General features: G+C 54.1%; 90 protein-coding genes, 1 tRNA gene and 1 riboswitch. Of the genes, 59 read left to right on the forward strand and 32 right to left on the reverse strand.

The features are described from left to right. The first annotated feature begins 44 nt into the window (after window positions 1–44). From ACVBEJ_RS04360 to ACVBEJ_RS04455, 20 genes are all read left to right on the forward strand, one after another. A complete protein-coding gene (locus ACVBEJ_RS04360) occupies window positions 45–6,737 on the forward strand; it encodes a cadherin-like domain-containing protein (protein ID WP_447128382.1) in 6,693 nt (2,230 codons plus the stop codon). A gap of 749 nt (window positions 6,738–7,486) precedes the next feature. Further along, on the forward strand, window positions 7,487–8,281 hold the full coding sequence (locus ACVBEJ_RS04365; protein ID WP_447128383.1) for a type IV toxin-antitoxin system AbiEi family antitoxin domain-containing protein: 795 nt from the start codon (window positions 7,487–7,489) through the stop codon (window positions 8,279–8,281). Continuing rightward, window positions 8,278–9,747, forward strand: coding sequence for a nucleotidyl transferase AbiEii/AbiGii toxin family protein (locus tag ACVBEJ_RS04370; RefSeq protein WP_447128384.1), 1,470 nt, complete (start codon window positions 8,278–8,280; stop codon window positions 9,745–9,747). The genes ACVBEJ_RS04365 and ACVBEJ_RS04370 overlap by 4 nt, the downstream gene beginning before the upstream one ends. Before the next feature lie 294 nt (window positions 9,748–10,041). After that, a complete protein-coding gene (locus ACVBEJ_RS04375; protein ID WP_447128385.1) occupies window positions 10,042–10,608 on the forward strand; it encodes an AraC family transcriptional regulator in 567 nt (188 codons plus the stop codon). 7 nt (window positions 10,609–10,615) lie between these two features. Beyond that, window positions 10,616–12,508: a hypothetical protein gene (locus ACVBEJ_RS04380; protein ID WP_447128386.1), complete on the forward strand. Its 1,893-nt coding sequence runs from the start codon at window positions 10,616–10,618 to the stop codon at window positions 12,506–12,508. Continuing rightward, entirely contained in the window at window positions 12,505–15,402 is a 2,898-nt protein-coding gene (locus ACVBEJ_RS04385; protein ID WP_447128387.1) for a tetratricopeptide repeat protein, read from the forward strand. The genes ACVBEJ_RS04380 and ACVBEJ_RS04385 overlap by 4 nt, the downstream gene beginning before the upstream one ends. Then, the gene (locus ACVBEJ_RS04390; RefSeq protein ID WP_447128388.1) at window positions 15,389–16,111 is read left to right on the forward strand and encodes a tetratricopeptide repeat protein; all 723 of its coding nucleotides are present in this window, start codon (window positions 15,389–15,391) and stop codon (window positions 16,109–16,111) included. The genes ACVBEJ_RS04385 and ACVBEJ_RS04390 overlap by 14 nt, the downstream gene beginning before the upstream one ends. Next, window positions 16,108–16,473 (forward strand): hypothetical protein, encoded by a 366-nt coding sequence (locus ACVBEJ_RS04395; RefSeq protein WP_447128389.1) that lies wholly within the window; start codon window positions 16,108–16,110, stop codon window positions 16,471–16,473. The genes ACVBEJ_RS04390 and ACVBEJ_RS04395 overlap by 4 nt, the downstream gene beginning before the upstream one ends. 308 nt (window positions 16,474–16,781) lie before the next feature. Further along, entirely contained in the window at window positions 16,782–17,489 is a 708-nt protein-coding gene (locus tag ACVBEJ_RS04400; protein ID WP_447128390.1) for a MotA/TolQ/ExbB proton channel family protein, read from the forward strand. A 57-nt stretch (window positions 17,490–17,546) separates the two neighbouring features. Further along, a complete protein-coding gene (locus ACVBEJ_RS04405) occupies window positions 17,547–18,122 on the forward strand; it encodes a biopolymer transporter ExbD (protein WP_447128391.1) in 576 nt (191 codons plus the stop codon). Beyond that, the gene (locus ACVBEJ_RS04410) at window positions 18,119–18,694 is read left to right on the forward strand and encodes an ExbD/TolR family protein (RefSeq protein ID WP_447128392.1); all 576 of its coding nucleotides are present in this window, start codon (window positions 18,119–18,121) and stop codon (window positions 18,692–18,694) included. The genes ACVBEJ_RS04405 and ACVBEJ_RS04410 overlap by 4 nt, the downstream gene beginning before the upstream one ends. Before the next feature lies 1 nt (window position 18,695). After that, a complete protein-coding gene (locus ACVBEJ_RS04415) occupies window positions 18,696–19,652 on the forward strand; it encodes a TonB family protein (RefSeq protein ID WP_447128393.1) in 957 nt (318 codons plus the stop codon). Window positions 19,653–19,818: 166 nt separating this feature from the next. Further along, window positions 19,819–21,309 carry an adenylate/guanylate cyclase domain-containing protein gene (locus ACVBEJ_RS04420; RefSeq protein ID WP_447128394.1) on the forward strand — a complete coding sequence of 497 codons (1,491 nt, stop codon included), beginning with the start codon at window positions 19,819–19,821 and terminating at the stop codon, window positions 21,307–21,309. Further along, window positions 21,309–22,337: a hypothetical protein gene (locus ACVBEJ_RS04425; protein WP_447128395.1), complete on the forward strand. Its 1,029-nt coding sequence runs from the start codon at window positions 21,309–21,311 to the stop codon at window positions 22,335–22,337. Before ACVBEJ_RS04420 ends, ACVBEJ_RS04425 begins: the two co-directional genes overlap by 1 nt. Window positions 22,338–22,595: 258 nt before the next feature. Further along, window positions 22,596–23,519: an LpxL/LpxP family Kdo(2)-lipid IV(A) lauroyl/palmitoleoyl acyltransferase gene (gene lpxL / locus ACVBEJ_RS04430; RefSeq protein ID WP_447128396.1), complete on the forward strand. Its 924-nt coding sequence runs from the start codon at window positions 22,596–22,598 to the stop codon at window positions 23,517–23,519. Between the two features lie 81 nt (window positions 23,520–23,600). Next, on the forward strand, window positions 23,601–24,479 hold the full coding sequence (gene dapA / locus ACVBEJ_RS04435) for a 4-hydroxy-tetrahydrodipicolinate synthase (protein ID WP_447128397.1): 879 nt from the start codon (window positions 23,601–23,603) through the stop codon (window positions 24,477–24,479). Between the two features lie 10 nt (window positions 24,480–24,489). After that, the gene (gene bamC / locus ACVBEJ_RS04440) at window positions 24,490–25,530 is read left to right on the forward strand and encodes an outer membrane protein assembly factor BamC (RefSeq protein ID WP_447128398.1); all 1,041 of its coding nucleotides are present in this window, start codon (window positions 24,490–24,492) and stop codon (window positions 25,528–25,530) included. Window positions 25,531–25,683: 153 nt separating this feature from the next. Then, a complete protein-coding gene (locus ACVBEJ_RS04445; RefSeq protein WP_447128399.1) occupies window positions 25,684–26,448 on the forward strand; it encodes an MBL fold metallo-hydrolase in 765 nt (254 codons plus the stop codon). 435 nt (window positions 26,449–26,883) lie between these two features. Further along, window positions 26,884–27,564 carry an OmpA family protein gene (locus tag ACVBEJ_RS04450; protein WP_447128400.1) on the forward strand — a complete coding sequence of 227 codons (681 nt, stop codon included), beginning with the start codon at window positions 26,884–26,886 and terminating at the stop codon, window positions 27,562–27,564. After that, window positions 27,565–28,377, forward strand: a complete 813-nt coding sequence (locus ACVBEJ_RS04455; RefSeq protein ID WP_447128401.1) for a class I SAM-dependent methyltransferase — start codon at window positions 27,565–27,567, stop codon at window positions 28,375–28,377. 41 nt (window positions 28,378–28,418) lie between these two features. Here ACVBEJ_RS04455 and ACVBEJ_RS04460 read toward each other — a convergent pair whose 3' ends face one another. The 3 genes from ACVBEJ_RS04460 to ACVBEJ_RS04470 all read right to left on the reverse strand — a co-directional run bounded on the left by ACVBEJ_RS04460 (window position 28,419) and on the right by ACVBEJ_RS04470 (window position 31,427). Further along, entirely contained in the window at window positions 28,419–29,294 is an 876-nt protein-coding gene (locus tag ACVBEJ_RS04460; RefSeq protein ID WP_447128402.1) for a DMT family transporter, read from the reverse strand. A 33-nt stretch (window positions 29,295–29,327) separates the two neighbouring features. Continuing rightward, complete coding sequence (dapE, locus tag ACVBEJ_RS04465) at window positions 29,328–30,482, reverse strand: succinyl-diaminopimelate desuccinylase (protein ID WP_447128403.1); 1,155 nt, start codon at window positions 30,480–30,482, stop codon at window positions 29,328–29,330. A gap of 168 nt (window positions 30,483–30,650) precedes the next feature. Next, window positions 30,651–31,427 (reverse strand): SDR family oxidoreductase, encoded by a 777-nt coding sequence (locus tag ACVBEJ_RS04470; RefSeq protein ID WP_447128404.1) that lies wholly within the window; start codon window positions 31,425–31,427, stop codon window positions 30,651–30,653. Window positions 31,428–31,598: 171 nt separating this feature from the next. On the opposite strand from ACVBEJ_RS04470, the gene ACVBEJ_RS04475 reads away from it, so the two are divergent. From ACVBEJ_RS04475 to nadA, 5 genes are all read left to right on the forward strand, one after another. Next, on the forward strand, window positions 31,599–32,201 hold the full coding sequence (locus ACVBEJ_RS04475) for an RNA polymerase sigma factor (RefSeq protein WP_447128405.1): 603 nt from the start codon (window positions 31,599–31,601) through the stop codon (window positions 32,199–32,201). Further along, window positions 32,201–33,343, forward strand: a complete 1,143-nt coding sequence (locus ACVBEJ_RS04480; protein ID WP_447128406.1) for a FecR family protein — start codon at window positions 32,201–32,203, stop codon at window positions 33,341–33,343. Before ACVBEJ_RS04475 ends, ACVBEJ_RS04480 begins: the two co-directional genes overlap by 1 nt. Window positions 33,344–33,821: 478 nt before the next feature. Next, window positions 33,822–36,581 carry a TonB-dependent receptor plug domain-containing protein gene (locus tag ACVBEJ_RS04485; protein ID WP_447128407.1) on the forward strand — a complete coding sequence of 920 codons (2,760 nt, stop codon included), beginning with the start codon at window positions 33,822–33,824 and terminating at the stop codon, window positions 36,579–36,581. A 67-nt stretch (window positions 36,582–36,648) separates the two neighbouring features. Further along, window positions 36,649–38,148, forward strand: a complete 1,500-nt coding sequence (locus ACVBEJ_RS04490) for an SLC13 family permease (RefSeq protein ID WP_447128408.1) — start codon at window positions 36,649–36,651, stop codon at window positions 38,146–38,148. An 81-nt stretch (window positions 38,149–38,229) separates the two neighbouring features. Further along, the gene (nadA, locus tag ACVBEJ_RS04495) at window positions 38,230–39,291 is read left to right on the forward strand and encodes a quinolinate synthase NadA (protein ID WP_447128409.1); all 1,062 of its coding nucleotides are present in this window, start codon (window positions 38,230–38,232) and stop codon (window positions 39,289–39,291) included. A gap of 81 nt (window positions 39,292–39,372) precedes the next feature. Here nadA and ACVBEJ_RS04500 read toward each other — a convergent pair whose 3' ends face one another. Next, entirely contained in the window at window positions 39,373–40,824 is a 1,452-nt protein-coding gene (locus tag ACVBEJ_RS04500) for a M48 family metalloprotease (protein ID WP_447128410.1), read from the reverse strand. A 121-nt stretch (window positions 40,825–40,945) separates the two neighbouring features. Between ACVBEJ_RS04500 and ACVBEJ_RS04505 the strand changes: the two genes are divergently transcribed. The 3 genes from ACVBEJ_RS04505 (at window position 40,946) to aceF (ending at window position 46,675) form a co-directional block, all read left to right on the forward strand. Continuing rightward, window positions 40,946–42,046, forward strand: a complete 1,101-nt coding sequence (locus ACVBEJ_RS04505; RefSeq protein ID WP_447128411.1) for an AI-2E family transporter — start codon at window positions 40,946–40,948, stop codon at window positions 42,044–42,046. Window positions 42,047–42,263: 217 nt separating this feature from the next. Next, complete coding sequence (aceE, locus tag ACVBEJ_RS04510) at window positions 42,264–44,912, forward strand: pyruvate dehydrogenase (acetyl-transferring), homodimeric type (RefSeq protein ID WP_447128412.1); 2,649 nt, start codon at window positions 42,264–42,266, stop codon at window positions 44,910–44,912. A gap of 134 nt (window positions 44,913–45,046) precedes the next feature. Then, complete coding sequence (gene aceF, locus ACVBEJ_RS04515) at window positions 45,047–46,675, forward strand: dihydrolipoyllysine-residue acetyltransferase (RefSeq protein WP_447128413.1); 1,629 nt, start codon at window positions 45,047–45,049, stop codon at window positions 46,673–46,675. A 121-nt stretch (window positions 46,676–46,796) separates the two neighbouring features. Here aceF and fabA read toward each other — a convergent pair whose 3' ends face one another. Beyond that, window positions 46,797–47,324: a bifunctional 3-hydroxydecanoyl-ACP dehydratase/trans-2-decenoyl-ACP isomerase gene (gene fabA / locus ACVBEJ_RS04520; RefSeq protein ID WP_447128414.1), complete on the reverse strand. Its 528-nt coding sequence runs from the start codon at window positions 47,322–47,324 to the stop codon at window positions 46,797–46,799. A 372-nt stretch (window positions 47,325–47,696) separates the two neighbouring features. Next, window positions 47,697–47,894: riboswitch (cobalamin riboswitch) on the forward strand. Between the two features lie 169 nt (window positions 47,895–48,063). Between fabA and ACVBEJ_RS04525 the strand changes: the two genes are divergently transcribed. The 6 genes from ACVBEJ_RS04525 (at window position 48,064) to ACVBEJ_RS04550 (ending at window position 54,988) form a co-directional block, all read left to right on the forward strand. Then, complete coding sequence (locus tag ACVBEJ_RS04525; RefSeq protein WP_447128415.1) at window positions 48,064–49,935, forward strand: TonB-dependent receptor plug domain-containing protein; 1,872 nt, start codon at window positions 48,064–48,066, stop codon at window positions 49,933–49,935. A gap of 71 nt (window positions 49,936–50,006) precedes the next feature. Next, complete coding sequence (gene cobO, locus ACVBEJ_RS04530; RefSeq protein WP_447128416.1) at window positions 50,007–50,621, forward strand: cob(I)yrinic acid a,c-diamide adenosyltransferase; 615 nt, start codon at window positions 50,007–50,009, stop codon at window positions 50,619–50,621. A 151-nt stretch (window positions 50,622–50,772) separates the two neighbouring features. After that, window positions 50,773–52,257, forward strand: a complete 1,485-nt coding sequence (locus tag ACVBEJ_RS04535) for a cobyric acid synthase (protein WP_447128417.1) — start codon at window positions 50,773–50,775, stop codon at window positions 52,255–52,257. A 1-nt stretch (window position 52,258) separates the two neighbouring features. Next, window positions 52,259–53,287 carry a FecCD family ABC transporter permease gene (locus ACVBEJ_RS04540; protein ID WP_447128418.1) on the forward strand — a complete coding sequence of 343 codons (1,029 nt, stop codon included), beginning with the start codon at window positions 52,259–52,261 and terminating at the stop codon, window positions 53,285–53,287. A gap of 9 nt (window positions 53,288–53,296) precedes the next feature. Continuing rightward, on the forward strand, window positions 53,297–54,079 hold the full coding sequence (locus ACVBEJ_RS04545) for a heme ABC transporter ATP-binding protein (protein ID WP_447128419.1): 783 nt from the start codon (window positions 53,297–53,299) through the stop codon (window positions 54,077–54,079). 12 nt (window positions 54,080–54,091) lie between these two features. Then, window positions 54,092–54,988, forward strand: coding sequence for a cobalamin-binding protein (locus ACVBEJ_RS04550; RefSeq protein WP_447128420.1), 897 nt, complete (start codon window positions 54,092–54,094; stop codon window positions 54,986–54,988). 245 nt (window positions 54,989–55,233) lie between these two features. On the opposite strand, the gene ACVBEJ_RS04555 is transcribed toward ACVBEJ_RS04550, so the two are convergent. The 10 genes from ACVBEJ_RS04555 to ACVBEJ_RS04600 all read right to left on the reverse strand — a co-directional run bounded on the left by ACVBEJ_RS04555 (window position 55,234) and on the right by ACVBEJ_RS04600 (window position 68,836). Next, window positions 55,234–56,262, reverse strand: a complete 1,029-nt coding sequence (locus tag ACVBEJ_RS04555) for a type II toxin-antitoxin system HipA family toxin (protein ID WP_447128421.1) — start codon at window positions 56,260–56,262, stop codon at window positions 55,234–55,236. An 8-nt stretch (window positions 56,263–56,270) separates the two neighbouring features. Then, window positions 56,271–56,612 (reverse strand): HipA N-terminal domain-containing protein, encoded by a 342-nt coding sequence (locus ACVBEJ_RS04560; protein WP_447128422.1) that lies wholly within the window; start codon window positions 56,610–56,612, stop codon window positions 56,271–56,273. A 7-nt stretch (window positions 56,613–56,619) separates the two neighbouring features. Then, window positions 56,620–56,952, reverse strand: coding sequence for a helix-turn-helix domain-containing protein (locus ACVBEJ_RS04565; protein ID WP_447128423.1), 333 nt, complete (start codon window positions 56,950–56,952; stop codon window positions 56,620–56,622). Window positions 56,953–57,321: 369 nt separating this feature from the next. Next, on the reverse strand, window positions 57,322–58,560 hold the full coding sequence (locus ACVBEJ_RS04570; RefSeq protein WP_447128424.1) for a type II toxin-antitoxin system HipA family toxin: 1,239 nt from the start codon (window positions 58,558–58,560) through the stop codon (window positions 57,322–57,324). Between the two features lie 16 nt (window positions 58,561–58,576). Beyond that, window positions 58,577–58,906, reverse strand: a complete 330-nt coding sequence (locus tag ACVBEJ_RS04575) for a helix-turn-helix domain-containing protein (protein ID WP_447128425.1) — start codon at window positions 58,904–58,906, stop codon at window positions 58,577–58,579. 181 nt (window positions 58,907–59,087) lie between these two features. Further along, window positions 59,088–59,729 (reverse strand): site-specific integrase, encoded by a 642-nt coding sequence (locus tag ACVBEJ_RS04580; protein ID WP_447128426.1) that lies wholly within the window; start codon window positions 59,727–59,729, stop codon window positions 59,088–59,090. Window positions 59,730–59,921: 192 nt separating this feature from the next. Next, entirely contained in the window at window positions 59,922–64,157 is a 4,236-nt protein-coding gene (locus ACVBEJ_RS04585) for a sacsin N-terminal ATP-binding-like domain-containing protein (protein ID WP_447128427.1), read from the reverse strand. Beyond that, complete coding sequence (locus ACVBEJ_RS04590; protein WP_447128428.1) at window positions 64,154–67,675, reverse strand: helicase-related protein; 3,522 nt, start codon at window positions 67,673–67,675, stop codon at window positions 64,154–64,156. The genes ACVBEJ_RS04585 and ACVBEJ_RS04590 overlap by 4 nt, the downstream gene beginning before the upstream one ends. Before the next feature lie 41 nt (window positions 67,676–67,716). Further along, window positions 67,717–67,914 carry a methylation-associated defense system helix-turn-helix domain-containing protein MAD1 gene (mads1, locus tag ACVBEJ_RS04595; RefSeq protein ID WP_447128429.1) on the reverse strand — a complete coding sequence of 66 codons (198 nt, stop codon included), beginning with the start codon at window positions 67,912–67,914 and terminating at the stop codon, window positions 67,717–67,719. A gap of 835 nt (window positions 67,915–68,749) precedes the next feature. Then, a tRNA-Leu gene (locus tag ACVBEJ_RS04600) sits at window positions 68,750–68,836 on the reverse strand. Window positions 68,837–68,998: 162 nt separating this feature from the next. Between ACVBEJ_RS04600 and rnr the strand changes: the two genes are divergently transcribed. Both rnr and rlmB read left to right on the forward strand, forming a co-directional pair. Continuing rightward, window positions 68,999–71,356 carry a ribonuclease R gene (rnr, locus tag ACVBEJ_RS04605; protein ID WP_447128430.1) on the forward strand — a complete coding sequence of 786 codons (2,358 nt, stop codon included), beginning with the start codon at window positions 68,999–69,001 and terminating at the stop codon, window positions 71,354–71,356. A gap of 101 nt (window positions 71,357–71,457) precedes the next feature. Then, complete coding sequence (gene rlmB / locus ACVBEJ_RS04610; RefSeq protein WP_447128431.1) at window positions 71,458–72,195, forward strand: 23S rRNA (guanosine(2251)-2'-O)-methyltransferase RlmB; 738 nt, start codon at window positions 71,458–71,460, stop codon at window positions 72,193–72,195. A 99-nt stretch (window positions 72,196–72,294) separates the two neighbouring features. Here the strand turns inward: rlmB and ovoA are convergent, their stop codons facing one another. From ovoA to ACVBEJ_RS04625, 3 genes are all read right to left on the reverse strand, one after another. Next, window positions 72,295–74,454, reverse strand: a complete 2,160-nt coding sequence (gene ovoA, locus ACVBEJ_RS04615; protein ID WP_447128432.1) for a 5-histidylcysteine sulfoxide synthase — start codon at window positions 74,452–74,454, stop codon at window positions 72,295–72,297. 108 nt (window positions 74,455–74,562) lie between these two features. Further along, window positions 74,563–75,738, reverse strand: coding sequence for an aminotransferase class V-fold PLP-dependent enzyme (locus ACVBEJ_RS04620; protein WP_447128433.1), 1,176 nt, complete (start codon window positions 75,736–75,738; stop codon window positions 74,563–74,565). A 7-nt stretch (window positions 75,739–75,745) separates the two neighbouring features. After that, on the reverse strand, window positions 75,746–75,922 hold the full coding sequence (locus tag ACVBEJ_RS04625) for a DUF3012 domain-containing protein (protein ID WP_447128434.1): 177 nt from the start codon (window positions 75,920–75,922) through the stop codon (window positions 75,746–75,748). 245 nt (window positions 75,923–76,167) lie between these two features. On the opposite strand from ACVBEJ_RS04625, the gene ACVBEJ_RS04630 reads away from it, so the two are divergent. Beyond that, the gene (locus tag ACVBEJ_RS04630; protein WP_447128435.1) at window positions 76,168–76,677 is read left to right on the forward strand and encodes a BPSS1780 family membrane protein; all 510 of its coding nucleotides are present in this window, start codon (window positions 76,168–76,170) and stop codon (window positions 76,675–76,677) included. A gap of 107 nt (window positions 76,678–76,784) precedes the next feature. On the opposite strand, the gene ACVBEJ_RS04635 is transcribed toward ACVBEJ_RS04630, so the two are convergent. From ACVBEJ_RS04635 to ACVBEJ_RS04670, 8 genes are all read right to left on the reverse strand, one after another. Beyond that, on the reverse strand, window positions 76,785–78,092 hold the full coding sequence (locus ACVBEJ_RS04635) for a DUF58 domain-containing protein (protein ID WP_447128436.1): 1,308 nt from the start codon (window positions 78,090–78,092) through the stop codon (window positions 76,785–76,787). 141 nt (window positions 78,093–78,233) lie between these two features. Beyond that, on the reverse strand, window positions 78,234–79,232 hold the full coding sequence (locus ACVBEJ_RS04640; RefSeq protein WP_447128437.1) for an AAA family ATPase: 999 nt from the start codon (window positions 79,230–79,232) through the stop codon (window positions 78,234–78,236). After that, window positions 79,229–80,437, reverse strand: a complete 1,209-nt coding sequence (locus ACVBEJ_RS04645; RefSeq protein WP_447128438.1) for a DUF4350 domain-containing protein — start codon at window positions 80,435–80,437, stop codon at window positions 79,229–79,231. The genes ACVBEJ_RS04640 and ACVBEJ_RS04645 overlap by 4 nt, the downstream gene beginning before the upstream one ends. Further along, window positions 80,434–81,966, reverse strand: a complete 1,533-nt coding sequence (locus ACVBEJ_RS04650; protein WP_447128439.1) for a DUF4129 domain-containing protein — start codon at window positions 81,964–81,966, stop codon at window positions 80,434–80,436. Before ACVBEJ_RS04650 ends, ACVBEJ_RS04645 begins: the two co-directional genes overlap by 4 nt. Then, complete coding sequence (locus tag ACVBEJ_RS04655) at window positions 81,956–82,948, reverse strand: stage II sporulation protein M (protein ID WP_447128440.1); 993 nt, start codon at window positions 82,946–82,948, stop codon at window positions 81,956–81,958. The genes ACVBEJ_RS04650 and ACVBEJ_RS04655 overlap by 11 nt, the downstream gene beginning before the upstream one ends. 139 nt (window positions 82,949–83,087) lie before the next feature. After that, window positions 83,088–83,765 (reverse strand): RDD family protein, encoded by a 678-nt coding sequence (locus tag ACVBEJ_RS04660; RefSeq protein ID WP_447128441.1) that lies wholly within the window; start codon window positions 83,763–83,765, stop codon window positions 83,088–83,090. A gap of 69 nt (window positions 83,766–83,834) precedes the next feature. Continuing rightward, entirely contained in the window at window positions 83,835–84,167 is a 333-nt protein-coding gene (locus ACVBEJ_RS04665; RefSeq protein ID WP_447128442.1) for a DUF5615 family PIN-like protein, read from the reverse strand. Further along, window positions 84,164–84,391 carry a DUF433 domain-containing protein gene (locus tag ACVBEJ_RS04670; protein WP_447128443.1) on the reverse strand — a complete coding sequence of 76 codons (228 nt, stop codon included), beginning with the start codon at window positions 84,389–84,391 and terminating at the stop codon, window positions 84,164–84,166. The genes ACVBEJ_RS04665 and ACVBEJ_RS04670 overlap by 4 nt, the downstream gene beginning before the upstream one ends. Before the next feature lie 152 nt (window positions 84,392–84,543). On the opposite strand from ACVBEJ_RS04670, the gene ACVBEJ_RS04675 reads away from it, so the two are divergent. The 13 genes from ACVBEJ_RS04675 (at window position 84,544) to ACVBEJ_RS04735 (ending at window position 95,366) form a co-directional block, all read left to right on the forward strand. Continuing rightward, window positions 84,544–85,161: a CDP-alcohol phosphatidyltransferase family protein gene (locus tag ACVBEJ_RS04675; RefSeq protein ID WP_447128444.1), complete on the forward strand. Its 618-nt coding sequence runs from the start codon at window positions 84,544–84,546 to the stop codon at window positions 85,159–85,161. A gap of 157 nt (window positions 85,162–85,318) precedes the next feature. After that, the gene (gene rpsF, locus ACVBEJ_RS04680) at window positions 85,319–85,777 is read left to right on the forward strand and encodes a 30S ribosomal protein S6 (RefSeq protein WP_447128445.1); all 459 of its coding nucleotides are present in this window, start codon (window positions 85,319–85,321) and stop codon (window positions 85,775–85,777) included. Window positions 85,778–85,780: 3 nt separating this feature from the next. Further along, window positions 85,781–86,008 carry a 30S ribosomal protein S18 gene (rpsR, locus tag ACVBEJ_RS04685; RefSeq protein WP_447128446.1) on the forward strand — a complete coding sequence of 76 codons (228 nt, stop codon included), beginning with the start codon at window positions 85,781–85,783 and terminating at the stop codon, window positions 86,006–86,008. A 40-nt stretch (window positions 86,009–86,048) separates the two neighbouring features. Continuing rightward, window positions 86,049–86,876: a hypothetical protein gene (locus ACVBEJ_RS04690; RefSeq protein WP_447128447.1), complete on the forward strand. Its 828-nt coding sequence runs from the start codon at window positions 86,049–86,051 to the stop codon at window positions 86,874–86,876. A gap of 26 nt (window positions 86,877–86,902) precedes the next feature. Further along, window positions 86,903–87,352, forward strand: coding sequence for a 50S ribosomal protein L9 (gene rplI, locus ACVBEJ_RS04695; protein WP_447128448.1), 450 nt, complete (start codon window positions 86,903–86,905; stop codon window positions 87,350–87,352). Between the two features lie 199 nt (window positions 87,353–87,551). Beyond that, window positions 87,552–88,994 carry a replicative DNA helicase gene (gene dnaB, locus ACVBEJ_RS04700; RefSeq protein ID WP_447128449.1) on the forward strand — a complete coding sequence of 481 codons (1,443 nt, stop codon included), beginning with the start codon at window positions 87,552–87,554 and terminating at the stop codon, window positions 88,992–88,994. Window positions 88,995–89,252: 258 nt separating this feature from the next. Beyond that, entirely contained in the window at window positions 89,253–90,101 is an 849-nt protein-coding gene (gene panC, locus ACVBEJ_RS04705) for a pantoate--beta-alanine ligase (RefSeq protein ID WP_447128450.1), read from the forward strand. A gap of 184 nt (window positions 90,102–90,285) precedes the next feature. Further along, window positions 90,286–90,666 (forward strand): aspartate 1-decarboxylase, encoded by a 381-nt coding sequence (gene panD, locus ACVBEJ_RS04710; protein WP_447128451.1) that lies wholly within the window; start codon window positions 90,286–90,288, stop codon window positions 90,664–90,666. A gap of 192 nt (window positions 90,667–90,858) precedes the next feature. Further along, complete coding sequence (acs, locus tag ACVBEJ_RS04715; protein WP_447128452.1) at window positions 90,859–92,796, forward strand: acetate--CoA ligase; 1,938 nt, start codon at window positions 90,859–90,861, stop codon at window positions 92,794–92,796. A 66-nt stretch (window positions 92,797–92,862) separates the two neighbouring features. After that, window positions 92,863–93,069: a type II toxin-antitoxin system VapB family antitoxin gene (locus ACVBEJ_RS04720; RefSeq protein ID WP_447128453.1), complete on the forward strand. Its 207-nt coding sequence runs from the start codon at window positions 92,863–92,865 to the stop codon at window positions 93,067–93,069. Next, a complete protein-coding gene (locus tag ACVBEJ_RS04725; RefSeq protein ID WP_447128454.1) occupies window positions 93,066–93,434 on the forward strand; it encodes a type II toxin-antitoxin system VapC family toxin in 369 nt (122 codons plus the stop codon). Before ACVBEJ_RS04720 ends, ACVBEJ_RS04725 begins: the two co-directional genes overlap by 4 nt. A 141-nt stretch (window positions 93,435–93,575) precedes the next feature. After that, entirely contained in the window at window positions 93,576–94,385 is an 810-nt protein-coding gene (locus tag ACVBEJ_RS04730; RefSeq protein ID WP_447128455.1) for an SDR family oxidoreductase, read from the forward strand. 42 nt (window positions 94,386–94,427) lie between these two features. Beyond that, window positions 94,428–95,366: a class I SAM-dependent methyltransferase gene (locus ACVBEJ_RS04735; RefSeq protein ID WP_447128456.1), complete on the forward strand. Its 939-nt coding sequence runs from the start codon at window positions 94,428–94,430 to the stop codon at window positions 95,364–95,366. Between the two features lie 52 nt (window positions 95,367–95,418). On the opposite strand, the gene aceK is transcribed toward ACVBEJ_RS04735, so the two are convergent. Further along, the gene (gene aceK / locus ACVBEJ_RS04740) at window positions 95,419–97,164 is read right to left on the reverse strand and encodes a bifunctional isocitrate dehydrogenase kinase/phosphatase (RefSeq protein ID WP_447128457.1); all 1,746 of its coding nucleotides are present in this window, start codon (window positions 97,162–97,164) and stop codon (window positions 95,419–95,421) included. 75 nt (window positions 97,165–97,239) lie between these two features. Then, a complete protein-coding gene (locus ACVBEJ_RS04745) occupies window positions 97,240–98,838 on the reverse strand; it encodes an isocitrate lyase (protein ID WP_447128458.1) in 1,599 nt (532 codons plus the stop codon). A 141-nt stretch (window positions 98,839–98,979) separates the two neighbouring features. Between ACVBEJ_RS04745 and ACVBEJ_RS04750 the strand changes: the two genes are divergently transcribed. Then, on the forward strand, window positions 98,980–99,927 hold the full coding sequence (locus tag ACVBEJ_RS04750; RefSeq protein WP_447128459.1) for a LysR family transcriptional regulator: 948 nt from the start codon (window positions 98,980–98,982) through the stop codon (window positions 99,925–99,927). Between the two features lie 163 nt (window positions 99,928–100,090). After that, window positions 100,091–102,292, forward strand: coding sequence for a malate synthase G (locus ACVBEJ_RS04755; RefSeq protein ID WP_447128460.1), 2,202 nt, complete (start codon window positions 100,091–100,093; stop codon window positions 102,290–102,292). 158 nt (window positions 102,293–102,450) lie between these two features. Here ACVBEJ_RS04755 and icd read toward each other — a convergent pair whose 3' ends face one another. Both icd and uvrA read right to left on the reverse strand, forming a co-directional pair. After that, on the reverse strand, window positions 102,451–103,719 hold the full coding sequence (icd, locus tag ACVBEJ_RS04760) for an NADP-dependent isocitrate dehydrogenase (protein WP_447128461.1): 1,269 nt from the start codon (window positions 103,717–103,719) through the stop codon (window positions 102,451–102,453). Window positions 103,720–104,146: 427 nt separating this feature from the next. Continuing rightward, the gene (gene uvrA / locus ACVBEJ_RS04765; protein WP_447128462.1) at window positions 104,147–106,984 is read right to left on the reverse strand and encodes an excinuclease ABC subunit UvrA; all 2,838 of its coding nucleotides are present in this window, start codon (window positions 106,982–106,984) and stop codon (window positions 104,147–104,149) included. A 172-nt stretch (window positions 106,985–107,156) separates the two neighbouring features. On the opposite strand from uvrA, the gene ACVBEJ_RS04770 reads away from it, so the two are divergent. Further along, window positions 107,157–107,729, forward strand: a complete 573-nt coding sequence (locus ACVBEJ_RS04770; protein ID WP_447128463.1) for a redoxin family protein — start codon at window positions 107,157–107,159, stop codon at window positions 107,727–107,729. A 202-nt stretch (window positions 107,730–107,931) separates the two neighbouring features. On the opposite strand, the gene gluQRS is transcribed toward ACVBEJ_RS04770, so the two are convergent. Together gluQRS and dksA are read right to left on the reverse strand one after the other, a co-directional pair. Continuing rightward, on the reverse strand, window positions 107,932–108,819 hold the full coding sequence (gene gluQRS, locus ACVBEJ_RS04775; RefSeq protein ID WP_447128464.1) for a tRNA glutamyl-Q(34) synthetase GluQRS: 888 nt from the start codon (window positions 108,817–108,819) through the stop codon (window positions 107,932–107,934). 48 nt (window positions 108,820–108,867) lie between these two features. Then, entirely contained in the window at window positions 108,868–109,347 is a 480-nt protein-coding gene (gene dksA, locus ACVBEJ_RS04780; RefSeq protein ID WP_447128465.1) for an RNA polymerase-binding protein DksA, read from the reverse strand. 112 nt (window positions 109,348–109,459) lie between these two features. On the opposite strand from dksA, the gene sfsA reads away from it, so the two are divergent. The 6 genes from sfsA to modC all read left to right on the forward strand — a co-directional run bounded on the left by sfsA (window position 109,460) and on the right by modC (window position 115,027). Further along, a complete protein-coding gene (gene sfsA, locus ACVBEJ_RS04785) occupies window positions 109,460–110,179 on the forward strand; it encodes a DNA/RNA nuclease SfsA (RefSeq protein ID WP_447128466.1) in 720 nt (239 codons plus the stop codon). A gap of 167 nt (window positions 110,180–110,346) precedes the next feature. Continuing rightward, the gene (locus ACVBEJ_RS04790) at window positions 110,347–111,807 is read left to right on the forward strand and encodes an aminoacyl-histidine dipeptidase (RefSeq protein ID WP_447128467.1); all 1,461 of its coding nucleotides are present in this window, start codon (window positions 110,347–110,349) and stop codon (window positions 111,805–111,807) included. Window positions 111,808–111,959: 152 nt separating this feature from the next. Beyond that, window positions 111,960–112,283, forward strand: coding sequence for a hypothetical protein (locus ACVBEJ_RS04795; RefSeq protein WP_447128468.1), 324 nt, complete (start codon window positions 111,960–111,962; stop codon window positions 112,281–112,283). A gap of 160 nt (window positions 112,284–112,443) precedes the next feature. Further along, window positions 112,444–113,277 carry a molybdate ABC transporter substrate-binding protein gene (gene modA, locus ACVBEJ_RS04800; protein WP_447128469.1) on the forward strand — a complete coding sequence of 278 codons (834 nt, stop codon included), beginning with the start codon at window positions 112,444–112,446 and terminating at the stop codon, window positions 113,275–113,277. Further along, on the forward strand, window positions 113,277–113,966 hold the full coding sequence (gene modB / locus ACVBEJ_RS04805) for a molybdate ABC transporter permease subunit (protein ID WP_447128470.1): 690 nt from the start codon (window positions 113,277–113,279) through the stop codon (window positions 113,964–113,966). The genes modA and modB overlap by 1 nt, the downstream gene beginning before the upstream one ends. Next, window positions 113,963–115,027, forward strand: a complete 1,065-nt coding sequence (gene modC / locus ACVBEJ_RS04810; protein ID WP_447128471.1) for a molybdenum ABC transporter ATP-binding protein — start codon at window positions 113,963–113,965, stop codon at window positions 115,025–115,027. The genes modB and modC overlap by 4 nt, the downstream gene beginning before the upstream one ends. Window positions 115,028–115,343: the final 316 nt, after the last annotated feature.

Here is a 115,343-nt window from a genome sequence, read left to right on the forward strand (position 1 = left end):
TTCGCTTGTCAGCACCAGGCGTACTGCGCGCTCACGCACTTCGGGTGAGTATCCAGGTCGTTTGTTCATTGGCTAATCCTCTCAAGAAAATTAGCCTCCAATCAACCCGGGGCGATTCACTCCACGGAAAAATTAATTTTGGATACGGGAATGCTGGCAGCGATAAAATAATCGGCGGCTCGGGAATCGATTATATCTGGGGAGATTATGTTGTTGAAGAAACCTATGATCTTATAAACCATGGAAACTCTGAAACCTATATATCTGAGTCAGAATCAGAAGGTGATGAAAACTATATTGATGGTGGAGATAACAACGATGTTCTATCGGGAGGTATGTTTACAGATACAATTCTAGGTGGGCGCGGTGATGATTTTATTGGTGGATATGCTGGCAACGACACTATAGTTGCAGGAAAAGGCGATGATGTAATTTATGGAGATTCTTCGTTCAAGCCTCTTATTGAATTGACTAATACAGATGATAGCGATCCAGATAATGATGGTGCCAGTATTACTGGCGAAATTGCATGGAATAATGACGGCGAGGAAGGCGTTGAATTTAATGACTTTATTGATGCCGGTGAAGGCGATGATGAAGCCAGCGGTGGCATTGGGAATGATGTCATCCATGGTGGTGCAGGCAATGATGTTTTATTTGGGGATCGCTCTAAAGAACTAAGTGATGAAAATTTCCTGGATGCCAGCTTACACGGAAATGACACAATATATGGTGGTTCTGGTGAAGATTTCATTGCAGGCAATAGTGGCGATGATTTTATCGATGGTGGTACAGAAGACGATATCCTGTGGGGTGATGATCATTTACTGCCTGAAAGTGAACATGGCAATGACACTATATATGGTGGCTCCGGTGAGGACTCTATTACAGGTGGGGCAGGCAATGATCGCCTCTATGGAGGGGAGGATAATGACCAAATTTTTGGCGACGCTGGTGATGATGTTCTTTATGGCGGCGAAGGTGATGACCAGCTTCAGTCCGGCAAAGACAATGACCAAATATTTGGTGGAGATGGTGTTGACCAGATATACACAGAAGAAGGAGATGATCATGCTTGGGGGGGAGAAGGAAACGATCAGTTAATCGGTGGGGAAGGTGATGATTACCTAGCAGGCGGTGCGGGTGATGACGTTATTGATGGCGAAGGAGATAATGACACACTCATAGGTGGCTCAGGAGATGACAGCCTTTATGGCTCAGATGGCGAAGATAAGCTAACTGGTGGCAGTGGAAACGATTATTTGGCTGGAGGTGCAGGAAAGGATACATATTTCTTCTCATCTGGTGACGGCGGTGCCACGATAGATGATACAAGCAGTGCATCCACCCTGGTATTTTCCGGTGGCTTGGCTGCGAGTGACCTTCGTATTTATCAAACTGACACATTAACAACAATTTACTACGGTGCCGGGCTTTCCGACTATGTAGTAATGTCGAATGCTTCGTTTAACTATATTACCAATGTGCAATTCGGCGACACTAATGTGTCACGGAAAGATCTGTTAGCAGCATCACCGGTTAACTCCGATGCTATTCAAACTGACTTGAGGTTGTCCACCCCAGGCGTTTCCCCTGATTCCTTTTTAGTTGCTTCTCAAGACGGTAATTTAATCATTCGGTCAAAAGGTGGGATTGATGGGCTCGATTCAAACACATTCTTAGGTCAGGGCGTTGCTTCTTATCTCGATTTGGATGGCAGCTATGGTGATGTTTATTTCACCGATGATGAAGGCAACATAGTCTCCCCTGATCAAGCTACAACGGTTCAGGTTTCAGGATATGCAGGTCAGTCTACTGATGGGCAACTTAAAACCATTACTTCATTTAATGGCGGTGTTTCATGGTCGTTTACCCCACCTACGGATTTTCGGAGGCAGTCAGATGGACTGCCGGGCGAAATCAGAGGAACCCAATTTGATGACACTATTTTCGGTACAGACCAATTTGACCAGATATTCGGTGGGGGCGGCGATGATTATCTGGTCGCTGTTGGCGAGCGAGATAACTTGCGTGGTGAAGCTGGGAATGACACCTTACAAGCGGCAGGGCTAAAAGGGTCAAGATACAGTAGTGCTGCCTATGGTGGAGATGGAAATGACAGGTTAATCACTGGAGCTGGAAGAAACAATCTATATGGCGGTGATGGTAATGATATATTTGAGATCGGTGTTAGCTATGCGCCTGAGATTGATGTTGAGTTCTATCATGATGTGGCTGGTGGATTGGGTGATGACACTTTTATTGTTAATGCTCAATCAAATTTGAGGATAGGTGAACACGAGTCCAATCTTTCAGGACATGATGTCATTGTATTTGATGAGGGCGTTAGCTCGGAAGATTTGTATTTCTGGGCTTCGGATAACAGGCCATATTTAAACATCTCTTGGGCCGACTCAAACATAGTGATTCATAATTCCAAAGGGCTCGAAAATTCCACGGATACAGAATTTGTCATTGATGAGCTGCGGTTTTCTGACGGCTCATCAGTTCAAATGTCAACAATTCTAGCTGAAATGGAAGCTAATCAAGCTCCCACCTTACATGTAGAAGAGCAAGATCTAGATGTCTCAGTGGGAACCTTGTTCGAAGAGGATTTTTTCCCAAACAGTACGGCGGGCTACACAGTATCAGTCGGTGATACCTTTAGCATTTTGTTGTCAGATGACCTTTTTCAGGATGTCGACACTTCCGATGACATTAGATATGTTTCGTTAAATGTCGTTGGTTATAACCCCTTTACGAATCTAATACTGGATGATGCAGGTGAAGAGGAAGAGGGCGGCCGCGGCGGTCTAGGTGAGGGGCCAGGTGAAGAGAGCGAAGGATCTTCCGGCCCGGAAATCAATCGTTCCCCGGATGGCTATTACTACCCTTCAGGAAATACTGTAGATTTTGATGACTGGGTAACCATTAATCGTGAGACAGGCGAGCTTGTTTTTGATGCCGCACTAGGAGATGCAGTAGGTCTTTATAGAGTGTCGGTAACTGGTGTTGATAAGCGAGGCGGTAAAGTAAGAGCTTTTTTTGACTTTAATGTTGTTGGAGAAACTCCAAACGAAGACCCGAGAATTGCTCCAGAAAACATCGTAGTAAATGTGGGCGAAGAATTCACTGGGGCGTCTCCTTTCGGAGAAATACGTTTTGTGGATACGACTGGGGGTACTTCTAAATATATCCAAAATCCTCCAAGCTGGATTAATGTGACCTACCAATATGGCGAAGCAAGTTATAGAGGCACTCCATCAATTGAAGACGTAGACGATGAATTCACCTTAGAGTATTCAATAGGGAATTCAGATGGTACTTACCAAATTGACCATTCCGTTAGGGTAATCGTAAACGCGCCCCCTGAAGCCATTGCAGACACATTAGGTGGAGTTGAAGACACTCAAGTTATTATTCCAATTGCTAGTATTCTGGGAAATGACATTGATGCTGACCAGGACTCCTTGACTGTAAAAAGTGTGTTCGGTGCTATCAACGGAAGTGTTTCATTAAATACAGTTGATAATACAATCATCTTCACGCCAGAAGCGGGTTTTAACGGAGACGCCACGTTTGAATACACTGTGACAGATGGGTATGTGGAGGACGCAGGCTCAGTTACTGTTACTGTAGCAGCTGAAGATGATGCACCAGAAGGTGAAACAGAAGAGGTTCTTGCTGTCACGGGTAGTACGGTTTCACTAAGTGTGCATGAGTTAGTGTCTAATGATTTGGATCAAGATGGGGATAGCTTGACCATAACTTCAGTTGGAAACGCTGTAAATGGTGTTGTCCAACTGATGCAAAACAATGAGGTGATTGATTTTACTCCAGATGAAGGTTTTGCTGGAGATGCATCATTTGACTACACAGTCACTGATGGCTCATTAACAGACACTGTTACTGTAAGTGTAACTGTTGATAGTTCTGCAAATGCAGTAGATGATTCTATTGAAACACTAGTAAATGAGAATCTCTTAATCAAGATTGATGATTTATTAGCTAATGACCATGATAGTCATGGTAATGATTTGTCGATTGTTAGTGTTTCAAACTCTGAGAATGGAAGCGTTCGACTGCTTGACGAAGAATATATTCTTTTTTCCCCTAATTCAGACTACAGCGGCCCAGCTTCCTTCGAATATGAATTAACCAATGGAAGTGTTTTTGATACAGGGACTGTAAGTATATCTGTAAATGATTCAACTACCCTGAATGAAATTTCTGGCACAAACTCAAATAACTCCTTAACCGGTACGGAAGGTAGCGATCGCATAGAGGGACTCGCAGGTCACGATAATATCGATGGTGCCGGTGGGAATGACACCATCACCGGCGGGACAGGTAACGATACCCTCCGAGGTGGTGATGGTGATGATACCTTCCATGTAGAAGGCACTGATCAAGGTTCCGACCGCTTTATCGGTGGAGAAGGTGCAGACACTGTTCAAGGTGGTAGCGGTGATGATGACATTACTCTCTCAGCTCTCTTGGCCATTGACAGTGTGGAAGCCATCAATGGCGGAACTGGCACTAACCGAGTTTTAGGTACCAGCTCCAACAACACTCTGGATTTCTCCAACACTACGCTCACTGATATCGATTCCATCGAGGGTGGCGCAGGCCACGATAACATCACTGGATCTGCTGGAGATGACACCATCATCGGCGGTACCGGTAACGATACCCTACGTGGCGGCGATGGCGATGATACCTTCCATGTGGAAGGCACTGATCAAGGTTCCGACCGCTTTATCGGTGGAGAAGGAACAGACACCGTTCAAGGTGGCAGTGGCGACGATGACATTACTGTCTCTGCTCTCTTGGCCAGCGACAGTGTGGAAGCCATCAAAGGTGGTGCTGGTACTAACCGTATTTTGGGCACCAGTTCCAACAACACTCTGGATTTCTCCAACACTACGCTCACTGATATCGATTCCATCGAGGGTGGCGCAGGCCACGATAACATCACTGGATCTGCTGGAGATGACACCATCATCGGCGGTACCGGTAACGATACCCTACGTGGCGGCGATGGCGATGATACCTTCCATGTGGAAGGCACTGATCAAGGTTCCGACCGCTTTATCGGTGGAGAAGGAACAGACACCGTTCAAGGTGGCAGTGGCGACGATGACATTACTGTCTCTGCTCTCTTGGCCAGCGACAGTGTGGAAGCCATCAAAGGTGGTGCTGGTACTAACCGTATTTTGGGCACCAGTTCCAACAACACCCTGGATTTCTCCAACACTACGCTCACTGATATCGATTCCATCGAGGGTGGCGCAGGCCACGATAACATCACTGGATCTGCTGGAGATGACACCATCATCGGCGGTACCGGCAACGATACCCTTCGTGGTGGCGACGGCGATGACACATTCTTGGTTGAAGGCACTGATCAAGGCGCTGACCGCTTTATCGGTGGAGAAGGTGCAGACACTGTTCAAGGAGGTAGCGGTGACGATGACATTACTGTCTCAGCTCTCTTGGCCAGCGACAGTGTGGAAGCTATCAACGGTAGTGCAGGTACTAACCGAGTTTTGGGCACCAGCTCCAACAACACCCTAGATTTCTCCAACACCACGCTCACCGATATAGCTTCCATCGAAGGTGGCGCAGGACACGACAACATCACTGGCTCTGCGGGTGATGACACCATCATCGGTGGCATTGGTAATGACACCCTTCGTGGTGGTGATGGCGACGACATCTTCCATGTAGAAGGCACTGATCAAGGCGCTGATCGCTTTATCGGAGGAGATGGAACTGACACTGTTCAAGGTAGTAGAGGTGATGATGACTTCACTGTGTCTGCACTCTTGGTCAGTGATAGTGTTGAAACCATCAATGGCGGAACTGGCACTAACCGAGTTTTAGGAACCAGCTCAAACAACACCCTGGACTTCTCCAGCACCACACTGACCAATATCAACTCCATTGAAGGTGGCGCCGGCCACGATAACATCACTGGATCTGCTGGAGATGACACCATCTTTGGTGGTTCGGGTAACGATACCTTGCGTGGCGGGGCTGGTGACGACACCTTCATCGTGGAAGGTACTGATCAAGGTTCTGATCGTTTTATCGGTGGTGATGGTACCGATACTATTGAGGGTGGTAGCGGCGACGATGACATTACAGTCTCAGCGCTCCTGTCCAGTGATGGTGTGGAAGCCATCAATGGCGGAGCTGGCACTAACCGAGTTTTAGGTACCAGCTCCAACAACACCCTGGATTTCTCCAACACTACGCTCACTGATATCGATTCCATCGAGGGTGGCGCAGGCCACGACAACATTACGGGCTCTACTGGAGATGACACCATCATCGGTGGGGCAGGGAATGATACTCTGAGAGGAGGAGCAGGTGCTGATACTTTCATCTTTGGAGTGGGGGATGGCAATGACACCATCGTTAGCGAAGGAGATGGAGATGTACTTGAATTCACCTCAGGAATCACCAATGACGATTTATGGTTAACTAAAGAGGGCAACCATCTGGTCATCGATCTGATAGGTAGCAACGAAAGCGTTAGAGTCAATAACTGGTTCCTTGATCAAGATAATCAGCTGGATGAAATACAAGCTGATGGAGAAACCTTAAGTCGCGATGACGTTGAGCAGCTGGTTAATGCTATGGCTGCATTCGATGTGCCTGATGGTGTTGGAGCTGTTGTGCCTGATGATGTTAAGCAACAGTTGGAACCGACACTGACTGCTGTTTGGTGATAATGTAGACCTTCCTATTGAAATACAATAGGCGTGGTAGTATTAACAGTACCGCGCCTTTGTTTTTATCAATTGGATCTATGCCATAGGGGTGATGGATAGCTCAATATAGTCGTGCCGGGTTATTGCCGGACTGAGTTATGCGTTGTTGTGCTTTATAGTGAAATTTGCAACGGGCGAAACCACCATAAGTTCAATAAAAACAATAATTTAAGATTTGTTTGGCGGGCTTTTAACCAATTGGTCATAGGTTCGAATCCTATACGACCCACCATACGCAAAAAGGCTACCCAAACGGGTGGCCTTTTTGCGTATGGTGGGTCGTATAGGTACAGCAGAACCTACCCAGGTTCGACAAATCGGCAGGATAGCCGATTTGGGCGCCTAAGGCGGGCGAAGCCCGAACGCCATGGATGGCGTGAGTCAATCCTGTACAATCGACCTGGCAATATTTTCCACGTTTCCAAGGGAGCCCCGGCAGCGCGCAATCGTCGTCCAAATGTGTGCTTGAGGTCGTGGACACGAACTGCAAATCCAGCTGCCTTCTGGCCCGTTTCCAGCCGTTATTGTTGAGCCTCAATGCCGTTATATAGAGGCTCCAGTGTTAAATGACCAATGAAGACAATAAACTATACTGAAAGTCACTAAATTCGCTTTTAGGTGGATATATTTGCATTATTTTATAGTGTTATATAAAAAATCATGATATTTTCAATAATCATGAACAATATGTATTTATATATAGTTAAATGATTGAGCAGGTTTCAACAAGACAGCAGCGGCTGTCTATCCTATTGCGCGCCACATCTGGCTCTATTCGGGTCGATGATGCCATGCGTGCGCTTAATCTTGATCGCTCACACGCAGCGAAGCTGTTGGCTGGCTGGCATAAGCAAGGTGTCATCAGGCGCGTTGCAAGAGGACTATATGTGCCTATTCAGCCAAGTGCTTTGGGGCAAACTCAGGTGCTGGATAATCCGTGGGTATTGGTGTCAGAGCTTTATGAGCCGGGTTATGTGGGAGGCTGGAGCGCCTTGGAGCATTGGGAGCTGACGGAACAGTTATTCCGATCTGTGTGTGTTCTGACCAATAAGCGAATGGCCTATGGTGATCGGATGCATCAGGGCGTCAATTTTTTTGTTAAGCGTATTGCTGAAAACCGTTTGTTTGGTACAAAGACGGTTTGGGTTGAAAGTAAGAAAGTGCTTATCTCAGACCCTTACAAAACAATCCTGGATATTATTGATGATCCCTACCTGGGGGCGGGCTTACAGCATACTTTGGACTGTATGATGGAGTTCAAAAAATCCTATTCTGGTTCTGAAGATTTAAAACGACTCCTCGAATACGCGATTCAGATTGGCAGTGGTGCTTTATTTAAAAAGCTTGGCTTCCTGGCTGAAAGACTGAATTTTGATTCCTCATTTGTCACAGAATGCTCAAAACGCATAACAACCGGTTACGCGCAGCTCGAAAAAACAGGGAAAGACAGGAAGTTGGTAACACGATGGCGCTTGTGGGTGCCAAGGGGATATGAGCAGTGATAACCAAAGACGAAATACTGAGTGTAGCCGATGAAATCGGCCTTACCCCACCTGTTGTTGAAAAAGATTATGTGTTGGGCTGGCTGTTGGCGGCAGTGGATGCTAATGCAGAGCTGTCGGATGCATGGGTGTTCAAGGGCGGCACCTGCCTGAAAAAATGCTACTTCGAAACCTACCGGTTTTCAGAGGATCTGGACTTCACGCTCAAAGATGAGGTGCAACTCGACGAGACCTTTCTGAAAACCCAGTTTGCTTCTATTTCCGAGTGGCTTTACGACGAGGCCGGTATCGAAATTCCTGTCGATAGACTGATCTTTGATGTGCATCCAAACCCCAGAGGTCGTAATTCTTGCGAGGGGCGAGTTTACTATCAAAGCTACTTTGCCAGTGGCAAGCGCAGTATCCCCAAGATCAAGTTTGATTTGACGGCTGACGAGGTGCTGGTTTTACCGCCGTCGAAACAAAAGGTTTTTCACACTTATAGTGATGTGCCGCCAGGGGGAATTCATATTGATTGCTACTCTTATCCCGAAGTCTTTGGCGAGAAAGTCAGAGCACTTGGTGAGCGTGGGAGGCCAAGGGATTTGTATGACGTGATCAACCTGTTCCGGAATGATCATCTGCCCCCTGCGGCAGTGGTTCAAGAGGTGTTGTCTCAGAAATGCGTTTATAAAGGCATCGAAATGCCGGTCTTGCATGATATGGACGGTTATAAAGAGGTACTGTATCGAAACTGGGAACCAATGCTGGCCCATCAGTTACCGGCACTGCCCTCGCTTGAAGCGTATTGGGAAGCATTGCCGGAGTTTTTCGATTGGCTGGAAGGACGAGCCACCGTTGAGAAAACACCGCTTGGCTCTGTATCCAGTAGCGGTGAGGTATTCAGGCCGCTATACGGGCAGCTCGGATTGAAAGCGCTTAACGGCAATTCGTTAGAAATTATCCGCTTTGCTGCCGGTAACCGGTTATGTATTGATCTGGATTACACAGATAAAAGTGGAGTTAGAAAGAACCGTGTTATCGAGCCATATTCCTTGAGGCAGGCCAAAAATGGCAACATTCTTCTCTTTGGCGTTCGGGTTGAGGATGGTGGTATCCGGGCCTATAAGATTGACCAGATAAATAATGCGTCCATCACTAATCAGGTCTTTGTACCGCGTTATCAGGTAGAGCTTAGTCCTTCTGGAGGCACAGCGTTATCCGCGCAATCTTTGGGAGCGCTTGATAGTCTGGATATCCCGCATCGTTCGTCTGGACGCAGGCAGGCAAGGCCTGCAAGAAGGGTAGAATCGGTGCGAAGAACGGCTGGTTTTTCTCAAGGTGGGCCGATATACGTCTACCTCTGCCCTGTATGTAATAAGACGTTTAAGCGCAAGAAGCAAAATCCCAAGCTGAATGCCCACAAGACAAAAGAGGGGTGGCTGTGTTCCGGGCGGGTTGGAATCTTTAAAGGTATAAAAATATAGTATCTTGATTTTTTGCCTATAGTGCGAGCAAGAAATGTGGGTAGTTTTCTATAACCTTTGCATTCTGTACTAACTTTGAAGTCACTGGTTCATATTTATACAGTTCTCCAACTTGTGCGTCACAGCACAAAGTTTCCCCAATATCCCCGCTAGACTGCCCCCACAGCTTGGAAAACCGCCCCGTAGCAGGGTTTTTGAGACGCAGTTCTCGTTGCTGGCCCTGTTGCGACCCGGCCTCGGTTTTCCGAAAAATAATAACTAATGTGAATAACCCCTGGGCCACCGAGCGTTGATATGACCAAAATACACAATACAGTGATTGCCTTATTGTTGGCGGGGCTTTACTTGCCTGCGCTTGCGCAAGAGCCCCTTTCCGAAGCCAGTGCCGAAACCAGTAACGAAACCAGTGCAGAGGCACCTGCCTCTGAGCCGGAAACTGTTGCCGATCTGACCCAAAGCGTTCAGGAATTGAACCGGGATTTGCTGATTCTTGAAGAGGAGCTGTTGTTCCCCACCCATACTCAGGTGGCAGTGTTTGTGTCTATGGATGTGGGTCACTACTTCCGGCTGGATTCTGTCAAGCTGAAAATCGACGATGACATGGTGGCCAGTTACCTGTACACAGATCAGCAAGCTGAGGCACTTTATCAGGGCGGAGTGCAGCGCCTTTATCTCGGTAATATCAAATCCGGTGACCATGAAATCAGTGCCTTCTTTACCGGTGAAGGGCCCAATGGCCGAGCTTACAAGCGCGGTGCCACAATGACTCTGAACAAGGGCACAGAAGCGAAGCAACTGGAGCTGAAAATTACCGATTCCAGCGCCAAACAGCAGCCGGAATTTGAAATTCGCGAGTGGTAACCCAGCCATGTCTCGCCTGAGCCACTGCAACCCGCCGACTTTGCGCAAACACGTTTCCGGAGTGATCACGGCAGTTTTGCTGATGGTTGCCCAAAGTGTTACCGCAAAAACCGAAAAACCGTCTACCGTGCAAGATCTGCGCTATGGCACTGCCCTTTACCATTACTTCCAGCAGGATTATCAGGCCGCGTTAACCGAGTTGCTGATCGCCGAACAACGGGGCGGTATTCAGAATCACGGCGATGCCGGTGAATTGATGCGCGGTGGCCTCAACCTGGCGTTGGATATGGAGCCCCAGGCCACCGAGGTTTTCGAACGTTTAATCAGTAGCGATACCCCACAAGCAGTGCGCAACGCCGCCTGGTTCTACCTGGGCAAATTGCGTTATCAGCAGGGAGACTGGCAGGGTGCCAGTCAAAGCTTGCAGCGAGTGGCGGGAAATTTGCCCAAGGCCATGACGGATGAGTTGCAGTCCCTCACCATCAACCTGGCCATCAAACAACAGGACTACATCAATGCTGAACAGCTGTTTGGTCAGCAGACCGAACTGACTCCTTGGCTCCCTTACATCTACTACAACCTGGGCACAGCCCATGTGCGCGAGGGCAACCGCGAGCTGGGTGTCGGTTATCTGGATGCGCTGGCTGATTTGGAACTGGACAGCGAAGAACATCGCTCCCTGCGGGACAAAGCTCTGGCTGCTTCCGGCTACAGCATGATGCTGGCGGAAAATTATCAGGGGGCCATGGACCGCTTTATTCAGGTGCGCCTGCACAGTCCTCTGATTCAGCGGGCACTGCTGGGATACGGTTGGGCGGCCATGGAACTGGAGCAATACCCCCTGGCTCTGTCTGCCTGGCAAAAGCTGGGAGAGCACTCCAACTTTGACGCCAGCGTCCAGGAAGCATTGCTGGCCGTCCCCCACGTTTACGAAAAACTGCAAGCGCCGGGCCAGGCTTTGGAAGCCTATCTGGATGCGGAAAACAGTTACACCGATCAACTGGTGGAAGTGGAGCAGATTGCCGATAGCCTCACCAGTGAACAGCTGCTGGCGGCTTTGGAACTGGTAGACAGTGACGCTCAACAATCCCTGGACTTGCGGCGTCTGGCGGACTTCCTCAGCTTGCAGCCCCTGCAAAATCGCGCCGTGGATGTGCACCGGCTACTGGACATGCAGGGCCGGCTTGAACAGTGGCAGAGCAAGCTGGATATTTTCCAACACCTGCTGGATCAACGTCGCCAGGCTCGCGGCGACAAACTGCGATTGATTGAACAACGCGAGTTTCCTGCACAGCTGGAACAGATGATGGTGCAGGGCGATCAACGCGCCGCTGAACTGCAGCGCATTATCGACAACAACGACACCATGGCCCTGATGGATGGCGACATTGCCGATTTGTGGCAGCGGGTAGTGCGTTCACAGCAACACCTGGAAACTCTGGTAGCGGCAGGCGAGCTGTCTGCTCAGGAGCAAGCAGACTATCGTGACATCCTGCGCCGCAGCCGTGGCCTGCTGAAGTGGCGTGCCATGGAGCAGTTCCCGGACAACCTGTGGCAGCGCAAAAAAGCGTTGGGGCAGTTTCAAAATGAGCTGTTGGCAGCAGTGGAAAACTTCCGCCACCTGCGGGATGTGATTGAACAGGCACCAGACATTGCCCCCTATCAGGCGCGACTGGATGCTTTGCTGCAACGCTTGCAGGGGCGACAGGGCGCGGTTGCCGCTGCTCTCAATCAGGCGGAAGGTGAATTCCGTGTGGCAGTGCTGGACGAATTGCAGCGTCAGCGCCAACGCCTGCGTTACTACCAATCCCAGGCTCGCCTGGCACTGGCACGGCTTTATGACAGCGGCAACCAGAATGCGCAACAGGGCCCTCAGGAAAGCGATGAGGTGGCGCCATGAAGCGACTCTTGCCCCTGTATTCGCTGTTGATCCTTCTCGGTGGTTGCAGCTGGATGGGCTTTGGCGACAAAAAAGCACCGCCACCGCCCACACTGGCAGAGTTGCAACCGGCTGAACTGCCCGCAGTGGATGTGGAATTGCCCCAGCCGACACTGGAAGATATTGTCGGTCACTACAAATCCGCCCTGGAAGTTGCCGAAGAACCGGAAACCCGCCGCAAAATCGAACGCCGACTGGCGGGCCTGGAAATGCTGCAGAGCGAACAGCGCCAGGTGGATGGCGCAGATGTCGGCCCCTATTACCAGGGTGCGGTAGAGCTGTATCAGGGCTTGCTGAAAAATCACCCGGATCATCAGGGCAACGACCGGCTGCTCTACCAACTGGCAAAAGCCTACGAGCTGGATGGAAAAATTGACCGGGCCATGACCGAGCTGAATCGTCTGGTGAAGGAATATCCGCAGTCGTCATTTTACGGCGAAGCGCAATTCCGCCGGGCGGAGTTGCTGTTCAGCCAGGGCAATTATCGAGACGCTGCACAGGCTTACCAGGCGGTGATCAATCATCAGCAGGGCAGCGGCAGCGCCTTTTACCGCAACGCCCTGTACATGCACGGTTGGTCGCAGTTCAAGCGCAACCGCTACCGGGACTCACTGGATTCCTTTGCCAAAGTGCTGGATGGCCTGATTCCCAATGAGGGCGACCTGGAAAACCTGCCCCGTTCAAAGCGGGACATCGCCGACGACAGCCTGCGGGTGATGAGCCTGGTGTTTTCCTACCTGGAGGGCGCCAAAACCATTGCCGAAGTGACGGCGGAACAGGGCGAGCGCCACTACCAGTATTTGCACTATCAACGCCTGGGTGATCTGTATCTGGACAAGGAGCGCTACCAGGACAGCGCCGACACTTTCCTGGCCTTCGTGAAAGCCTATCCCGGACACGACAAGGCACCGCTGTTCAATGTGAAAACCATTGAGGTATACGGCAAGGGCAATTTCCCCCTGCTGGTACTGGATGCCAAGCGCAACTTCGTCAGTAACTACGGCATTGCCAGCGACTTCTGGCAGCGCAAGGGCGAGGCGGTGCGTGACACCCTGCGGCCTCACCTGCACAGCTACCTCACCGAGCTGGCCAAATATCAGCACGCCGAAGCCCAGGCACAGCAACGTGGCCTGAATGACACTTCCCTTAAAAGTAAGAAAGCCAAAACCGGCACCAAGCCGACAGTTGCCCAAGTGCAACAATCCTTTTTGGCGGCGGCGAACTATTACAGAGAATTTATCGCCACCTTCCCGGCCGACAAAGCCACGCCGGGAATGGTGTTCCTGATGGCGGAAAGTCTGTACGAAGGTGGCAATCTGCCCGCTGCCATCACCGCTTATGAGCAAGTGGCTTATGAGTATCTCGGTAAAGACAGATACCTCAGTAAAGACCAGGGCGCCGAGGCCGGTTACTCGGCAATTCTTGCCTATGACAAATACCTGGCGAGCACCTCACTTGACCCGGAGCAGGATCAGCGGTGGCAGTACCGCAAAATCGACAGCGCCCAGCGCTTTGCCAGCCACTATGCCAGTGACAAGCGCGCGGTGCCGGTGTTGACCAAATCCGCAGAACAATTACTGGCGTTGAAAGACTACCCCCGCGCCATCGACGCCGCACAAAAAGTCACCGACTGGCAGCCTGCACCCCAGGTTGATTTGGCGCGCACCGCCTGGCTGGTGCAGGGTCACAGCCAGTTTGAATTGCAGCAGTTTGAGCCCGCGGAACAAGCCTATCGCGGCGCGCTGGCGCTGATGGTTGGCAAGTCGCAGCAACAGGCGCGCCAGCAGACCACCGAACGCCTGGCAGCCACGGTGTTCAAACGCGGCGAACAATTGCTGGCGGCAGACGATAAGGCCGGGGCGGTAGAGCAGCTGTTGCGTATTCAGGCTCTGTCTCCCGGTTCGGAAATTGCCATTAAAGGGCAGTACGATGCGGCGGCCTACCTGATGGATTTGGCCCAGTGGCAACAGGCGGAAAATGTGCTGGTGGCGTTCCGCCGCAATCACGGCAAACACAAGCTGGCGGCCACCATTCCGGCCAAGCTGACCGTGGTGTATCAGGAACAGGAGAAGTGGCAACCGGCGGCAGAGTCCCTGCTGGCCATGGCTAACGGCAGCGATGACCCGGAAGTGAAAAGGGAATCTCAATACCTGGCAGCAGAAATGTACGAAAAAGCGAAAAACTGGCAAAAGGCCATTGAGCATTTTCGCGACTACGCCCACAGCTACCCGGAGCCGTTTGCTGTGGTGACGGAGGCCCGTTACAAAATGAGCGAGCTGTATGTCACCACCAAAGAACCGCAAAAGCGCCGTTATTGGCTGCGCAAATTGATTGATGGCCACAAGCAGGTGGGCCACAAGGCGAAGGAGGGCGGCGAGCGCTCCAAATACCTGGCGGCACTGTCTGCCAACGTATTGGCGGACGATCAATACCAGGTATTCAAAACCATCGCTTTAAAGCTGCCACTGAAAAAAAGCCTGAAGAAAAAACGCGCCGCCATGGAAAAAACCATTGCTGCCTATCAAGGCGTGCTCGATTACGGCGTGCAGGAATTTACCACTCAGGCCAGTTTTCAGTTGGGTTCCGTGTACGCTCAGTTAAGCCGCGATCTGATGAATTCCCAGCGCCCCAAGCTCAACGAGTTGGAGCTGGAACAGTACGAACTGCTGCTGGAAGAACAGGCCTATCCGTTTGAGGAAACCGCCATTGATATTCACCAACGCAACGCCCAGCGCAGCTGGCAGGGCATTTACGATCAATGGGTAAAACAGAGCTTTGCAGCTCTTGCGCAACTGATGCCAGGGCGCTACCAAAAGCCGGAAAAAACTGCGGAGATAAGTCGTGATATTCAGTAGACAGGCGACAGGCGACAGTCAACAGAGCGTCATCGCAAGCACAGCGCGGCGTTCCGGTGTTTTGGGGTTGGCCTTTTTGCTGGCCAGTTGCGGCTCGCTGCCAGTGGTTGTTGAAAAGCCCCAGAATGTGTCTGATCCGGTGGCAGAGAATGCGCAACAAGCCGCAGAGGTCCGGTTGCCAAACCCCTATCTGCAAAAGCGTCAATCTGTACCCGCTGCCGCTCAAAAGCGCTTTAACAAAGCATTGGAGTTGATGGATGCCAGGCAGTGGAAACAGGCGGAAGAACCGTTGCTGCAAATTACCATCGACTACCCAAAACTGTCCGGTGCTTATCTCAACCTGGGAATTTGCTACCGCCAGCTAGGGGAACACAAACTGGCGCAAGACTACTTTGCTGAAAGTATTCGTGCCAACGCCAACAATCTGGAAGCCTACAACTGGCTGGCGCTGGTAAAGCGGGAAAATGGTGAATTTGCCGAGGCCAAAACGCTTTATGAACGAGCCCTGACCCTGTGGCCCGACCACGCTAAAAGTCACTACAACCTGGGTGTGCTTAACGAACTCTATTTGGGCGACCTGCAAAGTGCCAGCCATCACTTTGGCCAATACCAAAAGTTGCTGCCGGAACCGGACAAAAGAGTGGCGGGCTGGATAAAGGATTTACAACGGCGTATTAATGCGTTGGCAGAAAACAAGGTGACGCCATGAAAAATTCTTTCCGTACCGTCATTGCGAGGAGCGTAGCGATAACGGCTGCAGGGCTGCTGATGGCTTCTTTGCCTGTCTCATCCCAGGCTGCAGAATCCCTCCCCGATAACAAAAAAACCAAAAAACCAGTGCGCGGCGACTCCGCTATTGTCACTTTGCAATCCACCATTACCGGTAACCGGGAGCAGCCTAAGGTGCTTTACATCGTGCCCTGGCAAGCGCCAGACGGCCCGGAAGCTCTGCGGCAGGGTTTTCAAAGTGACCTGGATGAATTGTTCCGGCCGGTGGAGCGCAATGAATTTTTGCGCCAGTTGAAGCATCGCGGTGTGCCATTGACGACTGCGCCACAAAAAGACAAATAGTCACCGCCACTACCTTGAAAACTGTTAGGCAGTTCACGGTTATTTGCCTTCTGAATAGGCATTGTTGGCACTGCATGAACCGGTAAAACCGATAATAAATACCGGCGAATAAAAAGGGCGCTTCTAAAAATAGCGATATTTTTGTGAGAGCAAGGCGGCGGCGCACGCAGACCCGCAGTGTATAAGGCATACATGAGGACTCGAGTACGACGCCAACGCCGCTATCGCGGAAATAGTGCATTTTTAGAAGTGCCCAAGAATTAAAAATCTATTTTTACAGCCTACGGTCAAACACAAAGGGTGAACCTATGGAATTCCTCAATACGATGCTGCGCTTCTTTCAGCAGGGCGGCCACTTTATGTACCCCATTGCCATTGCTCTGGTGTTTGGCCTGGCCATTGTTGTAGAGCGCTGGTTGTTTTTAACCCGCACCACGGTTGCCAACCGACGCGCCTTTGAGCGCATGTTGCCCATGTTGCGCAAAAAAGATTTTCTCGGCGCCCAGCAACAGGTTGCCAATAACAAAGTGCCCATTTGTCGTATTGTCGCTTCTGGTATTTCCCGCATGTCGCAATCACCCCGTCGCAACGAAATTGAAGCGGCCATGGAGGAGGGCATGATGGAAACCCTGCCGCGACTGGAAAAACGCACTCAGTATCTGGCTACACTGGCAAACATCGCCACGCTGTTGGGCCTTCTGGGTACCATTATCGGTTTGATTGCCGCCTTTACTGCGGTAGCCAATGCAGACCCCACCGAGAAAGCCACACTGCTGTCGCAGAGTATTTCTGTGGCCATGAACACCACCGCCTTTGGTTTGATGGCGGCCATTCCCCTGTTGCTGGCGCACTCCATGCTGCAAACCAAAACCACCGAGATTATCGACAGCCTGGATATGGCTACCGTGAAGTGCCTCAACCTGCTGTCTGGTGAAAGCAAGGCCCAGACTCGCACTCGCAGTAACGATCCGGCACCGAAAGGTGGCAGTGGCAATCCGGCTCCGGCACCCGCTTGATTTATGCCAACAGCGATTGAATTTTTCACTGTTTATTAACGTCGAGGGGATTTACTGATGCAGCGAGGCCGACGCCACAGCCGCCGGGGTTTTCAGGAAGCGGAACTGGACATCACGTCCTTTATGAACCTGATGATTATTCTGGTTCCGGTTCTGCTGATGAGCATGGTGTTCTCCCACATCACTGTGCTTGACCTGAAGTTGCCGGATTTGAATCAGGCCGGTTCCAACAGCGATGAGAAAAAGCAGTTGGAACTGGTAATCCGCGATACGTATATCGACGTAAATTACCCTCAGGGAATCACTCTTAAGCGCATCGAAAATACCGAAGAAGGTCACGACTTCCAGCTGCTTTCCAGCGTATTGCAGGAAGTCAAACGCCAGCTGCGCGACAAGGAAATTGAAAAGCGCGACATTCTGATTCTTTCCGAGCCGGACACCAGTTATCAAGCCATTGTCAGCACCATGGATACCTCTCGTTCGTTTACCACCGTGGTGGCGGCGTCTGCAGTGCAGGCAGAGTTGTTCCCGGAAATTTCGTTGGGAGATGCACCACTTCTTGCGGATAAAAAGTTGCCCGGTAATGGCAAAACCATAGCGGCTGTCAATGCACAAAAAGGAGCGGTGCAATGAAACAGTCCATGCGCGCCAAACGCTTGTCGCGACACCACAAGCGGATGAATAAAACCTCCAAGCTCAACCTGGTGTCGTTGATGGATATTTTTACCATTCTGGTGTTCTTCCTGCTGGTGAATTCCTCCGATGTGGAAGTGCTGCAGAACAATAAAGACATCAAATTGCCCGAATCCGTTGCCGAACAGAAGCCGGAACTGAACTTGGTGGTGATGGTTAACAACGAAGACCTGATGGTGTCCGGCAGGCCACTGGCCAAAGTGACGGACATTTACAGTGACACCTCCGATGAAGACGACCAGATTGCGGTATTGCGGGACGAATTGAAATATCAGATAGAACGCCGCCCTCAACTCACCGAGCTGGAGAAAAAACGCGGCCGCGCCGTCACTATTATGGGGGACCAAACGGTGCCCTATAAATTGCTCAAGCGGGTCATGGTCACCTGTGCCGCCAACGAGTATCGCCATATTTCCCTGGCGGTGAGCCAGGTGCCGATAGAGTCTCTGGAGCAGCCTCTTGAGCAACCGGATGCAGGCACAGAACAAACCGATTCTGTGGCGGTGCGCTGATATGACTGCGGCCATGAGTGTTCATTCCCATTCCCCCAACCTGCAACTGGCCTGGTCCGGCTGCTTTGATATCGATTACGATTTTCGGCGCATCCTGCGGATTTTTCTGATCGCTTTTGTGGTCATTGCCATCGCGGTTCCCTTTATTCCGGTGCCGGAAATCCCCCGCGCCGAGCAGGAAATTTTGCCGCCGCAACTGGCGCAGGTGGTGTTGGAAGAACAAAAATTGCCGGAACCGAAAAAAGAGCCGCCGAAACCAAAGCCAAAACCCAAGCCCAAAAAGCCGGAAGTTCAAAAAAAGCCGGAACCCAAACCAAAACCCAAGCCAAAGCCCGAGCCGGTTAATCGTTTGGAAGACGCCCGCAAGGTGGCCTCGCAAAGTGGCATCCTGCAATTCCAGGACGACCTGGCGGCATTGCGGGACAACCTGGATATGGCGCAGCTCAACCAGAACAACCTCAGCCGGGGTGTATCCGCGGCCACTGAAGTGAAGCGTTCGGTGATCAACTCCGGCGCGGCGGGCACCAGTGGTGGTATCAATACTGCCAACCTGAGCACCGACGTGGGGGGCACCGCCCTGTCCGGTCGCGAAACCACCAAAGTGCACAGCACCGCTCAACAGGGAGTGGCCAACGGCAAGCGCGCGGCGCGCAACAGCCGTGGGGTGGCCGGTCGCAGTGACCAGGAAATTCGCCGGGTGATGGACCAGAACAAGGGCGCCATCTTTGCCATTTACAATCGCGCCCTGCGCAAAGCGCCGGAGCTGGAAGGCAAGGTCACCGTCAAACTGGTGATTGAACCCAACGGTAAAATATCCAGTGCCACCCTTGTCAGTAGTGAGCTCAACGACAAAAGCCTGGAGCGCAAACTGCTGGCGCGCATTCGCTTGATTGCCTTTAAAGCCGCATCGGTGGCCCGCACCACCCTGAACTACTCGTTCGACTTCCTGCCGCAGTAGTTCCCTGTATTTGTGTCATCCTGAGCACAGCGAATAATCTCTATGTGATTCCGACGACGAGATCTATCGCTGCGCTCAAGATGACATTGCGTATGGTTGAAGATCAACGTTGCAGTATCATCCCCGCTATACTTACCGATACCCACCCTCCCGGAACCACCGTTATATGGACATTTCCTCCTCCAAGGAAAAAACTGATACCCCGGCCAAGAAAAAGCGCTGGCGATTGCCCATTGCTTTTAAGCTGGGTGTCAGTATCAGTTTGCTGTTGGTGCTGGGCATGGCGGCTCTGGCCTGGGGGATGCTTGCCTATCAGCAGCGCGCCAACTATCAGCAGGCGGAAGAATTTGGCGATGTCATTGCCGGGCAGCTGGCCGCCAGTGTCACCGAACCGCTGTTTGCCGGGGGGCAGCTGGAGCTGGATGTACTGCTCAACAATGTCACTCTCAACAAACGCATTATGGGAGCGGCGATTTTTGACCACGAATATCACTTGCTGGCCAGCTCCGGAGTGTTGCCGCGCCCCAACCTGATTGACTTTGATAGCCCCGGTCAACGCCTGAGATTGGCGGACTTTGACGAGAATGCCGCTTTCCCCACCATGATTTTCAAACGCGCCCTGCTGCGCGTCAGCCCGGTGGTGTACCGGGAAGCCACCGGGGGTTATGTGGTAGTGGCGCTGCCGGAAGCCTCCACTGAGGCAGCGTACAAACAGGCGGTGCAGGCGGTTATTGTGATTGCGATTTTGCTGTGTTGCACCATCATTCCGCTGGCACTGATCATGGGCAAGCGCATGTCGCGGCCCATTCAACGCCTGGTGGAAGCCACCGAAGCCATTGGCAGCGGTGGCGTGTACAGCATTGCCGACCGCCGCAGTGATGAAATTGGTGAGCTGATCGAAGCCATTAACAATATGGGCAGTCACCTGTTGCACAAATCAGAAGTGGAAAGCCGCCTGGAGCTGTTGCTGTCGAAAGGTGTGGCCCGCAAGGTGATCAAAAACCTGGATACCGTCAGTATTGGTGGTGAGCACGTCAATGCCACCGTGCTGTTTGCGGATATTGTCGGCTTTACCAGCATCTCTGAAAAATTGACTCCCCAGCAGGTGAGTGAATTCCTCAACGAATTTTTCAGTTACCTCAACCGCTGCTGCCGCTTCTTTTTTGGCTCTATCGACAAATACATCGGCGACTGCATTATGGTGCTTTTCGGTGCTCACGAGCCCGACGAAAACCAACAGTACAACGCCCTTGCCTGTGCGGTGGTGATGCAGCGTTTTCTTGCCGGGCTCAACAAACAGCGCCAGCGCCAGGGCAAATTCCCGGTGAATTTACGTATTGGTATTAACAGCGGCGACATGGTGGCTGGCATGATCGGCTCGCCAGAACGCATGGAATACACCGTGGTTGGTGATGCGGTGAATCTGGCATCGCGGCTCTGTGCGGAGGCGGATGGTGGCCAGATTGTGATTGAAGAATCTCTTTACCAGTCCATTAACGAACAGCATCGTCTGGATGTGGAGGAGAAAAAAATAATCAACGTGCGTGGCAAAAGCGAGCCGGTTCACATTTATAATGTTCAGGGTATTCACTTCAAACGGCGTCAATTTGTGGAAGATTTGCTGGACGATATGATTAATCATGGGGCCAAATTGTAATGCGCTTACTCACAGTCCTGTTTGCCAGCCTGCTGCTGTGCTCTTGCAGCAGCACGTTATTGTTGAATGAGGCGGATATTCCCGCTCGCCTGGAGCAGCTGATTGCCGACCAGCAATTTCGTCGCACTCTCGCCATTATCGACAACATCAAACCTCAGTCCCCGCTTTATCAGCAGCTGCAACAGTTGCGTCAGGACGTGGTGGTGAATATGGAGAGCTACGACAGCGATGTGGTTGCCCGGGCAGCCACGATGCAAAAAAACAACCAATGGCAGCAGGCTAAAAATGCATTCGAGGACGCGCTGCCCCGGCTGCCCAAAGACAGCCGCAGCCATGCGGCTTATCAGACGTTTTTGGAAAAACGCAGGGCCTATATAACCAGTCAGGAGCTAAAGCTGAATTTGCTGCTGGGAGAGCGCATGGTGGAGGAGGGCGAATATCGTCACAACATCCAACAGGCCGACCCCGCATCCTGGTCCGCAAGCTGGGCCTGGAAGCGCTACCAGAGTCGCCGCGATGATGTGGCGGAATACCTGGCCAGTCAGGGCTTGACCGCACTGGATAACAACGACTACGGCAACGCCAAAAAATACCTCAAGCTCGCCCAGCAACTGAAGCCGGACAATAATGTCCGGTCCGCGTTAAACACCATCAACGATGAACTGGATAAGCGCTGGAGCAAATACCTGCACAAACGTGAACAGGAATACAACGGCATGGTGGCCCAGTACCGCAAGGCCGTAGACAGCAAGGCCTTTCCGTTGGCGCAGCAATTATTGGCAAAATTGCAGCAGCTCAACCCCAAAGACAATGGCAACAAGCAACGACAGCAGCAGTTGGATGCCGCCATTGATGCCGAGATTACCAGCGCTATCGCCCGTGGCGAAGCCGCCTACTCAGATGGCGATGTCAAACAGGCGCTGCGTATCTGGCGCACCGCCAGCGACCTGGCGCCGCAACACGCGGAGCTGTTGCAACACATCAGCCGGGCGGAGAAATTTCTGGAGAATTATGAGTCTTTGAAGTGAGGTGTTGCTTCAGTTGCTCACTTTGTTTCAAATGGTCGCACGTTGCACGTTGCACGTTGCACGCTAAAGACTTACTCCCTGCTTTTGTCATTCTGAGCGCAGCGAAGAATCTCGTGCAAAAATCGAGGTATAAGATCCTTCGCTGCGCTCAGGATGACGGCGGAGCAAAGAATGGTGTTTAGCGTGCGACGTCAGACGTGCGACGTGCGGCCACTAAAAATTACGCTACAATAGCGCCTTTTCAACTGCCGCCTATCCATGGAAGCCCGCCCGCATTTTACCTTCGCACTGCTTCACCCCCGCTACTGGCTTACCTGGCTGTGGTTGACCTTGTGGCGTCTGCTGGTTTTGCTTTTGCCGTTTCGGGTTCAGCTTTTTCTGGGGCGGGGTTTGGGGTGGTTGTTGGCCAGGGCGGTACCTCGGCGGCGCAAAATAGCGGCTCGCAATCTGGAAATCTGCTTCCCCGAGTTGAATGGACAACAAAGAGCCGAGTTGTTGCGCAGGCACTTTCACAGTGTTGGTATTGCCACTTTTGAAACCGGCATTGCCTGGTGGTGGCCCAACTGGAGATTTCAGCGCCTGCTGCGCTTTACCGGCCTGGAGCATTTCGACCAGTTGGAGGGCCGCGGTGTACTGCTGATGGCGCTGCACTTTACCAATCTGGAAATCGGCGCTTCCGCCATGTCTACCCAGGTGTGCATGGATGGCATGTACCGCCCCAACAATAACCCTGTGTTCGACTATGTGCAGCGCCGTGGCCGAGAGCGCCGGGTGGCCGGTGGCCGGGTTTACCCTCGGCGGGATGTGCGCGGTGTTCTCAAAGCATTAAAAGACGGGCGCATTCTGTGGTACGCGCCGGATCAGGATTACGGCCCCCAGCAGAGTATTTTTGCACCGCTGTTTGGCCAGCAGGCCGCCACGGTGATGGCCACCGGCAGGCTGGCGGGCAAAAGTGGCGCTGCGGTTATGCCGTTTACCCATTATCGTCGTACCGATGGCAAGGGCTACGATATTCATATTTACCCGCCGCTGGATGGTTTTCCCACAGGGGATGATCTGGCGGATGCCAGCCATATCAACAGCCTGGTGGAGCAGTATGTTCGCCAGCACCCGGAGCAATATCTGTGGGTTCACCGGCGCTTTAAAACCCGTCCGGAGGGAGAATCTCCATTGTATTTCTAGCGAGGCCTCTTGAGCCCCCGCCCGGCGACCAGTACCATAGCCCTCCTTTTTACTTTCTTCATGCTTTCTTCAGGACATCCAATGATCACCGGTAGTATTGTCGCTTTGGTTACCCCCATGTTGCCCACCTCAAACGAAGTGGACTGGGACGGGCTGAAACAGTTGGTAGACTGGCACATCGACGCCGGTACCAGTGCCATTGTTGCCGTGGGAACCACCGGTGAATCAGCGACCCTGAGCATGGATGAGCACAAGCGGGTGATCAAGGCGGTAGTAGACTATGCCGCTGGTCGCATTCCGGTGATTGCCGGTACCGGTGCCAACTCTACCCAGGAGGCGTTGGAACTCACTACCCAGGCCAAAGAGGTGGGTGCCGATGCCTGCCTGCTGGTCACCCCCTACTACAACAAACCCACTCAGGAAGGTCTGTTTCAGCACTTCAAGGCCATTGCCGACAAGGTGGCTATCCCCCAGATTCTCTACAATGTGCCCGGCCGTACCGCCTGTGATATGTTGCCAGAAACCGTATTGCGCCTCGCCGCAGTAGACAACATTGTCGGTATCAAGGAGGCCACCGGTGACCTGGAGCGGGCGCGGCAATTGATCGATAGCTGTCCGGACGGCTTTGCCATTTATTCCGGTGACGACATGACGGCCACCGAACTGATGCTTATGGGGGGGCACGGAGATATTTCCGTCACTGCCAATGTAGCCCCGCAATTGATGTCGCAAATGTGCCGGGCAGCCCTGGAAAGCGATGTTGAACAGGCGCGGGCTCTCAATGCTCGACTGGATGCATTGCACCATGCCATGTTTGTGGAGTCCAACCCGATTCCGGTGAAGTGGGCTCTGCTGGAAATGGGGCGCATCCCCGCCGGTATTCGCCTGCCGTTAACCCTGTTGTCTGCTGAACAGCAACCGGTGGTTCGCGCCGAATTACAAAAACTTGAGCTGGTTTAGGAGATTCCCTTTGCTGTACAAAACCACGTCCATTGCATTACTCAGCTTGTGGCTTTCCGGTTGCAGCCTGTTTGGTGATACTTTCCGCGACCGCAGCAACGACTATCAATTGGCGGAAGAAGTGGCGGCTATCGACACTCCCGCCAGCAGCGTGGATGGTGCTATTGCCGAGCTGTACCCCATTCCCGCCATTCCCGACGATTCCATCATTCCCGGCGAGTTTCGAGTGCCCAGACCCCAGCGGGCTTCGCTGGCGGCGTTTGAAAAACAGGTAAAAATTCAGTCCCTGTCCGGCAAAAGCTGGGTACTGGTGCAGGCCAGCCCGGATCGGGTGTGGCCGGAAATTCGCAACGTACTGACCCGCAATGGCATTCTGGTGGAATCCCTCAATGCCAAAGAGGGCTTGATTGAAACCGTATGGGTCAACTACAAGGAAGACGAAAACGATTCCCACCGCTATCGCCTCAAAGTGGAACCCGGTGTGCAATTTAATACCACCGAAGTCAGCGTAGTGCACAACAGCGCCCCCAAAGGTGATGAGCGCGTTACCGACTGGGCACTGGAATCCGACGACGAGGCCAAGGAAAAGGAATTGCGTCAACTGGTGGCGGAAGCCCTTGCCGGAGATATTGGTAACAGCTCGGTATCACTGCTGGCGCAGACCATTGGCGGTGAGGCCAAAGTGGAAGTGCACAGCGCCAGCGGCCAGCAGCCCTATGTGCTGATCAAGCTGGATTTCCCCCGCTCCTGGGGGGCCGTGGCCTATTCGCTGGACGACCGCGATGGCAGTGGTGCCTTTGCCATTGTTGACCAGGATCGCAGTGCGGGTGTTTTCTACGTGCGCCATAAAGAACTGGACGAAAAAGGCGGTTGGTTCAGCGGCTGGTTCGGCTCTGGCGACGACAAAGAAATTCGCCGTGTGGATTACCACGTTACCACCACCCAGGTGGATCGCGGCGTGGAAGTGCGCATTGCCAACCCCGATGGCAGCCTGTTGGAGCCCAACGAAGCGCTGCGGTTGTTAAAAGAGATACGCGGTAATCTATCCTGATTTTGACTATTGGGCACTTCTAAAAATGCACTATTTCCGCGATAGCTGCGTTGGCGTCGTACTCGAGTCCTCATGTATGTCTTATACACTGCGGGTCTGCGTGCGCCGCCGCCTTGCTCTCGCGAAAATTTCACTATTTTTAGAAGCGCCCAATTGCTAACATTCGCCTCCCTCGGTAGCGGCAGCCAGGGTAACGCTACCCTGGTGGAGGCTGCGGATACCTGCCTGTTGGTGGACTGTGGTTTCTCCATGCGGGAAACCGTGCGCCGCCTCAGCCAGCTGCAGCGAACCCCCGATCAACTCAGTGCCATTCTGGTCACTCACGAACACGGCGACCACATCAAAGGCGTTATGCCTCTGGCGCGCAAATACGGTTTGCCGGTGTACCTGACCGGCGGCACCGCCAAAGCAGTTGCCGAGCGCATTCAGAACGTGGATATACGCCTTGTGCGTGACGCCGAACAGTTCACTATTGGCGCTCTGCGGGTGCAGCCCGTGGCGGTGCCACACGATGCCAGAGAGCCAGTGCAGTATCTGTTTTACCACGGCGATTTGTGCCTGGGGGTGCTCACCGACCTGGGGTCCATTACTTCCTATGTGAGCGAATGCTACCAGCGCTGCGATGGCCTGTTGCTGGAGTGCAATCACGATTTGCAGATGCTCGCCAGCGGCCCCTATCCGGCATCGCTGAAACAGCGTGTCAGCGGGCCCTGGGGCCATCTCAATAACCACCAGAGCGCCGATTTTCTCAGTCAGCTCAATGGCAGTAGTTTGCAGCATTTGGTATTGGGCCATATCAGCTTGCAGAACAATTCCCTGCAGCGGGTGCGAGAAGCGGTTAGGCCGCAATTGGGTGGTGTTGGCCGGGTTCATTACGCCTGTCAAAACGAAGGCTTTAGCTGGCTGCAATTGGATTGAATCTGTGAGCTTAGGCTTCAGGCTTGAATTAAGCTGTTAAGAGAAGTTTGTAAGTTGTTGATTTTTCGTTGTTGTCCACAAGTCAATATTGACCGATCATTTATTTGTAAAAAGCCTTTTGATTTTCTTTTGATGCTATAAAAAATCTATAAGCTATTGAATTAAAAGTACTTAAACTGCTGTTTAAAAAATGTCCAATTTGTTGGTGGCCACGGAGATACGGGCACTTGCGACACTTACAAAAAAGTTATCCACGGCGTTATCCACAGGATATGTGAGTAACTGAAATTTTGCCGCAAAGCGATTGTCAACAGCAGGGATTTGTTGACGTTGTCGCAAACTGTTACAGGCGCCCTTGTGGTTGCTTGATGCATCCCGGAAAATACACCGCGTTTTTACGTCTCAGAATATGGGCCACAAAATATGGAGAATACAATGAAAAATCCTGGCAAAAAATCACTGCTTAAAGCGGCCATGGTGGTTGCTCTTGCGGCAACTGTTGCCGCTTGTACCACCGTTAATCCTTACACTGGAGAACAGCAAACCAGCAAGGCGGCCAGCGGTGCTGGCATTGGTGCTATTGCCGGTGCTGTAGTGGGCGCCATTGCCGATGACGGCGATCGCAAAAAAGGCGCCTTGCGCGGCGCCGCTGCCGGAGCCTTGCTGGGCGGCGGCATTGGCTACTACATGGATGTGCAGGAGAAACACCTGCGCGACCGTCTGGTGGGCACCGGTGTTCAGGTTCAGCGTGAAGGCGACAATATCCGCCTGGTGATGCCCAGCAATATCACCTTTGGTGTGGATCGTTATGACGTGCGCTCCGAGTTTTACCCAACCCTGGAATCTGTATCCTTGGTGATCGACGAATTCGACCAGACCAACGTGCGTGTTTACGGCCATACAGACTCCACCGGCTCCGATGCTCACAACCAGACTCTGAGCGAACGGCGCGCTTCCAGTGTCGGGCAGTTCCTGCAGGCGCAAGGTGTTTCCGGCGCTCGTATTTCCACCTTTGGCTACGGTGAAAAATACCCGGTAGCCAGCAACAGCAGCACCGCAGGCCGCCAGCAAAACCGCCGTGTGGAGCTGGAGCTGCAACCTCTGGATCAACAGTAATTGAAAGCGCCCTGTGCGCTCAGTGCCGCCCCCGGCTTTGACAGCAAGGGGCAGGCGCTGGCCGCGGAGCTGGGCCTGGAATTGGTACCCTGGCCCGACCACAAGCCATCGCAGAACTTGCCTATCGAGTACGCGATGGCTTTTTTGTGCTTGTTGACTGTGGATGAGCACGGCCTGGGCCTGCAGCTAACCGGGCCCGATGCCCCCGGCCCGGTGCGCTGCGAATTTGCCTCGGGAGCTGCTGCCCACCGCCGTCAGTATGGCGGTGGCCGCAAGCAGGATATTTCTCGCGCCATCGGTCTGGACAAACGCCCGGAATTGCAAGTGCTGGATATGACAGCGGGCCTGGGTCGCGATGCTTTTGTACTCGCCACCCTGGGGGCCAGGGTGACGTTGCTGGAGCGCAACCCGATAGTGCATGCTCTGTTGGCAGATGGCCTGCAACGGGCATCTCAGGCAGCGGATCAGGAGCTGCGCAATATAGTGGCGCGCATGGAATTGTTGCGACAGGATGCGTTGCTGGCAGAGATGCCGGTGTTGGCTACCCAGGCGGATGTGGTTTACCTGGACCCCATGTTCCCCGGCCGACAAAAATCCGCCAAAGTGAAAAAAGACATGCAGGCGTTTCATGCGCTGGTGGGTGACGACGGGGATGCAGACCAGTTGCTGCCAATGGCTATAGAGGTGGCGCGCTACCGGGTAGTGGTAAAACGCCCTGCCAAAGCGCCTTACCTGAACGACTGCAAACCGGGCTACAGCCTGAGTGGAAAATCCACTCGCTACGATATTTACAGCAAGCGCAAACTGGCGTAGCTATTCAGTTATGTCCCGGGTTTCGCTTCGCTTCACCCGGGCTACTCACCGGTCTTTTTCAGCGCAAAATAATTGCCGCCCAGAATCATCACTACGCCTGCAAACGCCGTTGCTGTCCATTGGTAATTTTCAAATAACGTGGATAAGCCAAGGGCTACCAACGGGATCAACAGGGCGCTGTAGGCGGCGCGTTCCGGGCCGATACGCTGTATCAGCAGCAGGTAACAACCAAACGCGATAACAGTGCCAAATACCACCAGAAAACCCATACTGGTCAGGTAGGGCAGCGTCCATTCCATAGTAAACGGCTTGTCCATTATTAGTGCCACCAGCAGCATCAGCAGCGTGCCGTAAGCCATGCTCCAGGTATTTGTTTGCACTACCGGCAAACCCTGCTGGCCGTTGCGGGCGGCGGCCATATTGCCCAGCGAGGCCACAACCGGGGCGCCAAGGCCAAACAACAGGCCGACAAATGCCGAGCGGTCCCATTGTGATTGCTCAATTTCCGGGTAGTAAATCAACCCGACCCCCACAAAGCCAATCACCGCCCCCAGCAAAACCCGTGGCTCAAATGGGCGCTTTAACAGCAGCCTGCCATTAACAATGTTCAAAAAGATAATGGTGGTAAACATCACTGCCACAATGCCACTGGTGATGTGTTCTTCCGCCAGGTAAACAAACCAGTAGTTGATGGCGAACAGGCAGCTGCCCTGATAGAACAGATAAGGGTGGTGATGGCGCTCAATGCGCAGGTTGAGGTTTTTGTAACGGCACCACGCCAGCAGCAGTAAAACCGCCAGGGCAAAGCGATACACCAGGGAAATAAGCGGGTCTACCACGCCCAGCTGGAAGGTGATGCCCAAAAAAGTAGAGCCCCAGATGAGCACAACGGCGATATAGAGAAACAGGTTGTTCACATTAAGCGCCCTCGTATTGACGAGACAGGCAAGTTACAGAAACAGTTTGCCCAGAATACGCTCGTAAACAGCGCTCAAGGTATTCAGGTCGGCGGCACTGACCTGTTCATCCACTTGGTGAATGGTGGCGTTAACCGGGCCCAGTTCTACCACCTGGGTACCCAGTGGTGCGATAAAACGGCCATCGGAGGTGCCGCCAGCGGTGGACAGTTCTGTGCTGATGCCCGTCACCTCTTTGATGCCTGCAACCGCTGCCTCTACCAGGTTGCCACTGGCGGTAAGGAACGGTTGGCCGCTCAAATTCCAGTCCAGTTCGTAGCTTAGTCCATGCTTGTCGAGGATGGCTCCGGTGCGTTGTTGCAATTGCTGCGCGGTTACCTCGGTGGAAAAACGAAAATTGAAGACCACTTCAAGTTCACCGGGAATCACATTGGTGGCACCGGTGCCGCCGTTGATGTTGCTGATTTGAAAGCTGGTGGCCGGGAAAAACTCGTTGCCATTGTCCCATTGCTCCGCCGCCAATTCTGCCAGTGCCGGTGCCGCACTGTGAATGGGGTTGTCCGCGAGGTGCGGGTAGGCCACATGGCCCTGAGTGCCTTTGACCGTCAACACGCAACCCAGTGAACCGCGGCGGCCATTTTTGATGACATCGCCCACGCGAGCGGTGCTGGACGGTTCGCCCACCAGACACATTTCCGGAGTAATGCCCTGTTGCTGCAGCCACTCCACTACCTTGATGGTGCCGTTCACCGCCGGGCCTTCTTCATCGCTGGTAATCAGGAAGGCGATGCGACCGTTGTGTTGGGGGTGTGCGGCAACAAACCCTTCCACCGCCGTCACCATGGCCGCCAGTGAGCCCTTCATATCCGCCGCACCGCGACCGTGCAACATGCCGTCTTTTACAACCGGCTCATAAGGCGGGTTTTGCCACTGTTGTTCCGGCCCGCTGGGTACAACATCCGTGTGCCCGGCAAAACACAGGATTGGCGCGGCTGGGTCGTTGCTGCCGTTGCGTACCGCCCAGAAATTATCCACATCGCCAAATCTCAGTGGCGTTACCTCAAAACCTGTGGCCTGTAGGCGGCTTATTATTAATTCCTGACAACCAGCGTCTTCTGGGGTGACAGAACGGCGGGCAATCAGGTCGCAGGCCAGTTGCAGGGTGGGGGATAATTCGGTGTTTGGCATGGGTTTTCTGTGGTTAGTGGTCGAGGCGGGAGTGTAGCAGTTTCGGGGCACTGAAGGACTGCTATGTGTTTTTTCCTGTCAGGGGTAACTTTGATTGTGAATCATTGCTGATCCACTCCAGTTTTATGTCCGGCACGTATAAGGTTGCCGGTTTAATATCCAAACCCTTCAAGGCACCTGCACCATACCGCCATCAATACGCAGAGTAACGCCGGTGATATAGGAGGCCAATTCGCTGGCCAGAAACGCGACCGGGGCGGCGAATTCGTTGACGTTGCCGTAGCGCCCGGCGGGGATGGTTTGCAGTGCGGTTTGTTTGGCCTCGTCAGGAGTCTGGCCGGCGTTGGCGGCTCTCTTTTCGTCCAGAAAGCGCACCCGGCTGGTGTCTATACGCCCAGGTGCCACCACGTTCATGGTGACTCCGAAGGGGGCAACTTCGTTGGCCGCGGTTTTGTGCCAGCTCACCAGCCCGGAACGCAGGGTATTGGAAACTGCCAGGTTTGCAATGGGCGAGATAACGCCGGACGAAGCAATGGTAATGATCCGCCCCCAGCGCTTTTCGATCATTGGTTGCAGCGCAAGCTGGCTGAGCTGGATGATAGAAAGCAGCATGGGTTGTATTTGCGCGGCAATGTCTTCTGTTGCCACAGCTGAGGCTGACGAGGGCTGTGGTCCGCCGCAATTGTTGATCAGGATGTCCGGCGTTGCCCCGAATTGCTGAAAAGCCTCCATGATTTTCTCTGGCGAACCCTTTGAGCTCAGGTCGGCTTCAATGTACTGGCAGTCAAAGCCAATGCGGTGCGCGGTCTTTTCGAGTTTGCTGCTGTCCCGCCCGACGATCGTTACCCGGGCACCTTCCTCCGCCAATCGGGTGGCAATGGCCGCCCCCAACCCTTGCGAACCGCCCAGAACAAGCGCATTCTTGTTTGTTATACCCAGGTTCATATCAGTGCCTCTGCCGGTCAGTAATGTCTGGATTCTGGGCGAGCTTTTGCCGACTGTCCACCGGGTAAAATTATTTTTGATGAGGAGTGTCGGTTTTTGTCGGTTGTTGTGTCTTATAGGGTTGAGTGAAGTAATAATCAATCGCCGAACCACATATCAGGTGTTTGCTGGATGGGAAAAAAACACGACAAAACCACTGCTGGGTCATCGGTGACTGCAGCCTTCCTGAAGCATAAAAGTTTTTTGAATGCCTTTTTGCGGAAGTTTATGCACCGCCCCCAGGATATAGAAGATATTGCTCAAGAGGCTTATCTTCGGGCGTTCAAGGCAGAAAAAGAGCGCGATGTTGGCCACCCGAAAACACTGCTGTTCACCATTGCCAAAAACGTGGCGTTGAACGAGTTGCGCAGCAAGGCAAAGCGGGTGACCGGCTATATTGAAGAATGTCATTCGGACATGGATGACCTTTTGTCCTCAACAGTCGATGAAGAAATAGAGGCTCTGGACGGCTTGCAGAGTTATTGCAAGGCCGTGGATGCGTTGCCAGAACAGTGTCGGCGGGTGTATTTGTTGAGAAAGGTACATGGCTTGCAGCACAAAGATATTGCCGAACGCCTAGGCATCACTGTGCGCTCGGTTGAACGACATTTGCAGAAAGGTGCCATCAAGTGCAGGGCCTTTTTGCGGGAAGAAGAAAGCATGCAAAAAAATCGGTCTTTGGACGCCAGTCGCCAACAGCGGGTGCGTTTGATGAATAAGGGAAGGACAGAGTAATGGATAAGGTGACAGACTTTCCTGATCGCAGGCAAATCGAGCAGGAAGCCAGTGAATGGCTGATCAGGTTGGACAGCGAGAACAGGATGCAGCCGGAAGAAATTCAGGCGTTGCGGGAGTGGATGCACCGCAGCCCGGTACATCGTGACGAGCTGATCAGCTTTGGTGAATTCTGGAGCAACCAGTCACTGGTTGCTCTGCCGATTTCTCTGCAGGAACTCTACTACCGGCCCGAGCCGGTCACGGGAAGAACCTGGGGGGGGCTCTGGCCTGTGGCTTCTCTGGCAACGGGGTTGCTTGTACTGGTGAGCTTGCTTGGCCTCTGGTTATTCACGGATAGCTATAAAGAACAAAACGAACTGTACGCCACGGCTGTTGGTCAGCAGCGGGAAATATCCCTGCCCGACGGTTCGAAAATGTTCCTCAATACCAACAGCCAGGTGAAAGTCGTTTATGCCATCGAACATCGCGACATTTTTTTGTTGCAGGGCGAAGCGCACTTTGATGTGGCCAAGCAGAAAGACAGGCCTTTCCGGGTGTACGCCGGTAACAGCCGCGTTCAGGCAGTCGGTACCGCCTTTACCGTTTACTACCGACACAATAACGATGTGGACGTAACCGTGAGCGAAGGCAAAGTGGCGCTGGGGGTTTTTGATAAAGTGATAAAAAAACCGAATGTCGCACGGCCCAACGCCGGTCCGAAGGCTGGCAAAAAAGGGACGTCAAAACGTTCTCCGGATGGTTATCTGGCCGTTCCTGTTGACGAACTGGGGGTGTTGAAGGCCGGGCAGACCACAACCATCCTGGTTGCCCAGGAGCCCGGCGAGCCGGAAAATTCCCGGCTTGGGGATATCAAGAATATTGCACCTGGGGAAATCAAGCGGCGGGAAGCCTGGCGCTCCGGGGTGCTGGATTTCGCCGGCACATCTCTGGAAGAAGTAGTGGACGAAATGAGCCGCTATACCACCATTTCCATTGACATCAAGGATCCAGAACTGAAAAAAATTCGCATCGGTGGCCGCTTTGATGTAGGCAGTACCGACGCTTTGTTTGATGCGCTGGAAGCCAATTTCGGTTTGCAGATCACCCGTTTCAGTTACAACCATGTGCAGATTTCATCTGCAATAGACGAGAAAAAATAATTTTTTTCGTCGACCAGTGTCGGTATTTAAGTGCGGTTTTGTCTCATCCAATGAGAGCCGCAACGTCAGTAAAAAAATACAGTTGATGGCAACTCGTATGGGGAAATTTGTTCCAGGGGGGTTTGTTTCCAGTATCGGCAGAGTCGTATTTATGGCCTTGCTGGTGTCGGTTAACGGACTGTGTTTTGCGACACAAGCATCGCAGGATGTTGCCACAAAAACCCACAAAATAAATATTCCCTCACTGAATGCCGTAGACGCGTTTAGTCGTTTATCGGTACAGACAGGTGAGGCGTTTATTTACCCATACGATCTGGTTGCTTCGCATAAAACAAAAGCGATAGTTGGCGAATACACTGTATTAAAAGCGCTGGAATTGATGCTTCGCAACACGGGGCTTGCAAGCGGTCTCTCGAAAAAGGGGTCCATACGGATATTTTTATCCGCGGACATTCAAAATACGAGAGAGGAAAAACCAGTGAAATTCAAACGAAGAGGAGTGTGGGCTGCCCTGGCAGCTGTATTCGCGAGTTCTGGTGCTACGGCTCAGGCGCAGAGCGAAGAAGACGCCCAGGGCAAAAGCCAGGCTATTGAAGAAGTGGTGGTAACGGGTTCCAATATCCGTTCACGCAACAAAGACTTTCAAACACCATCGCCCATTCAAACCGTGGGCTTGAAGGAAATTGCCGACACCGGTGCCGTTCAGGTACAGGATATATTCAAGGGCATTACCGCCAACTCGGGTTCGCAGTTGCTGCAAGACGTGACCAACTTGCAGGGCACTTCCCAGTTCTCCCTGCGCGGTCTTGGTGTGGGCTCCACCCTGACGCTGATTAACGGTCGTCGTGCGGGGCTGGCTCCGGTTGTGGATAACTCCGGTCAGTTGTTTACCGATGCCAACCAATACCCGATCAATATGATTGAGCGCGTCGAAGTGCTGACTGATGGCGCGTCTTCCACTTACGGTTCCGAAGCGGTTGCCGGGGTGGTGAATATTTTTACCCGGGATAAATTTGAAGGCTTTGAATTTGGCGGAGAGTTTCGCGACACCACCAATCAGTCGGCGCAACTCAATGCCGCCTTTGGTGTACAAGGTGAGCGCGGTGGGTTGACGATATTCGCCAACTACTACACCCAGGACAGCGCCACCCGTTCCGACTTTCCCAACTTTGCCGATGGCAACCGCCTGGAAGATGGCATTGCCGGTGGCTTCGATTCGGTAACCGGTTCGCCGGGGCGTTTTAACCAGGCTCTACCCGATGCTTCTGTGGCCGGTGGCTTTGCCCGTGCCGGCGGCCCGTCCACTCCAGACCCGGACTGTGTAGAGGCCGGTGGCCTGTTGGATGTCGCTGCTGGTAACTGCCGTTATCACTTCCTGGATCAACGCCGCATTTTTCCGGAAGAGGACCGCTTTCAACTGTTCTCTTCCGCTAATTACGATGTTTCTGATCGGCTGAATATTTTCGGTGAATTTGGTTTTTCCCGAAACGATATTCGCGATGGTAACGGCGGCCTGCTTACCCGGCAATTCACCAATGATGGTGGCTTTCTGGTGCCAGGGGACCACCCCTTTAACTTCTTTGTGGCCGATGCCGGTGCCCCCGGTGGTATTCGCTATGCCGGGCCGGAGGCGTTTGCCGCCGACTCCAACCTGGAAGCAGTTGACCTGATCTACCGTGGCCGTCCACGGGGCAGTGACGCCGATGGTCCCAACCAGGCGGACATCAGCACTATCTTTACCAATACCCGTATTGTGGGTGGCTTTGATCTGGAGCTGAACGACAATTGGCTGCTGTACGGTTCCTACGTGTGGGCCAATTCCGACTTCGAGCGCACCGCGCCGCGGGAGTGGGACATTCCGGTATTTGCCGAGCAGATTGTTGCCGGTGCCTGGAATCCCTTTGGTACTCGCATTGTCAGCCCCGACCTTGTTTCGCCCAAAGATGGTGTGTCGGTTGCCGGCAACAGTAACGAGGTGGAATCGCTGTTCAGCCTGTTCCGCAACGATGTGGCACTGGTACGCCAGAGTGTTGCCGAGGTGTCGCTCAGTGGCGAAACCGGCATACAGCTGGGCGGTGGCCCCATCGCCGTGGCGTTTGGTGGCCAGTACCGGGATATCGAACTGGAAGACGTGCCGGATGGCCGTTACCAGAGTGGCGATAACCGCCTTAACGAAACCGTACCTGCGGTGTTTGGCGAGCAGGATGTTTACGCGTTCTTTGGCGAGGCGCACTTCCCGGTTACCGATTGGCTGGAAATACAAACCGCGGTGCGTTTTGAAGATTACGCGGAACAGGGTGGCGACACCCTGGACCCGAAAATCTCCTTCAAGGCCGACCTGAACAGCAGCCTGTCGCTGCGTGCCTCTTATGGTACATCCTTCCAGGCGCCCTCAATTCGCCAGGTGGCGGGTATTATCGGTAACGGCACTGTAACCGACCCCGGCCCTGCGCCCGGGGAAACTCTGGGGCAGGACAGTATCGGCGACAACGTGATTGTCACTATTGTCACCGAGGGTTCCGACGATCTGATTCCCCAGTCTGCCGAGAACTTCAATATCGGCTTGGTGTACCGGCCAGACTGGGGGCTGGATCTGTCACTGGACTGGTTCTACTACGACTACCAGGACCTGATTCTCCAGGACTTTGCCGCACAGCAAGTGTTTGATCTGGTAGCCGCTGGCGATCTCGACTCTGCCAGGGTGCTGCGCAGTCCGGACGGCCAGGCATCCACGGCCATTTCCAACTTTGTCAACGGCGGTTCTGCGGAAGTGGGGGGCTTTGATCTGGTTGCTGCCTATCGCACCGATGTGGGCGAAGGCGGTTTGCTGATCGATGTGAAAAGTACCCTGTTGTACGAGTTTGAATCCTCGGAGTTCGGGGATATTCTCGGCAACCGGAACTTCCGCAACGGCTTTGGTTCAACCCCGGATTTCCGCTTTAACGTGGGGGCCACTTACGATTACGGTCAACACCGTTTTAACGTAACGGTTCGCCACATCGGGGACTACACCGACGACCAGAGCAACAGCACGGTTGATTCCAACACCACCATCGATTTGCGCTACGATGTTGAGCTCAATGATCTGGTTGGCGGTGAAGGTACCAGCCTGAGTGTTGGTGTGGTCAATCTCCAGGACAAGATTGCACCGCGCCTGATCGACCGGCCATTCTTTGATACTGAAGTACACGACCCCCGGGGTCGGCAGCTTTACCTGTCCTTCAAACAATCCTTCTGATGGCTGAAACGGCATACAGGATCACGGTGATTCTGTATGCCGCCTGCCAAACCCTATAAGTTGACCTGTGAATAATAAAACTGATCTGGTGCCCGGCATTGGACTCTACGCCGGGCCTGTTATCGCCGTTGTGCTGCTGTTGGTGGGGGCGCCGGACGACTTGCAAAATGGCGCGGACTCGCTGCCACAGGCCTGGGTTGTACTGGCCCTGTTGTCGCTGATGGCAGTGTGGTGGGTGACGGAAGCAGTGCCCATTCCGGTCACATCGCTGTTGCCGCTGATTGTATTGCCGCTGTCGGGTATCAATACCATGGCGCAGGCAGCCACACCCTATATGCACCCCATTGTTGTGCTGCTGTTGGGCGGGTTTATTTTCGCCAAAGCCATCGAACAATGGGGGTTGCACGAACGCATTGCCCTCAATGTGGTCGCCCGCTCCGGCAACAGCCCGGCGCGCCTGATCGGTGGTTTTATGCTGGCGGCGGCGGGGCTGTCCATGTGGATATCCAACTCCGCCACCTCCATTATGATGATGCCCATTGCGCTTTCTGTTGCGGCAGTGATCGAGCCCGATAACAGTGAGCGCCCGGCCTTTACCCTGGCCCTTTTGCTGGGTATTGCCTATGCCTGCTCCATTGGCGGCTTGGGTACACCGGTGGGCACCCCGACTAACCTGATCATCATTGGCTATCTGAACGACCAAACGGGTCAGGAGATAGGCTTCTCGCAGTGGATGCGGCTGGGCCTGCCCATGGTGGCGGTCATGCTGCCACTGGCCTGGTATGCCATGACTCGCTGGGTATTCAAAATGCCGAAAGTTGACGCTGCGAAGGCTCATCATCTGGTGGCGGATCGCCTGAACACACTGGGCAAAATGAGCGTACCGGAAAAACGCACGCTGATGGTATTTGCGGCAGTGGCCGCGCTTTGGGTGTTTCGCCGACCACTGAATGAGCTGGAGCTGGTTGTGGGCGACAGCACCCTGAAACCGCTGGCGGGGTTGACCGATCCAATGACCGCCATCATTGCGGTGCTGCTGTGCTTCCTGGTTTCCGCCGGTGGTAAAAGCGGCGAAAAAGGCAACGCACAAAAGCTGCTCAGCTGGCAGGCGGCGGAAACCATTCCCTGGGGAGTGCTGTTGTTGTTTGGTGGCGGCATGTCGCTGGCGCAGGCGATCGCATCAACCGGGCTCAGCGCCTATATTGGGCAAAGCCTGTCGGTGTTGGCTGAACTGCCACTGCCTGTGCTGATGCTGCTGATTGCGGCGGCGGTACTGGCCCTGACCGAAGTGACCAGCAACATTGCCACCGCCTCAGCCCTGATGCCGGTGTTGGGGGCAGTTGCCATTGAAACCGGTGTTCCCCTGGTATTAATGGCGGCTCCGGTGGCACTGGCGGCAAGCTGTGCCTTTATGTTGCCAATGGCAACCGGGCCCAATGCGGTTGCATTCTCTACCGGGCGCGTCAGTTTGATGACAATGGCGAAAGCGGGGTTGCGCATTAACCTGATCGCCGTAGTGGTGATTACTGCGGTTGCCTACTTCCTGGCCCCAGCCGCTCTGGGTTGAGTTGGCATGAGTTAAGCTCGCATAGAGCGCCACCAAAGGCTGTGCTAAAATTCGCGCCCCAAAAACCACACGCCCAGTTTCATGTCAGCCAGCGAAAAACTCAAAATAGCCGAGAATACCGAGCACCGTGCTGTGGTGCAGGAGTATCTGGAGCACCTGCACGACAAGCCCAAGTACAGTTGCGATGAAGTCGCCCGTTATCGCGAGCGCCTTGTGGAGTTACTGGCGGCCAAAGACGCGGTAATTGTGGCCCACTACTACACCGACCCGGAAATTCAGGCGTTGGCGGAGGAAACCGGCGGCATTGTCTCCGACTCCCTGGAAATGGCCCGCTTTGGCAGCCAGCACAAGGCGTCCACCCTGTTAGTGGCCGGCGTAAAGTTTATGGGAGAGACTGCCAAAATCCTCACCCCGGAAAAACGCGTGTTGATGCCCACTCTGGAAGCCACCTGTTCTCTGGATATCGGCTGCCCGGCAGATGATTTCAGCACTTTTTGTGATCAACACCCGGATCGTACCGTGGTGGTGTATGCCAATACATCGGCGGCGGTAAAAGCCCGCGCGGACTGGGTGGTGACGTCCAGCATTGCGCTGGATGTGGTGGATTACCTGGACGGCGAGGGCGAGAAAATTCTCTGGGCACCGGACAAGCACCTGGGCAGCTACGTGCAAAAACAAACCGGCGCCGATATGTTGCTGTGGGACGGCAGCTGCATTGTGCACGAAGAATTCAAGGCCCGCGGCCTGCTGGATTTGAAAGAGGTGTACCCGGATGCCGCCATTCTGGTGCACCCGGAATCGCCGGATAATGTGGTGCAAATGGCCGATGCGGTGGGCTCGACCTCCCAGTTGATTGCCGCCGCCAGGGACTTGCCTCACAAGCAGGTTGTTGTCGCTACCGATGAAGGTATTTTCTTCAAAATGCAGCAGGCGGCTCCGCAAAAAGAACTGATTATTGCCCCCACCGCAGGCCGCGGTGCCACCTGCCGCAGTTGCGCAAACTGCCCCTGGATGGGCATGAATCATTTGCAGAACATGGTGGAAACCCTGGAGCAGGGCAGCAATGAGGTGTTTGTAGACGCCGAATTAGGCCGCCGCGCCATGCTGCCGTTGCAGCGAATGCTGGATTTTAAAAATCGATAAATTGACTGCGGGTAGATCGGTTGAACTCGTCATTCTTCGCTGCGCTCAGAATGACGATTAGCCGCCTGATTGCCCGCAGCCTCAAAGTTTTTTAATCTGCTTTTCCAATTCCCCCAGTTCAATCAACTTCTCATTCACAATCGCGTTTTGCTGAAAGTCGTGGCGGCTGAGTTTGGCGGCGTGGTTGAGTTGATCCCGTGCCTGGCTGAAGGCACCCACCAGAATAAAGTATTCCGCCCGGGCGCGGTGCAGGCCAACGATATCACCGGCTAGGCCGCGCACTTCCGCCAGTTGGTACCACACCTGCGGGTCTGTGGGACGCTGCCGCGACAGTTGTGTGAGCTGCTGATTGGCGAGCTGGAATTTTTCCGCTTTGGTGTAAGCGGTGGCCAGTTTGATTTTCAGGGCGTGGTCGTTGGGGTAGAGCAGGGATTGTTTTCGCGCCAGGCGAATCACTTCTTCGTTATTGCCCTGGGCCAACAGCAAATCCAGTTCCGCCAGTTTGTACAGTTGGTGGCTGCCCTGTTGTTGCAATTTCTTCAGTTCTTTGCCCGCTTCCGATAGTCGTTCACCGGCGATAAGCGCCAGCACCAGACCGTATTGGGCGGCCTGGGGAGGCGTGCCATCGGTGCCTTTCAGCTGGCTGCGAAAACGCTTGGCGGCGCGGTTGGCGCTGCCTTCAAAGTGCAGCAAAACTCTGGCGCGGATCAGGTGGTAATCCAGGTTTTCCTGGTAGTCTTGTTTGGGGTAATCGTTGGCGCGCAGCTGGGTATCGGATATGCGCTTTTCGGTCAGCGGGTGAGTGCGCAAAAACTCCGGTACCCGCTGCCCGGAAAAACGGCTGGCGTGCTGCATGCGCTCGAACATGCGCGGTGCGCCCTGAGGGTCGAGTCCTGCCCGATGCAGGGTTTCGATACCAATGCGGTCGGCTTCCTGTTCATTCTGGCGGCTGTAGCGCAGTTGCTGGTCTTGCGAAAGCGCCTGCGATGCGGTGAGTGCGGCAATGCCGGCATCGCCTTTGCTGGTGGCGGCCAACACCAATCCAGCCAACAGTCCGGCCATGGTGGTGACGGAGTTTTTCTTGCGCTCCTGCAGGCCGCGGGCAAAGTGGCGCTGGCTCAGGTGGGCCAGTTCGTGTGCCAGTACCGATGCCAGTTGATGCTCACTTTCGGAAAAGTTGAACAGCCCGTTGTGAACGCCGACCACTCCGCCGGGAACCGCAAAGGCGTTCATGGTGGGGTTGTCTACCACGGTGATTTCCAGGCGGCGATCTTTCAGTTCGCTGTGAACCAACAGGCGGTAGATCAGTTGTTCTACGTATTGTTGGGTTTCCGGATCCGAATATTCATTGGTGCGGCTGCGAAAGGCCTTCAACCACAGGCGCCCCAGTTCGTGCTCTTTGCTCAGGGTGACGCCGGCGGAGGTGGCATCACTGAGCTCCGGCAGGTTTGCGTCCTGCGCCTGGGCGGTGGATGCCAGCAGAGTGACGATCAAAATTGCGCGTATCCAGTTCATGGGAAATAAATATTTCAAGATGGCCTCTGTTTGGCTCGCCAGTGGGGTTGAGATGCCATAGACTTCAGCTACCTATCCTAATGTACATGGCAGTGATTCGACAGTGGAATCTCGCCTGTGTTGCTTGTCAGGAGAGACAATGCCCGCAAAACCACAAAAAAACAGCGTAAAGGGCCGCTTTGACGGCTGGCTGAATCGCTACTTTGGTGACAGTGAGGCCATCCTGCTAACGCTGATGTTGGCCGGTGGTTTAGTCATTATTCTGACAATGGGCAAAGTGGTTGCGCCGGTGCTGGCTGCTCTTATCCTTGCCTTCCTGCTGCAGAGCCCGGTAGAGCGTTTGCAGCAGTGGCGAATGCCGCCGCTGGCCTCGGTGATCACAGTGTTTGTGCTCTTTGTCAGTGTGTTGCTGGCCGCTCTGATATTTATGGCGCCTCTGGTGGTGCGCCAGGCAAGCAACCTGCTGTCGGAAGTGCCGCGCATGGTGTCGCAGCTGCACACGGCGCTGATGACGTTGCCGGAAAAGTACCCGCAGTTGGTTTCCGAGGAACAGCTAACATCCCTGATGGGGCAGCTTTCTGGCCAGCTGGCGGTGGGTGCAGAAAACATGTTGGCGGGGCTGTTTAACACTGTGCCCAATCTGGTGGCGGTTATCGTTTACCTGGTGGTGGTGCCTTTTATGGTGTTTTTCATGCTCAAGGATCGCGAGCCGTTGCTGCAGGCTCTCAGCGCTATGCTGCCGGAACACCGGCCGGTAATGAGCCGCATCTGGGCTGAAATGAACGACCAGATGGCCAACTATGTGCGCGGCAAGGCGGTGGAAATCGTTATTGTCGGGGTGGCAACCTATGTGGTGTTTCTGATTCTGGGGGTTAATTACGCGGCGTTACTGGGTTTGCTGGTGGGCTTTTCGGTGGTGATTCCCTACATCGGCGCAGCCCTGGTAACCATTCCGGTGGCTATGGTGGGCTACTTTCAGTGGGGTTGGGGCGGCGACTTTATGTGGCTGATGCTGGCGTACGGGGTAATACAGTTTCTCGATGGCAATGTGTTGGTGCCGCTGCTGTTTTCCGAGGCGGTGAACCTGCATCCGGTAGCAATTATTCTGGCGGTGTTGGTGTTTGGCGGCTTCTGGGGCGTGTGGGGGGTGTTCTTCGCCATACCCCTGGCGACATTGGTAAAAGCGCTTTATAACGCATGGCCTCGTACCGAGGTTGTACCCCCTGATCAGGAATTGTAACCATGCCAATTTTTCATTATTCAATGCCGCTTTGCTTTATCTTCAATAAAATCAATTGCTTGTGATGATTTTTGGGGCTATATCTCCCCTTGGGGCAATGGACGCCTACAGGCAATTTTTGTAGAATGCGCCGGTTTTGTAATTTGGTTACAGGTTGGCTTGGCTGCACACCGCTGTGGCCGACAGACAGATGCAGATACAAGAGGCAGAAAACAGTATGCAGAATGATATCGACCCCATCGAAACCCGCGAGTGGCTGGATGCTCTCCAGTCAGTGATTGACAACGAAGGCGAGGAGCGCGCCGCCTATCTTATCCAGCAATTGATGGATCGAGCCAACGACAAAAGCATTCCACTGCCTGCCGCCATTACCACCCCCTTCCGCAATACCATTTCTGTAGCTAACCAAAAGCCCATGCCCGGCGACCTGTTTATGGAGCGCAAACTGCGTTCCATGATTCGCTGGAATGCCATGGCCATGGTGATGCGCGCCAACCAGCGGGAAGATGGCATCGGTGGTCACATCGCCTCGTTTGCGTCTTCAGCCACGCTGTACGATGTGGGCTACAACTACTTCTTCCGGGGGCGCAACGACAAGCACCTGGACGATTTGGTTTTCTTCCAGGGTCATATCTCCCCGGGCATCTACGCCCGCTCCTATCTGGAAGGGCGTCTCAGTGAAGAACAGATGGACAAGTTTCGTTGCGAGGTTGAAGGCGGTGGTCTGTCCTCCTACCCGCACCCCTGGCTGATGCCGGACTACTGGCAGTTCCCCACGGTTTCCATGGGCCTGGGGCCCCTGCAGGCCATTTATCAGGCACACATTATGCGCTACCTGTCCGCTCGCGGCCTGGTGGAGCGCGGTGATCGCCAGGTGTGGGCGTTTCTGGGTGACGGTGAATGTGATGAGCCGGAAACTCTGGGTGCCATCTCCCTGGCGGGTCGCGAGGGTTTGGAAAACCTCACCTTTGTGATCAACTGTAACCTGCAACGCCTGGATGGTCCGGTGCGCGGCAATGGCAAGATTATCCAGGAGCTGGAAGGCATTTTCCGTGGCGCAGGCTGGAATGTCATCAAAGTGATCTGGGGCCGTCATTGGGACGCCCTGCTGGAAAAAGACACCACCGGTCTGCTGCAAAAACGCATGGACGAAGTGTGCGACGGCGAGCTGCAAAACTACAAGTTCAACGGCGGTGCCTACACCCGCGAACACTTCTTCGGCAAATACCCGGAGTTGTTGGAACTGGTGAAAGACCTCAGCGACGACGAAATAATGAACCTCAACCGCGGCGGCCACGACCCCTATAAAGTGTACGCAGCCTACGCAGAAGCGGCGGCCCACAAAGGTCAGCCCAGCGTGATCTTGGCCATGACCGTGAAGGGTTACGGCATGGGCGATGCGGGCGAGTCCGCCAACATCACCCACTCGGTGAAAAAGCTGGATATCGAAAGCCTGAAGAGCTTCCGCGACAAGTTTGGCATTCCCATCGGTGACGAAGACCTGCCCAACCTGCCGTACTACCGTCCGCCGGAAGACAGCGCTGAAATGGCCTACCTGAAAAACCGCCGCGACGAATTGGGCGGCCCGGTACCGGCCCGTCAGTCTGACTTTAACGCGCTCAACGTACCGTCGTTGGATGTGTTCAAAAAGCAACTGGAAAGTACCGGTGAGCGGGAAATTTCCTCCACCATGGCGTTTGTGCGGGTGCTGTCCAACCTGGTCAAAGACAAGGAAGTGGGTAAGCGCATTGTGCCCATCGTGCCGGACGAAGCCCGTACCTTTGGTATGGAAGGCATGTTCCGCCAGCTGGGTATTTATTCATCGGCGGGCCAGAAATACGTTCCCCAGGATCGCGACCAGATCATGTTCTACAAAGAGGACAAGAAAGGTCAGATTCTGGAAGAAGGTATCAACGAAGCCGGCGCCATGGCCGCCTGGACTGCGTTGTCTACTGCCTACAGCAATTACGATTGCCCCATGGTGCCGTTCTACGTGTACTACAGCATGTTCGGTTTTCAGCGCATTGGCGACCTGGCCTGGGCAGCGGGTGACTCCCAGGCGCGTGGCTTCCTGATTGGTGCCACCGCTGGGCGCACCACCCTGAACGGTGAGGGCCTGCAACACCAGGACGGCCACAGCCACATTCTTGCCAATACCATTCCCAACTGCCGCAGTTACGACCCGGCCTACAGTTTCGAGCTGGCGGTTGTGATTCAGAACGGCCTCAAACGCATGTACGGTGACAAAGAGAACTGCTTCTACTACATCACCACCATGAACGAGAACTACGTGCACCCGGCCATGCCCGAGGGTGCCGAAGAAGGTATTATCAAAGGCGCTTACCTGTTGGAGCAGGGCGGCAAAGGCAAGCTGAAAGTGCAGTTGCTGGGTGGCGGTACCATCCTCAACGAAGTGCGCGAGGCCGCTGCCATTCTCAAGAAAAATTACAAAGTGGATGCGGATATCTGGAGCCTCACCAGCGTTAACGAACTGACCCGCGACGGCCAGGCCTGCGAGCGCTGGAATATGCTCAACCCGGAAGCGAAGCCCCAGGTACCCTACATTACCAGCCAGCTGGCCAGTCGCAGCGGCCCGGTAATTGCCGCCACCGATTACATGAAAAACTACGCCGAGCAGTTGCGTCCTTACATTGATGCCAACTATAAAGTGCTGGGTACCGATGGCTTTGGCCGCAGCGACAGCCGCGAGGCCCTGCGCCGCTTCTTTGAAGTGGACCGCAACTACGTGGTGGTTGCCGCGCTGAAATCCCTGGCGGACGAAGGCAAGGTGGAAGCCTCGGTGGTGACTCAGGCGATAAAAGATTTGGGGATCGACCCAGACAAAGCCAATCCGCTGTATTGCTAATGGAAGTGTGCTGTTGATTACCGTAGGGTGGATTAGTCGCGCAGCGGCGTAATCCACCAGTGCCCATTTGGTGGATTACGCCTTCGGCTAATCCACCCTACAGGCTAACAACTAACAAGAAAGGTAGAAGCTAGATGTCCATAGAAAAAGTTCTGGTTCCCGACTTGGGCGGCGCAGACTCGGTTGAAGTCATTGAAATCAGTGTCGCTGTGGGCGACAGCGTTGAAGTGGAACAATCACTGGTGGTGCTGGAATCCGACAAGGCCACCATGGATGTGCCCAGCAGCCACGCCGGAGTGGTCAAAACCATTCTGGTGAAAGAAGGCGACAACGTTGGTGAAGGCTCTGCCATTGTTGAACTGGAACTGGCCGGTGAAAGCGTTGCAGCAGAGGCTCCGGCAGCACCAGAACCTGCCGCTGAAGCATCTCCCGCACCTGCAGCCCCCGTTGCTGAAACGGCCCCTGTTCCAGTGGCGACCGCCAGTGGTGAAGCGCAACTGGTCACCGTGCCGGATATCGGCAGTGACGGCCAGGTGGACGTGATCGAAATGAGCGTTTCGGTTGGTGATGTGGTGGAAGAAGGCGACACCCTGATGGTGCTGGAATCCGACAAAGCCACCATGGATGTTCCCGCTCCCTATGATGGTGAAATTACCGAACTGAAAGTGGCCGAGGGCGGCAAAGTAGCCACTGGCGATGCCATTGCCATGATGAAGCCCAGCGGCGCTGTCCCGGCACCGGCGCAAGCCCCTGAAACATTGACCCCCGCTCCGGCAGCGGCTGATACTCCCGCAGCGGCATCTGCGCCTGCTCCGGCAGTGGCCCCGGCCCCGCAAGTGACCGCAGCGCCGAGTGCATCCGTTCACGCAGGCCCGGCGGTGCGCCTGTTGGCTCGCGAACTGGGTGTGGATTTATCCAAAGTGGCAGCCACTGGCCCCCGCGGTCGCATCCTTAAAGACGATGTGCATGCCTACGTAAAAACAGCGGTTAAAACCGCAGAGAGTGGTACCGGCACAGCCGGTGGAGCCGCTATTCCCCAGGTGCCGGAAATCGACTTCAGCCAGTTTGGTGACATCGAACTGGTGAAAATGGCCAAAATCGCCAGAGTCACCGCCGCCAATATGCAGCGCAGCTGGCTCAACGTGCCCCACGTTACCCAGTTCGACGATGCAGACATCACCGAGCTGGAAGCCTTTCGCAAATCCATGAAAGCGGAAGCAGAAAAACGCGGCACCAAACTGACTCCGGTGCCCTTCCTGCTAAAAGCGGTAGCTACGGCCATTGAACTAAACCCTGCATTCAATCGCTCTCTGCACGCCGATGGTGAGCACATTGTGCAGAAGAAATACATTCACGTGGGTATGGCAGTGGACACTCCCCGCGGCCTGGTGGTGCCGGTGATTCGCGATGTGGACAAAAAAGGCATTTGGCAACTGACCGAAGAAGTACTGGAAATGGCGGGCAAGGCCCGCGATGGCAAACTGAAACCGGCAGACATGCAGGGTGGCTGTTTTACCATCTCCAGCCTCGGCGCTATCGGTGGCAAAGGCTTTACTCCCATCGTAAACACGCCGGAAGTGGGCATACTGGGAATTTCAAAAGCGGAGATCAAGCCAGTGTGGAATGGCAGCGAATTTGTACCGCGCAATATGCTGCCCTTGTGCCTGAGCTACGATCACCGGGTGATCAACGGCGGTGACGCCGGGCGCTTTATGACTACGTTGGTGAGCCTGATTGGGGATATTCGCCGTTTGATTTTGTAATTGACGGCATGTTTACCAAAACGCCCGGCTGTTGGTTTCAGTCGGGCGTTTTATGTGGGGGCGTCATTGCGAGGAGCCGAAGGCGACGCGGCAATCTCCAGAAAGTAGCTACCAAGTTTTTTTAAAAATCATCGGTGGACGTAAACAATCCCACCCGCAAATCCTTGGCACTGTATATCTCGCGGCCATCCACCAGCATGCGGCCATCGGCAATGCCCAGCACCAGTTTGCGCTCGATAATACGTTTAAAGTCGATTTCGTAAGTAACCACTTTTGACGTTGGCAAAACCTGCCCGGTAAATTTCAACTCCCCACAACCGAGAGCGCGGCCGCTGCCGTGATTGCCGCGCCATAACAAAAAGAACCCCGTCAGCTGCCATAAGGCATCCAGGCCAAGGCAGCCGGGCATCACCGGGTCGTCTTTAAAATGGCAGCCGAAAAACCACAGGTTGGGGTCGATATCCAGCTCCGCCACCAGGCGCCCCTTGCCAAATTCGCCGCCATCAGACGTGACACTGGTGATGCGGTCCAGCATCAACATATTGCCCTGAGGCAGTTTTCCGTCTTCCGGGTTGAACAAACGGCCTTCGCCGCAGGCGATTAATTCCTGTTTGTTGTAACTGTTTTGGCTTTGGGGCTGGAAGGGCATAAATGGCTCTGTCTGTCTGGTTGTAGGGTGACCGATTTGGAAACACCACAAACCAATCCTGATGGCCGGACAGTCTATATGAAAATCCCCACCTACAGGGATTTAAAAATGCTCGATGGTTTTGATCGCTGTTGACCTCGGTCACAGCACACCACTCCAGATTCGCGTCTTCAGGCTTTGTGGGACAGCAATGATTTCTGATAGCACTCACAAAATTTGAAAACGTCAGCTTGGCGTGACTTGCTGCGTACCACAGCAAGTTGTGAAAAATTCATGTTCAGCAATAAAATAATTACATTGCTCCGGTGCTGATGGCGATTTAGAATCGCCTCCACTGTAACAGGTGCCTGCTGACTGTTGTTTGAATTGCCAATGAGAGTTGTCAATGCGAGTTGTCCCCAACAGTTGGGCAGGGTAAACGGGAAGTGTGGTGCGTACAGACCGGCGAGTGATCGCCAATCGGGATTCTGTGCAAAGCCACCGCTGCCCCCGCAACGGTAATCTTGTGATCTTGAGAGATATCGAGAGTGATCAAGTAAGCCCGGAACCGGCCTGAATTTCCCCAGTTTGTATTGGGAAAATACGCAGTTTGATAACAATGAAGCGGAGGGCTTTCATTGCCGGTTGTTATTGTGTTCGACAGTCGTCGAACGCACACTGCCTGTTCCCCTCCCTCATTGCCATTTTTCCAATTTGGAAAACGCTATTTCACAAGGCGTTTTCAGGCATGAGGTTTAATATGAATTTGCAAAAGCAAAGTTTGGCAGTAGCCATCGCTGCTCTGTCTATTTCTTCTGGAGCATTTGCCGACAATCCGACCGACCGAGAGGTTGATAACGAAGTTGTAATTACCGGCAACCGAATAGAAACGCCATTGCGCCAGGTGGGTACATCGATTTCAGTGCTCAATGCGCAGGATATTAGAGATCGCGGCCACGCCACTTTGGTGGATGTATTGCGTACCCTGCCGGGCATCAGTGCTACCAGTACTGGTGGCCTGGGTAAAGCGACAACTTTACGTATTCGCGGTGAAGCAGGTTATCGAACGGTTGTGTTGATCGATGGTGTTGATGTGTCTGACCCTACCGGTACGCAGGTAGGCCCGCAAATTCATCATATTTTGGCAGCGGATATTGAACGCGTAGAAGTGCTGCGTGGTCCCCAGGGCACAATTTATGGTGCTGACGCTGGGGGGGTTATCAATATCACTACCCGTCGCGGTGAAGAAGGAATCTCCGGGGGTGCCAACCTGGAGTACGGGCGCTACGGCACCCAGCGTGCTACCGCCAGCGTATATGGCAGCTCCGGCATCTTTGATTACTCTGTATCCCTGACTGATCTGCAAAGTGACGGTTTTAGTGCGCGCGATCTGACTGTAGATGCTGAACAAGAGGCAGATGGCTACGACAATACCACCATTAATTTTCAGTTGGGCGCGCAGCTTAATGAAGAATGGCGAGTGGAATTGAATGCCCGTGATCTCACCACTGAAGCGGGTTTTGACTCCTGCTTTGGGGCGGATTTTTCCAGTTCCAATGATTGCCTGTTTGAGTCAGACCAAAGCAACTACAAACTGACCACCAAGTACAACGGGCAACTCGGTGAGCATAAATTTTCATACGGTGTTACTGATGTTGAGCGCGGAAGTTTTACAGAGGGGGCTTCCAGTTTCAGTACTGAAGGCACCATTGATCAAATTCAGTATTTGGGCGCGCTGGCAATATCGGATCACGACACGTTGGTGTTTGGAAGTGACTGGGAAAAAGAAGACATTATTTCCACCAGTGGCGAACAGCTTGACCGCTCGCAACTGGGGATTTACGTTGATTGGCAGGGCAATATCGGCGAACAGTTTTTTTACACCGCCGGTGTGCGCAGTGATGACAATGACGACTTTGGCCGCAACACCAGTATTCGCCTGACTTCCGCTTACCTGATTCCGGTCGGAGAAGGTGAGCTGAAATTGAAAGCCAGTTATGGCAATGGCTTTCGCGCTCCTGCTCTTTCTGAGATCGCTTACAACAACGGTCCGTTTGCATTTGGAGAGGCCGCAGCTACCGAACTCCAGCAGGAAGAAAGCGAAGGTTTTGAAATTGGCGCTGAGTACCGGGCTTCCAATGGACTGTCTGCAGAACTGATTTATTTTGACCAGGATATTACCAACGAGATATTTTTTGATTTGGACAGCTTCAGTGGCTACCTGCAGGAAACTGGCTTGACACGCTCTAAAGGCATCGAACTAAGTAGCCGCTACCCGCTTACTGATTCGCTGTTTTTCTCTGGTGCTTACACCTACACCGACAGTATTGATTCAGACGGCAACCAGCGCCGCCGCGTGCCGACGCATACTTACAATCTGGGAGTGACTGGTCAATGGTTTGAGCAAGCTCTGCGGGTTTCTGCGAATATTCGCTGGGTGCGTGATGTGGAAGACGGTGCTGTGCAGCTGGAGGATTATCAGGTGTTGGATTTTACCGCCAACTATCAGTTGTCCGACAAACTTGGCCTGTACGTGCGTGCGGAAAACGCACTGGATGAAACCTACCAGGAAGTCGCCACTTTCAACAGCAGTGGTGCGGCATACTACGGTGGTGTGCGTTTCAGCTTCTGAGTTTGTCCATACGAAAGGGGTAGCGCTGGTTACCCCGTTCCATTTTGAGAGTTTATTTTCGAGAGTTAACCATGACCGAAAAAGACGACAAAAAAGCCGCCACCCACAAACGCAAAATGCAAAAGCACAAAGAAAAAGTGGATGCTCATATTGCCGCTGCCAATGAGGAGCGCGGTATGGTGTTGTTGCTTACCGGTGATGGTAAAGGCAAAAGCAGCTCTGCATTTGGCATGGTGATGCGCAGCCTTGGTTATGGCTACAAGGTGGGGATTACGCAATTTATTAAAGGTGCGCAAATGTCTGGCGAGGAGTTGTTTATTCGCGACAAACACCCGGAAGTGGATTTCTACCAAATGGGTACCGGTTTTACCTGGGACACTCAGGATCGCGAGGGCGATATTGCCGCCGCCGAAAAAACCTGGCAGCAGGCGGCGCGTATGCTCAGTGACGACAGCTTGCATCTGGTGGTGCTGGACGAGCTGACCTATATGCTCGGCTATAAATACCTGGATGAAGCCATGGTGCTGGACGCCATTCGCAAGCGCCCGCCGGAGCAAACCGTGGTGGTTACCGGTCGCGGCGGTGGTTCGGCACTGCAAGAACTGGCGGACACAGTAGCGGACGTTAAAAATATCAAACACGCCTACGCCAGCGGCTTAAAAGCGCGCCGGGGTGTGGATTTTTGATGGCTTTTGAAAGATCGCTGGGTCGCCGCGCTGCACTCGCGATGACGGAGTGCCACGTCATTGCGAGGAGCGTAGCAACGCGGCAATCCAGCGCCTTGCAAGGCTGTTCAGTCGTTGATTGTTCAGACCAGAGTAGTCTGTGGGGTTCGTCATGACCCAAACCCTGATGGTGCAAGGCACCACCTCTGACGCCGGAAAGTCTATTCTGGTGGCAGGCTTGTGCCGTTTGCTGGCCCGTCAAGGCATCAAAGTCGCCCCCTTTAAACCACAAAATATGGCCCTTAACAGCGCTGTCACTGCCGATGGCGGCGAGATTGGCCGCGCCCAGGCATTGCAGGCACAGGCCTGTTTTCTGCCGCCGCACACGGATATGAACCCTGTGCTACTGAAACCGTCCAGCGATACCGGTGCCCAGGTGATTATCCACGGCAACGCGCTGAGCAATATGGAGGCGGCGGAATTTCATGGTAACAACCGCCACGATTATAAGAAGGTCGCCCTCGAAGCGGTGCTGGAATCCCATCAAAGGCTCGCTGAGCAATACCCGGTGATTGTGGTGGAAGGTGCTGGCAGCCCGGCAGAAATCAATTTGCGCGACGGGGATATCGCCAATATGGGCTTTGCCGAGGCAGTGGATTGCCCGGTTATCCTGGTTGCCGACATTGATCGCGGTGGGGTGTTTGCCCATTTGCTGGGTACCCTGGAATTGCTGTCAGAGTCTGAACGCAGCCGGGTTGTGGGCTTTGTGATCAATAAGTTTCGTGGCGATATTTCCCTGTTGCAATCCGGGCTGGATTGGCTGGAGCGAAAAACCGGTAAGCCGGTGCTGGGTGTGTTGCCTTATCTGCACAATTTTCACCTCGATGCCGAAGACGCCATTGCCGCTGAACAAGTTATCGAAGTCGAACAACCCCTGAAAGTGGTGGTGCCGGTGTTTTCCCGCATCAGCAATCACACCGATTTTGATGCATTGCGACTGCATCCACAGGTGGATTTGCACTACGTGGGTGCAGGGCAGCCGTTGCCGGGGGCAGATTTGATTATTCTGCCGGGCAGTAAAAACGTGCGCGCTGATTTGCAGTGGTTGCGGGACAACGGCTGGCATGCGGATGTGCAGCGCCACCTGCGTTATGGCGGCAAAGTGCTGGGCATTTGCGGCGGCTATCAAATGTTGGGGCGTTGTATCAATGATCTTTGTGGCGTTGAAAGTGCGGCTGGGGTCAGCGACGGTTTGGGTTTTCTGGCCATTGAAACAGAGCTGGCAGAACACAAACAACTGCAACAGGTCAGCGGCCAGCTGACGTTGGGAGGTGCGCCGGTGTGCGGCTATGAAATTCACTGCGGGCTAAGCCGTGGTGAAGGGCTGGATGCGCCTCTGGTGCAACTGAGCGATGGCCGTTGCGATGGCGCTATATCTGCAGATGGCCAGGTAGCGGGCACTTACTTACATGGCCTGTTTGACCACCCCGAAGCCGCTCAAGCCATCTTGCAGTGGGCGGGTTTGTCTAGCGCCAATGCCGTGGATATGAATGCGCTGCGCGAGCAACAACTGGAGCGTTTGGCGGATACTCTGCAACAACATCTGAATGTTGCCCGGCTCGGCATTGATATGGATAACCTGGGACGGGAATATTGATATGCGGCCAATGACCAGCGCCCAACTGTTGAATGTTTTGGCACTGTTGTTGCCCGCTGTGGTTGTTGCCGGGTGCTTGCTGGGGCCCACCCTTATCCCCATTGCGGCACTGGGAGAGGGCATTGGCCACCTGCTTGGCGTGTCCGGCGACCCACTCAGTCAACCCGGTTTGATAGTGTCCGGTATTCGCTTGCCCAGGGTGCTGTTGTCAGCGTTGACCGGTGCAACTCTGGCTTGCTGTGGTGCCGTGCTACAGGGGTTGTTTCGCAATCCGCTGGCAGACCCCACCGTGATTGGCGTAGCAGCGGGAGCGTCAGCGGGTGCCAGCGCAGCCATTGTGTTTGGCAGCATGCTGGCCGGTAGCGTTGGGCTGCTTGTGGTGGGTTCCGGCGCCTTTGCTGGGGGCCTGTTGGCATCCATTGTGGTGTACCGGCTGGCGACTTCCAGTACCGGGACTTCAGTGGCCACCATGTTGTTGGCGGGCATTGCCATCAGCTCACTGGCGGTAGCCATCAGCAATCTGCTCAGTTATCTGGCAGACAACGACATGTTGCGCCGTATCAGCCTGTGGCAGATGGGTAACCTCAACGGTGCCGACTGGTCGCGGGTGGCGGTGGCTGCTGTTCTGGTGGCGTTTCTGTTGCCATTGTTTGGCCGCGACAGCCGCGCCTTGAACGCCATGTTGCTGGGGGAGTCGGAAGCCCGGCACCTGGGTATTCATGTTCAGTGGCTCAAACGGCGACAGATTTTACTCTGCGCCCTGGGCATTGGCGTATCCATTTCCATTGCCGGTTTGATTGCCTTTGTGGGTTTGATTATTCCCCATCTGGTGCGCCTGTTAATCGGCCCGGACCACCGCTACCTGTTGCCAGCGGCGGCCATGGCCGGGGCCATTTTGCTGGTGCTGGCGGACCTGGTGGCGCGGGTGGTGCTGGCTCCGGCAGAACTGCCCACCGGTATTTTAACCGCGCTGCTGGGGGTGCCATTTTTTGTGTCTCTGCTGATTCAGCAGCGGCGGCATACAGTGTAAGGAGGAGCGATGCTGGCAGTACAGAATGTGCGTGTTTCCCGGTCTGGCACACCCGTGTTGGATGATGTGTCGCTGCGACTGGATGCTGGCAAAGTGATGGTTGTATTGGGCTCCAATGGCACCGGTAAAACCACACTGCTGAAAACACTCACCGGCGAATTAACTCCCGATTCCGGCACAGTGGAATTTCAGCAACAACCAATAAACCAGTGGCCAGCTGCGGTGCTGGCTCAGCGCCTGGCGGTGTTGCCACAGCACTCGACGCTGAACTTCCCGTTTACTGCTCGCGAAGTGGTATTGCTGGGTCGCAGTGCCCACAGCAGCGGGCAGGTGCGCGACCGGGCCATTGTTGACAGTGCTCTGGAACGGGTGGACGGCAGTTATCTGGCAGAGCGCTTTTACACGCAACTGTCTGGTGGTGAGAAACAACGGGTGCAACTGGCCCGGGTATTGGCGCAAATCTGGGAACCGCCGAGCGATGGTAAATCAGAGCAGGAACGCTTTCTGGTACTCGACGAACCCACCTCATCCTTTGACCTGTGTCATCGGCAACTGATGTTGGAAGTCATCAGCCACTTTGCCAAACAGGGCGTTGGTGTGCTGATGGTGTCCCATGACCTGAATCTGGCAGCGCATTGCGCCGACCAGGTGATGTTGTTGCATGGCGGCCGTGTGGCGGCCTGCGGTGATTGCGATGCGGTGTTGCAAGAGCCTCTGTTGCGGGATGTATTTGAGGCGGACATTGACGTGGTGGCCCACCCGGTCACCGGGCAACGGTTAATTGTGTATTGAGAGCTCCCCCTAATGATCATAAAAAAAATCTGTGCAACCACTCTTGTCATTTGTGCAGCGGCAGTGGCTCAGGCTGAAATTCGGGTAGTCGATGACCTCGGCAATGAGGTGGTATTGGCGGAACCCGCCCAGCGCATTATTAGCCTGGCCCCTCATATCACCGAGACGCTTTACGAGATTGGCGCAGGTGATTTAATTGTCGGTGCGGCGAATTACAGTGATTACCCGGAGGCGGCCAAACAGATTCCCAGAGTGGGGTCCGACAAAGACATAAGCTATGAAACCGTTGTCAGCCTGAAACCGGATTTGGTGATTATCTGGAACAGCAGTGGCGGCGAAAAAATTGTCAGGCGTTTTCAGGCGCTGGGCATTCCAGTGTTTGTGGATGATCCTAAAGCACTTGATGACGTTGGCGATATGCTGGGGGTGTTTGCTGAACTGACCGGCCACAACAGTCAGGGTAAAGCGGCTCAGCAACGCTACCGGCAGCGCTTGAGTACGCTGCGCAACGCCAACAGCAACAAACCGCCGTTGACGGTGTTTTATCAGGTGTGGCACCAGCCGCTAATGACGTTGAATGGCAATACGCTGATTTCAGACATTATCGAAATGTGTGGCGGGGTGAACGCCTTTGCCGATGCCATTCCCATCGTGCCGCGCTTGAGTGTGGAGTCGGTAATCACCGCCGATCCGCAGGTGATTGTGACCAGCGGCACGGGCAACGGGCGGCCACCCTCGCTCGACAGCTGGCTGGAATGGCCCGGTATGCAAGCGGTTGAAACCAACCAGCTGTATTTTATCGAAGCAGATATTCTGCACCGTCACTCTCCCCGCATTCTGCAGGGAGCCACACAGATGTGTGAATATCTGGACAGGGCGCGAGCTGCTTTATTGACAGGAAATGAATGAGTGGTTCATGCCTTACACCTCAGCGATGAGAAAGCAAGTAGGTGTCAATATTGGAATTCTGGGGGGCAGTTTACTTAATTAATTAAATTAGGGCATCTCTAAAAATGCTCAGATTTTCATTTTTGTTTGTGTCAATAAAGAATCAAGCCAACTCCGATAAATTACCTATGGCTACAAGATGGGTATCACATTCCGCTCGGGTGATCCCATTTTCAGTTCACTTAAAGGCACTCAAGCAAGTGGAGTTAAACAGAATCTGTAATCTGAGCAGCCCGAATACGGGATTCAACCAGCTCCACTGTCCGTAATTTCATAGCCTCTGGCATATAGCTATGGTTGATTAAATCGATAATTTTTTTCTGGCTGGTCTTCAGTTTGGTGATAAATGTTTGAATCGGTTTTTCCTGCAGCCCAAGTCGTCGCCCCAATTCCAGGAAGTCAACTCCGGTGTAATAACCGTAGTGGTTGTAGGTATCGGTAAACTCTTCATCGCCATCTTCCTGGTCCTGTAGCAGCCCCAGTGCCAGCAGCCCCATGCCGCTAACGTCGTTATCAGGCGTCTCGGTTCTAAACGCTTCACAAAACAGACAGTCGTAATTGGGGGTTAGCTTGTCGTAAAAGGGGCTGTTGTTGCCTGCCAGCCGTTGCACGCTTAAATTTTTTAAATGCAGATCGTCATTGCCCGTCACATAGGCGAGTATCACCCGCCGAACAAAATCCAGCACAACCGCCTGTTTGCCATTGGTGACTTTGTCGATAAGTCTGCCAACTTCTTCGTAGGTTTTACTGTATTTGTCTTCGCTGGGCAGGTCGAAGCACTGCATCAGGTCTTCCTGGTGCAGCTTTTTGCCGTTGCCTTGCCGGTCGAATCGTTTGCTGATGTATGCCAGCTCGCCACCGTCAAAGGCTACTAATCCACACAGGGCGGTATCAATGCCCATCAGCCGGCTCACTTCCATAGCGGCGTGTTCGTTTTCGGCGGCGTTGGGGTAGGCTTCGGGGCTGGGCTTGAGTATGTATTCCCCGCCTTCGGCAGTGGCCACCAGTTGGTGTTTTGCATTTTCCTTCAGGGATAACTTCTGTTGCACCCCGGAAATAGACATACCCTGAATATTCTCGCGGCTGCTCTGGAAAAATTCAGCCCGTGTAAATGGCAGGCAGGGGCTGACTTTGGCGCTGCCAAAGAGCGTTTTGAAGGCTGTGTTGTGGTAGCCCGGTTTACTCTGTTTTCCAGTCAGTTTTTTTAAACTGATTTTGCAGTTTTCCGTAGCCATAATGTGTATCACTCGCTAGCAGGGAGGACAGTCACCGCGCCAACCAGGTCGCGCCCGTTCATTAGTAGTAGGCCAAAGCGGTCATTCTCGTCGATCTTTTGTTCCTGAGACTGTAGCTTTCGCAGCCAGCCCTCGGATACCAGGTTTTCAAAAAAGCTGGGAAACTGTGTGTATCTGAACGGCTGTTCCTGTAACGGGAAGTTGAAGGCGATAGGTGCTCCTTCGGCCAAATAGTCATCGTCGTAAGTGAATTCAAAGCCATTCTGCATTTCGACAAGTGTTCCAGCCTGCTTGTGATTGTAGAAGACGTGCGCGGTGCGCGCTGTTTGATCGGGCGATTCTTTTTTCATCGCTATTTCATCCTATCCATAGTTTCATGCCCAGTGCGCGAGCGACATTGCCGACACTGTCCAGCCGGGCGCTGGGGTGCCCCTGTTCAATTTTGTTGAGGGTTGCGTAGGCAATGCCAGAAAGCTCACAGAGGTCATTCAGTGTTAACTGCTGCTTTTTGCGCTCAGCGCGTATGCGCTGCCCGGCCTCTTCGATGGGGGAAAATTGCGCTGCCTGGGCCGCCATTGCCGCTTCCTTTTGTGCCGTAGCCAGGCGCAGACGCAGTTCGTCCAGCAATGCGCCTGCATCAACGTCATCCAAGCGGGAAATGTTGGTGTTTGATGAGTTTTTTGTGTTCATTTTTATATACTAATTTGTTTAATTTGGTGTTTTGTGTTCGTTATAGAGTATAGTGTGTTTTGAAAGTATGCAATAGTATATATATTGTGGGTATTTGCATTTTAAGATATGTATTAATGATTTTTAAGTAGGGTTTTCAGCTTTTGAGCCGAGCCCACGCTACTTCAATTGCAGGCTGAGTAATACAGAACGTTTTGGGCATAAAAAAAGCCGACCCTTTCGAATCGGCTTTTCTATGTATGGTGCCCAGGAGAGGACTTGAACTTTCAAGGTGGTTCAATAAATCATTTTAATTTCAATAGGATATATCGTTCCGCTTGATTTGCGTTCCACTCACGTTCCACGGGCCAAATTGGCCAAAAAAGCGAGTTAGAGGTTAAACGCTGGTTCCATTAATTTTTGCTCACTCCTGCTGAGCCCAACCGCGCTTGCTTTATTCTTCCAGTTTCCAACACTGGCAAGTACTTCATCTTTAATTTTCGTTGCTTGCCCACTGTCGAGCTGAAAGAAGTCGATGATTTCCATGGCCAGCTCATAGTCCAGACTGTTATCGCTGTCTGTGATATTGAGGTGCAATCCATTGGCCGGTGTAACCGGGTTAATGTCATATGCTGGAGATAGCAGCCAGCCCCCCTTGTTGTATATGAATCCGTGGTTACGGAGGTGGTCATCTGTATTGGAAATGGCGATGTAAAACACAATGCGACGCCATAACTGCGCGAGGTCTTCTTTGGTGTTTGCACCGTGTTCTGTCAGGAATTGCGCGAGCTCCAGATAACTGGCTTCATAATCACCATCGTAATAGCCGAGCTGGGTCATCGCCGAAGTAAAGTGAAGGCGGCTTTCCTTGGTACGATCGAAACGTTTAGTCAGGAAGGTATGATGGTGGCTGCCGAATTTTTCTATCCGGCTCTCCGGCATGGTGACGCCGGCGTCCAGGGCGAGCGTATAAGCAACATACTCCCAGGCGGCGATATCGTAGTCATCATGCTGGCTGGGGAACTTGGCGATCCATAGGTGTCCATCCTCATCGGTCACACTGGCTTTGGGTCGGGCTCCGCCCAACGAAGAGCCTGGTGACATGAGCATGTATAACCATTTTACGTATTCGGGATCATCGCTATCGGCATTTTCTTCCACCTGCCTGGCTGCGTGCTCAAGTTCTCTCAAGGATGAGATAGGTGGGGCAGCAAGGCGCTCATCGTCGTCCAGAAAAGGCCCGTCCAGCTTGCGCTTGAATCTCAGTGCACCAGCTCGGTGAAGATCGTGTACGCCCAGGAGATAATCAATTTCATTCAGGACTCGTGGACGACGCTCTTCCTGGCGGGCATGAATTGCCTCGCGCCGTTTCATTAACAAACGCCCCCAGCGATCCGGGCATGAATCTAAAAATACGCGGAAATTCTTATCGTCTTCACCATGCTGTTCGCCGGAATAGAGGTTGAGTTCAGGGTCAATTTGCTGAGCATAGGGGGACTGCAGCCAGTCAGTGTCATAACTGAAGCTAAAATGCTCTTTTTGGCGAGCGGCGGACGAGCGAAGTGTTCCAACAAGCGTTGGCTCTTCGAACTCCTCCCAGTCTGCAAAGACAAAGACCTCCGTACTCATGGCTATTTACCCTCGCTCAAGGCTGTGTTCCTGTTTTCTTGCCGATCAGTTTGATGTCCTGCAGCTTATGACCCAGTTCATCGTCCAGCGCGACGTTGGCAAAGTCACCAGCAAGCCCTAGGACGCTGAGCACAGCCAGATAGTGGCCGATTGAAACGCTGGGATCTCCCTTTTCAATCTTTCGAATAGTCAGGCGACTAAGCCCGGTGCGCTCGGAAATCAAAACCTGGGTATAGCCTCTGCGTTTACAGGCCAGTTTGATGTTCTCGCCAAGCTGTTCCAACAGGCGTCTATTCTTGGGAAAAACAACAGCAGATCGAGTCTTCTCGGGCTTTTTATTGGACACTGCAGTTACCAAATTGGTTGAAAATGGTAATTATAGCGATCATCCCTTATTTTTCAACTCATGTGGTCACTATGATTGCCAAAAGTTGAAATAATGGTAAGTATAGGTACCATTATAGGTATTGGCCGTTATGTGACTGAGCTGTGCGAGTGGTTCTTTAGCAAGATTGTCGCATGGATGATCAGGCCGCAGAGGCATAATCACCATCAACTGTGTAGGACGATTGGGGCTCTTTTACTCCCTGGCCAAAATCGGAGACGAATACGTGACGCTGACGTTGGTCGCCTTGCTCAACCCAGCGGCCATAGTGTCTCATGATCATCTCCGTGGTCTTGTGCCCCATCTGTTGTGCCACGAACAAAGGGTTTTCTCCTCCGGAAAGTAATTGACTGGCGTAGGTGTGGCGGCTTTGGTATGGGTTGCGATAGCGGACTTTGGCCGTTTTCAGAATATGCTTCCAGGGTCGCTCTAAGTATTCATAATCAATGAACGGGCCCTTATCGCCTGGTCGGACGAAGATGTAGTCACTGCCGACAAAGCTGAATTGCTTCTGGTGCTTGAGTGCTTCATAGGCGGCAGGTAGCAGGACTATTCTCCGATTGCTGGATCGAGTTTTGGTTTCCTTTAGCTTGCGTTCAACAACGGCCCGCTGGACATGCACTTCACGTTGCTCCCAATCGACATCGCTCCACTGCAGGCCGAACAATTCCGATGTCCTCAACCCAGAAAAGAATGCAAATTTCAGCAGATTCCGAATACGTGGATCGTAGGTCAGAGCGCTCTGTAGAACCTTGCTGATTTCCTTGCTCGTAAAAGGATCCACTTCATAATCGGTCTTGGCCTGGTTGCGATCTACCAGCTTGCTGACTTTGATCTTGTCCAGAGGGTTACGGTCGATGATGTCATCGTTCAGCGCCCGGTCCAGAACAGCGCGAAGCGGGGTTAGGTTGACTTCTCACGAGCAGAGGCTGCATTGATCGCTTCCAGTGGAAGCGCGACTTCAATCAGTTTTTTCTTATAGGCCTTGGTCATGTTCAAACACTAATCTGTATGTTGATGGGTGCAGGGTTAGTTCGCCACGTTTCTGCATTTCGCGCAGTTCATCACCGGTTATCTCGATGGGTACGCCTTCGAGATTAGCCAGTATCAGAACGTATGTCTCAGGAGATTTTTCGACAATGCTCCAGATTTCAGCTTCGAGCTGGAGTGGTTCACGTTCAAGGCAGTGGTCCTTGGGCCAGTAATGCCGCTTGATCTCGCCATTGGCTGACCTGAGTTCCCACGGAAACAAACTGCCATTCGCCTTTGCGATCCAGTTTCCTTGATCGTCATAGAAGCGGCTGTCGTGATCCTTGTGGAATCCTTCACTCAGTGCGAAGCGTTCCATCATTCCTGGCTTTGGCGGTTTCTCTTTGCGCCGGGGTCTTAGGACCAGCTCATCGTCGTCTTCGAGGTCCGAAGTATCGCCTTCCTGCTCGGGAGGAGTCTCTGTCTCCGTATCGTCGTCAACCTCGCAGGTTTCGTCTTCAATGGTGTCATCCGTGTACTCTGCATCTGATTCTTGGATGGAATTATCATCATCTGCTACGTCGTTTTGGCCTTTTGGCTGTATCGGCGTTTCGACTGCATCAACCGCAGGTTCCCGAGTGGGGGATACAACATCTTCCCGTGGAACCAGTGTGAAGTTTCCTTCCATGTATTCCGTGACGAACGCTCGCGGTCTGTCGAAACAGAGTTTTATAGCATCTGTGATGTCCGTGTTTCTGAATGATCGACCAAGCTCCAGTGCCACGGCTCTGGCGAGTTTTCCTAGTGTTTTGTCTTCGGCATGCAGAATGCCGTCAGCCCAGATAGCATCGACTTGTCTGGGAGTGCCAGCGGGCTTCCCGTCTATATAGGAAATAATCTCCAGCTCACGTGTTGTTTGCCACTTTGTAACAGCAAGCTCTCTCGCCAAAGTTCGGATACGCTCTGCTTCCTCTTCGTCTTTTAGCTTGAGGCGTTGTAATTCCAGACCCAACTGTGTAAGCCAATCGCACGTCTCCGGTTTGCCCGCTTCTGTTCCCTTGCGGTGAAACTTCTCTTCGGCGTGAGCCGCCAAAAGGGGAAGTGCCGAAAACGGTCCTGTCTGCGTGATGTCTACGGGCAGGTCCTGAAGATTGGCAGTCTTGTCTTTCACCCACTGGTGCAGATGGCTCCAGGGGATAAGGGGTTGCAGGGTTAGTGCATATTCGAAGTCTTCGACTGGCGTCCAGCGACCAGAGAGGCTTAGCCAGTGTTGGCAATCATCCCAGACCCGGCGTGCATGGCGCTGCAACAAAGCGCGCGCGCGACGAAGATCGTCTGCCGATAGATGGCCGGTTGGAAGGCTTTGCAGCCATTTAATTGCCAGTTCGGGTGTCGGGCGATCCTCGACACCGATCTTACGCCAAATTGTCAGGTCGCTTACGGACGTGCGCACAGTTTCCGCGCCGGGGGCATCTTCCTCATTGGCATGCAGGAATACGCCTGCGCTCGTCACCCACGATCCGTTTTCAGTCAGAATAAGCCGTTCGTTTTCAAAGGCTGATTTGATGTCAGTGAAATCACTGGTCGAGCATCCGTCTATAAGTTCGTCCAGTCTCCGATACCATTTCTCGACTTCGTGAGGCGGAGGGTTCGTACCCTTCGAAAGTGCCCGTAGCCGGACTATAAGTTTGTCTGGTCCTGTCGGTGAATCGCCTACACCCAAAAGCTCCAGTAAAGGAGCTGTTGTAGGATTATCCAGATGCGCGTCGACGAATGGTTCGACATCCCGCAAAGCTTCTGTCTCTGGGGTTCTCCGCAGAAGTTCGGCAGGTTTCCGCAGCATACCGTGCGTATCACGCAGGCACTTCTCGTTACGTAGTCTCAGAATCCACTGTGGCAGCAAACCGTCGCGAATAACTCGTTGAGTGCGCCCATTCTGTGCTTCTTCAGTCACTGTGGCCGTGGTCGAACTGGTCCAATACCTTTGCGGGGCCGAGAGAATTCTCTCCGCGACTTTCCCCCAAATCGACTTGTCTTCTACCGAGAGTTCTTCCCAATGCCGCCAAATTTCTTTATCGAAATCCCAATCGCCGATCTTGAACCAAGGGCTCTTATATCGCGGGTTAAACGGACCATTGTAACTTCGACGCTTTAGCTCGGGCTCAATGTCCCTGAGAGGCATGTAGCTAGATTCGATTTGCTTGAGCGGCACAAATGTGTGAATCCCTGCCCGTCCACTTTCAATCCATTGAAGCCATTCTTCACGCGAGCATGACGTGAAGGAGCGCAGATACGCGGTATGTAACAGATGCGTCTCGCACCACTTTTCGGGCAGCATGAGATCAAGTGATCCATCGAAGTCACACAGAATTTTCGCGTTGACGCTGCGCAGTCGCTTGTCCTCACAGGCAAATTGGAAGGCGTCTCCCGTGCTTGCACCCAGTTTAGCGGCTATCTGTGCTATGCGTACTGCATCGTTGAGCGTCTTCTCCTTAGATGCGAAGAAATCGACGGCGACCCTGTCGATGACTTTTCCAGTATCGCTCGGTTCGCTTAAACCGATTTCTTTCAGAACGGTATCAGCATCTTCGACTTGCCGGGCGAGTCCTTCATTGCCGTCAAGCTCCGATAGTCGCCGCCTGTCTGTCAGGTATCGAAGCCAGTTCTGATTGAGCACGGAAAGCCTGTCGCCAAGAAACTGCCAGTCTTCTTCAGTAGGAATGAGCTTCTTCTCGCCAAGGCGCACTACCTCGTTTGCTGCATAAAGCACGTCCTTGCCTTGAACAGGGACGATGCGCAGCGCTCCTTTCGGACAATGGAAACGATACCCCGTTATGATCGGCGCGATGTAGGACCAGAGGCTGAGAAGGCGGTGCCAGTTTTCAGGTTTTGGAAGATGCTTTTCCTGAAGAGCTTCCAATACGTCCTCATCATCGACTTCCTCTATCAGTCCCCAGTTAAGTAACTTCTTTCGATCCTTACTGGTGACATCATGGGAGAATGCGGGTCTTCCGGTTTCATCTAAGAGTGCGGCCGCTTGCCCGTCAGGCCAAACCTCAAAAAGTGCTTTGGGAATAATGATGCACTGTTCTTTTGCGACCAGCTCGCCATCATCAGTTAGTAAAAGGTCTTCGTCCTGGATTGAATCTGCAAACGACTTCTCGACGATTGTTCCACAGGTTCCCTCCAGCGACGTATCTTCCTGGTCTACGTCTGGCATGAGCGCATAGGCGCGCGCTCTTTCAGCCGGATGCTGTTTCGATTTTTCCAACCACTTGAGCATCACTTCTGCGGCGAGTCTTCCTGCACGATTCAACAGCCACCGGTTCGTGGGTGATGTTTCGGGGTCCTTGATCTTGAGACGCGCAGGGTCCTGTATAAAGGGCGCGTTACAGGCAAACGGCAGCGAAGTCTTGACCCCTGTGGGTAGGACAACGTATAGACGTCCTTTCGCGCCAAGGACGATCTCAACGGCGCAGGGTGGAAAGTCTGTCTCCTTGTCTTCAAAGAGCATGCGCTCATCACGGATTTCGGCCAACGCCTCTGCCGGGAAGCGTTCCAGCCTGGACCGTGCGATCAGGTAGCTCTCGTCTTCATTGTCGTGCAATGCGAGCCATTCCGTGCCCTCTACCGGGCCGGGACCGAGGCTGCCCCAATGAAGTATATCTTCGCCGATCTGGATACGCCTGATGTTCTTAAAGAACAACAGTGACACGGGGCTTTTTAGCCATTCCTTGAGGTTCTTTTCGACTTCAGTCCTGCGGTGATGGTCCTGTATGGCAACGCGAACCGTCGTGAATTCTTCTGTAGGGGAAGTCTCGCTCGACCATTGAGGTTCGGTGAAACGCTGATGATTGAAGGCTACGGTAAGCGTCGGGGTAATGAGTTCTACGCGCTTACCCAGACTGAAGGTGCTTTTGAACCCTATGCCCCGGAAACCGATTGTATGCAGTGCGCGCTTGTTCGAATAGCCGAACCTGCACAACGACCTAAAATGCTCTTCAGTGAAATCTTCGCCGTTGTGTTCGAAAATGAAGGTGTCGTTTTCGATACGGACTTTTGCCTCGGATGCCCCCGCGTCGTCGGCGTTCTGCAAAAGTTCAGAAACGATGTGGCGCGGACTTTGAACCTGCTTGAACAACTGCCGCCAGGGGGCCGACAGCACTGGATTGCTTTCGAGCTGCTCCCAGAGTTCTGCTGTTTCCTGGCGTATGGGTTCAAAGTAGGCAGGGTGAGCACTCATCTGGGAACCTCAGATTTGCTCAAGAGGTGTTTCAGCTCGAATTGCTGCGCTGTTACACCGAAAGCAGGCTCTACCTCGAAAGGTTGCCAAACATATCGGGGTTCTTGCGCAGATTCCTGACTGATCTGCACAATAGCCAGAATATAGTCCTCCGGCTTGTTCAGTGAGGTGATGATCTCGTTTCGCGTGACTGTGATCGTGTTCGCGCCGTCTATGCGGCCTTTAACTTCGATAAATCGTTGCTTTTTCGTATCGGGATTCAGGGACACGATGTCGTAGCCAACTTTTGCGGTCGATACATCTTCAGGCAGGTTTCCAAGTGAGCGCTCTGCATCCATCACGGCGTTCATCGCCATGATTTCGATCTGGCGTCGGCTTGCGGCATCGGCTGCGAATTCAGCCGGAGCGCCGGAAGGTTGTTTCTTGGCGAGCAACCCTTTAGGCACGACGATCAAACCGCCTCGCACCAGGGGTGCGCTGGCCGTTATGTTTTTCTCTTGCGCCAGTTGTTCCATTCGGCGCTTGAGGCGATCTGCCAGGTCTTCGGCGCGTCTTTGTGCGTTTTCCCAGTTGAGCCTTGTCTTCTTTCCGGCGTTGGCCTCTTCTTTCAGCTCAAAGGCCCGCCCATCCCAGTAATTGATTTCCTTCTTCAATCGAGCCTGAACTTCTCGTTCAGTCTTTTCGATTTCCGGCAATCTCCGGTTTTTGACTTCTTTCAAATGCTCTTGTGCCAGCTCAATGATTGCGAACTTCTTTACCTCTGATTCAAGGTCATCTGATAACCAATGTCCTTTCAACTCGTCTTCTACCGCCGACAATTCTTCGGTTGCGGCCGATCTCAGGTTCAGGTGTGGCGCAATACCTGCGTTCACGACAGTTCCGTCTTCCCGGATACTGGCAAACTGAAGCCGCTGCGAAACAATCTGGTTCGCTCCTGAACTTGTCTTGCGTCCATCCTCGATGCTGTGTTCCATGAGGAATACAGCCTGAATGTCTTCTCCCGGATCACTTTCGTCGACCATGACGGCGCCCAGTTTCATCAGGTCGCCGTATTGATCTCTGATCAGGCTGATAACTGCTTCCAGAAGCGGGTGTCCGGGGCAGACAAACTCGGCCACGGGTTGTTGGTTGATGTATTGCTTGTCAAAGCAAATACGCTCAAAGCGCTTCTGTACAGGTGCGCCTTTGCCGATCAGACGGTCACGCTCCCGGATACGCACGGGTACGTGCGTGATCTCGAACCGGCCTTCCTCGCGCTTCTTGAAGCGACCGCCCAGGTGTTTGAACGCTTCTATAAAGAAGCTTTGGATATGGTGCGGCTGTAAACGCTGTGCCTCGGCCCGTTCCATCTCCAGTCGAATGCTTTCGACATCAGATTCAGCCATCATGTCATTGGTAAGTTTGCGTTTCTTGAGCAGTTCTTCGATATGGTGGTAATCGACAGCCCCGTCTATTTTTTCGAAGAGCTTGGCCTTTGCCTCATCGCTTTCACCGTACTGGATAGCCTCCCAGAGCAGGTCTTTAAGGGAAGTGCCTTCGAACGGCTCTTTGCCCAGCACGTCGTAAACGCGGCCGCCGAGTGCTGCCCGCGCTGTTTCCAGCTTTTCTAGCAGGCGTGCGTAGACTTCACCTTCCCGCGTATCGGCGGCGACGAGGTTCCATAGGTGGCAAACTTCTGTCTGACCGATACGGTGAATTCGACCAAAACGCTGTTCGATTTTGTTCGGGTTCCACGGCAGGTCATAGTTCACCATCAGATGCCCGCGCTGGAGGTTCACACCTTCACCGGCTGCGTCGTTTGCCACTAGGACCTGTAGTTCACGATCTTGCATAAAACGGCTGATGACTTTTCGGCGTTCTTCTCGTGTGACACCGCCGTGGATGACTTCGACACTTTCCGGTTTGCCGAGTCGGGTTCTGATCTTGTCCGCCAGGTACTGAAGCGTATCCTTGGCTTCCGTGAAAATAATAAGCTTTCGGCGGTTGCCGTCGCTGTCGATCATTAGATCGTCATCGAGGATTTTGTTGAGCTCCAGCCACTTCGTGTCCTTGCCGGAGCGCAATACACCTAGAGCCTTCTGTTCGAGGTCTTTAAGTGTTTCTACTTCAATCTGAAGCTGCTCAATGGTCTCAGCCGTAGTCGCCGTCGTGGAAATCGTTTCCTCGAAAGCCTCAATATCTTCTTCTCCGTACTCATCAATATTGCCGAGTACCTCGTTGCTTAAATACTCATCTTCATGGGCGAGGGCTTTCTTCTTGCCGCGTGCAATTAACCGTGCTTCTGCAAGCTCGTTTTCGAGTTTTTCACGACGACGCTTGAGCGACTGGTAGATCGCGGCGGGGGAAGAGGCAAGGCGGCGCTGAAGGATTTGAAGCGCGAACCCGACATTGTTTCGTTTCTTGGCGTCTTCCTCCGCGAAACGCCTTACGCGGTTCATCTCTTCACGAACGTAATCCGTGACTCTCCAATACAAGGAAGCCTCTTCATCGGAAAGTTCGTATTTGACGGTGTAAGCCAGGCGCTCCGGGAACAAACGCGTTCCGTCAAACTTCAACAGCTCTTCTTTCGTAAGGCGCCGCATCATATCTTGCGTGTCGGCGTAGTGGACGCCATCACGGAAGCGCCCCTCGAAGCGGTCTCCGTCCAGGAGCGCCATGAAGAGCTGGAAATCTTCTTCCTTGCCGTTGTGCGGCGTAGCAGACATCAAAAGCAAGTGTCGACAGATTTGTCCGAGCTTCTGACCGAGCTGATAGCGTTTTGTGTACTTTACGTCGCCGCCAAAATAGCTGGCGGACATACGGTGCGCTTCGTCCGAGATAATCAAATCCCATTCTTGAGATCGAATGAGTTTTTCTTGTAATTCCTCATTTCGCGCCAAGACGTCCAGTCGGGCGATCATATGGTTGCGGTCATTGAACGGGTTCCCTGAACGCGAATTTTCGATCATATCTCTGCTGAGAATGTCAAACTCAAGATTGAATTTGTCGCCCAATTCATCCTGCCACTGTTCGACCAGACTTCCCGGCGCAACGACCAAGCATCGTTCCAGATCACCCCGCGCGATAAGCTCTTTGATTAGCAAGCCCGCCATAATCGTTTTACCTGCGCCGGGGTCATCCGCTAGCAGGAAGCGAAGCGGTTGCCTTGGCAGCATCTCTCCGTACACAGCCGTTATCTGGTGAGGCAAGGGTTGAACCAGACTTGTATGTATGGCGAGGTAAGGGTCGAAGTGGTGCGCCAGTTTGATACGATTCGCTTCTGTCACCAGGCGAAGCATTTCGCCGTCAGCGTCGAATGACCAGCTACGTCCGGCCGAAGCTATCTTCAGGGTATGTTCTTCATCTCGATAAACTAGACGGTTTTGAACCCCGCCGTGCGCGTCCTCAAATATGACTTTAACGGCCTGATCGCCATACCATTCGATATTGACGACCTTGGCAGTGCCAGTAGGGGTCAATCCTTGAACCGAAGCGCCAGCTTTCAGGTCTTCCAGCCTTGTTTGATTCATCTCAGTCATTAGGAGCTCCTGATCTCCTTGGTTGAGCGTTCTGGCTTCGGTTACTTTCCGCCGTTGCTGTCGCTGGATTTTTTTGATTGATTCTCAATCCAGATTTCGATCTCCGTGCGTCGGAAACGCCATGCGCCACCTACCTTAAATCCGGGTATCTTGCCTTCTGCCGTCAGACGATACGCGGTCTTTTCGGTGATTTTGAGGTATTCGGCTACCTCTTTAACTGTCATGATGTCGTTGTTCATCACTGTGCTCGTATTTGCAGCGAAAATGTGAAAATAAGGGAAAATACGGAATTAAACAACCTTATTTTCCATAATCCCTTCTAAACAGTCAGGTTAAGAAATTTCGGTTTACCTAAGATACCTTTACCAGCAGATCGGGGTCATTTCTCTATCTCGCACCTAATCTAGACGCATAGCATCTTGAATCAGTCGCCCGCAGTTCATTTTGTACCTTCATTGTGGGGCGTTGGCTGAAGTGCTAGGTCTCAGAGGCATTGCCCAGAGTAGCTTTTACTGGGGCTGCCAGGGTTGCTCAAAGTTGAGGGAGGTTTTTTCAGTTTGTATCCCAGGTGTATCCCATGACTTTTTCTAGGGGCTGGTGTGGGGTGGAAAATAAACCGTTGCGCTTAATAAAGGGAGGGGATGGTACAGAGGCCGGACTTGAATCGGCCCGCCCTTGCTGGTAGGAGATTTTAATCTCCCATGTCTACCAATTTCATCACTCTTGCACTGCTTGGATTGGCGCTGGCGGTCGCTTGATAGAGTACACACAGATAATGTGTTAGATCAGGTTCGCGGTTTGCTTGACCACACTTAGGGTGTTGGGAATGTATTCGTCAGGCAGTCGTTGTCAGGCAGAGTGTGATAGCGCAGAGAGATGTATAAAGGCTAACAGCAGGCCAGTGTGAGCCATCGAAATGGACGCTAAATTTTCAATTCTGCGTTCCACTCACGTTCCACAGAAGGGACAATTCGAGACGATGAGAGACAAGATGATTGGCTTCTGAAAATAAAAAAACCATTTAAGAATCAGTGTCTTAAGTGGTCTCTCGTGGTCTATCGATGTTTTTCAAAATGGTGCCCAGGAGAGGACTTGAACCTCCACGCCCTTGCGAGCACTAGCACCTGAAGCTAGCGTGTCTACCAATTTCACCACCTGGGCAGCGGGAAATCTGCTGGCCAGTGCCAGCGAGGAGCGCACTTTACTGATCCCGCTTTCCCTTGTCAACGCCCGCCGCGAAAAAAACAAGGATTGTCTCAGTCCATGAGCTACAATGCCCGCAAAGCCGCTACTGCGGCGCAAATCAGTGAAAAGTAGAGCCTTTTGAGCAAGAAAAGAAACCCCAAAGATCCCCACGCCGCCCGCGAAGCGATGCGTTATGAAAATCCCATTCCCAGCCGCGAGTTTATCCTCGATTACCTGCGCGACAGCATTGGCCCCATGACTCATCCTGAGCTGTGCAAGGCGCTGAAATTGCGGGGTGAAGAGCCGGTAGAGGCGTTGCGTCGCCGTCTGATTGCCATGTGTCGCGACGGCCAGTTGGTGAGTAATCGCCGGGATGCCTTTGGCCCGCTGGACAAGATGAACCTGATCAAGGGCCGGGTGATCGGCCACCCGGAGGGTTTTGGTTTTGTGAAGCCGGATGCCGGGGGCGACGACCTGTTTTTGTCCAGCCGCCAGATGCGCCGGGTAATGGATGGCGACCGGGTGCTGGTGCGCGCTTCTGGTCACGACCGCCGTGGCCGGGTGGAAGGTTCCATTGTCGAGGTGGTGGAGCGGGGCAGCAGTCAGTTGGTGGGGCGTTTGTTTACCGAGAGCGGCGTGTTTTTTGTTCGCCCGGAAAACCCCCGTATCCCCCAGGATATTCTGGTGCCGCCCAGGGATATTGGCCGCGCGAAAGAAGGCCAGGTTGTGGTGGTGGAGATTGTTTCGCCACCAGATCGCCACACCATGCCTACCGGTAAAATCAGCGAAGTGCTGGGCAGCCATCTCGATCCCGGTATGGAAATTGATATTGCCATCCGCAACCACGGTATTCCCAACCAGTGGCCAGCGGCGGTGACTGAACAGTGTGCAAAAATAGCGGATGAAGTCAGCGAGGCGGACAAATGGCAGCGGGTGGATTTGCGTCACTTGCCCTTTGTCACCATCGACGGCGAAGACGCCCGCGACTTTGACGATGCGGTGTATTGCAAGCCGGGTCGCATGGGTAGTCACACGCTGTACGTGGCCATTGCCGATGTATCCCACTATGTGCCCGTGGGCAGTGCTCTGGATAAAGAGGCCTGGGAGCGGGGCAACTCCGTGTATTTCCCGGAGCAGGTGGTGCCCATGCTGCCGGAGAAATTATCCAACGGTTTGTGCTCGCTGAATCCCCAGGTAGATCGCCTGGGGATGGTGTGCGAAATGAAAATCGCCGCCAATGGCGAGGTCAAAAAGTACCAGTTCTATGAGGCGGTCATTCACTCTCACGCTCGCCTGACGTACACGCAGGTGGCGCAAATGATTGCTCAGCGGGCGGAAAAAGACAGCCCGGTTCGCAAGCAATTCACGTCCGTGGTCAAGCATATTGATCATCTGTATCGGTTGTTTCAGGTGCTGCTAGCGGCTCGTGGTCAGCGCGGGGCCATCGACTTTGAAACCACCGAAACCCGTATTCTGTTTAATGCCGAGCGCAAGATCGACCAGATCGTTCCCAGTGAACGCACCGACGCTCACCGCTTGATTGAAGAATGTATGCTGTGCGCCAATGTCTGCGCCGCGCAGTTGCTGGAAAAGAGCAAATTGCCCGGCCTGTACCGCATTCACGCGCACCCCAAAGAACAAAAACTCACTGCGTTGCGGGAGTTTCTTGGTGAGTTGGGTCTTGGTCTGGGAGGCGGTGAGTCCCCATCACCCAAAGACATGCAAAAAGTTCTGGCGCAAATCGGCGAGCGCCCGGACCGTCATGTGATTCAAACGGTGATGTTGCGTTCCATGAATCAGGCGGTGTACGACCCGGAAAATATCGGCCACTTTGGTCTCAACTACCCGGCTTACACCCACTTTACCTCGCCCATTCGCCGCTACCCGGATTTGCTTACCCACCGAGCGATCAGGCACCTGCTGCGCAGTAAAAAGCGTGTGGCAGGTTTAAAGCGCGTGTCCGGTGCGCCGGCACTGACTGCCAAACAGATTTACCCCTACGACATGGCCGCCATGATGGAGGCGGGAGAGCACTGCTCCATGACCGAACGCCGCGCTGATGAGGCCACCCGCGAAGTGGTCAGTTGGCTGAAGTGCGAATATTTGCAGGAGCATGTGGGTGACGAGTTGGATGGTGTGGTCAGCGCGGTAACTAATTTTGGTTTATTTATTGAATTGCAGGATATTTATATCGAGGGTCTGGTGCATATCACCAACCTGCCCAAAGACTATTACAACCACGACCCTTCCCACCATCGCTTGATTGGCGAGCGCACCCGCCGGGTATTCCGCCTTGGGGACAAGCTGCGGGTAACCGTGGTTCGGGTTAATCTGGACGAGCGCAAAATCGATTTTGAGCTGGCCGAGAAACAGCCCAAAGCACCACCGCCCGCGACGAAAAAAATATCAGGCAAAGACAAATTTATGGCGCAGATGAAGGCGGAGCAAGGGCGCGGTAAAAAAGGGCCGAGCAAAAGACCGGTGCGGCGTAAGTGACATCAAAGATGTCATCCTGAGCGCAGCGAAGGAACTCACAAGTGTGGCAACGCCGAGATCCTTCGCTGCGCTCAGGATGACAGTCGGCATAGGAATACGACGTGACTTCAAAAGAATGGCAATACGGCCTGCACGCGGTGCAAGCGCTGTTAAAAACCAACCCGGAAAAAGTTAAAGAGCTGCGCCTGCAACGGGGCCGCGATGACGAGCGCATGAAAAAAATTGTGCAAATGGCCGAACGCCATGGCACGGCCATCACTTGGGTAAATCGCAAGGAGATGGACAAGGCCGCTGAGGGTCGCCATCAGGGGGTCATGGCCCTGTGCGAAGGTGGTGAGGTACGGGACGAGCATTATTTGCTGCAACTGGTGGCACAGCTCAATAAGCCGCCATTTTTGCTGGTACTGGACGGCGTGACCGACCCCCACAACCTGGGTGCCTGCCTGCGCTCTGCGGATGCCGCCGGGGTGCATGCGGTTATTGCCCCCAAAGATCGTTCTGTCGGTATTACACCCACCGTCAGCAAAGTGGCCTGCGGTGCGGCGGAATCGGTGCCGTTTGTGGTGGTGACCAATTTGGCGCGCACCTTAAAACAATTACAGGATGCTGGAATTTGGGTGGTGGGCACGGCTGGTGAAGCCGATGAGCTGGTTTACCACGCGGATTTAAAAGGCCCACTGGCCCTGGTGATGGGGGCGGAAGAAAAAGGCATGCGCCGCCTGACTCGCGAGCAATGCGACAGCCTGGTAAAACTGCCCATGGCGGGCAGCGTCAGCAGTTTGAATGTGTCGGTGGCGACGGGGGTATGTTTGTTTGAGGCGGTGAGGCAGAGGACATAGGGCGCGCTGCGCGCTTACAGGGCGCCCGCTTTGCGGGCTACAGGGTACAGCAGATCAAGCCAGCTTGCTGGCGTCCTGTAGCCTCGAAGAGGCGTGCTGTCAGCTTTGTTTTTGCCAAACAGTCAGTTGTGCCAACGTATGCTGAAATTTGCGCCGGGTTTCGCGAATTACAAAGGGAATGTCCTGTGGCTCGGCAAGCAGTTTGAACTCTGGTTTCAGATGATCCTGCAAGCCTTCTAACGTATCGTAATTCTCTCCGGTATTGGCTTTAAAACCGCCCAGCCATTTTTCCCTGGGGGTAAATTCTTCCAGCCAGGTGTAGGGAGAGGTCAGCACCAGTAAACCGCCGGGGCGGATGCGCTCTTTGATTTGTTGCAGAAATTTTGCCGGGTCGTAGAGCCTGTCCAACAAGTTGCCAGCAAACACCAGGTCGTAGTCGCGATATTTTTCCACCAGGTTGCAGGCGTCCCCCTGCATAAAGGCGATTCTGTCTTTCACTTCGGTGTAACCGTCGAAGTCGCTCAATTGTATTTCCTTGTAGGAAACCAATTCTCCTTCGTCTTGCAAAATGTAGCGCTGAGAGCCGGTTTTTTGCAGGTTGGTGGGGGCTTCGATCAGGCGCACGGAAAAGTCGATGGCGTCTACATGATCAACGTGTTTCGCCAGTTCAAACGACGAGCGCCCGGTGGCGCAGCCCAAATCCAGGGCGCGTTCCGTGGTGCGGCCCGCCAGGTGTGGTTCGATGGCAGCGATGCAGGCCACCGGAAAGTTGGCCACGCCAAAGTGTTCGTCGCCGTAGTGGAACTCGATGTACTGGGCCACCATAGCGGAGGATTCGTAGGTGTTCAGAGTTGGGTCTGGCAATTTTTCGCCCTCCACATAGCGCAGGCCGGAGTATTGGTTGAAGTGACGCCGAAAGGCGTAGCGGGAATCTTTAATGGCGTAGTTGCCGGTGGAAATCCAGCAGCCGCCTTTGAACAGGTTGTGTTTGCCATCGAAGGTGGGGGTGGAAAAGTCGTCGTAAATAGGGTGAACTTCAAATCCGTCGAAGCCATCGATGGGGGTTTCGGTCCACTGCCAGACGTTGCCGATAATGTCATAAAAACCGTTGGCAAACTGGTGGCGGTTGACAGGGCAGGCAGAAAACTCCCCTTCCAGGTTGATATTGCCCGGCGCTTGCTGCCAGTCTGGTTGGTCCGTGTTTGCCAGTTCCCTCAGCTTGTACCATTCCGCTTCGGTGGGCAGGCGAATTTGTTTGCCGGTTTGTTCCGACTTCCAGTTACAGAAGGCTTTCGCTTCCAGGTAGTTGATATCCACCGGCCAGTCCCAGGGCATGTCGATCACTTCCAGCATGCTGCGGTAGCGGTAGCCCGATTCGCTTTTTACCCAATACACCGGGTGTTGCGCCTGGCGAAACTGTGCCCACTGCCAACCTTCTTTTGTCCAGTAGTGTTCGGTGCGGTAACCCTCGGCTTCAACAAATTGCAGAAATTCCTGATTGGATACCAGATATTTAGACGCGCTAAATGGTGCCACGTCTTCACAGTGATGGCCGTATTCGTTGTCCCAGCCATACACAGGGTTGTCGCGGGATTTGCCCAGGGCGACTTTACCGCCATTCACCGACAACAGCTGGTTGTCGGGTGCAGCACCGCTTTGACGGCAGATGTTGCTCCACAGAGCGTGGGGCCGCACGCATTCCAACGGCAGCTCGCGAATTAACACCGCCGTGGTTTCCAAGTGGATGCGCTCGTGTTCAATGCCCATCAGCACAACCCACAGCGGGTCATCCCATTGAATGGGCAGGCTGATCTCGCAGTCGCCAATAAACTGGTCCACCACTTGCCGGGTTTTGTCGCGGTGGGCTTTTACTTCGGCGGGGGAGGGCCAGTGGTAGTGGTTTTCGTTGAGATCGTCCCAGGACATTTCGTCCACGCCAATAGCCAGCATGGATTCAATGCGCTCGTCCACTCGCTGGTTAATCAGCTTGGCCACATTGAGTTTGTTGATAAAAAACACCGAGGTGTGGCCGTAGTAAAAAATCAGCGGGTGGCGCAGGGGATTGGCGCGGGTATAAAACGCCTGGTCGTTTGCCAGGCATTCAAAAATGCTTTCGTACAGGGAAAAGGTGTCGTGAAAATACTGGCGGATTTCCTGGCGCTTTGCCTCCGGGTCGTTGCCGTCCAGCAGCGGAGTTTTGGTGATCAGGTTGTATTCGCTGATGCGGGCTTGTGGCGGAGCGGCTGTTTCCACTGACATTGGATTTCCTTGTTGGCTAAAACAGTTGTCATTCTGAGCGCAGCGAAGACTCTCTTTGCTGATCATCACTATGAGATCCTTCGCTGCGCTCAGGATGACAGTTAAAAATTATTGGCCCTTCGACTCGATAATCTGGCAAAAATTCGCGATTTCTTCGTCATTATTGAAATAGTGCAGTGACGCTCGCACTGCTGAGGGTACATCCCGTTGCTGAAAGTCCAGCCGGGCATTGTGGCGGGCGGTGACCGAGGTATTTATACCGTGCTCCCGCAGTGTGGCCACCAGTTGTTCAGCATCTTTGCCTGCGATGGTAAAGGTGACAATACCGCAGCGTTGAGCGCCCGGGTCGTGCACGGTAACACCGGGTATATCGTGCAGCTTGTTACGCAGACTGTCTGCCAGGGTAAATAGCCGTTGCTGGATGGCCTCCAGGCCAATATCCATGGCGTACACAGCGGCTTCTGCCAGGCCAATTTTGCCAGCGGTAAAGCACTCCCAGTTTTCAAAGCGCCGGGCATTGGCTTGCAGTTGATAGCGGTCGTCCGCCACCCAGGGGGCGGAGTGAAGGTCGATAAACGGCGGTTGCAGGCTGTCAATCAGGTTTTCACGCACATACAGAAAGCCGGTACCCCGTGGGCCACGCAAAAATTTTCGCCCGGTGCCGGAGAGCATATCGCAGCCGATGGCTTTTACATCCACCGGTATTTGCCCTACGGCCTGGCAAGCGTCCAGTATGTACAGCAGTTTGTTGTCGCGAGCGATTGCCCCAACTTCGGTGGCGGGGTTGACCAGGCCACTTTGGGACGGAATGTAAGTCAGAAATACAGCGCGGGTTTGTGGCCGAATCATTTCCCGCAGTTGCTGCAGGTCGATGGCACCATCGCCGCCAGAAGGTACCCGGTCGATAATAATGCTTTTTTCACGGGCCAGGTGCAGCAGCGCCAGGTAGTTGGAAGCGTATTCCGACTGGTGCACCAGAACCCGGTCTCCCGCTCGCCAGGGAATACTGTACACCGCCATATCCCAGGCGCGGGTGGCGTTTTCCACAAAGGCGATTTCGTCGCGGCTGGCGTTCAGCAGACGGGCAAAAGCGCTGTAAAAACCGTCGAGCTTATCGGCATTGGCAGCGGCGGCTTCGTAGCCACCGAGGGTTTGCTCCAGTTGCAAATGGTCAAGCACGGCCCGGTATACCGGCTCCGGTATCAGTGACGCCCCGGCGTTATTAAAGTGAATTAATTGTTCGCAGGCGGGGGTATCGGCCCTGGCTTTTTGCAGGTCAAACATTGGCTGCCTAATCGCTGCGAAAGATGCAGTGCTTGGCAAAATCCGCCGCTTCGTTGGCGGTCCAGTCCCCTTTGGGTTTTTCTTTCATGGCTTCACACCAGGCTTTACTGCCCACTTCCGGGGCGCAGCCACTAATAAGGATGCTGGCGATGGCGGCGGATACCAACAGGGATAGCTTTTTCATAGTCGAGCTCCAAGGCAAAAACTGTGGATCATTGTGCATCAATGGCCAAAGGGTTACATTCACTTTTTGTAACTATTCAGCTCACGCGTCAAAACGCGCATGGCTGTGTTAAAAATTGATCATTTACACGTGTAAACTCAACAATTTTCGCCTTGCCCTGCACGTTTTGACACGCAATCTGAAAAGTTACAGGGCATGCTGAATAGTTACCCATTTTTTAGAGCGTGCTGCCAAAGGAGTGAAGTATGACTGAAGACAATCCCTATCAGGCCCCGCAAGCGGATGTGGTAGAGCCACAGCAGCCAGGCGAACGTTCACTAGTGGCGCCCAGAGCTTGCTCTGTGGGCAGTGGCTGGCACTGGATAAAAGAGGCCTTTTCCCTGTTTGCCCGCAGCCCGGGAATCTGGATTCTGCTGTGCCTGGTGCTGTTTGGCATGTCTGTGGTGATTTCGTTTGTGCCCCTGGGCAGCGTCGCCCTGAGTTTGTTTACCTATGTTCTGGTGGCGGGAATGATGATGGGCTGTGCCGACTTGGAAGGGGGCAGCGAATTGTCCGTGGAGCATCTGTTCCGGGGCTTCAAGCACGAAAGCATGAGCGCACTGGTTATCTGTGGCGCGGTGGTGCTGGTTTTGGGTATGGTGGCCACCATCCCACTGGGGCTGGGCTGGCTGGTGCTGGCGCCGATAATGGTGCTTACCATGTACAGCTCCTATAAAGCTATTTTTACAGAGGCCTCCCAAGAACTGTCATCCTGAGCGCAGCGAAGGATCTTATAACCAGCCGAACTTTCGAGATCCTTCGCTGCGCTCAGGATGACAACAACCTCGATCTGCTCGTAACCAGTAGCTCGCGGCCCGCCGCTTTAAAGCCTTCCCGCCCGCTTGATATCCAGGTACTGATTCACCAGTTTCACCGGCAACTGTTCGGCGGTGGTGTCCATGCACAGGGCACCGCTGTGGCCCAGGGATTCGTGCAGGCTGCGACGCCGTTGCAGGTAGTCGTATACGCTGTGGTACTGCAGAGCGTTGTCGAGGGTGTTGACGTCTTTCTCCAGGGATTGTTGCAGTGCCGGTTCCTGCAAATCCGCCAGCACCACCAGATGACGGCGGGACAACAATTGCACCGCTGTCAGTAATTCTTGCTGGTCTTCGTCGCGGGTGTTGGTCATCAGCACAATCAGGCTGCGGCGGCTCTGCAGTGACATCAGCCGCCGTGCCGTGCCCAGGTAGTCCGCCGCATCCATGGTAGAGGGCAGGTCAAAGGTCTGGTTGAGCAGTTGATTGACGGCCCCCTGACCTTTTTGCGGCGCGCACCAACGCTCGTCACCGGCAAAGGAAATAAAGCCCGCTGCATCCCCCTGGCGCACCGCCACGTAGGAGAGCAACAACATGGCGTTGAGTGCCTGGTCGAGATGTTCCTGGCCATTTTCTTTGTGGCGCATGCGGCGGCCGCAATCCACCATAAACAGAATTTGCTGATCACGCTCGTCCTGGTATTCCCGGGAAATTACCTTGCGGTGGCGGGCGGTGGCTTTCCAGTCCACCTGCTTCAGGCTGTCGCCGTCACGGTATTCCCGCAACTGGTGAAAGTCGTTGCCCTCACCACGGCGCTGACGCCGCCTGACGCCCATCTGACTGAGTTTGTTGTCTGTGGCCAGCAGGGTGTAGTGGCTGATTTCGGCAAAGTTGGGGTACACCCGCACGGTGCTTTCCAATGGCAATAACTGGCGTTTGCGCCACAGACCCAGGGGTGAGCTGATCAGCAAGTCCAGCGCGCTAAAGCGGGCGTTGCCCCGCTGTTGCGGTTTTACCGGGTAGCGGATTTCCGCCATCTTGTCGGCGGGCAATATCAGCGGTTGCGGCTGTTCCCGGTAGCGAAAACTGCTGGGTACGTGGTCGTGCAGACTGAGGTGCAGAGTGCGGCGGTGGTGATGGCGCAGGCGCAGTTTGATATCCGACCAGGCATTGATGGGCAGGTTGTGGTTGACCTTGCGTTCCGCTTCTATCTGGTTGAGCTGGCGAACCCACAGGGCATCCAGCATCAGTGCCGCAACCAGTAAAGCGGCGCAAACCACCCAGGCATTGACCAGTACAGGCGCAAAGGCCGCGGCGACCGCCAGCAACAGCCAGGCCAGTAGCAGCAACACCAGGCGGGTGGTGGGGCGAATCATCGTGTAGCCCCACAAAAATACTTCGTCATTGCGAGGAGTCCGCAGGGCGACGTGGCAATCTCCGGAAATGTGGCACTTTGTAGCGGGAGATCGCCGCAGTCGCTGCGCTCCTTCGCGATGACGGGGAGCGGGTCGGTAGGCTTAAACACGCGGCGCATCAATATTGTCCAGTATGTCCGCCAGCACCCGGTCCGGGCTGTAGCCTTCAATTTCAAAATCCGCCGTAAGGCGAATACGGTGGCGCAGTACCGCCGGGGCCGCCTGTTTGACATCGTCCGGGGTGACAAAGTGGTTGCCGCTCAACAGCGCCTGGGCGCGGGCGGCGCGCAGCAGGGAGATACTGCCCCTGGGCCCGGCGCCAAATTCGATGCCGCTCCATTCCCGGGTGGCGCGCACAATGCGCACCGCGTAATCGACAATTTGCTGGTCCATTTCCAGCTCGGTGGCCAGTTGCTGAATTTCCACCACGCGCTGTGGGCTCAATACGGTTTCGATATCGTCAATGTTGAGTGTGTCGCCGGTGGCGCCGGTGGTGACCTGGCGAGCCAGTGTGCTTTCCTCCTCGGCGCTGGGGTAGTCGATCAGCACTTTCAGCAAGAAGCGGTCCAGCTGTGCCTCTGGCAATGGATAGGTACCTTCCTGTTCCACCGGGTTCTGGGTGGCCAGCACCAGGAAGGGGTGCTCCAGTTTGTGACTTTCGCCTTCGATGGTGACTTGTTGTTCCTGCATTACTTCCAGCAGCGACGATTGAGTTTTTGCCGGGGCACGGTTGATTTCGTCCGCCAGCAGAAAGTTGCAGAACACCGGGCCACGGCGAATGCGGAACTGCTCGCTTTTCATGTCGTACATGGCGTGGCCGGTAACATCGCTGGGCATCAGGTCCGGGGTGAACTGCACCCGGCTGAACTCGCCCCCCACGGCTTTGGCCAGGGCCCGCACCAACAGGGTTTTGCCCAACCCTGGCACCCCTTCCACCAGGGCGTGGCCGGACGCCACCAGGCATACCAGTGCCTGATCAATCACTGCATTCTGGCCGATAACGGCGCGGCCAATTTGTTGGCGCAGGCGATTGAGATCGTCGATGGCGGCTGCCAGTGCGTTTGCGTTCGGGTTGCTATTTGCCTCAGTGGTGTCGTTCATAGCGTCTTCCGTATCTGTTGCAGTAAATGGGTGAGTTCAATAAATTCCCGCTCCCCCTGCCAGTCGTGGTGCAGGGCGCGGGCTATTTGTTCGGCGGACAGCTGGCATTTGTTGCTGGACAGCGCGTCTGCCAGCTTAGCGCTGCGCTCTGCCACTGGCAGGGTGGCAATCTGCGGGTGTTTGCGGCGCAATAGCAGTTCGATGTCGCGGCGGGTGTCGGCAAACAGTTGCTGGGCGCGATCCTGGCGCCAGGCGAATACGGCGCTCATGTGCAGGTGTTCCAGAATGTTGCGCCGTTCCGGGGTAATGTTGGCGCGCAGCGGCCCAAAGCGGTTGTACAGCCACCACAGCCAAAACAGCACCAGTGCCAGCAGAGCGATAACCGTGTGGCGGCCGTGTTGCCATATCAGTTGGCTGAGCGGCTCGGCGTCGATGCCGCGCACCAGCCAGACGGTGTTTACGGATTCCACCAGCCAGCTCAACATAAAGGCGTGATCTCGTTGGTGAATGGATGGCTGCGAGTCTTCCCGGTAGGTGTACTCCCGGGGGTTGCGCATAAAGTCGAGGTCGGTGGTTACTATCACCCAGCCCTCGCCGTGGGGTACTGCCAGCAGGTAGGTACTGGTTTCGCTGGACACCTGGTGGCTTTTGCGATTTTCCCAGTCCGGGTCGTACAGGGACAGGCCGTACTCGAACTCCACCTCAAAGTCAGTGCCGTTTTGCAGGGTGGTGGTGATAACTTCAAAGTCTGGCCAGTCTGTATCGTCTTCCCGTTCGTCGTGGTAGTGTTGCCACAGGGTCAAGCCCATCTTGCTCAGCAATTTGTCTCCGGCGCCGGGGTCGTCACCGACCCAGGAGCGCTGCACACTGGTGAGAACTTGCCCGCCCTGTTCCACCCAGGCCAGCAACTCGTCTACGCGATGATCCGGCAGGCGACTTCCCAGGTATTCGCCGATAATGATGTCGCCGCTGGGGGGCAGTGCCTGAAAGCGATTGAGGCCATTGCTCAATTCCACCGGGTAGCCTTTGCGCTGCAGAAACAACTGCGCGGCGCGGAACGGGTTTTTCCGCACTTCCTGCGATGGGCTAAGGCGAAATTCCTGTTCCACCAGCTCGTGGTTTTGCAGCCACCACCAGACGTAGACGCCGATGGCAACGGCAAACAGCAAAATCAGCAAAATCAGGTTGCGTCTGTCTGAATTCACGAGTCGCCCCCGGATTCCGCTGGCCGGTTGTCGCGGTAGTGTTGTGCCCAGTTGTGACACAGCTCGCGGGTATGTTCGGCGCTGGGAGGTTGGTGGGCGTAGGCCAGCAGCAGCCAGGTATTGGTGAGTTGACGAAAATAACCCAGTTCGCTGGCGGGGCGGTGCCGTTCGGCCAGCCGCAGGCATTCGCCTTCGGTGCTGCTGTCGCTGATGGGCAGTTCGCTGTGGTGCACCATATGGCTGAGAGCGGCGCGGAACAGCAGGCTGATGGCCTCGCGAATTTGGCCGTTTTCCAGCAGTTGCAGGGCGCTGGCGGCCACGTCGTCTGGCAGTGATTGCCGTCCCAGCTCAAGGCCGAACAAGCTGCTGGGGGGCGCTTTTTTGCGATGCTTGCCTTTGCTCGGCAGGTTGAGCCAGTCCAGCCAGCTGGTAAAGCGAACGATGAGCCAGACAATCAGTGCCAACAGCAACAGAATAATAACCACTTTCAGGAACAGTCCCAGTGCGGGCAGTATTTTTTGCAGCCATTCAAAGAAGCCGCGCAGTTTCTCCAGCCAGCTGTAGTCGGCTTTTGGTTTTTCTTTGTCGATGGCACGCCATACTTTGCGGGTTTCCAGTTCGCCGAATTCCAGGTTGGCGGTGATTTCTTCGATGAGTTGTTTGTCAGCAACCGGATCTGGCGCTTTATCCGCAGGTGCCTGGGGGGATAACAGTGTTCCGCACAGGCCCAGAAGAAGTACCAGGGTTGCCCCGGCTTTGGCGCCGTTGTCACGGCGTTTTTGCTGGCGGTTGGCCATACGCCGGAAGGCGAGTTCAATGTCCCACCCCTCCAGGCGGGTGCGGCGGCTGAGGTAGAGGGCAAATCCTCCGGCGATAAAGAACGGTGCCACCAGCGAGGCGGATATCAACCAGATCACCGCCGACAGCCAGTGCAGGTCTTCCCCCTGTTGCCAGGAAAGCAGGCGGCTGGCGATGTTTTCCATATACCACAGGTTCAGTTCTTCCGGTACCAGCATGTACAGAAGAGTAATTTGTGATCCGTCCAGGGTGCGGCCAAACAGCCAGCACAGCACACCAAACCAGATAGCGGTGCCACTGGTGCCTAGCCCCAGTACACTCATTCGCTGGCTGCGAACTTTGCCTTTCAGCCCTTCCAGTAACACTACCGGTTCTACAAAACTGCGCCCCGGGTGAAAGCGCCGCCACAACAATGTCGCCAGTAATTGCGGCTTTACCAAACGCCAGTAGTGGCGCAGCTCTCGTCGCACCGATGGGTATTCGCCAAACAGGGCACGGCTGAGAAAGTGCAACAGCGGGCGTTCGTACAGGGGTTGCAGCCACCAGGCGACAATCAGTGCTAATAACACGCTGTCAATCAAGGCCAATGACAGGGCAGTAACGATGGTGGCGGGTATCAGCCACAGTAGCCACAGGCGCAGGAACCATTGGCGCGCCAGACTGAAGCCCAGGTCGATGGCCTCCCAGTTGTTGCGCAGGCGCAGGCGCGCGGAGATTTTGTCAATCTGCACTGGCTGTCCCCCGGCCACGCCCGGCGCGCCATAAATAAAGAATGGTGATCACCCACATCAAGGCGGAAAAACCGTATTTCACCGGGGTGGGAATGTGTGGGTTGGGGGACCAGAAGGCTTCGATAAAAGCGGCGGCGGTGATCAGTGTTGCAGCGCCAATCAGTATTTGTACCGCCTCGCCAGCGGCGATTTTCAGGGCGTCGATACGCCGGTAGGGGCCGGGTGACAGCAGCGGTTGCCCCAGCCGCAGCCCGGCGGCGGACGCAATGATAATACCGGTAAGTTCAAAGGGGCCGTGGCCGCACACAAATGGCCAGAAGGTATCGGTAAAACCCAATTGACTCAAATGGCCCGCCACGCCACCGATCACAAAGCCGTTGTACAGGGTAATAAATACCGTGCCAATGGCGGCCAGCATGCCCATGGCAAAGGAGCGAAAACCGATGGAGACGTTGTTCCAGATGTAGTGGCCCAGCATCATGATGTCGCTGTCGGCCTTGCGTTCGGAATCCCGCCCCACCTGGTCGTTGGCCGGGTCGTACATGTATTCCATTTGCCCCACTGACTGATCGGGCATCACGCTATAGATCAAATCGCCGTTGTGGTAACAGGCAATGCCAAACAACAGCGCTGGCAGGTAAAACAGCGCGGTGGCCAGCCAAAAGTGGCGGTGGTGGCGGCGCAGCTGGTTGGGAAAGGTGACCCACAAAAATTCCACCAGACGCCACAGTCCGGATGACTTGCTGCGGTACAGGTGCTGATGGCCACGCATGACCCGCTGATGCAATACCGCCACCAGGTGAGGGCTGTAGTGGCGTTGTTGGGCCAGCGCGTAGTGGGCGCACAGACGACGGTACAGAGCGGGTAGCTGCTGGCGTTGCTCGATGGGTAGCTGAGGTGTGCGCTGATCCAGGTCGTCCAGCAGTTGATCAAATTGCTGCCAGCTTTCTGTATACAGTTGTTCAAATGCCTGCTGTTTCATCTGGCATCCTGCCTGATAGAGACGGTAGGGTGGATTAGCCGCAGGCGTAATCCACCAAGTCTGGCGTAGTGAATCGGTGGATTACGCCTGTGGCTAATCCACCCTGCGCAATCTGACATAAAGGTGTTGAACAGCAAAGTTAGCTCCCTTTCCGCAACCACTGGGCATAGCCGTGCAGTGTATTGGTGGCTTTTTCAGCCGGTGCCCGGGTGATGGGCGACAGCATGTTGGCCAGCTCGCGGGCACGGGCATCGGAAAAGCCACTGCTGCGCTCGGCAAAATTGGTAATGGCCTGCTGTTCGGTTAAGTCCAGCGGGCAGGGCGGTGGCAGGGGTCTTTGTTGCGGCAGGGGCTTTTCGCTGTTTTTGTCCGGTGCATACACCACCACTGTACCCGCTGCCAGATCCCCAAGGCGTTTGAAGTCGCGATTGAGCAGAGTGCTGAGCAAACCAAAGCCGTAGAAAAACGGTAAAAAGTCCACCACTCGCAGCAGGTTGCGCAACAGCGAAGCGCTCCAGCTCAACGGGGTGCCATTGTCCTGACACACCAGCAGGCCCATCACCTTTTTGCCCGGTGTGGCACCGCGAATAGCCTCGAACACCACCGGGTAAAACCACTCCAGCAGAAACACCATAATTAACAGGCCGCCCCGACCCACTTTGCCCAGGAGTGAAAATATCCACCAGGCTACAAGGAAGATCGCGCTGCGAATCAGTATGTCGATCAGCCAGGCACTGGCACGCACCGCCGGGCCAGCCAGTGGCAGTTTGAGTTCGATACCTTCAGGGGTTTCGTAGTGGCGCAGAGTGTCGATCACTGACAGGGGGCTTCCAAGGCAAGTAGTGGGCTATTGTGTATTGGTATATTGATAAGGACAAGGGAGCTGTCAGTAAACTTCAAGGCACCAGGTTTCATTGCCAATGAATGCTTCCTCAATAGCTGTCTGGCTGGACAGTAATTTTTTTAAAATAGTTGCTTTGGGTTGGTTGCCGCATTTTAACCAAATGACTAAGGGCGGCCCGCCCATCAACAAACTGTGTTCATGAAAATCCGCATCCAGGGTCACAATACTGAAATCATGGATTCGGGCGTATTCCCATATTTCTTTATCGGTGGTTGTCTCCATGCCCAGCAAGCTTACATGAGAACTATCGGGGTAGCTTTCGCACAGTGCTGGAATAATCCGCCGGGACAGATTTTGATCGAGTAATAGTTTCACGCCGCGTGAATAGATGTCAGGTGGTGTTCTCGTTCAGCTGCGTAGCTCAGGCACGCCTGAATTTTCTCGGTGTTTAATTCAGGAAAGTCCTCAATGATCTCGTTCGCTGTCATTCCCTGGGCCATCCAGCCAAGTACATCGTATACGCTGATGCGGCTATTTTTTAAACATGGTTTGCCGTTGCGTTTCCCGGCAACAATTTCTATATGTTCTCGATAGTTCATAGGTTGTTTCTCCCAGATTGCTCAACATTCTAGCCTGTTTGCCGTGGAATTGTCTTATGCGTCGAATATGGATGGATAAGTGGTGAAAAAGTCACCATCAACCACCAGGCGATGGCTTCCAACTGTTCAGAAAGCCGTGGTATAACAACAACATGGAGATGCACAAGAAGGAAAAGATTTTTTCCATTCCCAACATATTGAGCCTGAGTCGCCTTTTTATGGTGCCGGTATTGTTGTGGCTGGCGTGGCTTGGTGACGGTGGCACCTTTTTGTTGTTGTTGGCGTTTTCGCTGCTCACGGATTGCTTCGATGGCTTTCTGGCCCGCAAGCTGGGGCAGACCACGGAGCTGGGGGCCAGGCTGGATACCTGGGCGGATGTGCTGACCTATGGCGCCATGGCCTTTGGTTTGATGTGGGCCTGGCCGGAGCAGTTCCACAGCGAACGCTGGTTTGTGGCACTGGCCATCGTTGCCAACCTGCCGCCGATACTGGTGTGCCTGGCGCGCTTTGGTTGTTTCCCCAGTTACCATACCTGGGCGGCCAAGGGAGCAGCGTTGCTGCTGGCCCCGGCGTTTTTCTGGCTGACCCTGTTTGAAGATTCCTCCTGGCCGTTTCGCGTTGTGGTTTTGCTGCACGTGTGGGTGGCGATGGAGGAAGTGCTGATTACCTTTATGCTCAAGGAGTGGCGCTGCAATATTCCCAGCGTGTTTCACCTGATGGCAGAGAGCCGCCGCCAACGGCCCAGAGTTGGCGGGCTACGGGAGGATTAAACACCCGCACATGCATACCTGCCCACGCCCGCATCCCTTGCTTGCATCTGCATGAGTACCTCACTATAATTCCGCGCCCCCAGCTTCCCAGAGGCTGGGCCTCCTTGCCGCACTACATCGAATGGTAGGCGGCTGTTTTAATCCGTAAGGAGTCACAATGAGACATTACGAAGTCGTGTTCATGGTCCACCCGGACCAGAGCGAACAGGTTCCGGCTATGATTGAGCGTTACACCAAGGCGATTAACGACGCCAAGGGCAGCGTTCACCGGCTGGAAGACTGGGGCCGCCGCCAACTGGCATATCCCATCAATAAAATCCACAAAGCGCACTATGTTCTGATGAACATCGAATGCCCGCAGGAAGTGCTGGACGAAATGACCTTCAACTTCCGTTACAACGACGCGGTGCTGCGCAATCTGGTGATCAAACGCGATCAGCCGATCACCGAAGATTCTTCCATCATGCAGGCCGAGCGCGCCGAAAAAGCCGAGCGCGAGAGCCGTGAGCGTCGCCGTGAGGAACGCCAGGCCCAGGAAGCTGCCAAGGCCGAAGCGGAAAAAGCCGCCGAGCCAGCAGCCGAAGCTGCTGAAGAAACCACCGGTGAGGGAGAATAAGCCATGTCACGTTTTAGCCGTCGTCGCAAATTTTGCCGTTTTACTGCCGAAGGCGTTACCGAGATCGACTACAAAGATCTGGAAACCCTGAAAGCCTACATTACCGAAACCGGCAAGATCGTACCGAGCCGCATTACCGGTACCAAGGCCAAGTACCAACGCCAACTGGCCAGCGCCGTCAAACGCGCCCGCTATCTGGCACTGCTGCCTTACACAGACAGCCACAAGTAAGAAATACCCCGCAATCGTGCGCGCCCTGGCTCAATTAATTATGCGTGGGCGCGCCCAGGCGATTGCGGTAGCGTTTGCAGGCAGTTTGTTGCTGCCTTATATCAGCCTCGCTGCGGTGGGGCTGGTAACCCTTAGAAAAGGAATTCAGGAAGGATCGCTGGTGCTGTTGTGCTCGCTGATTGCGCCTTTGTTATTGGTGCCGGCGGGGGTTCCTCTGGCGGTAATGGTGGCGTTATTTGTTGCCACTATGATAGCCGCTGTTGTACTGCGCAGCACCCGCTCCTGGACGGTGACCCTACTGGCCGTGAGCGCCATCAGTACTTTGATATGGCTGCTGCTTGGTGCCATGTCGGAGCCCGGTGAGTTGAGCGCGCAACTGCTTCAGAACCTGGAGATGTTTGCCCTCAGTGAAGAACGGATGCCCTGGTTGGCGGCACTGAAAAGTTACAGTGACGGCGAATGGGCGGCGATCTTTGCCAGTGTCACAGCATTGGAACTGTTGTTCTGCTTGCTGCTGGCCCGTTGGTGGCAAGCTCTGTTGTATAACCCCGGAGGGTTTCGCACAGAGTTTCATCAACTGCGCTTTAGTCGCGGTCAGGCGATGTCGCTGGTAGTGGCCATACTGCTGTGCACCCTGGTGGGTAACAGCTGGCAACTGTGGGTCAATGTGTTTGCCCTGCCGCTGTTAATTGCAGCCATTGCACTGGTTCACTGGTTGGTAGCGGAAAGGAACCTGGGTGTGCAAACGCTGATTATGTTTTATGTGGGGCTGATTTTGGTGATGCCATTGTTTGTCCCCGTGCTGGTGGTAGCCGCATTTACCGACAGCATTGTGAATTTGCGCCGTTACTTACGTAAAGCGCAGTAAAAAGTTACATTTAAGAGGATACCGAGATGGAAGTAATCCTGCTGGAAAAAATCGGCAAGCTGGGCACCATTGGCGACAAAGTTAATGTAAAAGCCGGCTATGGCCGCAACTACCTGATTCCCAATGGCAAAGCCGTATTTGCCACGGACGCGAACCTGGCGGAATTTGAAGCCCGCCGCGCCGAGCTGGAAAAAGCCGCTGCCGATGCCCTGGCAGCCGCCGAAGCCCGCGCTGCAAAGCTGGAAGAGGTGGCTATTACCATCGAAGCCAACGCTGGTGACGAAGGCAAGCTGTTCGGTTCTGTAGGCACCGACGCCATCGCTGAAGCCCTGGAATCTACCGGTGCCGACGTGGTGAAAAGCGAAGTGCGCCTGCCGGAAGGCGCGATTCGCGAAGTGGGTGAATACGAAGTGGATGTTCAGCTGCACGCGGAAGTGACTCGCACCGTGAAACTGGCTGTTGTTGCCCAGGCATAATTCGGCTTACAACACAGTTTTAATCCGTGTAACAATACGGCACTGCCTGAACCCTTGGGTTTGAGCAGTGCCGTTTTTGTTTGGGTTTTCAGCCGCCACTACCGTCATTGCGAGGCCGCAGGCCGCGGCAATCTCGTGACGTTGGCAGAGTGCTGATGGAGATTGCCACGGCCTGCGGCCTCGCAATGACGAGAATATAATGAACACAGTAGTCGATATCGAAGACGCCCGCGAAGTGCGGGGCCAGCCGTTACCGCACTCCATTGAGGCGGAACAGGCGGTGCTGGGCGGCCTGATGATCGCCAACGAAGGCTTCGATACCGTGGCGGCGATTATCGTCGAAGACGATTTCTACAGCCACGACCACCGGGTGATTTTCGCCGCCATGCGCCAACTCAGCGAGCAGCAGAAGCCGCTGGATCCGGTGACGCTGTCGGAACTGCTGGACACCAATGAAGAACTCGACCAGGTAGGTGGCATGACCTACCTGGCGGATATCGCCGCCAATACCCCCAGTTCTGCTAACCTGGCTGCCTACGCCTATATCGTTCAGGAACGGGCCATTGTTCGCCAGCTGATCAAGGCGTCCAGCGACATCGTCAAGCGGGGTTACCAGCCCTCCGGTTGGGACAGCAGCCGCCTGCTGGCGGAGGCGGAGCGCAAGCTCAACGAAATTATCGAAAACCGCCCCCGTGAGGGGGGATTTGAAAACGTCGATAATTTGCTGAAAGAAGCCATCGATAAGCTGGAAGAACTGTTCAACAGCGAAACGGACATCACTGGCCTACCCACGGGCTTTCGCAAACTCAACGACATTACTTCCGGTTTCCAGACATCCGACCTGATTATTGTCGCCGGGCGGCCCTCCATGGGTAAAACCACGGTCGCCATGAATATGGTGGAACACGCCACACTGCATCAGGAGCGGCCGGTATTGGTGTTCAGTCTGGAAATGCCCGCCAGCCACCTGATGACCCGCATCCTGTCGTCCACCGGCAAAATCGACTCCAAGAAAATGCGCGATGGCCAGCTGGGGGAAGACGACTGGCCCAGGCTCAATGGTGCGGTGCAGCGCATGCGCGGCAGACCATTGTTTATCGACGATACGCCGGGTATTTCCCCCATGCAGATGAAAAACCGCATCCGCGACCAGGTGCGCAGCCAGCGGGAAATACTGAAAAAACAACAGCCGGATTGGAATACGGAAAGACTCGATCGGGAGAGCTTGCCCGCGCTGATTATGGTGGACTATATTCAGCTGATGAGCGGCAGCGTACCGGCGGAAAGCCGTACCCAGGAAGTGTCGCAGATTTCCCGTGAATTGAAGGGCATTGCCCGGGAATTCAAATGCCCGTTGATTGCCCTGTCCCAGCTCAGCCGGAATGTGGAACAGCGCCCCAACAAACGCCCGGTAAACTCCGACCTGCGGGAATCCGGCGCCATTGAGCAGGACGCCGATATCATCATGTTTGTCTACCGTGACGAGGTGTACAACGAAGATTCGCCAGACAAAGGCATTGGCGAATTGATTATCGGCAAACACCGCAACGGCGAACTGGGTACCGTGCGCCTGGCGTTTTTGGGCAAATACACCCGCTTTGAAGATTTGGCGGAAGATTATTTTTCGGGTGATGAGTATTAATTTAGGCTGGGTGCTAATTTGCTGTTTGTGAGGTTATTACCCGGCTTATGTTGGTCGCACGTCGCACGTCGCACGCTAAAACCAGGCTCCCTTCTTACTGTCATTCTGGGCGAAGCGAAGAATCTCGCGCCAGAAACGAAGTGTGAGATCCTTCGCTTCGCCCAGGATGACAAAGGAGGGTGCTTTTAGCGTGCGACGTGCGGCCACTTGAAAAGAACACCTTCGCAGCAATTTCTACCCAACCAGCTTAGTACCACCATGAAACTATTCCACACCGTACAAGGCATCCGCGATGCCGTTACCGCCAGCCGCAGCGATGGCAAGCGTATCGGCTTTGTGCCCACCATGGGCAATCTGCACGACGGCCATCTGCAACTGGTTCGCCTGGCGCGGGAGACCTGCGATGCAGTAGTGGTGAGTATCTTCGTCAATCCGTTGCAATTCGGTTTGAATGAAGACTGGGAAACCTACCCCCGCACTTTGGAAAGCGATGCCCAAAAACTGGAATCCGTGGGCTGTGACTACCTGTTCAATCCCACCGAAGCTGAAATTTACCCCAACGGCATGGCGGATCAAACCCGCGTAGTGGTGCCCACCATGACCGATATTCTCTGCGGTGCCAGCCGCCCCGGTCACTTTGAAGGGGTCACCACTGTTGTCTCCAAACTGTTTCATATTGTGCAGCCGGATGAGGCGGTGTTTGGCATCAAGGACTATCAGCAACTGGCGGTGATTCGTCGCATGACTGAAGACCTGTGTATTCCGGTTAAAGTCGTGGCAGCCCCTATTGCCCGCGACCACGATGGCCTGGCGCTGAGTTCTCGCAACAGCTTTATCGGCGATGATGAGCGTCCCAAGGCAGATGTGCTGTACCGCACCCTGTGCTGGATCGCCGAGCAGGTCAGCGCTGGCGAGCGAGACTTTGTGCAGCTGCAGGAGCAGGCGCGCCAGTGCATTGCCGAACAGGGTTTTCAGCCGGATTACATCTCCATCCGCCAGGGCAAAACCCTGGAACCCGCCGCCTGCGACGACACTGATATTGTGGTGCTGGGTGCCATGTACGCCCGCAATGCGCGGTTGATTGATAATGTGACGGTGAGCCTGTAGAGGCCCACTGTCATCCTGAGCGCAGCGTAGGATCTCTTTGGTTAGTCGAACTACGAGATCCTTCGCTGCGCTCAGGATGACGGAGTGCCCGGGATGGAGTACCCGGGGTGGATTGCCCGGGCTGGCCTTCCGGCAATTCAACGTTATAATACCGCCCCATTTTTAAGAACACCGGTTTCACCCAATGCAAAGCAAGATGTTGAAAGGCAAACTCCATATGGCCACCGTTACCCAGGCGGAACTCTGGTACGACGGTTCCTGCGCCATCGACCAGGAGCTGGTCAAACTGGCGGGCCTGCGCGAGTTTGAATACATCGAAATCTACAACGTCAGTAATGGCGAGCGCTTTGCCACCTACGTGATTCTGGCGGAGCCGGGTTCCAAAACCATCTCCCTCAATGGCGCCGCCGCCCGCAAAGTGCAGGTGGGTGACCGCATCATCATCGCTGCCTATGGCCACTACGACGAAGCGGAACTGGCCAATTTCAAACCGCGCCTGATCTATCTGGACGAACACAACAACGTGGAACGCACCGCCAATACCATTCCGGTGCAGGTGGCGTAAGGTTTACATTCGTCATTGCGAATCGCTGTAAGTGATGTGGCAATTTCCGCTCAAACGAAATTTTCCGGCGGCGCTGTAAGCGTCAGTTTTCGTTTTTTTAGACATTAGTCCAACTGCGGGCAAATTGTTTTACACAGTGCCCGAATGTGCAGTATCTTGCTCCTTTTGTTGCCGCAAACACAGGGAGCCCCCATGCACGAATTTCCCCTTCACCCGGTCAGCGAAGCCTGGAAACAGCGCGCTCATATCGACGCTGACACTTACCAGCAAATGTACCGCCAGTCTTTGGATGATCCTGAGTCCTTCTGGACAGAGCAGGCCAGCCAGTTTTTGCAGTGGCATCAACCCTGGCAGCACGTGTGCGAATACGATTTGCCGAAGGGGGAGGCCAGTTGGTTTGGCGGTGGCAAGCTCAATGTGGCCAGCAATTGCATCGACCGCCATCTGAACCAGCGCGGCGACCAGACGGCGATTATCTGGGAAGGGGATAACCCGGAAGACAGTAAGCACATCACCTATCTGGAACTGCATCAGCAGGTGTGCCGCCTGGCCAATGTGCTGAAAGGTCGTGGCGTGAAAAAAGGTGACCGGGTGTGTATCTACATGCCCATGATTCCCGAGGCCGCCTACGCCATGCTCGCCTGTGCCCGCATTGGCGCTGTGCATTCGGTGGTGTTTGGCGGTTTTTCGCCGGAAGCCCTGAAGGACCGCATTCTCGATTCCGATTGCCGCCTGGTGATTACCGCCGACGAAGGTGTGCGTGGCGGCAAATCAGTACCCTTGAAAACCAATGTCGATACCGCTCTGGCCAATTGCCCCAACGTACACAGCTGTGTGGTGGTGCGCCGTACCGGGGGCGACATTGCCTGGAATAACGACCGCGATATCTGGTATCACCAAGCCAGCGAAAATGTCGATGGCCATTGTCCGCCGGAAGTCATGGACGCTGAAGACCCGCTGTTTATCCTCTACACCTCTGGCTCTACCGGCAAACCCAAGGGGGTGCTGCACACTACCGGTGGCTACCTGTTGCAGGCGGCCATGACCCACAAGTACGTGTTCGACTACCAGGATGGCGAGGTCTATTGGTGTACCGCCGATGTGGGCTGGGTGACCGGCCACAGCTATATCGTCTACGGCCCGCTCTGCAACGGTGCCATCACCCTGATGTTTGAAGGCGTGCCCACTTACCCGGATGCGTCACGCTTCTGGCAGGTAATCGACAAACACCAGGTCAATACCTTCTACACAGCACCCACCGCAATCCGCGCCCTGCAAGGAGCCGGTGATGACTTTGTCACCAAAACCAGCCGCAGCTCACTGAAGCTGCTGGGCACTGTGGGCGAACCCATCAACCCGGAAGCCTGGGAGTGGTATCACAAGGTGGTGGGTGAAGAGCGCTGCCCCATTGTCGATACCTGGTGGCAGACGGAAACCGGTGGCCATATGCTGACCCCGCTGCCGGGGGCCACGGCACTAAAACCCGGCTCGGCAACCCGGCCTTTCTTTGGGGTGGAACCGGTGATTCTCGATGAAAATGGCAACGAGCAGGAGGGGGCGGCAGAGGGTATTCTGGCTATCAAACGCTCCTGGCCCGGCCAGATTCGCACCGTTTACGGCGACCATCAACGGCTGATCGATACCTACTTCTCCACCTTTCCCGGTTACTACTTTACCGGCGACGGTGCCCGCCGCGACGAAGATGGCTACTACTGGATTACCGGTCGCGTGGACGATGTACTCAATGTGTCCGGCCACCGTATGGGTACTGCGGAAGTGGAGAGCGCCCTGGTGCTGCACGACGATATCGCCGAAGCTGCGGTGGTGGGTTACAACCACGATATCAAAGGGCAGGGTATCTATGCCTACGTCACACCCATGACTGGCGTTGAACCGACGGAAGAATTGCGCAAGCAACTGATCGGCCTGTGTGTGGAAGAAATTGGCCCCATCGCCAAGCCGGATATTATCCAGTGGGCGCCGGGCTTGCCGAAAACCCGCTCCGGCAAAATTATGCGCCGGATATTGCGCAAAATTGCCGGTAATGAAATCGATAGCTTGGGGGATACCTCGACACTGGCGGATCCGTCAGTGGTGGAGCAGTTGATTGAAAATCGGCATAACCGGTAATTATTGTTTCGCCACCTTGAATCAAATATGATGCATATTGTCATCATATTTGATTTAAGGTGATCTATGCGTACCACAGTAACCATTGACGATGCGCTTTACGAAAAAGCACTGGAAGTGGCAGGTGCCAATATCGGCAAAGCCGATTTATTCCGTGAGGCAATCAGTACATTTATAAGAGTGCAGGCTGCTAAACGCCTTGCCGCCCTTGGGGGCAGTGTGCCCAATATGGAAAATGTACCTCGGCGTAGAAACAGCGCCACCAATAAATGAGTGTACTTGTCGATACCTCTGTCTGGGTGAACCACTTCAAACATAACAGCCCTCAACTTGTGGAATTGCTGTTGCGTGATGAAGTTCTTATTCACCCGATGATTTTGGGCGAACTGGCCTGTGGAACGCCGCCATCTCCGCGCAAACAGACGTTGGATGATATTGGCTTATTGCGGCATGTAAAGCAGGCCACAACGAACGAAGTAATTGCGTTTGTTGAACGAGAACGGCTTTATGGGCGCGGCTGCGGTTTGGTTGATATGACCTTGCTGGCGTCTGTACTGATTACGCCGGGTGCAAGTTTGTGGACGCTGGATAAGCGACTTGCGAAATTGGCTGCCGACTTTGGCGTTTTTAAGAGCTAGAAAAGATCGTCCGGATTTACATCTGAAGTCACAATTCCAACGACCACATGGTCATAAGTGAGCCCTCCCCAAGTCTATACAGCGTGCCTGTGTCGGTTAATACTTGTGGATTATTTTTAAATAATCCAATGGAGCCCCGCCATGTCCACCACCTTTAACTACCAAAACAAAACCGTCTTCGTTGTCGGCGGTACCAGCGGCATTAACTTGGGTATCGCCAAGGGCTTTGCTCAGGCCGGTGCGCGATTGGCGGTATTTAGCCGGGATCAGGAAAAGGTGGATGCGGCGGTTATCGAGTTGCAAGAATCAGGTGCCGAGGCAGTGGGTTACAGCGCCGATGTGCGCGACTTTCAACAGATTCAAAACGCCTTGCAGCAGGCTCACCAACAGTTGGGGGATATCGATGTGCTGGTATCCGGTGCCGCCGGTAACTTCCCCGCCGCTGGCAAGGCCATGTCGTCCGCCGCTTTCAAGGTGGTGGTGGATATTGATTTGAACGGCACTTTCCATGTGTTGCGCGCCGCTTATGAGCTGCTGCGCAAACCCGGTGCAGCGGTGATCAATATTTCCGCGCCCCAGGCGTTTTTGCCCATGCAGATGCAGGCCCATGTGTGTGCGGCCAAGGCGGGAGTGGATATGGTTACGCGCACTTTGGCGATGGAGTGGGGGCCGGATGGGGTGCGGGTAAATTCCCTGGTGCCTGGCCCCATCGCTGGTACCGAAGGCATGAAGCGCCTGGCGCCGACCCCGGAAATTCAGCAGGCGGTAACCCAATCTGTGCCTCTCAAACGCCAGGGCAGTTGTGAGGATATGGCCAACGCCGCGCTGTTTATCGCCTCGCAGCAGGCCAGTTATATCAGTGGCGCAGTGCTGCCGGTGGATGGTGGCTGGTCGCTGGGCGGCGCGTCGGTAATGGGGGAAGGGTTGGCGAAGATGATGAAAGCGCAATAAGATCGGCGCACGTCCAAATAATTCTGAATACGGGAGATAAGCATGTACCAAAAAATATCATCCATCCGGGTTGTGGCCAGTGCCGTTGTTTTACTGATATTGGCGGCTTGTGGTCAAAGTGAAGCGCCCGGTAAAAACAAAGCCGTTGATGCAACCCCCGTTGAGGCTTCAGCCAACGCGCCAGAGAATCCATTGGGCGCGATCATTGCCGCCCAGCCCGCAGAAACCAAAGCCCGTTACGCATACCGCCATCCCAAAGAGACTCTTGAGTTTTTTGGTATTGAGCCCGGTATGACGGTTGTGGAAGCACTGCCTGGCGGCGGTTGGTACACCAAAATTATTGCCCCCTATCTCGGTGTGGACGGCGCAGTGATTGGTGCCGATTACGACCAGGCGCTGTTTCCACTGTTTGGTTTTTTCAGCGATGAAGCGCTGGAAGCGAAAAAAACCTGGACAACAGATTGGCCTGAGAGAGCAGCCAGTTGGTTCGATACGCCGGTTGCCAGAATTGATGCCTTTCAGTTTGGCTCCATGCCATCACAGTTGGAAGGGACTGTTGATGCAGTGCTGTTTATTCGGGCACTGCACAATCTGGCGCGCTTTGAAGGCCAGGGGGGATTTCAGACGGCAGCTCTGCAAGAAACCCTAAAAGCCCTGAAGCCCGGAGGGGTTGTTGGTGTGGTACAGCATATGGCCCCTGAAGATGCCGACGATAGCTGGGCTGGCGGAGCGGCAGGCTATATCAAAAAAAGCTATGTGATCGCCACCCTGGAAGCGGCGGGACTGGAACTGGTGGCGGAATCCGATATCAATCGCAACCCCAAAGATCAGCCAACCAATGATGACATTGTCTGGCGTTTGCCGCCCACCCTGCACGGCACTAAAGACAACCCGGAGCAGGCGGCCATCAATACCGCTATTGGCGAGTCTGACCGCATGACACTGTTGTTCCGCAAGCCAGCAGATGGAGCTGACAAATAAGCCATATTACGATATACACAAGGACGTGTTTGCCGCTGGCTCACAGGGTCTTTCATAAGCGGCTATTTTCATCGTAGGGAAATATATCAGCCACTTCTCCGGCCTGTAGCCGCTGTTTCAGTTTTTGCCAATAATCTACCTGATAAATATCGCCGTGCTTTGTCTCAAAGGCGACCCTGGCTTGTTGGTGGCCACTGAAAAACAGCGGGAACTGTTCGGGGAATACATCGTTGGGTTCGGTATCGAACCAGTTGTCATCTCCCAGATCGTCGTTATCCGCCTGGGGCAGGTGACGAAAGTTGCACTGGGTAATGGGGCAAATTTCGTCGTAATCGTAAAATACCACGCGGCCGTGACGGGTAACACCAAAGTTTTTAAACAGCATGTCGCCGGGGAATATATTGACCGCTGCCAGCTGCTTGATGGCCTTGCCGTACTCGTCCATGACTCGTTCGATTTGCTCGTTATTTGCGTTTTTTAAATAGAGGTTAAGCGGAACCATTTTGCGCTCAACATACACCTGCTGAAGCACCAGTGCATTGCCGGAAAGCTCTACACAGGAAGGCGCTTCGCGCAACAGCTCTTCGAGTAATGCTTCCGAAAAGCGGGATTTATCAAACGCCAGGTAACTGAATTCATAGGCATCCGGCATGCGGCCTGCACGGTCGTGGTCGCGCACAAACTGGTATTTTTCCACCACTTCCTGGCGGGTGATGTTTTTCGGTGCGGTGAAGCGGTCTTTAATAATTTTGTAGACGTATTCGGATTCTTCAATATCGAATACCAGCATGACCATGCCTTTAACACCTGGAGATATGCGGTACTGGCTGATTGTCGGGAGTTGTTGAGTGAAGTCTACCTTGTAACGGTAAAACTCGGTTTTGGCATGGCGGGCGAATCCCACTGCCTGATACAGCTCAAAGGTTTTTTTGTGAGGCATCAGTTGCTGCAAAAGTGCAACATATCGGCTCGGTGTTTCGGTATTAACCATAAAATGACTGCGGGCGAAACTGAATAATTTACTCAGTGCATCGTCGCCGAAAAGAATAGCATCCAGGTAAATTCCGCCATTCTCATTGTTTAATAGCGCCAGTGCTATGGATTGGCTGTGGCCGTTGCTGTCGCTAATGCGGCCAATAATATGGGCGGCTTTGTTGCGGAAAAACAGCGAGCGGGCAAATTCGATGGTGAAGGATGTCTTGTCGCCATCAGGCCAACTTCCCAGCAATTTTTTTTCTGCCGCCTGAGCGCGACTTGCCACTTCTACCGTAGGAAGGCTAAAACGGAAGTAGCTGAGTGCGGCTTCGATGGCCGCTGAGGGGCGGACAAAACCTTCTAGGGTGCATTGAATATCCACCGGCGAATAGCGCCTTGGGGCGTATTTTTTGTCGATAATAAAGACGTGTATATCGCGAATTTTATCGTGGCCAAATACCCGGCCAAAACAGGAATTAAAAAACGTTTGTGCGATCAGGGCATTGCCAGAATAGCGAACCAGATCGGCGTAAATATCTTTGGCGGCGCGCCATAGTTCGGGGGTTTTTAAAGTGTCGTTGAACTCGTTCTGCGCGTCTTCATGCACTTTACCAACAGCGCTTTTGTAGATGTGATTGCGCTCTTTGTTGGCCTGCTGCACATCGTGCCAGGCGGCTTGCTCAAAGCGCCGTTGTGCACCGGCGGTATTTTGCAAAAAGGCACTGAGCATGGCGTTGTAGCCGTTCAATATGCTGGCGGCCAGGCGCTCTGCCTGAATCGCTTTTGGTATATTGGCAGGCATGTTGGCCGATACATTATTCATGGCAATAGTATAACGACAATAAACAACCGCCCCACAATCAATATTGGTTGTGGGGCGGTTGTTTGACCCTTGGAGTTATGAGAATTGATTCATGGTGTTGTCTTTACCGCCCGCTTTCAGAGCGGCGGCACCGGAGAAGTAACCTTTGTGGTCGTCGCCGATGTTGGAGCCTGCCATATCCTGGTGTTTTACCGTGGCAACGCCTTCGCGAATTTCCCGGCGTTGTACTCCTTCCACGTAAGCCAGCATGCCATCGTCACCAAAGTAGTCTCTTGCCAATGTGTCGGTAGACAACGCCGCGGTGTGATAAGTGGGCAGGGTGATCAGATGGTGGAAAACCCCGGCCTGTTGTGCCGCTTCGCGCTGAAATTGGCGAATTTTTTGATCCGCTTCCAAGGCCAGTTCGCTATTGTCGTACTGGACGGACATTAACTGTTCCCGCTGGTAACCGCTCAGGTCGCGGCCCTCTTGCTGCCAGGCGTCAAATATCTGCTGGCGGAAATTCAGTGTCCAGTTAAACGACGGGCTGTTGTTGTACACCAGCTTGGCGTCAGGGATGACTTCACGGATGCGATTCACCATGCTGGCAATTTGCCCCACGTGGGGTTTTTCGGTCTCAATCCACAGCAAGTCGGCCCCCTGCTGCAGGGAAGTGATGCAGTCCAGCACCACGCGGTCTTCGCCGCTACCGGGTTTGAAATGGAACAGGCCGTTGGCTAGACGTTCGGGTTTAACCAGTTCACCGTTCTGACAAATGGCCAGGTCGCCATGTTGCAAATCTGCAACGCTATTGACCGGTGTGGCTTGCAAAAACTGGTTGTACTGGTCAGCCAGGTCGCCGGGTTGTTGTGATACCGGGATTTTCTGTGTCAAACCAGCGCCCAGGGAATCGGTGCGGGCAACAATCACACCATCGTCCACGCCAAGTTCCAAAAAGGCGTAGCGTACGGCGTTGATTTTCGCCAGGAAGTCTTCATGGGGCACAGTTACCTTACCATCCTGATGACCGCATTGTTTGGCGTCGGATACCTGGTTTTCAATCTGAATACAGCAGGCACCGGCTTCAATCATTTTTTTGGCCAGCAGGTAGGTGGCCTCTTCGTTGCCAAAGCCGGCGTCGATGTCGGCAATAATCGGCACCACATGGGTTTCAAAATTATCAATTTTGGTCTGTAATTCCATTTCTGCTTCGCTGTCTCCGGCGTCGCGGGCCGCATCCAGGTCGCGGAACAGGTGATTCAACTCCCAGGCATCCGCCTGGCGCAAAAAAGTGTACAGCTCTTCAATCAGCGCGGGTACGGCGGTTTTCTCGTGCATGGACTGATCCGGTAGGGGGCCAAATTCAGAGCGCAGCGCGGCGATCATCCAGCCGGACAAGTACAGGTAACGGCCCTTGGTGGAGCGAAAGTGCTTTTTGATGGAAATCATTTTTTGCTGGCCGATAAAACCGTGCCAGCAACCCAGCGACTGGGTGTAGTTGGCACTGTCGTTGTCGTAGGCTGCCATATCCCGGCGCATGATGCCGGCGGTATAGCGGGCGATATCCAGCCCGGTTTGAAAACGGTTTTGCAAGCGCAGGCGAGCAACACTTTCCGGATGAATACCTTCCCAAGTGGGCTGGTTGCCAATGGGGTTTGTGCTGATGGTGTCGATGTGTTTCTGATAGCTGGACATGATTTTTCTCTGTGTAGTAATGGAGTTGTACTGGACACAGAGTAGTGATCGAGTAAAAATAAAAGAAATTTATGTTTTTTATTTCAGGTATTTTTTTGGTGAATTCTAGTTGTCGCCCTTTTTACTGAGCACTGGTGATTTATGAACATCCGCAACGTCGATTTAAACCTGCTGATTTACCTCAGCGCCCTGCTGGAGGAGCGCAATGTATCCCGCGCAGCGGAGCGCCTGGCGATTACCCAGCCCGCTATGAGCAACGCCTTGAAACGGCTCCGTGAGCTGTTTGCAGACCCGCTTTTGGTGCGTACCAGCGAAGGTATGACGCCCACGGACAAAGCCCGCGCTCTGGAGCCAGAACTGGCAGCAGTGCTGGCTTCGGTAGAGGCTATGGTGCAAACCGAAGAAGACTTTGATCCGGCAGCGACAGAAGTCACCTTTCGTATACAGTGCAGCGACTATATCGAGTTCACCTTATTGCTGCCGTTTATTGCACAGGTACAGCAGCAGGCGCCGGGAATCGACTTTGATATTCTCTCTCCCGGTGACGCCAGCCTCCAGGCCATTGAAAAGGGTATCGTGGATTTGGCGATAAACCGTTTCTCACGCCTGCCCCAGGCGTTTCACCAGGCGACTGTGTGGCGAGACAATTTTTGTTGCCTGGTACACAAAGACCACCCCTATGCGGCCCAACAAACGTTGGAACAGTATCTGTCTGCAGAGCACATGTGGGTGAACAAGACCGGCCTTGGGGCTGCTCAGGGGGTAAGTCGCAAAGCGGATGTACACAAGCTGGGCTGGGTGGATGAGGCTCTGGCTGCATTGGACGAAAGCCGCAATATTCGTGTATTCAGTCGTCATTATATGGTGGCCAGCCATCTGGAGAGGTTGCCACACCTGATTGCCACGTTGCCCCGGCGTATGGCCATGGTTCAGGCACAGAATCCGGATTTACGCATAGTGAAAGTGCCGTTTCAGGTTGTGCCCATCGAAGTAAAAATGGCTTGGAGTCCGTTGTTGCAGCATTCGGCGCCTCACAAATGGCTGCGGCGTAGTTTGCTGGAAACGGCAAAGACAGTCTCGGATAGATAGTGATTGCGAGACGAGATCTACCACAAATCTCGAAGACGCGAATCTGCTCGTATATTCATTCTGTGAATCATAAAAATAAAAAACAGAAATGCTATTTATATAGATAATCTTCCAGAGACTTCCTACCATGCAATGGCAACGTCGTTAACTGGGACCAAGAGCCATGAATATGAACGCCACGCCAAACCCGAATATGCCCTACTGCGGAGAGCACTCACTGCGTGCTCGCAATAATCTGTACATTGACAATATGCTGCTTAATTTTATCGATACCGAGCTGTTAGCGGGCACCGGCATCAGCAGCGAGCACTTTTGGGAATCATTGGAAATTCTGGTGAAAGAACTGGGCCCGGTTGATCGCGCCCTGCTGGGGGAGCGCCGCCGCATGCAGCGGGCCATAGACGATTGGCATCGCAATAATCGCTTTGAACCACAGGCTTATTCGGCCTTTTTGGAAGATATCGGTTACCTGCTGCCAGAGCCGGAAGGCGTACAGGTAGCCACCACCAACGTGGATCCGGAAATAGCCACCACTGCTGCACCGCAACTGGTGGTACCGGTACAAAATGCGCGCTTTGCGCTCAATGCCGCCAATGCCCGTTGGGGCAGCTTGTACGATGCCCTGTATGGCAGCGATGCCATTGCCGGGGATATTGGCAGTGGCTACGACCCTCGACGGGGGGGGCGGGTTATTGCCAGGGGGCGCAGCTTTCTGGATGAAGCAGCGCCGCTGCAACAGGGCTCTCATGGCGAAGCTGTGGGCTATCAGATTGACGATAGCTGCCTGTGGGTAACACTGGACAACGGCCAGACAACCCTGTTGTGGGACGAAAGTTTGTTCGTGGGCTACTGCGGCGATCCAAAAAACCCTGACACCATCTTGCTGCGCCACAACGGTTTACACATTGAAATACAGTTCGACCCGCAAAGCCAAGTGGGTGCCAACGACCCGGCACACATCAGCGACATTGTGCTGGAATCGGCGGTGACTACCATTCAGGACCTGGAAGACTCCGTGGCCGCTGTAGACGGCGAAGACAAAACCGTGGCTTACCGCAATATGCTGGGGTTATACCGGGGGGATTTGAGCGCGCAATTTTTCAAAGACGGTCAGGTACAGTCCCGCGCTCTGGACCCGGATCGCAACTACCTGAATCCAGAAGGTCAGGAGTTTACTTTGCCTGGCCGCAGTCTGTTGCTGATGCGCAATGTGGGCTTTTTGATGACCACCCCCGCTGTACGGGACGAGGCCTGTTGCGAAATTCCCGAAGGCATACTGGATGCCCTGGTTACCGCCGTAGCCGCAATGCACGACCTGAATAAGCCGGTGGATCATCCTCTGCGCAATAGCAAAACCGGCAGCGTATATATCGTAAAACCGAAAATGCACGGCCCTAAAGAAGTGGCATTTTGCTGCCGGCTGTTTGCCCGGGTAGAGCAGTTGTTGGGTTTGCCTCACAACACTCTGAAGCTGGGGATTATGGACGAAGAGCGGCGTACTACGCTGAACCTGAAAGCCTGTATTCAAGCTGCCAGCGAACGGGTGATTTTTATCAATACCGGCTTCCTGGATCGCACTGGTGACGAAATTCACACCTCCATGGAAGCGGGGCCCATGGTGCCCAAAGACGCCATGAAAACTGAACCCTGGCTGGACACTTACGAACGCTGGAACGTCGCCACTGGTTTGCAATGTGGCCTGGCAGGTGTGGCGCAAATCGGCAAAGGTATGTGGCCCAAGCCTGACGATATGGCGGACATGCTGGCCACCAAAATGGCCCACCTGGAAGCCGGAGCCAGCTGTGCCTGGGTGCCTTCCCCCACTGCAGCCACTCTGCACGCGATGCACTACCATCAGGTTAATGTACGCGACTGCCAGCGACAACTGTCGGATCAGTTGGTGAATCGTCAGGCGTTATTGCAGATCCCACTGCTGAAAGACACCAGCACCTTGAGTGCCCAGCAAATTCAGCGAGAGCTGGACAACAACGCCCAGGGAATCCTTGGCTATGTGGTGCGCTGGGTGGACCAGGGGATTGGCTGCTCCAAAGTGCCGGATATCGATAATGTGGCGCTGATGGAAGATCGTGCCACCCTGCGTATCTCCAGCCAGCACATCGCCAACTGGTTGCGCCACGGTATTTGCAGTGCTGAACAGGTGACGGACACTTTCGCTAATATGGCTGCTGTGGTGGACAGGCAAAACAGCCACGACATCAACTACCGCCCCATGGCCGCTGACCTGGAAAACAATCTCGCCTACCAGAGCGCACTGGCGTTGGTGTTCCAGGGCTGTGAGCAGCCCAACGGCTATACCGAGCCGTTGTTGCATCACTATCGTCTGTTGGTGAAAAAAGCAGGGTAGATGTTGGTCTGTTGTTACCCCCGCCTTTGTGCGCTGCTGCCCGAAAGGGCCTCCCAAGCCGTCATTGCGAGCGCAGCGCGGCAATCCAGTGTCTTTTAAGTTACTGACTTAAAAACAAAGCCGCTGGATCGCCGCGCTTGGCTCGCGATGACGATTTTTTAAGTCTCGCTGTCATCCATATGGCCCACCACCAGGTCACCAAATTCTCTGCAACCTGTCTCGGTTGCACCATCCATAGTACGGGCCAGATGGTAGGTTACTGTGCCCTGGGCAATCATTGCCTGCAGGCTGGCAACAATGGCGTCGGCAGCTTCCACCCAACCAATATGACGCAGCATCATTTCGCCACAGAGAATCATCGACGTGGGATTTACCCGGTTTTGACCGGCGTACTTTTGTGCGGTGCCGTGGGTGGGTTCGAATAGCGCCATCTGGTCACTGATGTTGGCGCTGGCGACGATGCCGACACCACCCACTTGGGCGGCCAGAGCATCGGAGAGATAATCACCGTTCTGGTTGAGGGTGGCAATCACATCGTAGTTTTGCGGCTTCAGCAACATCTGTTGCAGCAGAGTGTCGGCGAGTATATTTTTTATTGTTATGGGCTGACCGTTGTCGGGGTTGATAATGCGGTAGTGGTTGCCGTCTTCAATGGCACCAAATTCCTCCACCGCTACCTGGTAGCCCCATTGCTTGAAAGCCCCTTCGGTAAATTTGAGGATATTGCCTTTGTGAGCCAGGGTTACAGAGCTGCGGTTGTGGTCAATAGCGTATTGAATAGCACGTCGCACCAGCCGTTGGCTGCCTTCTTTGGAAGCGGGTTTAATGCCAATGGCGCACTGCTGGGGAAAGCGAATTTTGTTAACCCCCATCTCCCCCTGAAGAAAGTCGATCACCCGGTCCGCACCGGGGCTGCCCGCCTTCCATTCAATACCGGCGTAAGTGTCTTCGGTATTTTCCCGGAATATCACCACGTCGACATTTTCAGGGTGATGGACCGGAGCGGGAACCCCTTGTAGCCAGTGTATGGGGCGCATGCTGGCGTACAAATCCATTTCCTGACGCAAGGCCACGTTGAGCGAGCGGAAGCCGCCGCCCACCGGAGTGGTTAACGGTCCTTTGATGGCCACCACATAGTGGCGAATGGCATTCAGGGTTTCCTGGGGGAACCAGTCACCGTCATACATTTCGGCGGCTTTTTCGCCATTGAATACTTCCATCCAGGCAATCTGGCGCTGGTTGCCGTAAGCTTTTCTCACCGCCGCATCCACTACCTGACGCATAACCGGGGTGATCTCACTGCCCACGCCATCGCCCTCTATAAAGGGCACGATGGGTTTGTCGGGTACATGGAGGCGGCCATCGCTTTGGCAATAAATGGCCTCACCGCTATTCGGTACGCTAATGTGCTGGTAGTGTTCTCGCATGGTTGTTATCCCCGACTATTAATCCGGCAATACAAAAGGCATCCTGCCTTTTGTATTGCGCGCTCAATAACTTTAACTTTCACATACATAAAAGCTTTCACATAAAAGAAAGTAACGCACTTGCGCGGAAGTGCTTAATTTTATTGAGCTCGCGCTGGCTACGCCAGCAGCGGCACATCCCTGTGCCGCATTATTAAACGCAACCTCACTGCTGTCCCACAAACTCGAACAACATGAATTGGGTATTGCTTGATGTGACCGTGGTCAGCAAGGATGCTGACCTCGAGCCCCATGGATGGGTTTACGGCGCGTCACAGCAAGCAATACCCAATTCATGTCTGCTGCGAACTCAAACTCTTTGACGGCCTTATTTTTCCTGTGATTCAGGGATAAAAACTTAAAGTTTATGGGACAGCAGTGACGCAACCTATAAGGTTGCCGGTTTAATAGTCATATCCGCCAAAAACCGCCCGGTGTGTGAGCCGGGCACATCCGCCACTTGCTCCGGGGTGCCGGTAGCGATAATTTCGCCGCCGCCGCTGCCGCCTTCGGGCCCCAGGTCGATCACCCAGTCGGCGGTTTTGATCACGTCCAGGTTGTGTTCTATCACCACCACGCTGTTGCCGTGGTCACGCAGTCTGTGCAGCACGTCCAGCAGTTGTTGAATGTCGTGGAAGTGCAAACCGGTGGTGGGTTCGTCGAGAATATACAGGGTTTTGCCGGTGTCCCGCTTGGACAGTTCCTTGGCCAGCTTGACCCGCTGGGCCTCACCGCCGGACAGGGTGGTGGCGGCTTGCCCCAGGCGGATATAGGTGAGCCCCACGTCCACCAGGGTTTTCAGTTTGCGGGCGATTACCGGTACCGCGTCGAAAAATTCCAGGGCGTCTTCCACGGTCATGTCCAGCACCTGATGGATATTTTTGCCCTTGTACACTACCTCCAGGGTTTCCCGGTTGTAGCGCTTGCCCTTGCACTGGTCGCAGGGTACGTAAATATCTGGCAGGAAGTGCATTTCCACTTTGGTGACGCCGTCGCCCTGGCAGGCTTCGCAGCGACCGCCCTTTACGTTAAAACTGAAGCGGCCCGGTTTGTAGCCCCGGGAGCGGGCTTCCTGGGTGCCGGCAAACAGTTCGCGGATAGGGGTGAATATGCCGGTGTAGGTGGCCGGGTTGGAACGCGGGGTGCGACCAATGGGGCTTTGATCAATGTCGATGCATTTGTCGAAATAATCCAGCCCTTTTACCGATTTGTGAGGCGCGGCTTTTAGCGTGGTGGCTTTGTTGAGTGCGGTGGCCGCCAGCGGGTACAGGGTTTCGTTAATCAGGGTGGACTTGCCGGAACCGGATACTCCGGTGACGCAGGTAAACAGGCCCACGGGAATTTCCACGTTTACGTTTTGCAGGTTGTTGCCGCTGGCGCCGTTGAGTTTCAGCAGCTGTTTTTTGTCGAATGGGGTGCGCTCTGCGGGCATGGCGATTTTGCGTTCGCCGGACATGAATTTACCGGTTTCCGAACGCGGTGCTTTAACGATGTCGGCCAGCACACCTTCGGCCACCACTTCGCCGCCGTGCACCCCGGCACCGGGGCCAATGTCGATGACATGGTCCGCCTGGCGGATGGCGTCTTCGTCGTGCTCCACCACAATCACCGTATTGCCCAGGTCGCGCAGGCGGGTAAGGGTGTTGAGCAGACGCTCGTTATCGCGCTGGTGCAGGCCAATGGAGGGTTCGTCCAGCACGTACATTACGCCCACCAAGCCGGCACCGATTTGGCTGGCCAGGCGAATACGTTGGGCTTCGCCGCCGGACAGGGTGTCGGCGCTGCGGTCCAGAGTCAGGTAGTTGAGCCCTACGTCCACCAGAAAACGAAATCGTTCGCGAATTTCTTTGATGATCTTCTCGGCGATTTCGCCCTGGCGACCGGGCAGATCGAGATTCTCGAAGTATTCGTAAGATTCCCCCACCGGCACAGCGGTGAGGTCGGACAGGGTTTTGCCATCCACAAACACATTGCGCGCTTCCCGGCGCAGGCGTGTGCCATCGCATTCCGGGCAATGCTGGGTGTTGAGGTACTTGGTCAGCTCCTCGCGCACCATATTGGATTCCGTGTCCCGGTAGCGGCGCTCCATATTGGGGATCACCCCTTCAAACACGTGGGTGCGCTTGTACACCGTGCCGCGGTCATTCACGTAGCTGAAGTCGATTTCGTCGTCGCCGCTGCCGTACAAAATGGCATTTTGGTGAATGGGTTTGAGTTGGTTGAATGCAGTGTCGATATCAAAACCGTAGTGCTGCCCCAGGGATTCCAGCATGGTGTAATAAAACAGGTTGCGGCGGTCCCAGCCGCGAATGGCCCCCTCGGAAATGCTCGCCTCCGGGTGTTGCACCACCCGGTCGATATCAAAAAACTGGCGTACCCCCAAGCCGTCGCAACTGGGGCAGGCGCCTACCGGGTTGTTAAACGAGAACAGCCGGGGTTCCAGTTCGGTGAGACTGTAGTCACACACCGGACAGGCGAATTTGGCGGAGAATAATTGGTCACCCGCACCGCCATCCATGTAGGAGATGGCCGCCAGACCTTCCGCCAAATTGAGCGCAGTTTCAAAAGATTCAGCAATACGCAGTTGCAAATCGTCGCGCACCTTAAAGCGGTCAACCACCACTTCGATATTGTGTTTTTTGTTTTTTTCCAGCTTGGGGGCATCGTCCAGATCCACCACCACGCCGTCGATACGGGCACGAATGAATCCCTGCTGGCGCAGTTGTTCAAACAGGTGCACGTGCTCACCCTTGCGGGCTCGCACCACAGGGGCGAGCAGCATCAATTTGGTGCCTTCCGGCAAGGCCAATACCTGATCCACCATCTGACTGACGGTTTGTGCTTTCAGCTCCAGGTTGTGATCCGGACAGCGGGGTTCACCGGCGCGGGCGAACAGCAGGCGCAGGTAGTCGTAAATTTCGGTGATGGTGCCCACGGTGGAACGGGGGTTGTGGGAAGTGGATTTCTGTTCGATGGAGATGGCCGGTGACAGCCCCTCCACATGGTCCACGTCGGGCTTTTCCATCATCGACAGGAATTGCCGCGCGTAAGTGGATAGAGATTCCACATAGCGCCGCTGGCCCTCGGCGTACAGGGTGTCAAACGCCAGCGACGACTTGCCGGAACCGGACAGGCCGGTAATCACAATCAGCTTGTCGCGGGGGATGTCGAGGTCGATGTTCTTGAGGTTGTGGGTGCGTGCGCCCCGTACCTGGATGGTTTGCATATCGCTACATCTATGAAGGCAAAACAGCCATTATAGAATTTTTGAGGATTGTGTGTGAGTCCTGTATCAGAGGAGCTTGTTGATTAAATTTGGTTATGGCCCCTATAGGGTTTTCAGACAGGCATGTTGGGGTATAGTGGGCGCTCAAATTCGCCACCTTATGGAGCTATTCATGTCAGTTATCAAGCAAGTGCCCAACGTTACCTTTAAAACCCGCGTCCGCGATGAGTCTGTGGATGGTCCCAACCCGTTCCGCTGGCAGGACAAAACCAGCCAGGATATCTTCGGCGGCAAAAAGGTGGTGGTGTTTTCCCTGCCCGGGGCTTTTACGCCTACCTGCTCCTCCAATCACCTGCCTCGCTATGAAGAATTGTATGCCGAGTTTCAGGCCCAGGGTGTTGATGAGATTATCTGTGTGTCCGTAAACGACGCCTTTGTCATGTTCAAGTGGGGCCGTGAGCAGGGCAATGAAAAAATCTTCCTGCTGCCGGACGGCAACGGCGAGTTCACCCGCAAAATGGGCATGTTGGTAGACAAGTCCAATATCGGTTTTGGCATGCGTTCCTGGCGCTATTCCATGCTGGTGAATGACGGCGCTATCGAAAAGATGTTTATGGAGCCGGGCTTTGAGGACAACTGCGAATCCGACCCCTTTGAAGTGTCTGATGCCGATACCATGCTGGCTTATTTGAAAGGCGAAGATGCCGGCACTGTTTCAGCGCCTCGCAAGGCGTTTGAGGGGTAGATTGAAGCGGAATCCGGGGGTGCGGTGTTTATTCACCCGGCAACATAAAAGGCGTCCTGCCTTTTGTGTTGCGCGCTCAATAAAACCTGACGCACTTGCGCGGAAGTGCTTGATTTTATTGAGCTTGCGCTGGCTGCGCCAGCGGCGGCACATCCCTGTGCCGCATTATTAAACGCAACCTATAAGGTTGCCGGTTTAATAATCAACCCTGTTCCCGGGTTCCGCTGCGCTTTACCCGGGCTACCCTGCTGCTCCAATTCTCAATTCCCCACTCGGTCAGCGTTGTAGCTGACCCTGATCGCAGCTCTTGCGGGGGCTGCAATCCCAGGTGGCAGAGGGCTTGATAGAGGTTCTCCGCCGCTTCACTTTTCTCGATAGCCGGCGACAAATTTTGCTTGCTTAACTTCTGGCCATCGTCTCCCATTACCAGGGGTATATGGGCGTATTGCGGCAGTTTTTTATCCGTTAATTGTTGCATCAGATACAGCTGCCTGGGGGTGGAGTCCAGCAAATCCTGGCCGCGCACCACATGGGTGATGCCCTGGTATAAATCGTCCACGGCACAGGCCAGCTGGTAACTCACCAGGCCATCTCTGCGCCAGATAATAAAGTCGTCGTTACCATTGGTTTTTACCGGCCAGTGCTGCCGGCCTTGAATGCGGTCGTCAACAATGATTTCTGTGGCATAAGAGACTCTTATACGCAGGGCGTAATCAGCCGGTGGCGGCAGTTGGCGCTGGCGGCAGTGGCCGTTGTAGCGGCCGCCCATCACTTTGATGGCCTGACGGCTGCAATCGCAGGGATAGGTGTCCAGTTGTTGCAGGGCAGTGAGATAGGCGTCGGTTCGGCTGCTTTGATACATCACACTGCCATTCCAGTGCAGACCATGGGCTTCCAGTTGCCTGAGAATGGTATCGGCAGCACCGGGGACTTCCCGTGGCGGGTCAATGTCGTCGATGCGCAGCAACCACTGGCCGTTGTGGTGTTTGGCGTCAAGGTAACTGGCCAGGGCAGCCACCAGTGAGCCGAAATGTAGCGGCCCGGATGGGGTTGGGGCAAAGCGGCCTATGTAGGGTAGTGAGAGGGGCATTAAAGGATTGTGCGGGGTAAGGGCTTACCCCGCAACAGGCAGAAACCATTAGCCGCCAGTGATCTGGCGTTCTTTGATTTCGTCCAGGGTCTTGCAGTCAACGCAGAGGTTGGCCGTGGGACGGGCTTCCAGGCGGCGAATACCGATTTCGATGCCACACTGGTCGCAGAAGCCGTAGTCGTCCTGGTCGATGCGGTCGATGGTACTGTCGATTTTCTTGATCAGCTTGCGTTCGCGATCCCGGGTGCGCAGCTCCAGACTGAATTCTTCTTCCTGAGTGGCGCGGTCGGCGGGGTCGGGGAAGTTGGAGGCTTCGTCCTTCATGTGGGACACAGTGCGATCCACTTCTTCCATCAATTCCCGTTTCCAGGCCAGCAGCAGACCCTTAAAGTGGTCGCGCTGCTTTGCGTTCATATATTCCTCGCCCTTCTTCTCTTTGTAGGGCTCAAAGCCGTGCAGTGAAATCGCTGTAGCGACCGGTGCGGCCTTCTTCTTGGCCGGTGCAGCTTTCTTGGCTGTGGTGGGCATTACCTCTCCCCGATTGTTGAAAAACAGCCGTTTATAGATTGATGGAAGCAAATTTTCAAGTTTTATTTGCTCGCAAGCAGCTAAACTGCGGTTTTTGTCTGAGGAATATTCGGTGAAATTCAATCCACCCCTTGAGTGCGGCACTCTGATTAAACGTTATAAACGCTTTCTGGCGGATGTGCAGACTTCTAAAGGTGACCAGATCACCATACATTGTCCCAATACCGGTTCCATGAAGAACTGCCTGTCGGAGGGCAGCCCTTGCTGGTTTTCCCGTTCCGACAACCCCAAGCGCAAATACCCCTGTACCTGGGAAATTGCCACCACCCCCTGTGGCCACAGGGCCGGGGTGAATACCGGGCGCCCCAATCATCTGGTACGGGAGGCCATTGAACAGGGCGTGGTGGCGGAATTACAGGGTTACAGCCAGCTGTGCAGCGAGGTGAAATACGGTGCGGAAAACAGCCGTATCGATCTGTTGTTAAGCGATCATCCAGAACGTCCGGATCAAGCCTGTTATGTGGAGGTGAAAAACGTCACTCTGCATATGGGTGACGGCCTGGGGTTGTTTCCGGATTCGGTCAGCACCCGTGGCAGCAAGCACCTGCGCGAGCTGGCGGCGATGGTGGAGCAGGGGCAGCGGGCGGTGTTGTTTTACTGTGTGCAACACACCGGAATTGAAAGGGTCATGCCCGCCGACGATATTGACCCGGAATATGGCAAAACCCTGCGTCAGGCTGTGGCAGCGGGGGTAGAGGTGTTGGCTTATCGGGCTGAATTGTCGGCAGATGAAATTCGTTTGATTGAAGCCATCCCATTTAGTTGCCCATAAGGATAGAATGCCTGCCCAATTTTGTTGGCATGAGTCGGGTATTGCTTTATGTGACTGTGGCCAGCATGGATGCTGGCCCCAAGCCCCCAGGGAAGGGTTCACGGCGTGTCACAGAAAGCAATACCCAGCTCGTGCCTTGCCATGTCAATTGCCGATAGGAGATTCCTTTGAACCAACCCATCGCCCAATTACAACCCACCGAACTCTGGAGCCACTTCCAGGAGCTGTGCAACCGCCCACGCCCTTCCAAGGAAGAACAGGCAGTAGTGGACTATGTGCTGGAATTTGCCGCCCGCCATAACCTGCAAAGCCAGGTGGATAAAGTGGGCAATGTGATTGTCCGCAAACCGGCTACCTCGGGTATGGAAAATTGCCGTGGCGTGATTCTGCAAAGTCATCTGGATATGGTGCCGCAAAAAAACGCCGATTCCAGCCATAATTTTTCTACCGATCCCATCAACGCCTATGTGGATGGCGACTGGGTGACTGCCGATGGCACAACCCTGGGTGCTGATAATGGCATTGGCTGTGCCGCCATGTTAGCGGTGCTGGAATCCGCCGATATTGCCCACGGCCCTCTGGAAGCCCTGTTTACCATCGACGAGGAGGCGGGCATGACCGGTGCCCAGGGATTGCAGCCAGGGCTGTTGCAAGGGGATATTCTGCTCAACCTGGATTCAGAGGACGAAGGCGAACTGTTCGTGGGCTGTGCCGGTGGTGTGGATGTCAATATCAAGTTGCCCTTTGCCAGCCAACCGGTGCCAGCGGATTGCGTGGCCTTTGAAGTGAATGTGGGCGGCCTGGTGGGGGGGCATTCCGGCCTCAATATCAATGACGGTCGCGGCAACGCCAATAAAATCACCAACCGCCTGCTGAGCACTGCGGTGCAGCGCTTTGGCGTGGGCGTGTACCAATTCAACGGTGGCACCCTGCGCAACGCCATACCCCGAGAGGCATTCACCGGCATTACCGTTCCCGCTGGCGAGGCAGGCGCCTTTACTGCCTGGGTGACAGAATTTGCCGCTGTGGTCAGCGCTGAACTGGCCGGGGTGGAACCGGGCTTTGCCATTGCCATGACGCCGGCGGAATTGCCCGAAACGCAGATAGACAATGGGGTATTGACGCGCTTTATTCAGGCGGTGTACGCCTGTCCCAACGGCGCCACCCGTATGATCAACTCCCTGCCGGGTGTGGTGGAAACGTCCAACAACCTGGCAGTGGTGTTTAATGACGACGACAACATTTATGTGCAGTCACTGACCCGCAGCGCCAGCGACAGTGCTCGCGACGATCTGGCACAAGCGGTTGCCAGCAGCTTTCGCCTTGCCGGTGCCGATGTGCATACCGCTGGCGCCTATCCTGGCTGGACGCCCAAAATGGACACCGAATTGCTCACCATGATGGTGGCCAGGCACAAGGCGCTGTTTGAATACGAACCCAAAGTCAGCGTGATTCACGCCGGTCTGGAATGCGGTATATTGGGGTCGATCTATCCCCACTGGGACATGATTTCCTTCGGCCCCACCATACGCGGCGCTCACTCACCGGACGAAAAAGTATCGATTCCGGCGGTGGCCAGTTTTTGGCAGTACCTGAAGGCTGCATTAGCGGATATTCCCGGTAAATAAATTCGTTACAGAATTAACGGTATTGGCTCGAGGCTGAGAGGTTCTTATTTGTCATATTTTTACTGAACTTAACATCTGTTGCGATCACATTAACATTGACCCTCTCCATAATGCGCTCCATCAAAGTTAACCACTTATTTGGAGTGCACGAGATGAAAAATTTACTGATTGCCGTTGTTGCTTTATTGGCCTTGAACAGTGCGGCTTTTGCGGGTACAGATCTGCTGGACAGCAAAGCAGATTTTGAAGCGACCACTATCGGTTTTGTACTGAATCAGGATGGCCTGAAAGCTGACTTGAAAGCAGACCTTAAAAAAGAAGTGCTGAAGAAGGTTAATACCAGCATTGAAGACGATGTTCACTGGAACAACAGTGTAGTGGTAGAGCTGGATAGCCTGGAAGCTGAATTTGCCACCACTCTGCAGGAGCAGCTGAAAACCTCTATTCAACAAAGCCTGGAAATCTGCTGCGTATAACCGCCCGGCGATTCCTGCACTCAAAACCCCGCTGCTTGCAGCGGGTTTTTTTTGGTGCGCCAGGCACAACTTATCCCTGGGGCTCGTCGCCAGCATCCCTGCTGGCCACGGTCACAATAACTCATGCCGGAGAGATGTCTTTGAATTTTGTGGGGCGGCAATGGCGTTTCATCTGTCCCTGATAGCGGGTATGCTTCCCAAAAATTCACTGTTGGGAAGCCATTTGTTGTTTCGTGTTATCACTTTTTTATTCGCTCTGGTGAGCTCTGTTGTCTGTTTTGCTCAGACCATCGATGTCGCCGTAGCCAGCAATTTTATGGCGGCGGCGAAGGCGTTGAAGGCGGATTTTGAGCGGCGCACCGACCACCGCATCAATCTAGTGGCGGGCTCTACCGGTAAACATTACGCCCAGATTATTAACGGTGCACCTTTCGATGTTTTTCTGGCGGCCGATGCTCGCCGGCCACAGTTGTTGGAACAGCAGGGCAGAGCGCTACAAGGTAGCCGCTTTAGTTACGCCATCGGCCAATTGGTGTTGTGGAGCGCTGCTGAACATTCAGTGGATGGCAAAGGCCGGGTGTTAACGGCTGGGGAATTTAATCGCCTCGCTATTGCCAACCCCAAGCTGGCACCCTATGGCCGCGCTGCACAGCAGGTTCTGGAAAATACCAGGTCTCTACAAAGGGACGATAGCGGCAAGCTGCTGAGGGGCGAGAATATCAACCAGGCATTCCAGTTCGTACACAGTGGCAATGCGGATTTGGGTTTTGTGGCGCTATCCCAGCTAAAGGCGCTGGCGAAAAATACCAATGGCCACATCCCCGGTTCTTACTGGCTTGTGCCCAATAATTTTTACGACCCGATCAAACAGCAGGCGCTGCAATTGACGGATCATCCCGCTGCCGGTGTTTTCCTCGCTTATTTAAAAAGTCCCGCTGGTCGCCAGCTGATTGCCAGCTTTGGCTATCGCCTGCCAACTTCCGGGGGCCTCTGATGGACTGGCTAACGTCTGCGGAGCTGGCGGCTGTCTGGCTGACTCTGAAACTGGCTGCGGTAACCACCGCGCTGTTGTTGCTGGTGGGTACGCCACTGGCCTGGTGGTTGGCCCACAGCCGCCTGCGAGTCAAGCCGTTGCTGGAAGCGCTGCTGGCGTTGCCACTGGTGCTGCCGCCCACTGTGTTGGGTTTTTATCTGTTGTTATTGTTGGGTGCCAATGGTCCGCTGGTTGCTCTGCTTGGAGAGGGCGGCCAACTGGCGTTCAGCTTTCCCGGCCTGGTGATTGGCTCCGCGGTTTACTCTCTGCCGTTTGTGGTGCAACCCCTGCAAAATGCTTTTGCGTCCATTGGCTCCCGGCCATTGGAGGTGGCCGCTACCCTGCGGGCTTCCCCCTGGGATCGCTTCTGGTCGGTGGCTATGCCCATGGCACGACCGGGTGTGATCACCGCTGCCGTATTGGGTTTTGCTCACACCCTTGGGGAGTTTGGTGTGGTGTTGATGATTGGTGGCAATATTCCCGGTAAAACACAGGTATTGTCCATTGCCATTTACGACCGGGTAGAGGCTCTTGAATACGCCCAGGCACACTGGTTGGCTGCGGGGTTGTTACTGTTTTCACTGATCGTGCTGACCCTGGTGTACGCGGTTAATCGTCGGTCGCCACTGTCGCTGGGGCCGGTGCGATGACGGTGGACGTTAAGCTGAGTGTGCTGAAAGGCAACTTTATTCTGGATGCAGAATTTGGGGTGCCGGGCGCGGGTATCAGTGCGGTGTTTGGCCCTTCCGGATGTGGCAAAACCACGTTGCTGCGGGCTATTGCCGGGCTGGAGCCACAGGCTCAGGGGCACTGCCAGATTGCCGGAACTCGCTGGCAAAAGCCGGGTTTTTATCTGCCCACCCACAAGCGCCCGCTGGGGTACGTGTTTCAGGAGCCCAGCCTGTTACCGCATTTGAATGTACAAGCCAATCTGGAATTTGGCTGGCGTCGCACGGTGGCGGAAAAACCGCGCGTCAGGTTTGATGAATCTGTTGAGCTGCTGGGTGTGGGTTCGCTGCTGAACCGCAGTGTTGGGGATTTGTCCGGTGGCGAACGCCAGCGAGTTGCCATTGCCCGCGCTCTGCTTGCCAACCCGCAACTGCTGCTAATGGACGAGCCTCTGGCGGCTCTGGATGGCACCAGTAAACGTGAGATATTGCCCTACCTGGAGCGCCTGCCCAGGGAGCTGAATATTCCCATCCTCTATGTCAGCCACTCCACCGATGAAGTGGCGCGGCTGGCGGATCATTTGTTACTGATGGACCGTGGCCGCATTGTCGCCAGTGGTGCTATTGGTGACATGCTGGCACGCATCGACCTGCCGCTGGCCCGTGGCGAGGACGCAGAGGTGGTGATCGACGCTCGTGTTGAATCCCTGGACAGTCACTATCACCTGTCGCAGCTGGCCTTTGCCGGTGGCCAATTGAGCGTTGCCGGTTTGCTGGATGCCGAGCAAAGCGTGCGCCTGCGGATACAGGCGCGGGATGTGAGCATTGCCCTGCAAGCACCAGAGCACAGCAGTGTGCTGAACTGCCTGCCCGCTCGGGTGGTGGCTGTGGAACCATTGGGGGAGTCACAAGTGCTGGTCAAGCTGGATGTGGGTGGTACGGTGTTACTGTCACATATTACCCGCAAATCCGCTGATATCCTGGCGTTGCGGCAAGGGATAAAAGTGTATGCCCAAGTCAAGAGCGTGGCGGTGTTGAGCTGATGTCTCAGAGTGTGCGAGCTCAATAAAATCAAGCACTTCCGCGCAAGTGCGTCACTTTCTTTTATGTGAAAGTTATTGAGCGCGCAATACAAAAGGCAGGACGCCTTTTGTATTGCCGGGTTAATAGTGTTGTAAGCCTGAGAGTGTACTCGATAAAAAATTATAAAAGCCGATACTGGATATGAAGGTTTGGGGCCTATTATCCTTTCCTGGGCCGTCTGCGGCAGGGATGCCGCAGAAGAGCTTACATGGAAGTATTTACAGCGTGTCCGGGAAAGGATAATAGGCTCCAAATCGCCACCCAAACCTCAACACC

It is taken from the genome of Porticoccus sp. GXU_MW_L64, from assembly GCF_052983295.1.

Excerpts from the sequence above, each read along its gene's own strand:
- ACVBEJ_RS04365 (WP_447128383.1), top strand. The coding sequence starts at position 7,487 with ATGATTGAGCAGGTTTCAACAAGACAGCAGCGGCTGTCTATCCTATTG.
- ACVBEJ_RS04375 (WP_447128385.1), top strand. The coding sequence starts at position 10,042 with ATGACCAAAATACACAATACAGTGATTGCCTTATTGTTGGCGGGGCTT.
- ACVBEJ_RS04380 (WP_447128386.1), top strand. The coding sequence starts at position 10,616 with ATGTCTCGCCTGAGCCACTGCAACCCGCCGACTTTGCGCAAACACGTT.
- ACVBEJ_RS04385 (WP_447128387.1), top strand. The coding sequence starts at position 12,505 with ATGAAGCGACTCTTGCCCCTGTATTCGCTGTTGATCCTTCTCGGTGGT.
- ACVBEJ_RS04395 (WP_447128389.1), top strand. The coding sequence starts at position 16,108 with ATGAAAAATTCTTTCCGTACCGTCATTGCGAGGAGCGTAGCGATAACG.
- ACVBEJ_RS04400 (WP_447128390.1), top strand. The coding sequence starts at position 16,782 with ATGGAATTCCTCAATACGATGCTGCGCTTCTTTCAGCAGGGCGGCCAC.
- ACVBEJ_RS04405 (WP_447128391.1), top strand. The coding sequence starts at position 17,547 with ATGCAGCGAGGCCGACGCCACAGCCGCCGGGGTTTTCAGGAAGCGGAA.
- ACVBEJ_RS04410 (WP_447128392.1), top strand. The coding sequence starts at position 18,119 with ATGAAACAGTCCATGCGCGCCAAACGCTTGTCGCGACACCACAAGCGG.
- ACVBEJ_RS04415 (WP_447128393.1), top strand. The coding sequence starts at position 18,696 with ATGACTGCGGCCATGAGTGTTCATTCCCATTCCCCCAACCTGCAACTG.
- ACVBEJ_RS04420 (WP_447128394.1), top strand. The coding sequence starts at position 19,819 with ATGGACATTTCCTCCTCCAAGGAAAAAACTGATACCCCGGCCAAGAAA.
- ACVBEJ_RS04425 (WP_447128395.1), top strand. The coding sequence starts at position 21,309 with ATGCGCTTACTCACAGTCCTGTTTGCCAGCCTGCTGCTGTGCTCTTGC.
- lpxL (WP_447128396.1), top strand. The coding sequence starts at position 22,596 with ATGGAAGCCCGCCCGCATTTTACCTTCGCACTGCTTCACCCCCGCTAC.
- dapA (WP_447128397.1), top strand. The coding sequence starts at position 23,601 with ATGATCACCGGTAGTATTGTCGCTTTGGTTACCCCCATGTTGCCCACC.
- ACVBEJ_RS04450 (WP_447128400.1), top strand. The coding sequence starts at position 26,884 with ATGAAAAATCCTGGCAAAAAATCACTGCTTAAAGCGGCCATGGTGGTT.
- dapE (WP_447128403.1), bottom strand. The coding sequence starts at position 30,482 with ATGCCAAACACCGAATTATCCCCCACCCTGCAACTGGCCTGCGACCTG.
- ACVBEJ_RS04470 (WP_447128404.1), bottom strand. The coding sequence starts at position 31,427 with ATGAACCTGGGTATAACAAACAAGAATGCGCTTGTTCTGGGCGGTTCG.
- ACVBEJ_RS04475 (WP_447128405.1), top strand. The coding sequence starts at position 31,599 with ATGGGAAAAAAACACGACAAAACCACTGCTGGGTCATCGGTGACTGCA.
- ACVBEJ_RS04480 (WP_447128406.1), top strand. The coding sequence starts at position 32,201 with ATGGATAAGGTGACAGACTTTCCTGATCGCAGGCAAATCGAGCAGGAA.
- nadA (WP_447128409.1), top strand. The coding sequence starts at position 38,230 with ATGTCAGCCAGCGAAAAACTCAAAATAGCCGAGAATACCGAGCACCGT.
- ACVBEJ_RS04505 (WP_447128411.1), top strand. The coding sequence starts at position 40,946 with ATGCCCGCAAAACCACAAAAAAACAGCGTAAAGGGCCGCTTTGACGGC.
- aceE (WP_447128412.1), top strand. The coding sequence starts at position 42,264 with ATGCAGAATGATATCGACCCCATCGAAACCCGCGAGTGGCTGGATGCT.
- aceF (WP_447128413.1), top strand. The coding sequence starts at position 45,047 with ATGTCCATAGAAAAAGTTCTGGTTCCCGACTTGGGCGGCGCAGACTCG.
- fabA (WP_447128414.1), bottom strand. The coding sequence starts at position 47,324 with ATGCCCTTCCAGCCCCAAAGCCAAAACAGTTACAACAAACAGGAATTA.
- ACVBEJ_RS04525 (WP_447128415.1), top strand. The coding sequence starts at position 48,064 with ATGAATTTGCAAAAGCAAAGTTTGGCAGTAGCCATCGCTGCTCTGTCT.
- cobO (WP_447128416.1), top strand. The coding sequence starts at position 50,007 with ATGACCGAAAAAGACGACAAAAAAGCCGCCACCCACAAACGCAAAATG.
- ACVBEJ_RS04535 (WP_447128417.1), top strand. The coding sequence starts at position 50,773 with ATGACCCAAACCCTGATGGTGCAAGGCACCACCTCTGACGCCGGAAAG.
- ACVBEJ_RS04540 (WP_447128418.1), top strand. The coding sequence starts at position 52,259 with ATGCGGCCAATGACCAGCGCCCAACTGTTGAATGTTTTGGCACTGTTG.
- ACVBEJ_RS04545 (WP_447128419.1), top strand. The coding sequence starts at position 53,297 with ATGCTGGCAGTACAGAATGTGCGTGTTTCCCGGTCTGGCACACCCGTG.
- ACVBEJ_RS04550 (WP_447128420.1), top strand. The coding sequence starts at position 54,092 with ATGATCATAAAAAAAATCTGTGCAACCACTCTTGTCATTTGTGCAGCG.
- ACVBEJ_RS04555 (WP_447128421.1), bottom strand. The coding sequence starts at position 56,262 with ATGGCTACGGAAAACTGCAAAATCAGTTTAAAAAAACTGACTGGAAAA.
- ACVBEJ_RS04560 (WP_447128422.1), bottom strand. The coding sequence starts at position 56,612 with ATGAAAAAAGAATCGCCCGATCAAACAGCGCGCACCGCGCACGTCTTC.
- ACVBEJ_RS04565 (WP_447128423.1), bottom strand. The coding sequence starts at position 56,952 with ATGAACACAAAAAACTCATCAAACACCAACATTTCCCGCTTGGATGAC.
- ACVBEJ_RS04570 (WP_447128424.1), bottom strand. The coding sequence starts at position 58,560 with ATGAGTACGGAGGTCTTTGTCTTTGCAGACTGGGAGGAGTTCGAAGAG.
- ACVBEJ_RS04585 (WP_447128427.1), bottom strand. The coding sequence starts at position 64,157 with ATGAGTGCTCACCCTGCCTACTTTGAACCCATACGCCAGGAAACAGCA.
- ACVBEJ_RS04590 (WP_447128428.1), bottom strand. The coding sequence starts at position 67,675 with ATGACTGAGATGAATCAAACAAGGCTGGAAGACCTGAAAGCTGGCGCT.
- mads1 (WP_447128429.1), bottom strand. The coding sequence starts at position 67,914 with ATGAACAACGACATCATGACAGTTAAAGAGGTAGCCGAATACCTCAAA.
- ovoA (WP_447128432.1), bottom strand. The coding sequence starts at position 74,454 with ATGTCAGTGGAAACAGCCGCTCCGCCACAAGCCCGCATCAGCGAATAC.
- ACVBEJ_RS04620 (WP_447128433.1), bottom strand. The coding sequence starts at position 75,738 with ATGTTTGACCTGCAAAAAGCCAGGGCCGATACCCCCGCCTGCGAACAA.
- ACVBEJ_RS04625 (WP_447128434.1), bottom strand. The coding sequence starts at position 75,922 with ATGAAAAAGCTATCCCTGTTGGTATCCGCCGCCATCGCCAGCATCCTT.
- ACVBEJ_RS04630 (WP_447128435.1), top strand. The coding sequence starts at position 76,168 with ATGACTGAAGACAATCCCTATCAGGCCCCGCAAGCGGATGTGGTAGAG.
- ACVBEJ_RS04635 (WP_447128436.1), bottom strand. The coding sequence starts at position 78,092 with ATGATTCGCCCCACCACCCGCCTGGTGTTGCTGCTACTGGCCTGGCTG.
- ACVBEJ_RS04640 (WP_447128437.1), bottom strand. The coding sequence starts at position 79,232 with ATGAACGACACCACTGAGGCAAATAGCAACCCGAACGCAAACGCACTG.
- ACVBEJ_RS04655 (WP_447128440.1), bottom strand. The coding sequence starts at position 82,948 with ATGAAACAGCAGGCATTTGAACAACTGTATACAGAAAGCTGGCAGCAA.
- ACVBEJ_RS04670 (WP_447128443.1), bottom strand. The coding sequence starts at position 84,391 with ATGAACTATCGAGAACATATAGAAATTGTTGCCGGGAAACGCAACGGC.
- ACVBEJ_RS04675 (WP_447128444.1), top strand. The coding sequence starts at position 84,544 with ATGGAGATGCACAAGAAGGAAAAGATTTTTTCCATTCCCAACATATTG.
- rpsF (WP_447128445.1), top strand. The coding sequence starts at position 85,319 with ATGAGACATTACGAAGTCGTGTTCATGGTCCACCCGGACCAGAGCGAA.
- rpsR (WP_447128446.1), top strand. The coding sequence starts at position 85,781 with ATGTCACGTTTTAGCCGTCGTCGCAAATTTTGCCGTTTTACTGCCGAA.
- ACVBEJ_RS04690 (WP_447128447.1), top strand. The coding sequence starts at position 86,049 with ATGCGTGGGCGCGCCCAGGCGATTGCGGTAGCGTTTGCAGGCAGTTTG.
- rplI (WP_447128448.1), top strand. The coding sequence starts at position 86,903 with ATGGAAGTAATCCTGCTGGAAAAAATCGGCAAGCTGGGCACCATTGGC.
- dnaB (WP_447128449.1), top strand. The coding sequence starts at position 87,552 with ATGAACACAGTAGTCGATATCGAAGACGCCCGCGAAGTGCGGGGCCAG.
- panC (WP_447128450.1), top strand. The coding sequence starts at position 89,253 with ATGAAACTATTCCACACCGTACAAGGCATCCGCGATGCCGTTACCGCC.
- panD (WP_447128451.1), top strand. The coding sequence starts at position 90,286 with ATGCAAAGCAAGATGTTGAAAGGCAAACTCCATATGGCCACCGTTACC.
- acs (WP_447128452.1), top strand. The coding sequence starts at position 90,859 with ATGCACGAATTTCCCCTTCACCCGGTCAGCGAAGCCTGGAAACAGCGC.
- ACVBEJ_RS04720 (WP_447128453.1), top strand. The coding sequence starts at position 92,863 with ATGCGTACCACAGTAACCATTGACGATGCGCTTTACGAAAAAGCACTG.
- ACVBEJ_RS04725 (WP_447128454.1), top strand. The coding sequence starts at position 93,066 with ATGAGTGTACTTGTCGATACCTCTGTCTGGGTGAACCACTTCAAACAT.
- ACVBEJ_RS04730 (WP_447128455.1), top strand. The coding sequence starts at position 93,576 with ATGTCCACCACCTTTAACTACCAAAACAAAACCGTCTTCGTTGTCGGC.
- ACVBEJ_RS04735 (WP_447128456.1), top strand. The coding sequence starts at position 94,428 with ATGTACCAAAAAATATCATCCATCCGGGTTGTGGCCAGTGCCGTTGTT.
- aceK (WP_447128457.1), bottom strand. The coding sequence starts at position 97,164 with ATGAATAATGTATCGGCCAACATGCCTGCCAATATACCAAAAGCGATT.
- ACVBEJ_RS04745 (WP_447128458.1), bottom strand. The coding sequence starts at position 98,838 with ATGTCCAGCTATCAGAAACACATCGACACCATCAGCACAAACCCCATT.
- ACVBEJ_RS04750 (WP_447128459.1), top strand. The coding sequence starts at position 98,980 with ATGAACATCCGCAACGTCGATTTAAACCTGCTGATTTACCTCAGCGCC.
- ACVBEJ_RS04755 (WP_447128460.1), top strand. The coding sequence starts at position 100,091 with ATGAATATGAACGCCACGCCAAACCCGAATATGCCCTACTGCGGAGAG.
- icd (WP_447128461.1), bottom strand. The coding sequence starts at position 103,719 with ATGCGAGAACACTACCAGCACATTAGCGTACCGAATAGCGGTGAGGCC.
- uvrA (WP_447128462.1), bottom strand. The coding sequence starts at position 106,984 with ATGCAAACCATCCAGGTACGGGGCGCACGCACCCACAACCTCAAGAAC.
- ACVBEJ_RS04770 (WP_447128463.1), top strand. The coding sequence starts at position 107,157 with ATGTCAGTTATCAAGCAAGTGCCCAACGTTACCTTTAAAACCCGCGTC.
- gluQRS (WP_447128464.1), bottom strand. The coding sequence starts at position 108,819 with ATGCCCCTCTCACTACCCTACATAGGCCGCTTTGCCCCAACCCCATCC.
- dksA (WP_447128465.1), bottom strand. The coding sequence starts at position 109,347 with ATGCCCACCACAGCCAAGAAAGCTGCACCGGCCAAGAAGAAGGCCGCA.
- ACVBEJ_RS04795 (WP_447128468.1), top strand. The coding sequence starts at position 111,960 with ATGAAAAATTTACTGATTGCCGTTGTTGCTTTATTGGCCTTGAACAGT.
- modA (WP_447128469.1), top strand. The coding sequence starts at position 112,444 with ATGGCGTTTCATCTGTCCCTGATAGCGGGTATGCTTCCCAAAAATTCA.
- modB (WP_447128470.1), top strand. The coding sequence starts at position 113,277 with ATGGACTGGCTAACGTCTGCGGAGCTGGCGGCTGTCTGGCTGACTCTG.
- modC (WP_447128471.1), top strand. The coding sequence starts at position 113,963 with ATGACGGTGGACGTTAAGCTGAGTGTGCTGAAAGGCAACTTTATTCTG.